Raw genomic sequence first — 115,343 nt, forward strand, 5'->3', positions numbered from 1 at the left:
CTGGGCGCTGTACGGCTCGGACTGGCTGCGCGCCGAGCACGTGACGGTGCACGGTACCGACGTTCTGACGGCGCGTGAGGTCGAGGCCGCGGCCGGCGTCCCGGTGGGGGCGCCGCTCGCGTCCGTGGACACCGACGGTATCGCCGCACGGCTGGCCGACCGCCTCCGCCGCATCAAGTCGGTCGAAGTGGAGCGCTCGTGGCCGGACACCATCTCCCTGAACGTGACGGAGCGGCAGCCCGTCCTGGTCGTCCAAAAGGGCGCAAAGTTCCGTGAAGTGGACGACCGGGGCGTGCGCTTCGCCACCGTCGGTATCGCGCCGCGCGATGTACCCCGGCTGGAAATGGACGCGGCCGATTCGCCGAGCCTGCGCCGTTTCGGTATCCCTGCTCTGAACCGCGCGGCGGTGAAGGTCGCCACCGCGCTTCCCGATACGGTCGGCAAGGACGTGCGCGTCATCCGCGTACGTTCGTACGACTCCATCACCCTGGAGCTGACCGGCGGACGCCGGGTCGAGTGGGGCAGCGAGGAACACGGCACGGAAAAGGCCAAGGTACTCCGCGCGCTGCTGAAAGCGGCGCGTGATGCGCGCCACTTCGACGTGAGCGTCCCCAGTGCGCCCGCCGCGTCCGGGAGTTGACGTACGTACGCGCAGGCCAGCACCCTGGATGGCTACCACTACGGGTGATCACATAGGGTGAAAAGAAAAACGGGAGGTTCGGCGTGTTCGTTGAACGTGCGCCGCTTGTCGACTTAGTGTCTCGTTCCAAAGAACCCAGAGAACACAGGCACTGGTAACCCTAAACTTCAACGTTAGGGTTCGGGTCGGCATTACGGACCGTCCCATCGGCATCAGTCGTTGTCCACAGCACATGTGAGGCACCGACACGTAACTCGAGGCGAGAGGCCTTCGACGTGGCAGCACCGCAGAACTACCTCGCAGTCATCAAGGTCGTCGGCATCGGCGGCGGTGGCGTGAACGCCATCAACCGGATGATCGAGGTCGGGCTCAAGGGCGTCGAGTTCATCGCGATCAACACCGATGCGCAGGCGTTGCTGATGAGCGACGCCGACGTCAAGCTCGACGTCGGCCGTGAGATGACGCGTGGCCTCGGCGCCGGCGCAAACCCGGACGTGGGCCGCAAGGCGGCCGAAGACCACCGCGAGGAGATCGAGGAGGTCCTCAAGGGGGCCGACATGGTCTTCGTGACCGCGGGCGAGGGCGGCGGCACCGGCACGGGCGGCGCGCCCGTGGTCGCCAACATCGCGCGCTCGCTCGGCGCCCTGACGATCGGTGTGGTCACCCGGCCGTTCACCTTCGAGGGCCGCCGCCGCGCCAACCAGGCCGAGGACGGCATCGCGCAGCTGCGCGAAGAAGTCGACACGCTCATCGTGATCCCCAACGACCGACTGCTGTCCATCTCGGACCGCCAGGTGAGCGTTCTTGATGCCTTCAAGTCCGCCGACCAGGTGCTGCTCTCCGGTGTCCAGGGCATCACCGACCTGATCACCACCCCGGGTCTGATCAACCTCGACTTCGCCGACGTGAAGTCCGTGATGTCCGAGGCCGGCTCGGCCCTCATGGGCATCGGCTCCGCACGCGGCGACGACCGCGCGGTGGCGGCCGCCGAAATGGCCATCTCCTCGCCGCTTCTGGAGGCGTCCATCGACGGCGCCCGCGGTGTGCTGCTGTCCATCTCCGGCGGCTCCGACCTCGGTCTCTTCGAGATCAACGAGGCGGCGCAGCTGGTCAGCGAGGCGGCCCATCCGGAAGCCAACATCATCTTCGGTGCGGTCATCGACGACGCGCTGGGCGACGAGGTCCGCGTGACGGTCATCGCCGCGGGCTTCGACGGCGGTCAGCCGCCGGCCCGCCGCGAGAACGTCATCAGCTCCTCCTCCGGGAAGCGCGAGGAGCCGGCGGCCCCGGCGAGCCGCCCGGCCGCGCCCCCGGAGCCCCGCCCGGCCTTCGGCGGCCTCGGCTCCGTTCCGGTGCGCGACGAGGAGCCGGCTCCGGTCGAGTCGGCGCCGGTCAGCGAGGCCCCGGCGGCGCCCCCGGTCGCGCCGCAGGTCCCCCCGGCCCGTCCGTACACGGACACCGCGGCCGAGGAGCTGGACGTCCCGGACTTCCTGAAGTAGCCGAAGACCCGCAGTGATAGGGCAGCAGCACAATGTGCTGAGGAACGATGCGAGCGGCGCGCGCTTCGCCTTCACCGATCGGTGGGGCGGGGTGAGCGCCGCTCCGTATGCCGAGCTCAATCTCGGCGGCGCCGTGGGCGACGACCCGCAGGCGGTACGGACCAATCGCGAGCTGGCGGCCAAGGCCCTGGGCCTGGATCCGGCCGATGTGGTCTGGATGAACCAGGTGCACGGGCGCGATGTGGCGGTCGTGGACGGGCCGTGGCGGGACAGCGACGAGATTCCCTGTGTCGACGCGGTGGTGACGGCCCGTCGGGGTCTTGCCCTCGCCGTCCTCACCGCCGACTGCACCCCCGTCCTGCTCGCCGACCCGGTCGCCGGGGTGGCGGGGGCCGCGCACGCCGGGCGGCCCGGGCTGGTCGCGGGGGTCGTACCGGCCACCGTCGAGGCGATGACCGCTCTCGGCGCGTCTCCCGAGCGGATCGTCGCGTACACCGGGCCCGCGGTCTGCGGGCGTTGCTACGAGGTGCCGGAGGCGATGCGCGCCGAGGTCGCCGCCGCGGTGCCCGAGGCGCACGCGACCACCGGGTGGGGGACGCCCGCGGTGGACGTGGCGGCCGGTGTCGCCGCCCAACTCGCCCGGTGCGGCGTGCGGGTGCGTGAACATTCCCACATCTGCACGCTGGAATCGGCGGACCATTTCTCGTACCGGCGCGACCGCACAACCGGGCGGCTCGCGAGTTATGTATGGCTGGACGGCTGAGCTGTGACGGACCGTAGAACGGAACTGGCCGAGAACCTGGCGCGGGTGGAGGATCGTATCTCCGATGCTTGTGCCAAAGCCGGTCGTAATCGTGGTGATGTGACCCTGATTGTGGTCACAAAGACCTACCCAGCGAGCGATGTCCGTATCCTTTCGGAATTGGGTGTCCGGCACGTCGCGGAGAACCGGGACCAGGACGCGGCGCCCAAGGCGGCCGCTTGCTCGGATTTGCCGCTTACTTGGCATTTCGTCGGCCAATTGCAGACAAATAAGGTCCGGTCTGTGGCCAGTTACGCGGATATCGTGCAGTCCGTGGACCGGGTCAAGCTCGTCACCGCGCTCTCCAAGGAGGTCGTGCGTGCCGGGCGCGAGCTGGACTGCCTGATCCAGGTGGCACTTGACGCCGAGTCGGGTCAGCGCGGCGACCGCGGCGGCGTCGGCCCGGACGGGGTGGCGGCGCTGGCCGACGCCGTGGCGGCGGCCGAAGGGCTGCGGCTGGGCGGCCTGATGACGGTCGCTCCGCTGGCAGGGCAGTACGCGGGCCGGCCGCGGGCGGCTTTCGACCGGCTGACGGAAATCGCATCCGGCCTGCGCGCGGGTCATCCTGCTGCGAAAATGGTGTCGGCAGGAATGAGTTCGGATCTCGAGGACGCGGTGGCCGCCGGTGCGACACATGTACGCGTGGGCACTGCGGTACTCGGAGTCCGACCACGGCTCGGGTAACGTCGCGAAGCAAGTCGGACCACAGCACAAAATATGGTCATTACCGTCAAAAGACGGGCAGGCCGAGTGGATCCAAGGCGACCGGTGACGGAGCCGATCCACCACAGAGCGGAGGACGCAGAGAATGGCCGGCGCTATGCGCAAGATGGCGGTCTACCTCGGCCTCGTGGAGGACGATGGGTACGACGGCCGGGGCTTCGACCCCGACGACGACTTCGAACCCGAACTCGACCCGGAGCCCGAGCCCGAGAGGCGGCAACAGCACCAGCCGCCCACGGAATCACGCCCCGAACGGGACGAACCGGTACGAGTCGTATCGCCGCCGGCGCAGCGCGAGTCTCCGCCAGTGGGTACGGAAAACGGACGACCCGCCCGAATCGCCCCCGTGGCGTCCATCACACCCGAACGTCCGAATCTGGAGAAGAACGCACCGGTGATCATGCCCAAGGTTGTGTCCGAGCGGGAGCCCTACCGCATCACCATGCTGCACCCCCGGACCTACAACGAAGCCCGTACCATCGGGGAACACTTCCGTGAGGGCACTCCGGTGATCATGAATCTGACGGAGATGGACGACACGGACGCGAAGCGACTTGTCGACTTTGCGGCCGGGTTGGTGTTCGGTTTGCACGGGAGCATCGAGCGGGTGACACAGAAGGTGTTCCTGCTGTCTCCTGCTAACGTCGATGTCACGGCGGAGGACAAGGCCCGTATCGCAGAGGGCGGGTTCTTCAACCAGAGCTGAGACGCAACACCGGGCACACCGAGGCCGTGAGGCCGACACAGGCAAGGGGAGAGGGAAGCGCGAGATGGGCATCGCACTGCAGGTGATCTATATCGCGCTGTACTGCTTCCTCATTGTGTTGATCTTCCGGCTGGTGATGGACTACGTCTTCCAGTTCGCCCGTTCATGGCAACCCGGCAAGGCGATGGTGGTCGTACTTGAGGCCACTTACACTGTCACTGATCCGCCACTCAAGCTTCTGCGGCGTGTCATACCGCCGCTGCGTCTCGGGGGCGTGGCGCTCGACCTGTCCTTCTTCGTACTGATGATCATCGTCTACATCCTGATCACCGTCGTGAGCAACGTCGTGAGCAAGTTGTGAACGATACGGTCTTGCCGATTGCCGACGACTACGTTGAGGTGAAGAAGAGATGCCGTTGACCCCCGAGGACGTGCGGAACAAGCAGTTCACGACCGTCCGCCTCCGAGAAGGCTATGACGAGGACGAGGTCGATGCCTTCCTCGATGAGGTCGAAGCAGAACTGACCCGTCTGCTCCGGGAGAACGAGGACCTGCGCGCCAAACTGGCCGCTGCCACCCGGGCTGCCGCCCAGAGCCAGCAGCAGCAACAGGGGATGCGCAAGCAGCAGGAGCAGGACGGACCGCAGCAGCAGCAGCGGCCCGGTGCCCCCGTGCCCGCCGCCATATCGGGTCCGCAGCCGGTCCCGCCCGGCCAGCAGCAGGGGATGGGTGGCCCGCCCCAGCTGCCCGGCGGTGCACCGCAGCTGCCCGCAGGTCCCGGTGGCCACGGCCCCGGTCCGCAGGGCCCGCACGGCGGCCAGATGGGCCCCGGCGGTCCCATGGGCGGCCCGATGGGTGGTCCGCAGGGCGGCCCGCAGCTGCCGCAGCCGGGCCAGGGCGGTCCGGGCGGTGACAGTGCCGCGCGCGTGCTGTCGCTGGCGCAGCAGACCGCCGACCAGGCGATCGCGGAGGCCCGTTCCGAGGCCAACAAGATCGTCGGCGAGGCCCGCAGCCGCGCCGAGGGCCTGGAGCGGGACGCCCGCGCCAAGGCCGACGCGCTGGAGCGGGACGCGCAGGAGAAGCACCGCGTCGCGATGGGCTCCCTGGAGTCCGCCCGCGCCACGCTGGAGCGCAAGGTCGAGGACCTGCGCGGCTTCGAGCGCGAGTACCGCACGCGACTGAAGTCGTACCTGGAGAGCCAGCTGCGCCAGCTGGAGAACCAGTCCGACGAGTCGCTCGCCCCGCCGCGGACCCCGGCCGCCGCTTCGCTGCCGGCGTCCCCGTCGATGGCGTCGGCCGGTGCCGGCTCCATGGGCGGCGGCTCCAGCCACACCATGGGCGGCAACCAGTCCATGGGCGGCCACGGCGGCTCGAACGGCAGCAACGCCCCGTCGTACGGCAGCCAGCAGCAGATGTCGCCGGCCATGACCCAGCCGATGGCGCCGGTCCGGCCGCAGGGCCAGCAGCAGATGCAGCAGGCTCCGTCGCCGATGCGTGGCTTCCTCATCGACGAGGACGACAACTGACGCGGCTGACGCTGCTGCGTCGCACCTAGTCGGCAATCAGGGCCGGGCCCCCGGGGATCTCCCCGGGGGCCCGGCCCTTTTCGCCTTCGGCGGGGGCCGGCATTCGCCGTTGGCGTCAGGTCGATGGCGGGCTGCACCGCCGTTGTGGTTGCTCGCGCAGTTCCCCGCGCCCCGTGCGGGGCGCGCCTGACACGCCGAGGTCCCCGGTACGGGTGTACCGGGGACCTCGGAACGGTGTGCGGGTGGCAGCCCCTGTGAGTTACACCTTGCGGAGGCGGAACGTCAGCGACAGCGGCTCGTCCGCGAACGGCTCGCCGAAGGTGTCGTCCGCCTCGCCGGAGACGAACTCCGTCGCGAGGACCTCGTCCGCGATCAGGGCCGCGTGGTCGGCCAGGGCCGTGCGGACCTCCTCGTCGGAGGACTCCCAGCGCAGCGCGATCCGGTCCGCGACGTCCAGGCCGCTGTTCTTGCGGGCCTCCTGGATGAGGCGGATGGCGTCGCGGGCGAGGCCCGCGCGGCGCAGCTCCGGGGTGATCTCCAGGTCCAGCGCGACCGTGGCGCCGGAGTCGGACGCCACCGACCAGCCCTCGCGCGGCGTCTCGGTGATGATCACCTCGTCCGGAGCCAGGGCGACCGTCTCGCCGTCGACCTCGACCGAGGCCGTGCCCTCGCGCAGCGCCAGCGACAGCGCCGCCGCGTCCGCGTTGGCGACGGCCTTGGCGACCGCCTGGACGCCCTTGCCGAACCGCTTGCCCAGGGCACGGAAGTTGGCCTTGGCGGTGGTGTCGACCAGGGAGCCGCCGACCTCGGAGAGCGACGCCAGAGAGCTGACGTTCAGCTCCTCGGTGATCTGGGCGCGCAGCTCGTCGGAGAGCGTCTCGAAGCCGGCCGCGGCGACCAGCGCGCGGGACAGCGGCTGGCGGGTCTTCACGCCGGACTCGGCACGCGTGGCGCGGCCCAGCTCGACCAGCCGGCGGACCAGGACCATCTGCGCGGAGAGCGTCGGGTCGATCGCCGAGGCATCGGCCACCGGCCAGGAGGAGAGGTGGACGGAGTCCGGCGCGTCCGGGCTGACCGGGACGACCAGGTCCTGCCAGACCCGCTCGGTGATGAACGGGGTGAGCGGCGCCATCAGGCGGGTGACCGTCTCGATGACCTCGTGGAGCGTGCGCAGCGCCGCCTTGTCGCCCTGCCAGAAGCGGCGGCGGGAGCGGCGGACGTACCAGTTCGAGAGGTCGTCGACGAAGGCGGAGAGCAGCTTGCCGGCGCGCTGGGTGTCGTACGCCTCCAGCGCCTCGGTGACGCCCTGCACCAGGGAGTTCAGCTCACCGAGCAGCCAGCGGTCCAGGATCGGGCGGTCGGCGGGCGCCGGGTCGGCGTCCGTGGGCGCCCAGCCGGTCGTCCGCGCGTACAGCGCCTGGAACGCGACGGTGTTCCAGTACGTCAGGAGCGTCTTGCGGACGACCTCCTGGATCGTGCCGTGGCCGACGCGGCGGGCCGCCCACGGGGAGCCGCCGGCCGCCATGAACCAGCGCACCGCGTCCGCGCCGTGCTGGTCCATGAGCGGGATCGGCTGGAGGATGTTGCCCAGGTGCTTGGACATCTTCCGGCCGTCCTCGGCCAGGATGTGGCCCAGGCAGACGACGTTCTCGTAGGAGGACTTGTCGAAGACGAGGGTGCCGACCGCCATCAGCGTGTAGAACCACCCACGCGTCTGGTCGATGGCCTCGGAGATGAACTGCGCCGGGTACCGCTTCTCGAAGATGTCCTTGTTGCGGTAGGGGTAGCCCCACTGCGCAAACGGCATCGAGCCCGAGTCGTACCAGGCGTCGATGACCTCGGGGACGCGCACGGCCTCGAGCGAGCAGCCCTCGTGGGTGCAGCCGAAGGTGACGTCGTCGATGAAGGGGCGGTGCGGGTCCAGGGTGGTCTGGTCGGTGCCGGTCAGCTCCGACAGCTCGGCGAGCGAGCCGACGCAGGTGAGGTGGTCCTCCGCGCAGCGCCAGATGGGCAGCGGGGTGCCCCAGTAGCGGTTGCGGGACAGCGCCCAGTCGATGTTGTTGTTCAGCCAGTCGCCGAAGCGGCCGTGCTTGACGGACTCCGGGTACCAGTTGGTGTTCTCGTTCTCCCGCAGCAGGGCGTCCTTGACGGCCGTGGTGCGGATGTACCAGGAGGGCTGGGCGTAGTACAGCAGCGCCGTGTGGCAGCGCCAGCAGTGCGGGTAGCTGTGCTCGTACGCGACGTGGCGGAAGAGCAGGCCGCGCGCGTCCAGGTCGGCGACCAGCGCCTCGTCGGCCTTCTTGAAGAACTGCCCGCCGACCAGGGCGAGATCCTCCTCGAAGGTGCCGTCGGGGCGGACCGGGTTGACCACGGGCAGGCCGTAGCCCTTGCAGGTCTTGAGGTCGTCCTCACCGAAGGCGGGCGCCTGGTGGACCAGGCCCGTGCCGTCCTCGGTGGTGACGTACTCGGCGTTGACGACGAAGTTGGCGCCTTCCAGCTCGACCAGGTCGAACGGGCGCCGGTACGCCCAGCGCTCCATCTCGCGGCCGGTGAAGGTCTGCCCGGTGGTCGTCCAGCCCTCGCCCAGCGCCTTCTCGACCAGCTGCTCGGCGACGACGACCTTCTCCTGGCCGTCGGTGGCGACGACGTACGTCACGTCGGGGTGCGCGGCGACGGCGGTGTTGGACACCAGCGTCCAGGGCGTCGTCGTCCAGATCAGCAGCCCCGCCTCGCCGGCCAGCGGACCCGAGGTCAGCGGCAGGCGGACGTACACCGACGGGTCGACGACCGTCTCGTACCCCTGCGCCAGCTCGTGGTCCGAGAGGCCGGTGCCGCAGCGCGGGCACCAGGGGGCGACGCGGTGGTCCTGGACCAGCAGGCCCTTCTTGAAGATCTCCTTCAGCGACCACCACACCGACTCGATGTAGTCGGGGTTCATCGTGCGGTACGCGTCGTCGAGGTCGACCCAGTAGCCCATCCGGGTCGTGAGCTCGGCGAAGGCGTCGGTGTGCCGGGTCACCGACTCGCGGCACTTGGCGTTGAACTCGGCGATGCCGTACGCCTCGATGTCCTTCTTGCCGTTGAAGCCCAGCTCCTTCTCCACGGCCAGCTCGACCGGGAGGCCGTGGCAGTCCCAGCCGGCCTTGCGGCCGACGTGGTAGCCCTGCATCGTGCGGAAGCGGGGGAAGACGTCCTTGAAGACGCGGGCCTCGATGTGGTGCGCGCCGGGCATGCCGTTCGCCGTCGGCGGGCCCTCGTAGAACACCCACTCCGGGCGTCCCTCGGACTGCTCGAGAGTGCGCGCGAAGACCTTCTGTTCCTGCCAGAAGTCGAGCACGGCGTGCTCGAGGGCGGGCAGGTCCACCTGCGCGGGCACCTGGTTGTACTGGGGTGTGGGACTCATCGGGGGCTTCCTCCGGCGGACACCGCTTGCTTGCTCCGACCGGAGGGACGAGAGCTGCTGCTCCCGCGGTACCACCCTCCTTGGCCGAGAAGGAACTCCTCGGCCCCCTCATTGGGGTCGCGATGCCGGGTCTAGTGGCCCCGGGAAGCCGCTGACGGCTCCGTGGGGCGTTCTTCCGGCGGCTCCGGGATGATCTTCACGTCGCGCACACCCCCGGGCTCCCACCGTCCCCGGGTCGCTCTTGGCTGCGTGCGGCGCTACTCGTCCCATCCACGCCTTTCGCTCCGCCCAGTGTACGGGGCGCGGGACGGGAGGGCCGACCGCTTTTCCGGGCTGCGCCGACTGAGGTACCGGCGGCGGGAAGCTTGACCCGAATGGCGATACGCACCGCGACGGAGCGCGGCAGGCGTACGAAGGGGCCGCCGCGCCCCTGCTGGGCCGCCGGATCGCCGTCGGATTACCGGGCGGAGAGCGGGGCACAACGGTTGCAGACCGGGCTCCCGTGCGGGGAGACCGGACGGTGGAGGGCGGTGCGTCCCGTTGCCGCGTGCTGTGAGTCGATTTATCGTTCCGGTCACGATTCGCGAGCAAGATCACATACGTGAAGGGATCGCGGCCATGGTGGCGAAAGAGACCGCCGCGCACGACAGCACGGCGGCGCACGGACGGGGCGCGCCGCCGGACGGAGCCGCGGCCGGGGAGCCGGCGACGGCCCCGGCGCCCGACCCCGTGACGGGCCGGCCGGACGAGGCGGCCCGGGCCGGCGGCGCGCCCCTCGGGCCGGCCGGGGCAGGGCACAGCTCCGGGACGAAGCCGCCCGCCAAGAAGACGGCGAAGAAGGCCGCGGCGAAGAAGACGGCGACCGGGAACGCGCCGGTGGGGGAGGACGCGGCGGAGGACGCCGCGGCCGAGGAGGCCGCGACGGGGCACGCGCCCGCGGAGACGGCGCCCGACGACACCGGGACCGACAGAACCGCGACCGGGAATCCGCCTCCCAAGGAGAGTGCGCACAAGAAGACCACGGGCAGGAAGGCCGCGGCCAAGAAGGCGCCGGCCAAGAGAGCCCCGGCCGGGAGGGCCACGGCGGAGCAGGCGTCCGCCGGGGACACCGGCGCGGAGGGAACGACGGCCGGTACGGCCGCCGGCAGGAGCACGGCCAGGAAGGCTGCACCGCCAAAAGAGGCGGTGCCCGCGAAGAAGACGGGAGCCAAGACGGTGGTGGCGAAGAAGACTCCGGGCGGGGCACCGGCCGCTGCGGTGGACGACAGCGAGCAGACGGCCGCCGCGACGGCCCTGCCCAAGGCGCGTACCGGCCCGGCGACCGCCGCCGAGCTGCCCGTACGGCCGGGCGAGGAGCCGTGGTCGGAGGCCGAGGTCGACGAGGCCCGTTCGATGCTGCGGGACGAGGAGGACCGGCTGCGCAACGAGATCCGGTCCTCCGAGGACGCCATCGCGGGCCTGATGCGGGACTCCGGCGACGGCGCGGGCGACGAGGCCGACACGGGTACGAAGAACATCACCCGCGAGCACGAGATGGCGCTGGCCTCGAACGCGCGCGAGATGCTGCTGCAGACCGAACGGGCGCTGGAGCGGCTGGACGCGGGCACGTACGGGCTCTGCGAGAACTGCGGCAAGCCGATCGGCAAGGCCCGTATGCAGGCGTTCCCCCGGGCCACGCTCTGCGTGGAGTGCAAGCAGAAGACCGAGCGCCGTTAGGGACGGAGCCCCTGGTTCACCGGTTTGCGCCTTCCCGCGGGGCAGCTTCTGTCCCGTGGGCGGGTGCGGCGCCGTACTGGCTGGGCGCGCAGTTCCCCGCGCCCCTTACGGGGCGCGCTCTCATCGGGGCGCGCCCTCATCGGGGTCAGACGTGTGCCGTACCCTCGGAGCTCAGCCAGGCGGGGGCCTGGCCGCGGACACGACGGGCTGAGGACTCACACGTGGCAGAGGCGGAGCGCATCACCGGTACGCCGGGCACCGGACCGGAGCCCGGGCAGGGGGACGGCGGGGAAGCCGCGGGGCAGGGCGCGGCGGAGGCAGGCGCGACGGCCGCGCCGCGCGGGCGGCGGCGGATCGGCGCGCTGCTGCTCGTCGCGCTGATCGTGTACCTCCTGGACCTGGGCAGCAAGCTGCTGGTGGTGGCCAAGCTGGAGCACCACGAGCCGGTTCAGGTGATCGGCACGCTGCTGCAGTTCGAGGTGATCCGCAACCGCGGCGCCGCCTTCAGCATGGGCGAGGCGCTGACCATCTTCCTGACGCTGATCGCCGCGGCGGTGATCGTGGTGATCTTCCGGATCGCCCGCAAGCTCTACAGCCTGCCCTGGGCCCTCGCGCTCGGCCTGCTGCTCGGCGGCGCCTTCGGCAACCTCACCGACCGGCTCTTCCGCTCGCCCGGCGTCTTCCAGGGCGCGGTGGTCGACTTCATCGCCCCCGCGCACTTCGCGGTCTTCAACCTCGCCGACTCCGGGATCGTGTGCGGCGGCATCCTGATCGTGCTGCTCTCCTTCCGCGGCCTGGACCCGGACGGCACCCTCCACAAGGACTGACCGGAGGCCGGGCTCGGGGCCGGATCAAGGGCCGCACCAGGGGCCGTACGGGACCCGGGCGGGAGCACGCGTCACGACTGCCATACTCGTGGGGTGAGCACGATTCCCGAGATCCGCACCCTGCCCGTACCGGACGGCCTGGAGGGCGAGCGCGTAGACGCCGCGCTGGCCCGCATCTTCGGCTTCTCCCGTACGAAGGCCGCCGAGCTGGCCGCTGCCGGAAAGGTCCGGGTCGACGGGGCCGAGGTGATGAAGTCCGAGCGGGTGCACGGCGGCGCCTGGCTGGAAGTCGAGATGCCCCAGGCCCCCGCCCCCGTGGAGATCGTCGCCGAGCCCGTCGAGGGCATGGAGATCGTCCATGACGACGACGACATCGTGGTGATCATGAAGCCGGTCGGCGTCGCCGCGCACCCCAGCCCCGGCTGGACCGGCACCACCGTCATCGGCGGCCTGGCCGCCGCCGGGTACCGCATCTCGACCTCCGGCGCCGCCGAGCGCCAGGGCGTCGTGCACCGCCTGGACGTCGGCACCTCCGGCCTGATGGTCGTGGCCAAGTCCGAGCGGGCGTACACCTCCCTGAAGCGGCAGTTCAAGGAGCGCGTCCCCGAGAAGCGGTACAACGCCCTCGTCCAGGGCCACCCCGACCCGCTCAGCGGCACGATCGACGCCCCGATCGGCCGCCACCCGCAGCACGACTACAAGTGGGCCGTGACCGCCGACGGCAAGCCGTCCGTCACGCACTACGACCTCGTCGAGGCGTTCCGCGCGGCCAGCCTGCTGGACATCAAGCTGGAGACCGGCCGCACGCATCAGATCCGCGTGCACATGTCCGCGCACCGCCACCCCTGCGTCGGCGACCTCACCTACGGCGCCGACCCCACGCTCGCCAAGCGCCTCGGCCTCACCCGGCAGTGGCTGCACGCCGTACGCCTCGGCTTCGAGCACCCGTCGGACGGCCGCTGGGTGGAGTTCGAGAGCAGCTACCCGGAGGACCTGCAGCGCGCCCTGGACCGGGTGCGCGCCGAGAGCGCCTGAGGCCGGCGGGCGGCTCCGTAGGCCCGGGCGGCCGCCACCGGAGGAGCCGCCGACGGGCGTTTTCCGGACTTCATGGCAGGCTTGATCAGTGATCGACTGATTTCGAAGCTCCGGAGCGTGCCTGCCGTGGACCAGCTGGCCCTGATGTTCGTCCTGCTGCTCGGGGCCGTGGTCATGGTCCCGCTCGGTGACCGGCTGGGGCTGCCCTCACCGGTGCTGATGACGCTCGCGGGCGCCGTGCTGGCCCTGCTGCCGTTCGTACCGAACGTCCACGTGCCGCCGGAGTACATCCTCCCGCTGCTGCTGCCACCGCTGCTGTACGCGGCGGTGCAGCGCACGTCCTGGCGGCAGTTCACCGCCAACATCAGACCGATCTTCCTGCTCGCGGTGGCGCTGGTGTTCGCGACCACCGCGGCCGTCGCCGCCGTCGCGCACAGCGTCGTCCCCGGCCTGCCGGTGGCCGCCGCCGTCGTACTGGGCGCGCTGGTCGCGCCGCCGGACCCGGTCGCCGCGACCGCCGTCGCCGGCAAGCTCGGGCTGCCCCGCCGACTGGTGTCGATCCTGGAGGGCGAGGGGCTGTTCAACGACGTCACCGCCATCGTGCTGTACCACGTGGCGCTGGCCGCCGCGGTCTCCGGCACCTTCTCGGCGCCGGCCGCGGTCGGCATGCTGGTGCTCTCCGCCGTCGTGGCCATAGCGGTCGGCGTGGTGCTCGGCTGGCTGGCCAACAAGCTGATGGACGTGGTCGACGACGCCACCCTCCAGGTCGGCCTGTCGCTGCTGGTGCCGTTCGTGGCGTACGTCCTCGCCGAGGAGCTGCACGGCTCCGGCGTGCTCTCGGTGCTCACCGCCGCGCTCTTCCTCGCGCACTACGCCGCCGACGCCGACGACGTGATGGGCCGGCTCGCCGGGCACACCTTCTGGGAGGTCGTCGACACCCTCGTCACGGGCGTCGCCTTCGGCCTGATCGGCCTGGAGCTGCACAACATCTTCGGCACCGCCGCAGGCCGCTGGCAGCAGCTGCTGGGCGCCTGCGCCGCCGTCATCGGCGTCGTCGTGGGCCTGCGGCTGCTGTGGCTGCTGCCCGCCGCGTGGCTGGCCAAGCGGATGCACCGGCACCGCATCGCGGAGGAGATCCCCACCAGCTGGCGGGAGACCATCGTGATGTGGTGGTCGGGGATGCGCGGGGTGGCCTCGGTGGCGCTGGCGCTGGCCATCCCGTACGAGATCGACGGCGGCAAGGCGTTCCCCGCCCGCGACGAAATGCTCTTCATCGCCTTCGCGGTGGTACTGGCCACCCTCGTCGTGCAGGGCCTGACGCTGCCCTTCCTGGTCAAGAAGCTGGGGGTGCGGGCCGACTCGGACGCCGAGGACGCGCTGGAGCGCGAGCTGGCGGTCCGGGTGGTCAAGGCGTCCCGGCAGCGGCTGAAGGAGGTGCTGGCCGAGGAGGAGCTGTCCGACGAGGTTGTCGAGCGGCTGTCCCGGAGCACGTACGAGATGGGCGCCCGCATCTCGCCGGACATCGTGGACGACGAGCGGCGCGAGGGCTACGACAAGCGCATCGCGCGCGTGAAGAAGGTCCAGCGCATCCAGGGCGAGCTGCTCTCGGCCGCGCGCCACGAAGTGCTCTCCGCACGCAGCGAGCCCGGCTCGGACCCGGAGGTCGTCGACCGGGTGCTGCGCCACCTGGACGTGCGCAGCCTGCGCACGCCCTCCTGAGAGCCTTGCCGAAACGCTACTTCTCCAGGGAGGGCCGGGGCCGCGGCGCGTGCTCCAGGTCGGGAGCCGGGGCGGTCGCGATGCGCGGGAGCGCGTACGGGTGCGCGTCCCGCAGCCACGTGATCATCTGCTCGCGCACCTCGCAGCGCACCGTCCAGATCGCGTCCGCGTCCCGGGCGGTCACCAGCGCCCGCACCTCGATCGTGGTGGGCGTGGTGTCGGTGACCACCAGGGTCTGCGCCCGGCCGTCCCAGGCGTCGGAGTTCTTCAGGATCTCCTGCAGCTTCTCGCGCATCTCCTCGACCGGCGCGCTGTGGTCGAGCTGGAAGAAGACGGTGCCGGTCATCTGCGCGCCGCCGCGCGACCAGTTCTCGAACGGATTGCTGGTGAAGTACGAGACCGGCATGGTGATCCGGCGCTCGTCCCAGGTCCGTACGGTCAGGAAGGTGAGGGTGATCTCCTCGACCGTGCCCCACTCGCCGTCCACCACGACCGTGTCGCCGATCCGCACCATGTCGCCGAAGGCGATCTGCAGGCCCGCGAAGAGGTTGCCGAGCGTGGACTGCGCGGCGACACCGGCGACGATGCCCAGCACGCCGGCCGAGGCCAGCATCGAGGTGCCGACCGCGCGCATCTCCGGGAACGTCAGCAGCATCGCGGCGACCGCGACGACCGTGACCACCGCGGTGACCACCCGCTGGATCAGCGTGACCTGCGTACGGACCCGGCGGACCCGCGCGGCGTCCCGGGCGCCCGCCGCGTACCGCGAGTACGAGGACTCCACGATCGCCGCCGAGACCCGCATCGCCAGCCAGGCGGTGGCCGCGATCAGGACGAGGGAGAGCAGCTGCCCGATGCCGGCGCTGTGCGCGTCGATGATCGCGAGCTTGGTCCGGTCGAAGGTCCCGCGCAACAGTGCCGTCAAGAGCACCACTTGGAGCGGTATCCGGCAGCGCCGCAGCAGCCCCCACAGCGGGGTGTCCGGGCGCGCGGCGTCGGCCCGGCGCATCGCCAGGTCCGCCGCCCACCCCAGGGCGAGCGTCAGGGCGACCGAGCCGCCCACGACGATCAGCGGACGCAGTACGTCCTCCATGGACACGTGATTCCTCCTGGTCGGGGTCCGCTTCCTGTCGACCGTAACTGGCACGATGGAAGGAGTGCGATCCATCGACAGGGAAGTGAAACCAGTGACCGGCTCTGCGGCGACTCAAACCGTCATTCTGTTCCATTCTGTGTACGGGCTGCGGCCGGCTGTACAGGCGGGCGCCGAGCGGCTGCGCGCCGCCGGTCACGAAGTGATCGTTCCCGACCTGTTCGACGGGCGCACCGCCGACACCATCGAGGACGGCATCGCGATCAAGGACGAGATCGGCAAGGACGAGCTGCTGCGGCGCGCGGTGGTGGCGGCGGCCCCGTACTCCGAGCGCGGCGTGGTCTACGCGGGCCTGTCCTTCGGCGGCTCCGTCGCGCAGACCCTGGCGCTGGGCGACGCGAAGGCGCGCGGGCTGCTGCTGATGCACGGCACGTCCGACATCGCCGACGACGCCTCCGTGGACGAGCTGCCGGTCCAGCTGCACGTCGCCGACCCCGACCCGTTCGAGCCGCACGACTGGCTGAACGCCTGGTATCTGCGCATGCAGCGGGCCGGCGCCGACGTGGAGATCTACCGCTACGCCGGGGCCGGGCACCTCTTCACCGACGACGGGCTGCCCGACCACGACAAGGAGGCCGCCGAGAGCGCCTGGAAGGTCGGACTGGGCTTCCTCGCCGACCTGTAGCCGCGGACCTGTAGCCGCCGGCCGCCGGGCGCGGGCCCGGCGGCCGCAGGGGTCCCGCTCAGATCACCGGCCCGTCGGCCCGCTCCACGCGCTGGGTGCCGCTGAGCGTGCGGTACGAGCGCACGAGCGAGGCCGTGGCGTTCCGGTCGGCCTTGTCGGAGACGGCGAAGTAGTCCATCTGCGTCCGCTCCGCCGTGACGTCCAGGACGCCGTAGCCGTGGCTGTCCATGTCCAGCCACTTCACGTGCCGGTTGGCGGCGCGGATGGCCGCGGCGGCGGGCAGCGACACCGTGTGCGGGGCGACGTGCAGGGTGTCGTCCAGGTTGTCGGAGGTGACCGAGGTGACGACGAACTCGGTGGCCACCGGATCCTGCCCCGGGTACGTCGCGGCCTTGAGCGGCACGTCGTTGGCCCACGCCATGTGGATGTCGCCGGTCAGGAAGACGGTGTTGCCGATGGACCGGTCGCTGAGGTGCGACAGCAGCTCGCGCCGGTCATCGGTGTAGCCGTCCCACTGGTCGGTGTTGACGGCCAGCCCCTCCTTGGGCATGCCCAGCACCTCGGCGAGCGGCCCCAGCAGGTGTGCGGGCACGGACCCGAAGGCCACCTGCGAGATCATCACGGAGGTGCCGACCAGCCGCCAGGCCGCCGCCGAGCGTTCCAGCCCCGCCTTCAGCCAGTCCAGCTGGGCGCGCCCGGTGATCGTGCGGCCCGGGTCGTCGGCCCGGCCGCTGCCGATCGGCGGCTGTTCGTCCCGGAAGCTGCGCAGGTCCAGCAGGTGCAGGTCGGCGAGCGTGCCGAACTGCAGGCGGCGGTAGGTGGTGCCGGCGGTGGAGGGGCGTACCGGCATCCACTCGAAGTACGCCTGCTTGGCCGCGGCCATCCGCGCCGCCCAGTCGCCCTCGGTGTCCGGCGTGTGGTTGTACGCGCCGCCCTTCCAGGCGTTGTCGGCGAACTCGTGGTCGTCCCACATCGCGATCACCGGGTGCGTGGCGTGCATGATCTGCGCGTCCGGGTCGGTCTTGTGGACGCCGTGCCGGATCCGGTAGTCGGCGAGGGTGAGCAGCTCGTGACCGGGGGAGTGCGGGCGCACCACGTACTTCGGCGCCGGGTACTCGCCGGTCTTGTACTCGTAGAGGTAGTCGCCGAGGTGCAGTACCGCGTCCAGTTCGGTGCGGGCGGCGAGGTGGCGGTACGGCGAGAAATAGCCGGACTCCCAGTTGGCGCAGGAGACCACGCCGAAGCGGACGTTGGCGGCCGAGCTGCCCGCGGCGGGCGCGGTGCGGGTGCGGCCCACGGGGGAGTGGACGCCGAGCGCGGTGAAGCGGAACCAGTAGGTGGTGGCGGGCGAAAGTCCCCGTACGTCCGCCTTGACGGTGTGGTCGGTGGCCGCCGAGGCGGTCGCGGTTCCCCGCGCGACCACCTTGGCGAAGCCCTTGTCGGCGGCCACCTGCCAGCGCACCTCGGTGGCCGGGCCCTTGCCCGAGCCGGGCAGCGCGTCGGCGCCGGGGGTGACGCGGGTCCACAGCAGGACGCCGTCGGGCAGCGGGTCGCCGGAGGCGACGCCGTGCTGGAAGGGGGCCGCGGCGGCGGGCTCGGCGGCGCGCGCGGTGGCGGCGCCGAAGGGCAGCAGGGCGGCGGTCGTGGCTACGGCCGTGACGGCAGTACGGCGCGAGATCTGGTCATGATCGGTCACGGCCGATCACCCTACTGGCTGGTAAGTGGTCTGAGGGGTACGGATTCCATCGAATCCGTGAACCCGTACCCCGATCACCGCACCCGCGCCGTCACTTCTCCGGACGGGCGGCCGCCGTCACTTCTTCGCCGGGCCGAACTCCCCGTCGATCATCTTCTTGAAGTTGGCCTGCGCGAGCTTGTTGTACTGCGCCTGCGTCATCTGCTGCTGCGGGATCTGCGCCATCTCCAGCTTCTTGTCCCCGTGCATGAAGGTCGGCGTGCCCTTGACGTTCTTGCGGCCGAACAGCCCGGCCATCTCCATCGCCCAGCGGTCGTACGTGCCGCCCTTCACCGCCTGCGCGAACTTCTTGTCGCCCTTGAGCTCGGGCACCTGCTCCGCGACCTTCAGCAGCGCGGAGTCCTTGGCGTAGGTGTCCACGCTTTCCTCGGGGTGGTTCTTCACCGAGTACAGCGCCTCCTTGTAGTGGAGGAACGCCTCGGGGCTCTTGTCCAGCGCGGCGCCCAGCGCGCTCAGCGCGTTCTTGGAGCCCTCGCCGCCGCCCATGTCGTCGATGAACGCGTACATCGTGAAGCGGACCTTGTAGCGGCCGTCCGCGATGTCCTTCAGGAGGACCTTGCCGGTGGACTGTTCGAAGGCCGCGCACGCCGGGCAGCGGACGTCCTCGAACACCTCCAGGGTGTCCTTGGCCTTCTTGTCGCCGATGAGGATCTCGGTGCCGTTCTTGCCCTGCGTGTGCGCGGGCTCGACCAGCTTCGCCTCCTTGGCGGCGTCCCAGCCGGTGGGCTCGTTGGCCTTCATGACGCCGTAGCCGATGCCGCCGGCGATCACCAGGACGCCGAGCACGCCGCCGCCGACGGCGAGCTGGCGGCGGAGTTTCGCGCGCTTCTTCTCCCGCTCCCGCTCGGCACGTATGCGCTCACGGGCGGCGGACTTGGCGGCCTGGCTGTTGCGGTTGCTCATTCGGTCCCCTCCATGGCCGGGAGTCTGCCACGGTGGCCGGCCGCCGCGGGGTCAAGATTCGGCAACAGCCGGCGGGCGGACGGATCATGTACCGCCCGTGCGCCCGCCGGCCGTCGCCGCCGCTTCCGCTACTTCTTCAGGCTCTTCGCGACCAGCGAGTTGAACGCGTCGACCGTGGACGGGGCGCTCTGCCCGTCGGCGGACAGCAGCTTGCCGTTCAGCTTCAGGGTGGGCGTGCTCCGCACGTCCTTGGCCTTGTTGAACGCGTCCGACATGGTCAGCGCCCAGCGGTCGTACGTGCCGTCCTTGAGGTGCTTCTGGAACGTCTTGTCGTTCTTCAGCTCCGGCACGGTGTTCGCGACCTTGATCAGGTACGCGTCGTCGGCGAACTTGTCCGGGCCGGTCTCCTCCGGGTGGTACTTCTTCGAGTACAGCGCCAGCTTGTAGTGGAGGAACGCCTCGGGGCTCTTGTCCAGCGCGGCGCCCAGCGCGCTCAGCGCGTTCTTGGAGCCGGTGCCCTGGAGGTTGTCGTCCAGGAACGTGCCCAGGTGGTACGAGGCGTTGTACTTGCCGTCCGCGATGTCCTTCTCGACCGTCGCGCCGACGTTCTGCTCGAAGTTGGCGCAGCCGGGGCAGCGCGGGTCCTCGTAGAGATCGAGGGTGTTCTTGGCGCCCTTCTCGCCGATCGTGACGGTCGTGCCGTCGGCGCCGGAGGTGTGGGCCGGCTTGACCAGCTTGGCGTCCTTGGCCTTGGCCCAGGTGTCCTCGGGGCTGCCGTCGCCGCCGCCGCCGGACTTGGCCACGGCCAGCCCGATGCCGCCGGCGATGGCCAGCACCACGACGATCGCGCCGCCGACCGTCAGCTGACGGCGCACCTTGTCCTTCTTGGCCTGCCGCTCGCGCTCGGCGCGCAGCCGCTCACGGGCTGCCTGCTTGTTCGCCTGGCTGTTGCGGTTGCTCATGATCGTGTCGCTCCAGGGGTCTGCTGGTGCCGGGGCGGCGCCGGATGCGGCGTCCTGCGCCCCGCACGGGGGTACGGAAGGGGACCGGTGACTCGCGGGCTCGCGGGCTCGCGGCTCAGGCCGCGAGGGAGCAGGCAGGCGGTCCCCGGCGTACGACGCAGTGCACGAGCAGGGGGGTGCTGCGGGCGGGCCCGGTGGCCGGCGCGGGGCGCACGGCCGGGCGGCGCGGGGCGCGGCCCGCGGTGAGCACCGCGACCGCGACCAGCAGGGGGCGCAGCGCGAAGACGGCCAGCGCGCCCAGCAGCTGGACGAGCGCCGCCTCGCCGCGCCGCAGCCAGGCGGCGGCCAGCAGCCCGACCGCGACGTGCGCGGCGAGCAGCAGCAGCCAGGTGCAGGCGGGGGCCGGCTGGTGCCCGGCGGCCCGGGCCAGCGGCGTGCCGACGTCGCCGCCGCGGCACAGCAGGTCCACGCCCAGCGAGCGCAGCGGCCCTGCGACGGGGCCGCCGGCCGCGCCGTAGCACGCGTGCTGGCCGACGCTGAAGACCGTGTCGGCGGCCAGCTCCAGCGGTACGAGCAGCGCGGCGATCGGCCCGAAGCGGCGCTCCCGGCCGGCCAGCGCGTACGCCAGCACGAACACGGCGGCGGCGAGCGCGGCCACCGTGGTCAGCGGCAGCGGCATCCGGGACAGCAGCACATGGGAGGCAGCGGACAGCGTCACGCAGAGCGCCGTGAAGAGCGCCGCGCGCAGTGCCCGCAGGTGTGCCGCCGAGATGTCCATCGAAATCGAGTCTGCCATGGGCCGGGGTAAGCGCCGCTTAAGGGGCTTCTGTGAATCGTTGACGGAATCGGGGCCGGGTCGGGGCCGCGTCGGGGCCCGGGTCCGGGCCCCGTGGATCACAGCCCCGGGATGCGGCCGTTGCGGAAGAGGTCGACGAATATCTGGTGGTCGCGGCGGGCCCGGGAGCCGTAGCCGTGCGCGAAGTCCACCAGCAGCTCGGCGAAGCCCTCCTCGTCGGCCGCGATGGCCGCGTCGATCGCGCGCTCCGTGGAGAACGGCACCAGCGAGTGGCCGCTCTCGTCGTCCGCCGCCGCGTGCATCGCCGCTGTCGCGCGGCCCAGGTCGGCGACCACCGCGGAGATCTCCTCGACCTCGTCGATGTCGGACCAGTCCAGGTCGACGGCGTACGGCGAGACCTCGGCGACGAGCTGGCCGCGCCGGCTGCCCTCCTCCTCGATCTCCGTCCAGCCCAGCCACGGGTCGGCGTGCGCCTGCAGGGCGCGCTGGGAGATCACCGTGCGGTGCCCCTCGTGCTGGAAGTACGCGCGCACCTCGGGGTCCGTGACGTGCCGCGAGACCGCCGGGGTCTGCGCCTGCTTCATGTAGATGACGACGTCGTTCTCCAGCGCGTCGCTGTTGCCCTCCAGCAGGATGTTGTACGAGGGCAGGCCGGCAGAGCCGATGCCGATGCCGCGGCGGCCGACCACGTCCTTGACGCGGTAGGAGTCCGGGCGGGCCAGGCTGGACTCGGGCAGCGTCTCCAGATAGCCGTCGAACGCCGCGAGGACCTTGTACCGCGTCGCCGCGTCCAGCTCGATGGCGCCGCCGCCCGGCGCGAACCGGCGCTCGAAATCGCGGATCTCCGTCATCGAGTCCAGCAGCGCGAAGCGGGTGCGCGAGCGGGCGTCGCGCAGCGCGTCCAGCAGCGGACCCTGGGCGGTCTCCAGGGTGAAGGGCTGGACGTCGTCGTTCTTGGCGCCCGTGGCCAGCGCGTGGATGCGCTCCCGATAGGCGGTGGCGTACGTGCGCACCAGGTCGGTGATCTGCTCATCGCTGAGCGCCTTGGCGTACCCGATCAGCGCCACGGAGGCGGCGAAGCGCTTGAGGTCCCAAGTGAAGGGGCCGACGTACGCCTCGTCGAAGTCGTTGACGTTGAAGATCAGCCGGCCGGTGGCGTCCATGTACGTGCCGAAGTTCTCCGCGTGCAGATCGCCGTGGATCCACACCCGGCCGGTCCGCTCGTCCAGATACGGGCCGGTGTCCTTCCCCGCCTCCAGGTCCTTGTAGAAGAGGCAGGCCGTGCCGCGGTAGAAGGCGAAGGCGGAGGCGGCCATCTTGCGGAACTTCACACGGAAGGCCGCGGGGTCGGCGGCGAGCAGCTCCCCGAAAGCGGTGTCGAAGACGGCGAGTATTTCCTCGCCGCGCTGGGCGGCGTCCTGCGCCGGGGCGTGCTGGTTCGACATCGCTGGGTGCCTCCTGGTGGCCTTGGCGGGGCCGTATGTTTCCGGACGGATGTTCCGTGACTGACAACGCGCGAGGCTACCTGCGCGTGCCCGGCGGAGGCGTGGTTTGTCAGTCCGGAGTCGTAGACTTCCAGACCGTCTCCCCCCTTAGCCGCCGACTGTTTACCGGAGGTCTTCCGCCGTGGCCAAGCCGCCGTTCACGCACCTGCACGTTCACACCCAGTACTCGCTGCTGGACGGTGCCGCGCGGCTCAAGGACATGTTCAATGCCGCCAATGAAATGGGCATGTCGCACATCGCCATGTCCGACCACGGCAACCTCCACGGCGCGTACGACTTCTTCCACACCGCGCAGAAGGCCGGTGTGACGCCGATCATCGGCATCGAGGCGTATGTGGCCCCGGCCTCCCGCAAGCACAAGCGCAAGATCCAGTGGGGTCAGCCGCACCAGAAGCGCGACGACGTCTCCGGTTCCGGTGGTTACACCCACAAGACGATCTGGGCGGCGAACAAGACCGGCCTGCACAACCTCTTCCGGCTCTCCTCCGACGCCTACAAGGAGGGCTGGCTGCAGAAGTGGCCGCGCATGGACAAGGAGACCATCTCCCAGTGGTCCGAGGGCCTGATCGCGTCCACCGGCTGCCCCTCCGGTGAGCTGCAGACCCGCCTGCGCCTGGGGCAGTACGAGGAGGCGAAGAAGGCGGCGGCCGAGTACCAGGACATCTTCGGCAAGGACCGGTACTTCCTGGAGCTGATGGACCACGGTATCGAGATCGAGCGCCGGGTCCGCGACGATCTGCTCAAGATCGGCAAGGAGCTGGGCATCCCGCCGCTGGTCACCAACGACTCGCACTACACCTACTCGCACGAGGCGACCGCGCACGACGCGCTGCTGTGCATCCAGACTGGCAAGAACCTCTCCGACCCCGACCGCTTCCGCTTCGACGGCACCGGCTACTACCTGAAGTCCACGGAGGAGATGTACGCCATCGACTCCTCCGAGGCGTGGCAGCTGGGCTGCGACAACACCCGGCTGGTCGCCGACCAGATCGACACCTCCGGGATGTTCGAGAAGCGCGACCTGATGCCGAAGTTCGACATCCCCGAGGGCTACACCGAGGTCACCTGGTTCAAGGAGGAGGTCCGGCGGGGCATGGCGCGCCGCTTCCCCGGCGGCGTCCCCGAGGACCGGCAGCGGCAGGCCGACTACGAGATGGACATCATCCTGCAGATGGGGTTCCCGGGATACTTCCTGGTCGTCGCGGACTTCATCATGTGGGCGAAGAACAACGGGATTGCCGTGGGGCCGGGGCGTGGTTCGGCCGCCGGTTCGATCGTCGCGTACGCCATGGGCATCACCGACCTCGACCCGATCGAGCACGGGCTGATCTTCGAGCGGTTCCTGAACCCCGAGCGCGTGTCCATGCCCGATGTCGACATCGACTTCGACGAGCGTCGGCGCGTCGAGGTGATCCGGTACGTCACCGAGAAGTACGGCGAGGACAAGGTCGCCATGATCGGTACGTACGGCAAGATCAAGGCGAAGAACGCGATCAAGGACTCGGCCCGCGTGCTGGGCTACCCGTACGCGATGGGTGACCGGCTCACCAAGGCCATGCCCGCCGACGTCCTCGGCAAGGGCATCGACCTCTCCGGCATCACCGACCCCCAGCACCCGCGCTACAGCGAAGCGGGCGAGATCCGGGGGATGTACGAGAACGAACCGGACGTGAAGAAGGTCATCGACACCGCCAAGGGTGTGGAGGGCCTGGTCCGGCAGATGGGTGTGCACGCGGCCGGCGTGATCATGTCCAGCGAGCCGATCGTCGACCACGCCCCGCTGTGGACGCGGCACACCGACGGCGTGACGATCACGCAGTGGGACTACCCCCAGTGCGAGTCGCTCGGCCTGCTCAAGATGGACTTCCTGGGCCTGCGCAACCTCACCATCATGGACGACGCCCGCAAGATGGTGGAGGCCAACAAGGGCGTCAAGCTGGACCTCCTGGAGATCCCGCTCGACGACCCGAAGACGTACGAACTGCTCTGCCGGGGTGACACGCTCGGCGTCTTCCAGTTCGACGGCGGCCCGATGCGCTCGCTGCTGCGCCAGATGCAGCCCGACAACTTCGAGGACATTTCCGCCGTCTCGGCCCTGTATCGCCCGGGCCCGATGGGCATGAACTCCCACACGAACTACGCGGAGCGCAAGAACGGCCGCCAGGAGATCACGCCGATCCACCCGGAGCTGGAGGAGCCGCTCAAGGAGGTCCTGGGCCTCACCTACGGCCTGATCGTCTACCAGGAGCAGGTCCAGAAGGCCGCCCAGATCGTCGCCGGGTATTCGCTGGGCGAGGCGGACGTCCTGCGCCGCGTGATGGGCAAGAAGAAGCCCGAGGAGCTGGAGAAGAACTTCGTCCTCTTCCAGGCGGGCGCCCGGAAGAACGGCTTCTCCGACCAGGCCATCCAGGCGCTGTGGGACGTGCTGGTCCCGTTCGCCGGCTACGCGTTCAACAAGGCGCACTCCTCCGCGTACGGCCTGGTCACCTACTGGACCGCCTACCTCAAGGCGAACTACCCGGCCGAGTACATGTCCGCGCTGCTCACCTCGGTGCGCGACGACAAGGACAAGTCCGCGGTCTATCTGAACGAGTGCCGCAAGATGGGCATCAAGGTCCTCCCGCCGAACGTCAACGAGTCCGAGGCGAACTTCGCGGCCCAGGGCGACGACGTGATCCTCTTCGGCCTCTCCGCGGTCAGGAACGTCGGCACGAACGTCGTCGAGGCGATCATCCGCAGCCGGAAGTCCAAGGGGAAGTTCTCCTCCTTCCCGGACTACCTGGACAAGGTCGAGGCGGTGGTCTGCAACAAGCGCACCACCGAGTCGCTGATCAAGGCCGGCGCGTTCGACGAGATGGGCCACACCCGCAAGGGCCTCACCGCGCACTACGAGACGATGATCGACAACGTCGTGCAGGTGAAGCGCAAGGAGGCCGAGGGACAGTTCGACCTCTTCGGCGGGATGGGCGACGCCGTCGACGACAGCGGCCCCGGCTTCGGCCTGGACGTGGAGTTCTCCGACGTCGAGTGGGACAAGACCTATCTGCTCGCGCAGGAGCGCGAAATGCTGGGTCTGTACGTCTCGGACCATCCGCTGTTCGGTCTTGAGCACGTACTGTCCGACAAGGCGGACGCCGCGATCGCGCAGCTCACCGGCGGCGACTATTCGGACGGCTCGATCGTCACCATCGGCGGCATCATCTCGGGCCTGCAGCGCAAGATGACCAAGCAGGGCAACGCCTGGGCGATCGCCACCGTCGAGGACCTGGCGGGCTCCATCGACTGCATGTTCTTCCCGGCGACGTACCAGCTGGTGTCCACCCAGCTCGTCGAGGACGCGATCGTCTTCGTCAAGGGCCGCCTGGACAAGCGCGAGGACATCCCCCGCCTGGTCGCCATGGAGATGATGATCCCCGACCTCTCGGACGCCGGGACGAACGCACCGCTGACGATCACCATCCCGACGCTCAAGGTCACCCCGCCGCTGGTCGAGAAGCTGGGTGACGTGCTGAACCAGCACCGCGGCTCCACGGAGGTGCGGATCAAGCTCCAGGGCACGCGGAAGACGACCGTGCTGCGCCTGGACAAGCACCGCGTCACCGCCGACCCGTCGCTCTTCGGCGACCTGAAGGTACTGCTCGGCGCCTCCTGCCTGGCCGGCTGACGCCGTACGCGCACGACACGAGGGGCGCGTCCCGGGATCTCCCGGGGCGCGCCCCTCGCGTGCGATGCGGCGCCGGTCAGTTGTGGCCGAAGCGGCGCTCGCGGTGCTTGCGGGCGACGTCGCCCGGGTTCGCCGAAGCGGCCGACTTGGACTGTGCTTCCATCGCCGACTGCTGTGCCTGCTGCTGTCCGCGCTCCGCCTGCCCGTCGGACTTCTGACTGCGGTCCCGGCTCTTCTTGTTCTTGGCCATGATCGTGCCTCCTGAAGGGGAATCCTGGGATCGGGGCCGAAGCCAGAGTTACACGCCGGGCAAAAGGCTGCATTCCGGGCAATTCTCTCGGGTGAGGCGGAGTGTCGGCGGCGGGATCGCGGCAGCGGCGGCGTAATGCGCCACGCCGATGATCGAGTTCCGGCAGATAACCCACGCGCGGTCGGGCAGACTCGAAGAAAGCAGACTCGACGAGAGCCGAAGACACCTCAGCCAACAGGCCGAGCCGGGGGGCGACCGGACCGCAGGACCTTTAGGGAAGAGGGTGGAACGTGGACCGCTGCGTCGTCCTGGTGGACGCCGGGTACTTGCTGGGCGCCGCCGCGAGCCTGCTGGCCGGAGAGCCCGCCCGGTCCCGCATCACCGTCGATCACGCCGCCCTGATCCAGGGCCTGCGCGAGCGCGCCGAAGCCGACACCGAGCGCCGGCTGCTGCGCATCTATTGGTTCGACGGCGCCCCCGACCGGGTGCCGCAGCCCGAGCACCGCAGGCTGCGGGTGATGCCCCGGGTCACCGTCCGGCTCGGCGCCCTGACCCGCAGCGACGGCCGCTGGGCACAGAAGGGCGTGGACGCCGCCATGCACGCCGAGCTCACCGAACTGGCCAGGAACCGCGCCTGCTCCGACATCGTTCTGGTCACCGGCGACGGCGACCTGCTGCCCGGCCTGATGTCGGCCAAGGAGCACGGCGTCGCGGTGCACCTCTGGGCCGTCCAGGCCGCCGACGGCGACTACAACCAGTCCGAGGACCTGGTCGCCGAGGCCGACGAGCGCCGGGTGCTGGACCGCGCGTGGATCACCCGCGCGGTGCGCGCGAAGGACATCAGCGGCGTCTGCCCGCCCTCGTCCGTGCCGCGCACGGAGATCGCCGCGATCCTCTCGGCGCCGCTGCCGGAGTCCGCCGTCGCCGCGGCCGCCTCGGCGGCCGACCGGGACGGCGGCGATCCCCATCACCACCACCGCGAACGCAACGGTACGGCCCGGCCCGCGCACGTCCCGCGCGCAGGCGAGCCCGACGGCGCGGCGCCGGCCGGGCCCGCCGCGGCGGACGGCACCTGCACGGCGGACCGCGAGGCGGAGGCGGGCGCCGCCGCGGCCGGCGGCAAGGGCGTGCCCACCCCCAAGGACCTCGCGGGCCTCGGCAAGAACCACACGACGCCGCCCGCCGGCACCCCCGTGCCACCCGCCGCGACGCTCCGCTGGTCCTCCGACAAGGGCTGGGTGGACCGGGCAGGCGGGCCGGTCGGCGAGCCCCCGGAGACCGCGTCGCTGCCCACCCTCGCCCAGCTCACCAGCGCCGAACAGCGCTGGGCCGACCGGGAGGAGGACATCACGGCGGTCGGCGGCGACCCCTTCGAGGTCGGCCAGGTCTTCGCCCGCCGCTGGACCGAACGCCTCAGCGACACCGTCCACCTCCAGCAGCTCTCCACGGAGTACCCGCGCATCCCGCACCGCATCGACGGCGAGCTGCTGCGCTACGCCGCCCGGTTCGGGCTGCTCGCGCACAAGGACGACCAGATCGACGAGCACGACAGGTACGCCATCCGGGCCGGGTTCTGGCGCGAGGTCGACCTGCGCACGGCCGCCGAGCACGCGCCCGCGGCCGACTGACCGCGCCGGCCGGCGGACGCCCCGCGGGCGGCGGGCCGACGACGGGCGCGTACCCTCGTTCCTCGTGAGGACGGGCACAAAAACGGGCACAAATCAGGCCGCGGGCGGCGGGACCGCCGTGGCCGTGCGGGATCTGGTCAAGACCTATCCCGCGGTGCGCGGGCGCCGCGGCGCTGCCGACGTGCCCGCCGTACGGGCCAGCGACGGGATCGCCCTGGACATCCGGGGCGGCGAGATCTTCGGGCTGCTGGGCCCCAACGGCGCGGGCAAGTCCACTCTGGTACGGCAGCTCACCGGGCTGCTGCGGCCGGACTCCGGCAGCGTCACCGTGCTCGGCCACGACATCGTGCGCCACCCCGAGCGGGCCGCCCGGCTGCTGGCCTACCTCGGCCAGGAGTCCACCGCGCTGGACGAGCTGACCGTCGCGCTGGCCGTGGAGACCACCGGCCGGCTGCGCGGCCTGGACACCCGCACGGCGCGCGGCGAGCGGGACGCCGTCCTCGACGAACTGGGGCTCGGCAAGATCGCCGGCAGCCCGCTGAAGAAGCTGTCCGGGGGCCAGCGGCGGCTGGCCTGCTTCGCCGCCGTACTCGTGGGCGAGCGCCCGCTGCTGGTCCTGGACGAGCCGACGACCGGCATGGACCCCGTCGCGCGGCGCGCGGTGTGGTCGGCCGTGGACCGGCGGCGCGCCGAGCGCGGCGCCACCGTCCTGCTCGTCACCCACAACGTCCTGGAGGCGGAGACCGTACTGGACCGGGTCGCGGTGATCGACCGCGGCCGGGTCATCGCCTGCGACACGCCCGGCGGCCTGAAGGAAATGGTCGGCGAGGAAGTACGCGTGGAACTGGTCTGGCGCGACCGCCCCCCGCTGGACGTGCCCGAGGTCGCCCGGCTCGGCGAGCACGCGCGCGCGAACGGGCGGCGCTGGACGCTGCGGCTGGCACCGGACGAGGCCCGGGCCGCGGTGGCCGCGGTCACCGGCGGGCCCGCCTTCGCCGCCCTGGACGATTTCACGCTCGCCACGCCCAGCCTGGAGGATGTCTACCTCGCACTCGGCGGGCGGACTGAGGAAGGCTTGGTGAAGGCGTGAGAGCGGCCCGGCCGGAACGGAAGAGGAGCGGCGCGGCGTGAGTGTGGTTTCTGCGGCTTCTGCGGAGGCGGTGACCGGCGAGCGAGCCGGTGCCGGGACCGGCGGTGTCCCGGCACCGGCCGAGCTGGCGCCGCGCGCGCGGCTGCGCCCGGCGCTGGCCGCCGTCTACCGCGCGCAGCTCTCCCGGGCCCGGGTCGCCCGCATCCCGCTGCTGTTCGTCGCCACCTTCCAGTCCGTCGGCATCATGGTCCTGATGCGCGGCGTCGCGGACGGGCCCGACGAGGCGCGGGCCGTGGTGTCCGGGTCCAGCGTGCTGGTCGTGGCGTTCGTGGCGCTGAACCTGCTCGCGCAGTACTTCGGTCAGCTGCGGGCCGGCGGCGGCCTGGACCACTACGCCACGCTTCCGGTGCCGCCGGCGGCCGTGGTGCTGGGCGCGGCGGGCGCGTACGCCTCCTTCACCGTGCCCGGCGCGGTGGTCACCGCGGTGGCCGGCAGCGTCCTCTTCCAGCTGCCGCTGACGAACCTCTGGGTACTCGCCGCCGTCATCCCGCTCTCCGGCGCGGCGCTCTCGGGCCTGGGCGCCGCGCTCGGGCTGCTCGCGCCCCGCCAGGAACTGGCCACGCTCCTGGGCCAGCTGGGCATGTCGGCGGCGCTGCTGCTGGGCGTGCTGCCGGCCGACCGGCTGCCCGCCGTCATCGACTACGCGCGCGACCTGCTGCCCTCCACGTACGGCGTGGAGGCGCTGGCGCACAGCTTCGCGCCGCACCCCGACTGGCTGCTGATCTGCGCCGACCTGGGCGTGTGCGCCGCGGTCGGGGTGCTCTCGCTGGCCGTGGCGACGTGGGCGTACCGCCGGGCGGCCGTGCGGTGACCCGGGGGAGCGGGCCGGGCGAGCCGGCCGGGCCGACCGGGCCGCGGGACCGTCCTGCCGCCGGTGGCGCGGCCGGGACCTGGCACGATGGCGGGGTGAGTGCACCGCTGACACCGCCCGACCGTCCGTCGAACCAGCAGCCGGGGGACACCCGCGCCCCATGGGCCTGGCCCGCGACCGAGGAGGACCCCGTGCCGACGCCCCCACAGGAGTACGGCGGGCCCGGTGCCCGCCCCCTGGACGGGGACGACGGCCCCGGACTCCGCACCGAGCTGCGGGAAGCCCTGCTGATCGTGCTGGTCACGACCGTGTGCGGGGCGCTGCTCGGCGTGCTGTGGGCCTGGCTGGCGCCGCATGTGCCGCTGATCTCGGACGGCAGGGCCGTCTACCTGAAGAACGCCGAGGGCGAGGAGTCGATCGGCGCCGACGGCACGTTCATGCTCCTCGGGCTGGCGCTGGGCGTGCTGAGCGCGGCGGTCGTCTTCCTGTGCCGGCGGCGCGGCGGTGTGCCGCTGGTGGTGGCGCTGGTGGTCGGCGGGCTGCTCGGTTCGGTGCTCGCCTGGCGGCTGGGGATGCTGCTGGGGCCGGAGCAGGACGTGGTGGCGCACGCCAAGGCGGTCGGCAAGGGCGTGGCCTTCGACGCGCCGCTGCGGCTGCAGGCCAAGGGCGCGCTGCTGGCCTGGCCGATCGGGGCGGCGCTGGGACAGCTGCTGCTGACGGGGATGTTCGGGCCCCGCGACCCCGAGCCGTTCGAGCCGGACTGGCACGCGCCGCAGCCGCCGAGGGACTGACGTCCCGGGGCCGCGGCGCGCGGTCGTGGGCCGGGCTGTGGTGCTACGCCGGGCGGCGGCCGTGGTTCGCGCGGCCCTTCTTGATGCGCCACTTCCGTTTGCGGGTCTTCTTCGACACGGGGGCCTCCTCCGTGAGTGGGCTCCCCAGCGGTACTAGTCCCGGTGACGGACGGCGTAAAGGGTGCTCGTCGGCCGTACTCGGCCGCTCAGGCCCGGCCGATCGGCGCGAAGACCGCGTCGGTGAGCCTCGCCAGGTCCTCGGGGGCGAGTTCGACCTCCAGGCCGCGGCGGCCCGCCGAGACGCAGACCGTCGCCAGCGCCTCGGCCGAGGAGTCCAGCACCGTGCGGAGCTTCTTGCGCTGGCCCAGGGGAGAGATGCCGCCGCGTACGTAGCCCGTGGTGCGCTCGGCGAGCGCGGGGTCGGCCATTGTGGCGCGCTTGCCGCCGACCGCCGCCGCGAGGGCCTTGAGGTCCAGTGAGCCGGAGACGGGGACGACGGCCACGGTCAGGACGGAGTCGACGTCCGCCAGCAGCGTCTTGAAGACCTGGTCGGGGGAGACACCGAGGGCCTGGGCGGCCTCCTCGCCGTACGAGGCGGTGGCCGGGTCGTGCGCGTAGGCGTGCGTGGTGAAGGGGACGCCCGCCTCGGTCAGGGCGACCGTGGCGGGAGTGCCGCCCTGCTTGCCGTTCTTGGACTTCTTCGCCAACGTCTCGGCCTCGTGTCAGTTCGGGCTGGTCGGCTGCCGGGTGAGGTCCACGGCCGGCAGCGACGGGAGCTTACCGATCACCGCGGTCTCCTGGCGCAGCATTTTCAGCTCCTGCGCGAGACGGGACGCGGTGTCCTCGGCCTCCAGGAGCTGCTGCTTGCGCGGCACGTCCAGGACGGTCGCGGCGGCCACGAGGTAGGACAGCACGGCGGGGTCGTCCGGGAGCTCCTGGGAGCTGGTCACCGTGCGCTCGTTCGCCCAGGCCAGCTTCTTCTGGTACGTGCGGAACGCGCGCTCCACGCCGGCGGCGAGGGCGCCCGCGCCGTCCCCTTCCTCCTCCTCCAGCGGCTCGATCTCGCCGGTGAGGTAGGGCCCGGAGGCGTCGACGGAGAGCAGCCGGAAGCGGGTGGTGCCGGTGGTCAGCACCTCGTAGGCGGTGTTCTCGTCGCTGCCTTCGGGGGCCGGGCCCGGGGCGGTGCCCTTCTCCTGGATGGTCGCCGCGTCCGCGACGCAGCCGACGGGGTGGAAGGCGCGGATCGGGTCGGCACCGAAGCCGGCCGCCGCGCCCTTGTCGGGCAGGGCGGTGCTGTCGGGCATACCGGGAGCGGTGGCGGCGACCTCGCGGCCGTCCCGGATGGCGACGACTCCGAAGCGGCGCTCGTCCTCCGGGAGGTCGAGGAGGTCCCGCATCAGCGCTCGGTACCGCGCTTCGAAGACGTTCAGCGGAAGCACGAGGCCCGGGAACAGCACCGTGTTCAGCGGGAAGAGCGGTAGGCGCACGGAGGTCACAGCCCGTAAGCCTAAATGGTCGGCGGCGCCCCGGGAGGGGCCGGGCGTCACAGGAGTGTTTCCCGGCCCCAGCGGTCTACTGGCGACGGAGCAGCCGCGAGGCACCGGCGGCGACCGTGGTGGCCAGCACCCAGCCCGCCATGATCATGATCGCGGCGGCCCACTGGGAGCCGCCTTCCGGGCGCCAGTAACTGTCCTGGTTCAGGTCGATGACCGGCAGCAGCAGGTCGAGGGAGTACAGGTAGGGGTTCCAGAGGGGGGTCTCGCCGGGCTTGAGGGCGTGGGGCGGGTTCTGCGAGAAGAACACCGTGCCCACCGCCCACAGGACGGCCATCCAGACGGCGGCGCGGCCCGGGCGGTATCCGTAGGCCACCGTCCAGTCCTGGAGGAAGCCCCAGGACTTCGCGGCGAGCGGCAGCGTTTCGCGGCGTCTGCGCTGCTTGGCGAGGAGCACCTCGCGCGCGTCGGAGTCCTCACCGCTGCGGCGCAGCGCCGTGGCGAGCATCTCGTACGGCTCGGGCGCGTACTCGGGCGTGGCGGCCGCCACCCACTGCAGGCGCAGGGAGAGCGGGAAGTGGCCGCGCGGGATCAGGGTCTCGTAGGCGAAACCGGCCATCCACAGGCCGCCCAGGCCGGGCCAGCTGGTCGATTTGTCGACGAGGTTCACGACCCGGGCGCCGGAGAGGATGACCCGGCCGCGCTGCGGGCGCTCGCCCAGGAAGCGCAGCTCAGGGGTCTGGATGCGGCGCATGGACAGTTCCTGGTCGGACTCCAGGATGAAGCGCGCCTGGTCCAGGTCGACGGCGTCCCCGAAGCGGCCGTCGTCCAGCCGCATGCCGCCCTCGCACTCGAAGCGCTGCATACGGGTGCCGCGCGCCGGGGTCGTGGTGATGCCGTAAGGGGGCGTGGCGGAGCTGGAGACCGAGCCGGAGAGGCCGGCGGCGGTGAGGTACAGCGTGCGCTCCACGGTGAGCTGCGGGGCGTTCAGCGCCCGGCGGCCGTAGGGATTGCTCAGCCGGCTGCCGCGCAGGCTCAGCGACACGCCGATGGTGGCGCCGCGCAGCGTCAGCTCGCCGTACGACTCCATCATCTCGGCCTGCAGGTCCTGGGCCACGGTCAGGCCGTCGGCGGTGAGGGACCGGCCACGCCGGTCCTTGTGCACCACGACCTGGTTGAGCATGAGGTCCGTGCCGATGTGCGCGTCGGTGAGCCGGATGCCGCGCTGGACGATGCAGCGCGGCAGATGCAGGTCACCCTCGGTGTGCAGGCGGGCGGCCTCCAGCCGGGGGATGGCGCAGTTGACCATCCGCAGCGTCGTGAAGCGGCTCTCGGGGAGGACGATCTCGCTCTCGAAGCGGCAGTCGCGCAGCTCCACAAATGGCTCGATAGTGCCGCCCGCGACGTCCAGGGAGTCGGTGATGTACGCGCCGGTGAGCTTCAGCGCGGAGACCCGGCCGGGCTGGGCCGGCGGGCCGTTCAGCAGCAGGAGCGCGATGATCCGGGCGCGTACCGTGCGCTCGGGGCCCCACTCGTGGCGGGCGTGCGGATCGTTGCGCGCCGGGTCGTCGGTGCGCAGATCGCACGTGCTGCCGTTGCGGAACGCCTGCCACAGGCTCCATTCCGCCGAGGTCAGATCCAGCTCCGGCGGCGCGTCGCCGTCGGTGGGGTCACTCACCGCGGCCTCCCCCTCTCGTTCCCGGCGGCGCCGTACCGGGCACCGCCGTCTCTCCGTACGTACCGGGCGACCCACGCGTGCCCCCGTGCTCCCCGGCACCCCACGGAACCCCATTCCCGCTGGGTGACCCGGTGAACTCCCGTGGTCAGGATCACCTCAGGCATTGCGTATCACCGATTGATACGGGCGGCGGACACCGGCAGCGCGTCTGAGACACTGGAGGGGTGATCTCCCGAATCGATCTGCGCGGTGACGCCCTCCCCGAGGGCGGCGCCCTGCGCGACCTGCTGCCCCGTGCCGAGTTCGACGTGGAAGCCGCCCTGGAGAAGGTGCGGCCCATCTGCGAGGACGTGCGCCATCGTGGCACGGCTGCGCTGATCGAGTACGCCCATCGGTTCGACCGGGTCGAGATCGAGCGGGTGCGGGTGCCCGCCGAGGCGCTGCGGACCGCGCTGGCGGAGCTGGACCCGGCGGTCCGGGCCGCTCTTGAGGAGTCCATCAAGCGGGCCCGCACGGTCCACCGTGAGCAGCGGCGTACGGATGTGACGACGAAGGTCGTGCCGGGCGGCACGGTCACCGAGCGGTGGGTGCCGGTCGAGCGGGTCGGGTTGTATGTGCCCGGTGGCCGCTCGGTCTACCCCTCGTCCGTGGTGATGAACGTCGTCCCGGCGCAGGAGGCCGGCGTCGAGTCGCTGGCGATCGCCTCGCCGCCGCAGGCCGACTTCGGCGGCCTGCCGCACCCGACGATCCTGGCCACCTGCGCCCTGCTGGGCGTGGACGAGGTGTACGCGGCCGGTGGCGCCCAGGCGGTCGCGATGTTCGCGTACGGCACCGAGGACTGCCTGCCGGTCAATCTCGTCACGGGCCCCGGCAACATCTACGTCGCCGCCGCGAAGCGCCTGCTCAAGGGCCGCATCGGCATCGACTCCGAGGCCGGCCCCACCGAGATCGCGATCCTCGCGGACGACACCGCGGACCCGGCGCACGTCGCCGCCGACCTGATCAGCCAGGCCGAGCACGACCCGATGGCCGCCGCCGTCCTGGTCACCGCCTCGGAGGAGCTGGCAGAGCGGGTCGAGAAGGAGCTGGAGCCGCAGGTCCGCGCGACCCGGCACGTCGAGGACCGGATCATCCCCGCGCTCGCCGGCCGGCAGTCCGCGATCGTGCTGGTCGACGGCCTGGACGAGGGCCTGAAGGTCGTGGACGCCTACGGCGCCGAGCACCTGGAGGTCCAGACCGAGGACGCCGCAGCGGTGGCCGCGCGGGTCCGCAACGCCGGCGCGATCTTCGTCGGCCCGTACGCGCCCGTCTCGCTCGGCGACTACTGCGCGGGCTCGAACCACGTGCTGCCCACCGGCGGCTGCGCGTGCCACTCCTCGGGCCTGTCCGTGCAGTCCTTCCTGCGCGGCATCCACGTCGTGGACTACACCCGCGACGCACTGGCCGAGGTCGCCCACCACGTGGTGACCCTCGCCGAGGCCGAGGACCTCCCGGCGCACGGCGCGGCGATCAAGGCAAGGTTCGACTGGAAGGTTCCCGGCAGCAAGTGACCGGCATCGACGATCTCCCCATCCGGGACGAGCTGCGCGGCAAGTCCCCGTACGGCGCCCCTCAGCTGGACGTGCCCGTACGCCTGAACACCAACGAGAATCCGTACCCACTGCCCGAGGCGCTGGTGCGGCGGATCGCCGAGCGGGTCACCGAGGCGGCCCGCGACCTGAACCGCTATCCGGACCGGGACGCGGTCGAGCTGCGCACCGAGCTGGCCCGGTACCTCTCCCGCACCGGCGGCCACGAGGTCACCAAGGACCAGGTCTGGGCCGCCAACGGTTCCAACGAGGTCATCCAGCAGCTGCTGCAGACCTTCGGCGGTCCAGGGCGCAGCGCCATCGGCTTCGAGCCGTCGTACTCGATGCACGGCCTGATCTCGCGCGGCACGGGCACGGAGTGGATCTCGGGGCCGCGCAACGACGACTTCACCATCGACGTCGAGGCCGCGAAGAAGGCCATCGCCGAGCGCAGGCCCGACGTGGTCTTCGTCTGCTCGCCGAACAACCCGACCGGCACGGCCGTGGCAGCGGAAACGGTGCTGGCGCTGTACGAGGCCGCGCAGGCCGCCAAGGCGGACACCGCCGGGGCGCTCGTGGTCGTCGACGAGGCGTACGGCGAGTTCAGCCACCACCCCTCGCTGCTCCCGCTGATCGAGGGCCGGCCGAACCTGGTCGTCTCCCGGACGATGTCCAAGGCGTTCGGCGCGGCCGGGCTGCGCCTGGGCTACCTCGCCGCCGACCCGGCCGTGGTCGACGCCGTGCAGCTCGTACGCCTGCCGTACCACCTCTCCTCGGTCACCCAGGCCACCGCGCTGGCGGCCCTGGAGCACACCGATACGCTGCTGAAGTACGTCGAGCAGCTGAAGACCGAGCGGGACCGCATCGTCAGTGAGCTGCGAGCCATCGGCTGCGAGGTCGTCGACTCCGACGCCAACTTCGTGCAGTTCGGCAGGTTCGACGACCAGCACACCGCCTGGCAGGCCATCCTCGACCAGGGCGTCCTGGTCCGTGACAACGGAGTGCCGGGCTGGCTGCGGGTATCCGCCGGCACCCCGGCCGAGAACGACGCGTTCCTCGATGCGGTGCGCGCGATCATGAAGGAGACAGGCGCATGAGCCGCGTAGGACGCGTCGAGCGCAAGACCAAGGAGACCTCGGTCCTCGTCGAGATCGACCTCGACGGCACCGGACAGGTCGACGTCTCGACCGGCGTGGGCTTCTACGACCACATGCTCGACCAGCTCGGCCGGCACGGTCTGTTCGACCTCACCGTGAAGACCGACGGCGACCTGCACATCGACACCCACCACACCATCGAGGACACCGCGCTCGCGCTGGGCGCCGCCTTCAAGCAGGCCCTCGGCGACAAGGTGGGCATCTACCGCTTCGGCAACTGCACGGTCCCGCTGGACGAGTCGCTCGCGCAGGTCACGGTCGACCTCTCGGGCCGCCCGTACCTGGTCCACACCGAGCCCGAGAACATCGCGCCGATGATCGGCACGTACGACACGACGATGACCCGGCACATCCTGGAGTCCTTCGTCGCGCAGGCGCAGGTCGCGCTGCACGTCCACGTGCCGTACGGGCGCAACGCGCACCACATCGTGGAGTGCCAGTTCAAGGCGCTGGCCCGGGCGCTGCGGTACGCCTCCGAGCGGGACCCGCGCGCGGCCGGCATCCTGCCCTCCACGAAGGGCGCGCTGTGAACGGTCTCTCGACGGTCTTCATCCTGGTGGGCCTCTTCCTGCTCGGCGGGGTCTTCTCCTTCTGGAAGCAGAAGATGTCCAAGAGCCTGATCGCGGTACTGGCCATCGGCTCGGTGCTGTGTCTCGCCGCGGGCATCGTGCGGCTGGAGGTCTGGAATTGAGCACGCCGCGTAAGAAAGTGGTCGTCTTCGACTACGGCTTCGGCAACATCCGGTCCGCCGAGCGGGCGCTGGCCCATGTCGGCGCCGACGTCGAGGTGACCCGCGACTACGACACCGCCATGAACGCCGACGGGCTGCTGGTGCCCGGCGTCGGCGCCTTCGCGGCCTGCATGCAGGGGCTGCGCGAGGCGCGCGGCGACTGGGTCGTGGGCCGCCGGCTGGCCGGCGGGCGCCCCGTCATGGGCATCTGCGTCGGCATGCAGATCCTCTTCGGCCGCGGCATCGAGCACGACGTGGAGACCGAAGGCCTGGACGAGTGGCCCGGCACGGTCGGCCCGCTCAAGGCCGACGTCGTGCCGCACATGGGCTGGAACACCGTCGAGGCGCCGCAGGACTCGCGGCTCTTCGCCGGCCTGGACGCCGACGAGCGCTACTACTTCGTGCACTCCTACGCCGTGCACGACTGGGAGCTGGAGGTCAGCAACCCCGCCATGCGCGCGCCGCAGGTCACCTGGGCCACGCACGGCGAGCCCTTCGTGGCCGCCGTGGAGAACGGGCCACTGTGGGCCACCCAGTTCCACCCCGAGAAGTCCGGCGACGCCGGTGCCCGGCTCCTGACCAACTGGATCGATTCCCTGTGAGCGCTGAGAGTTCTGTGAGTGCTGTGAACAAGCTCGAACTGCTGCCCGCCGTCGACGTCCGTGACGGCCAGGCCGTCCGCCTCGTGCACGGCGAGTCCGGCTCCGAGACCTCCTACGGCGACCCGCTGCAGGCCGCGCTGGCCTGGCAGCAGTCGGGCGCCGAGTGGCTGCACCTGGTCGACCTGGACGCCGCCTTCGGCACCGGCGACAACCGCGCGCAGATCGCCGAGGTCGCCCGCTCCATGGACATCAAGGTCGAGCTGTCCGGCGGCATCCGCGACGACGACTCGCTGGCCGCGGCGCTGGCCACCGGCTGCACGCGCGTCAACATCGGCACCGCGGCCCTGGAGAACCCCGAGTGGGTCGCCAAGATCATCGCCGAGCACGGCGACAAGATCGCGGTGGGCCTGGACGTGCGCGGCACGACGCTGCGCGGCCGCGGCTGGACCCGCGACGGCGGCGACCTGTACGAGACGCTGACCCGGCTGGACGCCGAGGGCTGCGCCCGGTACGTCGTCACCGACATCAACAAGGACGGCACGCTGCAGGGCCCCAACCTGGAGCTGCTGAAGAACGTCTGCGCCGCGACCGACCGGCCCGTCGTCGCCTCCGGCGGCGTCTCCTCCCTCGACGACCTGCGCGCCATCGCGACGCTGGTGCCCGAGGGAGTGGAGGGCGCGATCGTCGGCAAGGCCCTGTACGCCAAGGCGTTCACCCTGGAAGAGGCCCTGGAGGCCACCCGCTAGCAGGGAGACGGACCGATGACCGACGTACGGCGCGTGCCTGGTGAAGGACCCTATGAAGAGGCGTTCGGGGCGGCGCGCGCCGTCGCGGCCGGTGACCGTGTCTTCGTCTCGGGCACGACGCCGTTCGACGGCACGGTCCTGTACGGCGAGGGCGATCCGTACGAGCAGACGCGGGTCGCCTTCCACCGGGCGATCGACGCCCTCGCCAAGTTCGGCCTCGACGCCGACGCGGTCGTCCGCACCCGCGTCTACCTCGCCCACACCCGCGACATCGACGAGGCGGGGCGGGCCCACCAGGAGCTCTTCGGCGCGGTCCGCCCCGCCACGACCGTCGTCGTGGTCACGGGCTTCGTCGACCCGCGCATCCTGGTCCAAGTAGAACTAGAAGCTTTCAGAGAGGTGCCGAGCACATGACGCTGGCGGTCCGAGTCATCCCCTGCCTGGACGTCGACAACGGCCGGGTCGTCAAGGGCGTGAACTTCCAGAACCTCCGCGACGCCGGCGACCCCGTCGAGATGGCCAAGATCTACGGCGACGAGGGCGCCGACGAGCTGACCTTCCTCGACATCACCGCCTCCTCCGGCAACCGCGAGACCACCTACGACGTGGTCCGCCGCACCGCCGAGCAGGTCTTCATCCCGCTCACCGTCGGCGGCGGCGTCCGCACCCCCGAGGACGTCGACAAGCTGCTGCGCGCGGGCGCCGACAAGGTCGGCGTCAACACCGCCGCGATCGCCCGCCCCGAGCTGATCCGCGAGATCGCCGAACGCTTCGGCCGCCAGGTCCTGGTCCTCTCGGTCGACGCGCGCCGTACGGAATCCGGGTCCTTCGAGGTCACCACCCACGGCGGCCGCCGCGGCACCGGCATCGACGCCGTCGAGTGGGCCCACCGCGCCGCCGAGCTCGGCGCCGGCGAGATCCTGCTGAACTCCATGGACGCCGACGGCACCAAGGACGGCTACGACACCGAGATGATCGCCGCCGTCCGCAAGCACGTCACCATCCCGGTCATCGCCTCCGGCGGCGCCGGCAAGCTCGCCGACTTCCCCCCGGCCGTCGACGCCGGCGCCGACGCCGTCCTCGCCGCCTCCGTCTTCCACTTCGGCGACCTGCGCATCGCCGAGGTCAAGAACGCCCTCAGGGAAACGGGCCACCCGGTCCGCTGACGCGGCCGAATCTCCTGGTCGGCCGCCCCTCGCCGCCGTAGGCTCGGCGCATGAGTCGAGTCAACGACGTGGGCGGGCAGACCGGGTTCGGCGCATTGCGGATCGAGGCGGAGGAGCCGGCCTTCCACGCGGACTGGGAGGCGCGGGTGTACGCGCTGAACATGGCGCTGGTACGCGGCGGGGTCTACACGCTGGACGAGTTCCGGGACGCCGTGGAGCGGATGGCGCCCGCCGAGTATCTGGCCGCTTCGTACTACGAGCGGTGGCTGCACGCCATCGAGACGCTGGTCGCCGAGCGGAAGGTGCTCGGCGATGAGTGACTTCGCCGTGGGCCAGCCGGTGCGCGTGCGGTCCGTCGACCCCGAGGGGCACACGCGGGCGCCGCGGTACGTGCGCGGGCACACCGGGCGGGTCGTGGAGGCGCAGGGCCGCTGGCCGCTCGCCGACGAGCGCGCCGCCGGAGTCGCCGAGCCGCGCGTGGAGACCGTCTACACCGTCGCCTTCCCGGCCCGGGAGCTGTGGGGCGCCGGCACGCACGAGGTCACGGTGGACCTCTGGGAGTCGTACCTGGAGCAGGCAGAGGCAGCGGAGGAGCGGGCGTGAGCGGCGAACATGCGAGCAGCACGGTGGCGGTGCGGGTGCGCCGCCTGGAGGAGCGGCTGGTCGAGGCCGGGGTGGTCGGCGACGACCAGCTCGACGCGATCCTGACCACGCTGCTGAACGGCGCTTCGCCGGTCAACGGCGCGCGGGTGGTGGCCCGCGCCTGGACGGACCCGGGCTTCAGGGAACGGCTGCTGGCGGACGCCAACACGGCGCTGCCGGAGGTCGGGCTGTCGATGGCCGGCGGCATTCAGGAACAGCGCCTGAAGGTCGTGGCGAATACCGAGACGGAGCACAACGTCCTCGTCTGCACGCTGTGTTCGTGCTACCCGATCGGGCTGCTGGGGCCGTCCCCGTCCTGGTACAAGAGCGAGGCGTACCGGTCGCGGGTGGTGCGCGATCCGCGGTCCGTCCTGGCGGAGTTCGGGCTCGCACTGCCCGAGGACGTCACGGTCACCGTCTGGGACTCCAGCGCGGAGAGCCGGTACATGGTGCTGCCGCGGCGGCCCGACGGCACGGAGGGCCTGGACGAGGAGGCGCTCGCCCGGCTCGTCACCAGGGAGGGTCTCATCGGGACCGCCGCGGTCTGAGCGGGGCGGGCCACCGCACGGCCCGCCCCGCGAGGATGGCGGGCGCCGCACGTGCCCGCCACCGCTTCGGGGCGCCGCGGCTGCGGAGCGTCGGTTGCCGCCGCGGCGCCGGTCTGTGTCACCTCACGCGGTCACGCCTTGCGTGCCGCGCGCACGAACTCGCGGTTCATCTTGGTGATGCTGAACAGCGGGATGCCCTTCGGGCAGGCCGTCGCGCACTCGCCGGTGTTCGTGCAGCCGCCGAAGCCCTCGTCGTCCATCTGCCCGACCATGTCCAGGACCCGGGACTCGCGCTCCGGGGCGCCCTGCGGCAGGGAGTTGAGGTGGACGACCTTGGCGGAGGTGAAGAGCATCGCCGAGCCGTTGGGGCAGGCCGCGACGCACGCGCCGCAGCCGATGCACTCCGCGTGCTCGAAGGCGGTGTCGGCGGCCGGCTTCGGCACCGGCGTGGCGTGCGCCTCGGGCGCGCTGCCCGTCGGGGCCGTGATGTAGCCACCGGAGCCGATGATCCGGTCGAAGGCCGTACGGTCCACGACCAGGTCCTTGACGACGGGGAACGCCGAGGCGCGCCACGGCTCGATGTCGATCGTGTCGCCGTCGTCGAAGTGCCGCATGTGCAGCTGACAGGTGGTGGTCCGCTCCGGGCCGTGCGCCTGGCCGTTGATGACCATGCCGCACGCGCCGCAGATCCCCTCCCGGCAGTCGTGGTCGAAGGCCACCGGCTCGTCGCCGCGCAGGATCAGCTCTTCGTTGAGCGTGTCGAGCATTTCGAGGAAGGACATCTCGGGGGAGATGTCCCGCACGTCGTACTCGGTCATGCGGCCCGCGGAATCGGGGCCGGACTGGCGCCAGATGCGCAGGGTGAGGTTCACGCGTAGCTCCGCTGGGTGGGGTGGACGTACTCGAAGTCGAGCTGCTCCTTGTGCAGCACGGGCGCCTCGCCGGTACCGGTGAACTCCCAGGCCGCCGCGTAGGAGAACTCCTCGTCCCGGCGTTCGGCCTCGCCGCCCTCGCTCTGGCTCTCCTCGCGGAAGTGGCCGCCGCAGGACTCGCTGCGGTGCAGCGCGTCCAGGCACATCAGCTCGGCGAGTTCGAAGTAGTCGGCGATCCGGTTGGCCTTCTCCAGCGACTGGTTGAGGTCCTGGCCGGAGCCCGGGACCTTGATGCGGCGCCAGAACTCCTCTCGGAGGGACGGGATGCGGTCCAGTGCCTTGCGCAGGCCGGTCTCCGTGCGGGCCATGCCGCACTCCTCCCACAGCAGCTCGCCCAGCTCCCGGTGGAAGGAGTCCGGGGTGCGGTCGCCGTTGTTGGAGAGGAGGCGGTAGAGGCGGTCGGTGACGGAGGTGACGGCCTCGGTGACGGCCGGGTGGTCGGCGGGGACTTCCTCGTGCGGGTGCCGGGCGAGGTAGTCGTTGATGGTGGCGGGGAGGACGAAGTAGCCGTCGGACAGGCCCTGCATGAGGGCCGAGGCGCCGAGGCGGTTCGCGCCGTGGTCGGAGAAGTTGGCCTCGCCGATGGCGAAGAGCCCGGGCACGGTGGTCTGCAGGTCGTAGTCGACCCAGAGGCCGCCCATCGTGTAGTGGATGGCCGGGTAGATGCGCATGGGCGTGGTGTACGGGTCCTCCGCCGTGATGCGCGCGTACATGTCGAAGAGGTTGCCGTACTTCTCCTCGACCGCCTTCCTGCCCAGCCGGGCGATGGCGTCCGCGAAGTCCAGGTAGACGCCCTGGCCGCCGGGGCCGACGCCGCGGCCCTCGTCGCAGACGTTCTTCGCGGCGCGGGAGGCGATGTCGCGGGGGACGAGGTTGCCGAAGGCGGGGTAGATGCGCTCCAGGTAGTAGTCGCGCTCGTCCTCGGGGATCTCGGCCGGCGGGCGGGTGTCGCCCTTGGCCTTGGGCACCCAGATGCGGCCGTCGTTGCGCAGCGACTCGCTCATCAGCGTCAGCTTGGACTGGTGGTCGCCGGAGCGCGGGATGCACGTGGGGTGGATCTGGGTGAAGCAGGGGTTGGCGAAGTACGCGCCGCGCCGGTGCGCCCGCCAGATCGCGGTGGCGTTGGAGTTCTTGGCGTTGGTGGAGAGGTAGAAGACGTTGCCGTAGCCGCCGCTCGCCAGCACCACCGCGTCCGCGAAGTAGGTGTCGATGCGGCCGGTGAGCAGGTCGCGGGCCACGATGCCGCGGGCCCGGCCGTCGACGACGATCAGGTCGAGCATCTCGGTACGCGGGTGCATCTCGACCGTGCCGGCCGCGATCTGCCTGCTCAGCGCCTGGTATGCGCCGAGCAGCAGCTGCTGGCCCGTCTGGCCGCGGGCGTAGAACGTACGGGAGACCTGGACGCCGCCGAAGGAGCGGGTGTCGAGCAGGCCGCCGTACTCGCGGGCGAAGGGCACGCCCTGGGCCACGCACTGGTCGATGATCTCGACCGAGATCTGGGCGAGCCGGTGCACGTTGGACTCGCGCGCCCGGAAGTCGCCGCCCTTGACCGTGTCGTAGAAGAGGCGGTGGACGGAGTCGCCGTCGTTGCGGTAGTTCTTCGCCGCGTTGATGCCGCCCTGCGCGGCGATGGAGTGGGCCCGGCGCGGCGAGTCCTGGTAGCAGAACTGCACGACGTGGTAGCCCTGTTCGGCCAGGGTGGCGCCGGCCGCGCCGCCGGCCAGCCCGGTGCCGACGACGATGACGGTGTGCTTGCGCCGGTTGGCGGGGTTGACCAGCTTCGCTTCGAAGCGGCGGCGGTCCCAGCGCTCGTTGATCGGGCCGTCCGGGGCCTTGGTGTCGGCGACGGGCTCGCCGGTCCGGTACTCGGTGTAGGTGCTCACGTCAGCTCACTGCTCCGGTCATCACGGATACGGGGACGGCGACGAAACCGACGGTCAGGACGAGCGCGAGGACGTTCGCCACGGCCTTGAGGACCCGGTCGCGCCCTGGCCGGTTGGCGCCGAGGGTCTGGGCCGCGCTCCAGAAGCCGTGCCGGATGTGCAGGCCGAGCGCGAGCATCGCGACGATGTAGATGACGTTGCCGTACCAGGTGGAGAAGGTGGCGACGACGTTGGCGTACGGGTGGCCGGGGGAGGCCTCGGGGTTCACCGTCAGGGTCGTCAGGTCCAGGATGTGCCAGACGATGAAGAGGCCGAGGATGATCCCGCCCCAGCGCATGGTGCGGGTGGCGTAGCTGGCGCGCTTCTTCTTGTGCACGTACTTCTGCGGGCGCGCGGCGATGTCGCGGCGGCTGAGCTGGTACGCGGCGACCGCGTGCACGACCACGGCGGCCAGCAGCACGACCCGGGCGATCCACAGGAACCACTCGTGGTGCAGGAAGGGCTCGCCGATGGTGCGCAGCCAGTGGGCATAACCGTCGAACTCGGCGGCTCCGAAGAAGATCTTGAGGTTGCCCAGCATGTGGGCGACCAAGTACAGCAGCATCACGATGCCGCTGACGGCCATCGCCGTCTTCTTGCCGACGGTCGAGTGCCACAGGATGCCCGCGTAGGAGGACGGCCGTCGGTCCGTCCGGGTGTCCACTGCCATGGGCACGACGGTAGGGACGCGATAAGCCATCAGTCCAAGACATGGTGCGGCTCATCTCCATAGCTGCTGCCTATCGAGCCACTATCCTGGCCGCATGCAGCTGCAGCAGCTCCGCTATTTCGCGGCCGTCGCCGACACCCGGCACTTCACCCGCGCGGCCGAGCAGGAACACGTCGCACAGCCCTCGCTCTCCCAGCAGATCCGGTCCCTGGAGCGGGAGTTGGGCGCCGAGCTGTTCCACCGGGCGCGCGGCCACATCACGCTCACCGACGCGGGCGAGACGCTGCTGCCGTTCGCGCGCCGCATCCTCGCCGACGCCGACACCGCCCGCCGCGAGGTCCAGGAGGTCGCCGGGCTGCGCCGCGGCCGGCTGCGGCTCGGCGCCCCGCCCAGCCTGTGCGCCTCCGTCGTCCCCGACGTGCTCCGCGCCTTCCACGACCGCTACCCGGGCGTCGACCTCCAGGTGCACGAGAGCGGCTCGCAGGACCTGGTGCGGGTACTGGCCGCCGGCGAGCTGGACCTCGCCCTCGTCATCACCCCGCTGCCCGTGCAGGCCCCCGCACTGACCACCGCCGAGCTGCTGCGCGAGGAGCTGGTCGTGGTCTCCGCGCCGGACGCGCCGCCGCCCGTGCGCCGCAAGTACCTCCGCGTCGACGATCTGCGCGACCATCCGCTGGTGATGTTCCGGCGCGGCTACGACCTGCGGGAATTCACGGTGGCCGCGTGCCGCGCGGCCGGCTTCGAGCCGGTCTTCACCGTCGAGGGCGGCGAGATGGACGCGGTGCTCGGCTTCGTGCGGGCGGGGCTCGGCAGCGCCGTCGTGCCCAGCATGGTCGCCGAGCGGGCCGGGCTGCGCTCCACCCCGTTCGCCGCGCCGGGCCTGCACCGCAACATCTCCGTCGCGCACCGCGCCGACGTCTCGCCGCCCCGCGCGGCCCGCGAGCTGCAGCGCATTCTCGTACGCCACCTGGCACCCGGGACGGCGGACGGCTGAACCCGCCCCGGCGTGCCCACCAGTACGGGAGCGGTTTTTGGCCAGTACGACGTGATATTGCCGTACGGCCGAAGGGGCGGCCCTGCCTGGTGACGGGAGGCCGCGCGGCGCGTGCGGAATATCCGCGCGGCGCGCGACCGGCGGTTTCCACGCACAATGCGGGCACGCCATTGCCCGCCGGCCGGGCGCCGCGGTACCAATGCCTCACTTGCCGTCCGGCAGCACGCGGCCGGCAATCGGGGGAATCAACGGGGGAGAACATCGCATGCTGCTCGAAGAGGTCTACGCGGGCGCGCCCACCGTAAAGTCGGGGCGCCATCTGACCACCGTGAACGAATTCACGGACCAATCGCCCGCGCTGCGCCCGGAAGTCCTCGCGGAAGCCGCGGGGCGGATGCTCGCGCTCGGCGACTTCGACGCCGACAAGATTCTTGTCGAGGAGGACAAGGGCGCCTTTCTCGGCGGGGCGCTCTCGCTCGCCGCGGGGCTGCCGCTCGCGGTCGCCCGCTGGTACACCTACGACCTCGGCGACCGGTCCGTCCCGGTGCCCATCGACAGCGAGTACTTCCAGGGGACGCTCTACGTCAACGGCATCGAGCCGGGCGACCGGCTGACGATCGTGGACGACACGATCAGCACCGGCGGCACCCTGATCGCCCTGATCGAGGCCGTGCAGGCGGCCGGCGCCCGGGTCGGCGAGGTCGTCGTGGCCGTGGAGAAGCCCGAGAACGGCGGCCGGGAAAAGGTCGCCGCGCGCTTCGGCATCACGGTCAAGTCCGTCATCCGGATCGCCGTCGACGAACGGACCGGGCGCGTCGTCGTCATGTCCTGACGACGGTCACGTCCTGATGACCGTCACGTCCTGGCGGGGTCCGGGCTTTTCTTCTTCACGTATTTCATCGAGCTGTCCAGTACGGGTTCGGGGGAACCGCACGTGAGTGCATCTGTGCACGGTGCCGAAATCGGGCACACGGAATTGTACGAACTACGCAGCACTGCCGAGCCGGGGGCCGCGCGGATATTCGCCAAGTGCGAGTTCCGCAATCCCACCGGAAGTCACAAGGACCGGGTCTTCACGTTCATGCTCGACGAGCTGGAACGGGCCGGCACGATCGCCCCGGGAATGACCCTGGTCGAATGCTCCACCGGAAACGGCGGCGCCGCGCTCTCCCGGGTCGGCCGGGACCGCGGCTACCGCGTCGTCATCGTCATGCCCGCCGGGATGACCGAGGAGCGCCGCAGGCAGATCGCCTCCTTCGGCGGCACCGTCATCGAGACCGACCCGGACGGCTTCCTCCTCGAAGGCGAGGAGACCGCCCGCCGGTACGTCGCCGCGCACCCCGGCAGCCACTACCTGGACCAGTCCGCCAACGAGCTGAACTGGCGCGCCTGGCGCTCCTGCGGCACCGAGATCGTCACCGCGCTCGACGCGCTGGGCCTGGTCCCCGACCGGTTCGTCTGCTCCATCGGCACCGGCGGCACCTTCACCGGCATCGCGGACGTCCTCAAGGCCGCCCACCCGGGGCTGCGCAGCACCGCCGTCGAGGTCGACCGCTCGGCCGCCCTGTACGCCAAGCGGCACGGCCTGCCCTTCACCCACCACACGCACAACCTGATGGGCCTCGGCCCCGGCAAGGTCCCCGCCAATCTGCGCGAGGAACTCGTCGACGAGGTCGAGCTGATCAGCGGGGACGACGGCTGGACGGCCATGAAGCAGCTGATCGAGCAGGAGGGCCTGTGCGTCGGGCCCACGGCGGGCGGCAACGTCTTCGCCGCGCGGCGGCTCGCCCGCACGCTGCCCCCGGACGCCGTCGTGATCACCGTGCTGTTCGACTCCGCCTGGAAGTACTTCAGCGTCTGGGACGGCCGGTACGCGCGGTACGCCACCGACGACGCGCCGCACGGGGCCGAGGACGACGCGCCGTACGCGGCCGAAGGGGCGGAGTGAACGCCATGACCGACGACCGCACCGCACCCGACCGCACCGCGCCCGACAGCGGCCTCCCGGACAGCCACCGACCCGACGCGGGACCTGCCCCGGACCCCGCCGCGCGCCTCGCCGTGCTCACCCGCCGCCTCGACGAGGCCTGCCGGCGCGCCGGCCGCGAGCCCGGCTCCGTGAAGCTCGTCGCGGTCAGCAAGTACCACCCGCGCGACCTCGTCGCCGCAGCGCTCGACGCGGGGCAGCGCGACTTCGCGGAGAGCCGGGTCCAGGAGGCCCGCGCCAAGTGGCCGCCGCTGCGCACCCGCCACCCGGACGCCCGGCTGCACCTCGTCGGCCCGCTGCAGACCAAGAAGGCCGCGGCGGCCGTCACCGGCTTCGACGTCCTGCACAGCGTGGACCGCCCGCGGCTGGCCGCGGCCCTCGCCGCCGCCATGGCCCGCACCGGGCGCAGGCCCGACTGCTTCGTCCAGGTCAACACCGCCGACGAGCCGCACAAGAGCGGCGTACCGCTGGAGGCCGCCGACGCCCTCCTCAAGGAGTGCCGGGACGTGTGCGGGCTGCCCGTCGTCGGCCTGATGTGCCTGCCGCCGTACGGCCGCGACCCGCGCCCGCACTTCCGGCTGCTCCGCTCGCTCGCCGCCGCGCACGGCCTGACCCAGCTCAGCATGGGCATGAGCGCCGACTTCGAGGCCGCGGTGGCGGAGGGCGCGACGCTGGTCCGGGTGGGCCGGGCGCTCTTCGGGCCCCGCCCGCGGCGCGCCGGCGGCCCGCCGGACGCGCGCTAGGGAGCGCCGTGGCCGCACTGTTCGTCTTCGCCCTGTTCTCCGCGCTGGTGGACGTGTTCGCCGCGCAGCGGCTCCAGCACCTCGACCCCGGCAGCGTCGCCGCGGTCGCCTTCACCCTCACCGGCGCCTTCTTCTGCGGCCTGACGCTGCTGCGGGTGCGCCCGGCCCGGCTCCTCGCCGTGGCCCGGGCGCACGCCGCCGACCTGCTCGTCCTCAACGTCACCACCGCGGTGACCTGGCTGTCCCTGCTCTACGCGCTCAAGCTCATGGAGCCGGCCGTCGCCAACGTCGTCTCGATCGCCATCGGCCCCGCCTGCACCGTGCTGCTCCAGTACCTGTGGTGGCGCGGGGACCGCGTGCTGCCCGGCGAACTCCTCGCCGCTCTCGGCATCGTGCTCGCCCTCGCCGGGCTGGTCTGGGCCTCCCTGGACGGCCGCAGCGGCGTCGGCGACCGGGCCGCCGGGATCATGGCGCTCGGCGTGTGCGCCGCGGTCGCCTCCGGCGCGGGCGGGGCGGCCAATGTCGTCTTCTCCGCCCGCCTGGGCGCCGCCGGGGTCGACGTCCCCACCGTCATGGGCCTGCGCTTCGGCCTGGTCACCGCGGCCGGCTGGCTGCTCGCCGGCACCGGGGACACCGCCCGGCTGGGCGCGGCGCTGCTGCCCGGCGCGGTGGTCGCCGTCATCGGCGTCGGCATACCGGCCGTCCTCGTGCAGATCGGCGTGCGCCGGGTGACCCCGGTGACCGCCGCCATGGTCTGCGCCCTCGCGCCCGCCCTGACCCTCCTCCTCCAACTCGCCGACGCGCGGCTGACGTTCTCGGTGCCCTCCGCCGTCGGCATTGCCGTCATCACCGTCCTCATCGGGCTCGGGCTGCTCGCCCGCCGGGGCGCGCCCCCGGCCGCCGCGGCCCAGGAAGGCAAGAAGATCCATGCACTGCCTGGTAGTTGACGCCTACTCCAGCGGCCGGTTCCTGCCCGCCGCGCTGGCCGCGCACGGCGTCACCACGGTCCACATCGACAGCGCGCCCGGCATCGCGGACCGCCTGCTGCGCACCCCCTTCCCGCACGAGGCGGTCGCCGACCGGTTCCTGTACCGGGGCGACCTGGACGCCCTGGTCACCGCAGTACGCCCGTATGCGGCAGCGCGTGTCCTGCCCGGCAACGAGACCGGCGTGGACCTCGCCGACGCCCTCTCCGCCCGGCTCGGCCTGCCCGGCAACGTCATCGACGCCCGCCGCGTGCGCCGCGACAAGTACGAGATGGCCGGGGCCGTGCGGGCACACGGGCTGCGCGCGCCCGACACGCTGCGCACCCACCGCTTCGACACCGCCCTGGCCTGGGCCCGCTCGCACGGCCGCTGGCCCGTGGTGGTCAAGCCCGCCGACAGCGCCGGCACCGACAACGTCTTCTTCTGCGCCGGTCCGGTGGAGCTGTGCACCGCATTCGACCACATCCTGCGCTCGGTGAACTTCACCGGTGCCCGCAATCGCACCGTCGTCGTCCAGGAACACCTGTCCGGCACCGAGTACTTCGCCAACACCGTCAGCGTGGCGGGCCGCCACCACATCGCCGAGATCTGGCGCTACCACAAGCGACCGGGCCGCGGCGGCGCCCCGGTCTACGACTACGAGGAGCCGGTGTCCGCGCGCGACCCGGCCACCGCCGCGCTTCGCCCGTACCTCCTCGGCGTCCTGGACGCCCTCGGCATCCGCAACGGACCGGCGCACTCCGAGATCATGCTCACCGACGAGGGACCGGTACTGATCGAGACCGGCGCCCGGCTCGCCGGCAGCATCCTGCCCGACGTGGTCAGCCGCTGCTTCGGCACCGACCACGTCGCGCTGACCGCGCTGGCCTGCGCCGACCCGGCCGCCTTCATGGCGCTCACGGACCGCCCGGCCCGGCCGCGCACCCCGCTGCGCTACGTCTCCCTGATCTCCCCGCGCGGTGGCCGGCTGGTCTCCCTGGCCCGCTTCGACGAGATCCGCGCGCTGCCCTCGTACGCGGGGCACCATCTCTCCGTCGCGGTCGGTGACCGCCTCGCGCCCACCGTCGACTCGCTCACCTCGCCCGGCGTCTGCTACCTCGTCCACCGCGACCCGCGGCAGATCGAGACGGACTACCGGCGGCTGCGCGCGCTGGAGGAGACGGGCCTGTACGAGACCGGGGCGGCCGGGCCGGACGCCCGCCCGGCCTGACCGCCCCGGTCCGAAATCCGGCCGGGGCTACAGCCCCAGCTTGGCCTCCTGCAGCCGTGCCACGGCCTCCTTGTCGCCGTCCAGCTCGACCTTGGCGGCGTTCTGCCGCCCGAACAGGAACAGCGTCAGCTCGCCCGGCTCGCCGGTGACCGTGACCACCGGCGTGCCGCGGTGCGCCACCGCGGTCTGCCCGTCCGGGCGCCGCACCACCACGCCCACCGGGGCCTTCCGCCCCAGCACCCGGGCCATCCGCTCGATGCGGGACCACAGGGCGTCGGCGAGGACGGCGCCCACCTCGCGCGGCGTCCAGTCCGGCGCGGCGCGCCGCACGTCCTCCGTGTGCACGAAGAACTCCACCGTGTTCGCCGCCTCGTCGATCTGCTTGAGGGAGTACGGCGACAGCCGCGGCGGCCCGGTCCTGATCAGCCGGATCAGCTCTTCGTACGGCTTGGCGGCGAACTCGGACTGCACCCGCTCCAGCCGGGACGCCAGCGGCTTGATCACCAGGCCGCCGGCCGCGTCCGCGCGCCGCTCGCGCACCACCACATGGGCGGCCAGGTCACGGGCGGTCCAGCCCTCGCACAGCGTCGGCGCGTCGGGCCCCGCGCTCTCCAACAGGTCGGCGAGAAGAAGTCGTTCACGCTTGGCATGGGTCGACATGGCCTCACCCTACGGCCGCCCCGCCGCCCGTGCCATGACGCCGCGCGGTCCCTTCCGCACCCCGCGTTCACCCGTGCACGAGGATCACCGTCATCACCAGGACGGCCGCCGCGAAGACCGCGCACACCACGATCGTGGCCACCTTGGCCACCCGGTCGTCGTCCGGGGGCGGGTACTGGTCGTTCATGTCCGCATGATGCCGCACGGCACAATGGAGGGCATGAGCAGCAGCCCCGCCACCCCGTCCCCCGCCGGCACCTCGCTGGATCCGGCCATCGCCGCCCGGCTCAAGCGCACCCCCGACGGCCTGGTCCCGGCCATCGCGCAGCAGTACGACACGGGCGAGGTGCTGATGCTCGGGTGGATGGACGACGAGGCGCTGCACCGCACGCTGACCACCGGGCGCTGCACGTACTGGAGCCGCAGCCGCCAGGAGTACTGGGTCAAGGGCGACACCTCCGGGCACTTCCAGCACGTGAAGTCCGTCGCGCTGGACTGCGACGCGGACACCGTGCTGGTCAAGGTCGACCAGGTCGGCGCGGCCTGCCACACCGGCGCGCGGACCTGCTTCGACGAGGATGTGCTGCTCGCCGGGGAGTGACCGGCCGGCGTCCGGAGGGCGGCCGGCCGGCGATCAGTACGCGGACACGCCCCGCCCACGTCACTGATCGCTACTAGGATCCGCTGGCATGACCACGGGAACCACCGGCACCGCGACTCCGGACCTCGACAACTTCCGCACCCTCGCGAAGGACCGCCGGGTCATCCCGGTCACCCGGCGGCTCCTCGCCGACGGCGACACCCCGGTGGGCCTGTACCGCAAGCTCGCGGCGGAGCGCCCCGGCACCTTCCTCCTGGAGTCCGCCGAGAACGGCCGCAGCTGGTCCCGGTACTCCTTCATCGGCGTCCGCAGCGCCGCGACCCTCACCGTGCGCGACGGGCAGGCCCACTGGCTCGGCACCCCGCCGGTCGGCGTGCCCACCGGCGGCGACCCGCTCGCCGCGCTGCGCGAGACCATCGAGACGCTGCACACCCCGCGCGACCTCATCGAGGGCCAGGGCCTGCCGCCCTTCACCGGCGGCATGGTCGGCTACCTCGGCTACGACATCGTCCGCCGCCTGGAGAAGATCGGCGACTCCACCGAGGACGAGCTGGGGCTCCCCGAGCTGACCATGCTGCTCACCTCGGACCTGGCCGTACTGGACCACTGGAACGGCACGGTCCTGCTGATCGCCAACGCGATCAACCACAACGACCTGGACACCGGGGTCGACGAGGCGTACGCGGACGCGGTGGCCCGGCTGGACACCATGGCGTACGACCTGAGCCGCCCGGCCCCCTCCAACGCCGCCGCGCTCCCGGCCTCCGAGCTGCCCGAGTACACCGCCAAGTGGGGCGGCGACTCCTTCAAGGCCGCGGTCGAGGACATCAAGGAGCGCATCCGGGCCGGCGAGGCGTTCCAGGTCGTCCCCTCCCAGCGCTTCGAGACCCCCTGCACGGCCTCCGCGCTGGACGTCTACCGGGTGCTGCGGGCCACGAACCCCAGCCCGTACATGTACCTCTTCCGCTTCGAGGGCGGCGTCGACGTGGTCGGCTCCAGCCCGGAGGCGCTGGTCAAGGTCGAGGACGGGCAGGCCATGGTGCACCCGATCGCCGGCACCCGGCCGCGCGGCGGCACCCCGCAGCTGGACCAGGCCCTCGCCGACGAGCTGATCTCCGACCCCAAGGAGCGCGCCGAGCACCTGATGCTCGTCGACCTGGGCCGCAACGACCTGGGCCGGGTCTGCGAGCCGGGCAGCGTCGAGGTCGTGGACTTCATGTCCATCGAGCGCTACAGCCACGTCATGCACATCGTGTCCACGGTCACCGGCAAGGTCGCCGAGGGCCGCACCGCCTTCGACGTACTGACCGCCTGCTTCCCCGCCGGCACGCTCTCCGGCGCCCCGAAGCCGCGCGCCCTGCAGATCATCGAGGAGCTGGAGCCCAGCCGGCGCGGCGTCTACGGGGGCTGCGTGGGCTACCTGGACTTCGCCGGCGACTCCGACACCGCGATCGCCATCCGCACCGCGCTGCTGCGCGACGGCACGGCGTACGTCCAGGCCGGCGCGGGCATCGTCGCCGACTCCGACCCCGACGCCGAGGACGCCGAATGCCGCAACAAGGCAGCGGCGGTACTGCGGGCCGTGCACACGGCGAACCACCTGAGTCACTGACCCGTACCGCGCGCCGTCGGGGACGTACGCGATAGTGGTACGTGTGAGTGCCGTACCCCCGCCCCGCACCGACGCCCCCGCCGCCGCAGGCGGCACCGCGCGCAAACCCCTCGCCCTAGCGCTCCTCCTGGGAGCGCTCGGCGCCGCACTGGCCCTGCTCGCCTCCGGCCGTACCTGGGCCACCGCCACCGCCGTGGTCGCCCAGGGCGAGCTGCCGCAGAAGGCGACGGGCCAGGACGTCACCGGCGTGCCGGGCGCGCTCGCCGTGGTCGGGCTCGCCGCGCTGGTCGCCGTCTTCGCCGTGCGCGGCGCCGGCCGCCTCGCGGTCTCCGCGCTGCTGGCGCTGAGCGGCGCCGGCATCGTCCTCGGCGCCGTCCTCGGCAACGCCGATACCTCCGCGCTGAAGGCCAAGGCCGCCACCGCCACCGGCATGAGCGGCGCCGGCGTGCAGCACGTCGCGCACACCGTCTGGCCGTGGGTGGCAGCGGGCGGCGGCGCGCTGCTGCTGATCGCCGGGCTGCTGGCGCTGGTGTACGGGCGGCGCTGGCCCGCGATGTCCGGGCGCTACGAGCGCGCGGGCAGCGGCCCCCGCGGCCCGCGCCGCGCCGCGAAGCAGCCGGACCTGGACCGCCCGGAGGAGATCTGGAAGTCGCTGGACCGGGGCGAGGACCCCACCGCCTAGCGGACGTCCCTTCACCGGTCCGCACGACCCGATGGCGGGCCCACCCCGTGCATCAGGGACAATGATTCCGAGCGAACGCCGCGCCCCGACCCCGGCGCGAGAAAGCAACGAGGAGCACTCATGTCGAGCAACGGCCACGGTCACGGACACACCCCGGCTGCCTGGACCGGCGTCATCATTTCGTTCATCGGCTTCTGTGTCGCGGGCGTCTTCACCCTGCTGGCCAACGTGCCCGGCTTCTGGGTCGGCATCGTCCTCATCCTGGCGGGCGCGGCCGTGGGCGGTCTGATGCACCTCGCGGGCATGGGCTCCGCACCGAAGCGCTCCAAGAACCAGCCGCAGGCGCAGCAGAGCTGACGCCGGTACGGGCCCTGGCCCGGTAGCTCGACGAAGGCGCGGTTTCCCAGCCGTTCCGCACGCCCCCGCGCATGGCGCGGAGTGGCCCGTGCGGCGGCCGGGAAGCTGCGCCTTCGCGCGCAGGGGGGAACAATCGGAACCGTGACGGAACCCGTGGTCCCGACGAACCCGCCACCGGCCGCAGGCGCCGGCGCGGCGCGCCGCCTCGCGGCCCCGCTGGGCGCCCTGGCGGCGGTCCTGGCGGCCTTCGCGTACGTGGGCGCCGTCGACCCCAACGAGGCGGGGCACTATCCCGTCTGCCCGCTGCTGCGGTTCACCGGCCTGTACTGCCCGGCGTGCGGCGGCCTCCGCAGCGCCCACGCGGTGGTCCACGGCGACCTGGGCGCGGCGCTGGGCGCCAACGCCCTGGCGGTGCTCGGCTACGCCGCGTTCGCGGTGTTCTGGGGGGTCTGGCTGGTGCGGGCCGGCCGCGGGCTGCCGACCGCCGGGCCGCGGCCCAAACCCGTTCACTGGTGGCTCGTAGGCGCCGCTGTGCTGCTCTTCACAGTGGTACGCAACCTGCCCGCCGGATCGGCCCTCGCCCCATGATCCGCGCCGATTCCGCGTCCTCCGGGGAGCGCTCGCGCGGCCGGTACCTGTCCATGTTGTGGGACCGGCGACAGGCGGATGCGGGGCTACCGCCCCTGGCCGGATACCATCGGACTGCCTGCTGGGAGCGCACCGCGCCTCCGAAGGCGCCAGACATCCTCCACCGCTCAAGAAGGAGGCCGCTCGCGTGAGTGTGCTCGACGAGATCATCGACGGAGTCCGCGCCGACCTCGCCGAGCGGCAGGCGCGCGTCAGCCTCGACGAGCTGAAGGAGCGGGCACAGAAGGCCGCCCCCGCCAAGGACGGCGTGGCGGCCCTCAAGGGCGACAGCGTGCGGGTGATCTGCGAGGTCAAGCGCTCCAGCCCGTCCAAGGGCGCGCTGGCCGCCATCGCCGACCCGGCCGGGCTCGCCGCCGACTACGAAGCGGGCGGCGCGGCCGTCATCTCCGTCCTCACCGAGCAGCGCCGCTTCGGCGGCTCGCTGGCCGACCTGGAGGCCGTCCGGGCCAAGGTCGACATCCCGATCCTGCGCAAGGACTTCATCGTCAGCGCGTACCAGCTGTGGGAGGCCCGTGCGTACGGCGCCGACCTGGCGCTGCTGATCGTGGCCGCGCTGGAGCAGGAGGCGCTGGTCTCGCTCATCGAGCGGGCCGAGTCGATCGGGCTGACCCCGCTGGTCGAGGCGCACGACGAGGAAGAGGTCGAGCGCGCGGTGGCCGCCGGGGCGAAGATCATCGGTGTGAACACCCGCGACCTGAAGACCCTCAAGGTCGACCGCGGCAACTTCGGCCGGGTGGCCCCCGAGATCCCCGACCACATCGTCAAGATCGCCGAGTCGGGCGTCCGCGGGCCGCACGACCTCATCGCGTACGCCAACGAGGGCGCGGACGCCGTCCTCGTCGGCGAGTCGCTGGTCACCGGCAAGGACCCGAAGACGGCCGTCGCCGACCTCGTCGCGGCCGGCTCCCACCCCGCCATCCGGCACGGACGGGACTGACCCCGCATGACCGCCGCCCGCACCCAGCCCCCTAGCCCGGCAGCGGTGAGCGCCGCGCGCCTGCCGCACGCGGCCCTGGGGCGCGGGTGCAGGCCGCGCGGCTGCCGCGCACCCGCGCGCCGCATCCACGGACGACGCGTCCGGTACCACATCGGCTCGGAGCCGGGGCAGATCAACGGACGCCGATGGCGCCGCACGGCCGCGCCGCGCGCGGGCTCCCACGCCTGACCGGACACCCCTGCGGGTGCTCCGGCGGAGTGTGACACCCGGGCCCGTGGCGTACGGCACGTACCTTGATGCCCGTATTTCGAGATCGAGACTTCCGGGGCGCACGCGTGCGCCCCGACCGAGGAGTACGTCGGATGTCGTCTGACTTCTTCATTCCGGACCCCGAGGGCCGGATCCCCAGCGCCGAGGGCTACTTCGGCGCCTTCGGCGGCAAGTTCATCCCCGAGGCGCTGGTCGCCGCGGTCGACGAGGTCGCCGAGGAGTACGAGAAGGCCAAGGCGGACCCCGCCTTCGCGGCCGAGCTCAACGACCTGATGGTCAACTACACCGGCCGGCCCAGCGCCCTCACCGAGGTGCCGCGGTTCGCCGAGCACGCGGGCGGCGCGCGGATCTTCCTCAAGCGCGAGGACCTGAACCACACCGGCTCGCACAAGATCAACAACGTGCTGGGCCAGGCGCTGCTCACCAAGCGCATGGGCAAGACCCGCGTCATCGCCGAGACCGGCGCGGGCCAGCACGGCGTCGCCACCGCGACCGCCTGCGCCCTCTTCGGCCTCGAATGCACCATCTACATGGGCGAGATCGACACCCAGCGCCAGGCGCTCAACGTCGCCCGGATGCGGATGCTCGGCGCCGAGGTCATCGCCGTGAAGTCCGGCAGCCGCACCCTGAAGGACGCCATCAACGAGGCGTTCCGCGACTGGGTCGCCAACGTGGACCGCACGCACTACCTCTTCGGTACTGTCGCGGGCCCGCACCCCTTCCCCGCCCTCGTCCGCGACTTCCACCGCGTCATCGGCGTGGAGGCGCGCCGGCAGCTCCTGGAGCGCGCCGGGCGGCTGCCCGACGCCGCCGTGGCCTGCGTCGGCGGCGGCTCCAACGCCATCGGCCTCTTCCACGCCTTCCTGCCCGACGCGGACGTGCGCCTGATCGGCTGCGAGCCGGGCGGCCACGGCGTGGAGACCGGCGAGCACGCGGCCACCCTCACTGAGGGCACGCCGGGCATCCTGCACGGCTCCCGGTCCTACGTCCTCCAGGACGAGGACGGCCAGATCACCGAGCCGTACTCGATCTCCGCGGGGCTGGACTACCCGGGCATCGGCCCCGAGCACTCCTACCTCAAGGACGTCGGGCGCGCCGAGTACCGTGCCGTCACCGACGACGCGGCCATGCAGGCGCTGCGGCTGCTCTCGCAGAGCGAGGGCATCATCCCCGCCATCGAGAGCGCGCACGCGCTCGCCGGTGCGCTGGAGGTGGGCCGCGAGCTGGGCAAGGACGGGCTGATCCTGGTCAACCTGTCCGGGCGCGGCGACAAGGACATGGACACGGCCGCACGGTACTTCGGGCTGTACGACGCGCCCGCCGACGACGCGGTCGAGGCGGACGACACCGACGCCACGGACACCGCGCTCGGCGCGCACCAGGAGGGGACGAACTGATGGCGGGCAACGTCGAACTGCTCAGCTCTGTACTGGCCGGCGCGAAGGCCGAGGGCCGCGCTGCCCTGGTCGGGTACCTCCCGGCCGGCTTCCCGACCGTGGACGGCGGGGTACGCGCCGTCACCGCGATGATCGAGGGCGGCTGCGACGTCGTCGAGGTCGGCCTGCCGCACAGCGACCCGGTGCTGGACGGTCCGGTCATCCAGACCGCCGACGACATCGCGCTGCGCGGCGGCGTCAAGATCGTCGACGTGATCCGCACGGTCGGCGAGGCACACGCCGCCACCGGCGCGCCGGTGCTGTGCATGACGTACTGGAACCCGGTCGACGCGTACGGCGTCGAGCGGTTCGCCGCCGACCTGGCCGCCGCGGGCGGCGCCGGCTGCATCCTGCCGGACCTGCCGGTCGAGGAGTCCGAGGTGTGGCGGAAGGCCGCCGAGCAGCACGGCCTGGCCACGGTCTTCGTGGTCGCGCCGAGCAGCAAGGACGCGCGGCTGGCGAAGATCACGGCGGCCGGCAGCGGCTTCGTGTACGCGGCGTCGCTGATGGGCGTCACCGGCACCCGCGAGTCGGTCGGCCGGGAGGCCCAGGACCTGGTCGCGCGTACCCGTGCCACCACCGAGCTGCCGGTCTGCGTCGGCCTCGGCGTCTCCAACGCCACCCAGGCCGCGGAGGTCGCGCAGTTCGCGGACGGGGTCATCGTCGGGTCGGCGTTCGTGAAGCGGCTGCTGGCGCACGAGGGCGACCTGGAGGCCGGGCTCGCGGGCGTACGGGAGCTGGCCGGGGAGCTGGCCAAGGGCGTACGGGCGTAAGACCCATGCCCGGCGTGCGTAAAGCCCACGCCGGGCGGGTCCCTCGATAGGGCGAAAACAGGGGCGGAGGGGCGCAGTCGCGTCCCTCCGCCTCGTTTTTCACCGGTGTGAGCCAGAAAACCCGAGCCGATGGCAGCGCCCGCGAGCGGCTGCAGGCACAGCGCGAGAAGGAAAAGGCCCGCGCCCGGCGCGGCAGGCAGGCGAAGGTCGCCGGGGCGGTGGTGCTCGTCCTGGCGGTGGCCGCCGGCATCGCGGTCTGGGCGTCGTCCACGGGCGACGGCAAGAGCGCCCCGGTCGCCGCGCCGAAGGGGGCGACCGGCGGGGACAAGCCGATGGTGTCCGTCGGAAAGAAGGACGCGCCCTCCACCCTGGACGTGTGGGAGGACTTCCGCTGCCCCGCCTGCAAGCAGTTCGAGACGGGCTTCCGCAAGACCGTCCATGAGCTGCAGGACTCCGGGCAGCTGAAGACCAACTACCACCTCGCCCTCCTCATCGACGGCAACATGGGCGGCAAGGGCTCGCTGAACGCGGGCAATGCCGCGCTGTGCGCGCAGAACGCGGGCAAGTTCCGCGACTACCACGACGTGCTGTACACCAACCAGCCCGCCGAGCAGCAGGACCGGTATGCGGACAAGACCTACCTGATCAAGCTGGCGGGGAAGGTGCCCGGCCTGGTGACGCGCGACTTCCGCTCCTGCGTGCACGACGGCACGTACAACGGCTTCGTGCAGAAGTCGCAGGAGGCGTTCCAGAGCGGCGGCTTCCAGGGCACCCCGAGCATCTTCCTCAACGGCAAGAACCTCTTCGCCGACCAGAGCGCGCGGATGACCCCGCAGAAGCTGCAGCAGATGGTCCAGGACGCGAACAAGAAGAAGTGACGCGTATACGCGGGTGCCGGGGGGTCGTTACTGAGCCGTTGCCGGGCGGGTTGCCGCCCGGCCCACCCGGCGCGATAGCGTCAGGGCTGCCATGGACCTCGCATTCATTCCCAGCCCGTCGACCGGCGTCGTGCATCTCGGCCCGATCCCGCTGCGCGGCTACGCATTCTGCATCATCATCGGCGTCTTCATCGCCGTCTGGCTCGGCAACAAGCGCTGGATCCAGCGCGGTGGCCGGAGCGGGACGGTCGCCGACATCGCCGTGTGGGCGGTGCCGTTCGGCCTGGTCGGAGGGAGGCTCTACCACGTCATCACGACGTACGAGCCGTACTTCGGCAAGGGCGGCGACCCGATCAAGGCGTTCTACGTCTGGGAGGGCGGCCTCGGTATCTGGGGCGCGATCGCGCTGGGCGCGGTGGGTGCCTGGATCGGGTGCCGGCGCCGGGGCATCCCGCTGCCGGCGTACGCGGACGCGGTCGCGCCGGGCATCGCGCTGGCGCAGGCGATGGGCCGCTGGGGCAACTGGTTCAACCAGGAGCTGTACGGCAGGCCGACGGACGTGCCGTGGGCGCTGAAGATCAGCTCGGACCCGGCGATCGGCCGGGTGGGCGGCACGTACCACCCGACGTTCCTGTACGAGTCCCTGTGGTGCATCGGCGTCGCGATCCTGGTCATCTGGGCGGACCGGCGGTTCAAGCTGGGGCACGGCCGGACGTTCGCGCTGTATGTCGCGGCGTACTGCGCGGGCCGGGCGTGGATCGAGTACATGCGGGTCGACGAGGCGCACCACATTCTGGGCCTGCGGCTGAACGTGTGGACGGCGCTGATCGTGCTGGTCCTGGCGCTGGTGTACCTGGTGATCTCGGCGAAGCGGTCGCCGGGCCGGGAGCCGGTCGTCGAACCGGGAGCGGACGAGCCGGAGGACGGCGCGACGGACGACGGCGCGACGGACGGCGCTGACGGTCCGGTCGAGGACGCCGCGCCCGCGAAGCGCGCGGACGACGCCGAGCGGGCGGAGAAGGACGAGCCCGCCGAGCGCACCGGCAACAAGAAGTCCTAGTCCCGGCCGTCCGCCGGGCACAGCGGGTCGTGGTCCTCATCGAGGGCCGCGGCCCGTTTTCCGTGGGGTGGCGGGCCCGTGCGGGCGAGGGCCGCCGTCTCGCGGGCCAGCGCGTCGAAGCCGATGCCGTCCAGACCGCCGATGCCGGTGGCCAGCCGGTTGGCCAGCGGGGCAGTCCAGCGGGCGGGGAGGGCGTCCGGGGAGCCGGCCAGGAGGCCGGTGAGGGAGCCGGCCGTCGCGCCGTTGGAGTCGGTGTCCCAGCCGCCGGAGACGGCGCGGCAGACCGACCCGGTGAAGTCCCCGTCGGCGTGCGTGAGGGCGGCGGCGAGCAGGGCGGCGTTGGGCAGGACGTGCACCCAGTGGTGCCGTCCGTACGCGGCGTGCAGCCGGTCCACCACGGCCTCGAAGCCGGCCGGCGTGCGGTCGGGCGCCGCCCCGGCCGCCGCGATGCCGCAGCGCACGGCCCGGGCCAGCCGGGAGCGGGGCGGGACCACGGCGAGGCCGGTGCGCAGGCAGGCGTGCACGTCCGCGTCCCCGGCGGCGGCCCGGGCGAGGGCCGCCGCGACGAACATCGCCCCGTACACGCCGTTGGCGGTATGGCTCAGGACCGCGTCCCGCCAGGCGGCCGCCGCGGCCCCGGCCGGGTCGCCCGGATGCGTCCAGCCGTGGATGTCGGCCCTGATCAGGGCGCCGATCCACTCGCGGAAGGGGTTGCGGAAGCGGGCGGTGTCCGGCGGTTCGATGCCGTCGAGGAGATTGCGGTACGCGACGCGCTCGGCGGTGAACGTCCGGCCGGCCGGCAGCTCCTCCAGCCACAGCCGGGCGAGGTCGGCGGTGGTGAAGCCGGGGCCGTGGCGTTGGAGGAGGAGCAGGCCGAGCACCGGGTGGTTCAGGTCGTCGTCCTCGGGCATCCCGTCGATGTTCTCGGCGAGCGAGGTGGCGCGGCTGCGGCGGTTCCACGGGTACCGGGCGGCGGTACCGGGGTCCAGCCCGGCCTCGGTGAACCAGGTGTGCAGCGGCCAGTTCGCGGTCGACCGGGCGATCTCCCGGATGCCGGCCAGCGGCAGCTTCTCGACCGGCTTGCCGAGCAGGCAGCCGGCGGCGCGGCCCAGCCAGGCAGCTTCGAGGCGGGGGAGCAGGCCGGGGGCCGTGGCCACGGGCGGCGGGGGCGGGGCGGCGGCCCGGACGGCCGCCAGGTCGGTGGGCTCGTCGGCGGCCAGCGGGGAGGGCAGCGCGGCCAGGTCGTCCAGGAGGGCGGTGGCGAGGGCCCGGAGGTGCGGCGGGGCGGGCGTGGCGGAGGCGCCGGCCCGCTCGGGCGCGTCGCCGCCGCCCGCGGTGTGCCAGCGGCGGCGGATCACGGTGGCGTCGCGGCCGTCCTCGGCGGCCTGCCGCAGCTCGTGGCCGAGCAGGTCCTCCGGCTGGACCCAGGTCACCCGCAGCGGCGCCGGCGGATACGTCATCGGGGCTCCGTGAGGGCGGCGAACGCGGCCTCGTGGGCGCGGCGGCGCAGCAGATCGCGGTGGTGGATCTCGCGGGCCACGGAGGTCAGCGCGTCCGCCGGGGCCCGGAGGTCCAGCCGGCTGGCCTCGGAGACGGCCGCGGTCCACTCGGCGGGCACGGGGTGGCCGAGCGCGCCGACCAGGGCGCCGCTCATGGTGGCGATGGAGTCGCAGTCGCGGCCGTAGTTGACCGCGCCGAGCACCGTCTCGCGGTAGTCGCCGTCGCCGATCAGCAACAGGCCGAGCGCAACGGGGAGTTCCTCGATGGTGTGCAGTCGCGAGGGGCGCCGGGCGCCGAGGGAGGGACGGCGGTACTCGGGCCCCACGGTGTCGAACGGCGAAACAGCGCCCCGCAGTTGCGGCAGCGCGGGCTCGAACTCGTCGTACTTCACGGCCACTTCGCAGACCGCCTCGATGGCCGTGCGGGTGCCGTCCTTGGCGAGGGCGAGGGCCGTCTCGACCACGGAGGCGGGCGTGGCACCGGGTGTGCAGGCCGCGGCCACCGCCGCGGCGAGGACACCGGCCGCCTCCCGCCCGTACGAGGACTGGTGCGCGCCCGCGACGTCCAGCGCCTCTGCGTAAGCGCCGCGCGGATCACCGGCGTTGACCAGGCCGACCGGTGCCATGTACATCGCGGCGCCGCAGTTGACGATGTTGCCGACGCCTGCCTCGCGGGGGTCCGCGTGCCCGTAATGGAGGCGGGTGACGAGCCACTTCTCGGCGAGGAAGACGCGCTGCAGGGGCAGCGCCTCGGCCTCCAGCTCGGGGATCCAGCGCGGGTGGGTCATCAGGTCGGGGACCAGGTGATCGGCCACCGCGTACGCGTCGAGGTGGTCGCGGACCTGCTCGTACACCCTGATCAGCGCGTGCGTCATGAGGGTGTCGTCGGTGACGTGGCCGTCGCCCTTGTGGTACGGCGCGAGCGGGCGGGCGGTGCGCCAGTCCGCGTGCCACGGGCCGACGATGCCGCGAACCGGGCCGCCGTGCCGCTCCCGGATCTGCTCCGGGCTCCAGCCCTCGACGGGACCGCCGAGCGCGTCGCCGACCGCGGCTCCGGCGAGGGCCCCGGCCGTGCGGTCGGCGAGGGTGGGGGACGCCGTGGTGGTGGGTGGTGCCGCGGTGTGCGTCATGGGCGGTCCGGTCCTTTCGGCAGGGGCGGCTGCGTCGTCACGGGGGTCTGCGGGCTGGTCGGTTCGGTGCCGGTCGTCAGGGGTGTTTGCGGAGTGGTCAGTTCGGTGCCGGCGAGCAGGTCGGCCAGCTCGACCAGGTCGGTGCCGGCCAGCCGGGGGAGCGCGCAGCCGGAGAGCGTGCGGCAGGCGTCGCGCCAGGCGGCGGGCAGCGCGGCGGCCCCGCCGAGCGCGCCGGTCAGCGCACCGGCCAGGGCGGGCGCCGAGTCGGCGACGCGGGAGAGGCAGGCGGCCGCGGGCACCGCCTCGGCGGTCCGGCCGCCGCCCGCGAGGGCCAGCGCGAGGGCGACCGGCACGGTCTCGGCCGCGGCGATGCCGTAGCTGTAGACGTGGTCGACGATCTCGTGCTCCAGGGTCGGGACCAGGGCGAAGGCGGCGCCGGGGCGGCCGTCGGCGGTGGCCTCGGCCAGCCGTACGGCGTGCAGCGCGTTGCGGCGGATCTCGGTGCCCTCGGGGAGCTGCGCGAGCGCGGCCTCCACACAGGCGGCGACGGGGGAACCGCCGAGCGCGGCGGCGACCGCTGCGGCCATCGCGCGGGCGCCGTGCACGCCGTCGCCGTCCTGGGTGTACCGGGCGTCGAACTCGGCCAGCCCGGCGGCGGCCGCCGGGTCGCCGGGGTGGACCACGGCCAGTACGGCGGCGCGCACGCACGCCGCGTCGTCGAAGAAGTGCGGGTTGTCGTGGCCGGTGGCGGGCGGCCGCAGCCCGGCCGCGAGATTGCCGAGCCCGGCGCGTACGGAGATCCGGGCGCGCAGCGGCAGCACCGCCGACTCCACCTCCGGCGCCCGGTCGGCGGCGGCCGCGACCTCGCAGGCCAGCGCGGTCCAGGCGAGGTCGAGGGCGGCCCGCATCCGGCGGTCCCGGCCGAGGTCGGAGAGGAAGGCGCCGGCGGCGGTGAGCACGGAGCCGGCGGTGAAGGCGGCCCACTCGGCGTCGTCGGAGGGGCCGAGGCGGAGCGGTTCGGGGGGCTGGTTGAGGGCGATGGGCACGGGGAGCGTGGTGGTGGCGTTCTGCTCGGCGAAGGTGTCCAGTTCGCGGGTGAGGCGGCGGGTCCACTCGGGCATCCGGGCGGCGCGGTGGCGGGCGGCGGGCCAGCCGGCGGCGTCGCCTGCGGCTAGGCCCAGGAGGAGGCCCTCAATGCGGGTGCCGCTGGCGCCGGCGCGGGCGGGGGCACGGGGCGCTGGGGTGGCGGTGGTGGGTCGGCTGCCCGCCGGTGGGGGTGCCGCTGCGCCCACCCGTGCCGCCCCAGCGGCACGACTGCCCGCAGCTGTGGGAGAAGCGGTCATGCGGTCGGCTCCGGGGTGAGGAGGTCGGCGATGTCGAGGACGTGGTAGCCCGCCATGGACGGGAGGCAGGTGCCGCGTGCGGGGGCGATGACCGCTGCCCAGTCCTCGGGTACGGCGGCGAAGCCGCCCAGCGCGCCGGCCAGGGCCCCGGCGACCGCCGCCGTGGTGTCGGCGTCGCGGCCCATGTTGACGGCGGTGAGGACCGAGTCGGGGAAGTCGCCGGCCGCGGCGGCGAACGCGCCGAAGGCCAGCCCGACCGCCTCGGGGGCCAGGTCGGTCCAGGGGTAGCCGCCGATGACGACGGCGGACCGCACGGCGCGTTCGGTGCCGAGGCGGGTGATGCCGGGGTCCAGCCGGGAGCGCTGGGCCGCGGCGACCGCGCGGCGCAGCGAGCGCGCCGTCCAGGAGTCCTCGGGGACGACGGAGAGCGCGGCGGCGATGACCGCGTCGGTGGTCCGGGCGACCATCGCGGCCGCGACCCCGGCGGCGACGGCCTGGCCGCCGTAGATGCCCTCGCCGTCGTGGCTGACCGTGCCGTCCACCGCGACCAGCCGGGCGGCCTCGGCGGGCCGGCCCGCCGCGTGTACGCCGAAGGGCGCGGCCCGCATGGCCAGTCCGTCGCTCCAGGCATGACGGTGCTGGGCGGAAATCGGTGCGGCGAGGCCCCGGCGGAGGTTCTCCAGGGTGCCGCGTTCGCTGAACCCGGCGCCGCGGAAGGGACCTTCGTCCAGGTCGGCGATCCACTGGTGCCAGGCGGCCTCGACGTGCGCGACGGTGAGCGCCGAGCCGTGTTCGGCCAGCAGCAGGCCGGAGAAGATGGCGTATTCGGTGTCGTCGGTGCCGGCCGGGTCGTCGGCGACGAAGCCTTCGATGCGGCCCCAGCGGCGGCGGATCTGCGAAGGCTTCATGTTCTCCGCGGGGGCGCCGAGCGCGTCGCCCACGGCGAGGCCCAGCAGCGCGCCGCGGCCCCGGTCCCGCAGATCGGCGGGGCGGTCACCCGGGGTGACCGGGACGGGCGAGGGGGCGTGCGGTGTGCTCATGTGCGTGCCTTCCGCCGACCGGTCCCGGATGCGTACGCGTCTGAGGGATGGTAGGGCCGGTTTGCCGCGAATGGGGGGAGATCACGCCGCATCGGAGTGATGTCGTGATGGCCGTATCCCGAGGGTCGGGAGGAGGCTGGTGTGATCCGGATCTCACGACGAGCGGTTCGGTAAAGCCGCAGGTCAGTGGGGTAAGTACGGCCTTCCTTGCTAGCGCGAAGGGATGTGAGGGGCCTAACTTCGAGGTGTTGCAGGGGGAAGTGCCGCTCATCGGCCCACACCTCGCGAGGGAGGGAGAGGTCCCTATGTCCGTCATTGATGTCATGGACGCGTCGGCTTCGACGCATGTCGCCCACCGTGACAACCACACACACCGTGATGTGAACGGCGGCTGGCTGCGGCCGGCGGTCTTCGGCGCCATGGACGGCCTGGTGTCGAACCTCGCCCTGATGACGGGTGTGGCCGGCGGTTCGGTCTCGCAGCAGACGATCGTCATCACGGGGCTGGCCGGGCTGGCGGCGGGTGCCTTCTCGATGGCCGCAGGCGAGTACACCTCGGTCGCCTCGCAGCGCGAGCTGGTCCAGGCCGAGCTGGACATCGAGCGCCATGAGCTGCGTAAACACCCCAAGGACGAGCAGGCCGAGCTGGCCGCGCTCTACGAGTCGCGCGGGGTGGAGCCGGAGCTCGCCCGCGAGGTGGCCGCACAGCTCTCCAAGGACCCGGAGCAGGCGCTGGAGATCCACGCCCGCGAGGAGCTGGGCATTGACCCGTCCGACCTGCCCTCGCCGCTGGTCGCCGCCGCTTCCTCGTTCGGTTCCTTCGCGCTGGGCGCGCTGCTGCCGGTCCTGCCGTACCTGCTGGGCGCCTCCGCGCTGTGGCCCGCCCTGCTGCTCGCGCTGCTGGGACTTTTCGGGTGCGGTGCGGTTGTTGCCCGGGTGACGGCACGGTCCTGGTGGTACAGCGGACTGCGCCAGTTGGCTCTCGGCGGCGCCGCCGCGGGTGTGACGTACCTCCTGGGCACGCTGTTCGGAACCGCCGTAGGGTGACGCCCTATGCGTGCAGACGCATAATTAAACTGTTACCTCGCGGTTTCAGTTTTCGACCAGCGGGCATAAGGCTCTGGCGCCGGAGGCAATGTCGCCTACCGGTGACCCGCGCTGTCGGACGACGAACTGTCCCGCCGCGTTCTTGATTCGCCGCTATGAGCGGTGTCCGCATGCTGGAAGCCCCTATCCGATTCACGAGATCGGGGTCATCCTGTAACCTGCACGCAAAATTTCGCGGAGGGCCAACGTCGTCCCTCGGCACTGCACATGCCACGACGACGTTGGGAGAGCCGATGCGTTCCGCGTCCACGCACTCCGCGACCACCGGCAGCGCTACCAGCGCCGCCTGGTCGCCCATGGACGGGCGCCCCGCCCAGCAGGGGATGTACGACCCGCGTAACGAGCACGACGCCTGCGGCGTCGGCTTCGTCGCGACCCTCACCGGCGAGGCGAGCCACGCACTGGTCGAACAGGCGCTGACCGTCCTGCGGAACCTCGAACACCGCGGCGCCACCGGCTCCGAGCCCGACTCCGGCGACGGTGCGGGCATCCTGCTCCAGATTCCCGACGCCTTCCTGCGCGAGAACGTCACCTTCGAGCTCCCGGAGGCGGGCGCGTACGCCGCGGGCATCGCGTTCCTCCCCTCGGATGCCGAGGAGGCCCAGGCCGCCGTCTCGAAGATCGAGACGATCGCGTCCGAAGAAGGCCTGAACGTCCTCGGCTGGCGTGTCGTGCCCGTCGCCCCGCAGCTGCTCGGCAACGGCGCCCGCGCCACCATGCCCGCCTTCTCCCAGCTGTTCGTCTCGGACGGCGAGAACACCGGGCTGGCCCTGGACCGCAAGGCGTTCGCGCTGCGCAAGCGTGCCGAGCGCGAGGCCGGCGTGTACTTCCCGTCGCTGTCCGCGCGCACGATTGTGTACAAGGGCATGCTGACCACCGGGCAGCTGGAGCCGTTCTTCCCGGACCTGTCCGACCGCCGTTTCGCCACCGCCATCGCGCTGGTCCACTCGCGGTTCTCCACCAACACCTTCCCGAGCTGGCCGCTGGCCCACCCGTACCGCTTCGTCGCGCACAACGGCGAGATCAACACGGTCAAGGGCAACCGCAACTGGATGCGCGCCCGCGAGTCCCAGCTCTCCAGCAAGCTCTTCGGCGAGGCCACCGAGTCCGTCGAGCGCCTGTTCCCCGTCTGTACGCCGGACGCCTCGGACTCCGCGTCCTTCGACGAGGTACTGGAGCTGCTCCACCTCGGCGGCCGCTCGCTGCCCCACTCCGTGCTGATGATGGTCCCGGAGGCGTGGGAGAACAGCCCCTCCATGGACCCGGCCCGGCGCGCCTTCTACCAGTACCACTCCACGATGATGGAGCCCTGGGACGGCCCGGCCTGCGTCACCTTCACCGACGGCACCCAGGTCGGCGCGGTCCTGGACCGCAACGGCCTGCGGCCCGGGCGTTACTGGGTCACCGACGACGGCCTCGTCGTGCTCTCCTCCGAGGTCGGCGTCCTGGACATCGACCCCGCCAAGGTGGTCCGCAAGGGCCGCCTGCAGCCCGGCCGGATGTTCCTCGTGGACACCGCCGAGGGCCGCATCATCGAGGACGACGAGATCAAGGGCGCCCTCGCCGCCGAGCACCCGTACGCGGAGTGGCTGGAGGCCGGCGAGATCGAGCTCGAGGACCTCCCCGAGCGCGAGCACATCGTGCACACCCACGCCTCGGTCACCCGCCGCCAGCAGACCTTCGGCTACACCGAGGAGGAGCTGCGCGTCCTCCTCGCGCCGATGGCCAAGGCCGGTGCCGAGCCTATCGGTTCGATGGGTACGGACTCGCCGATCGCCGCGCTCTCCGAGCGTCCCCGGCTGCTCTTCGACTACTTCACCCAGCTGTTCGCGCAGGTCACCAACCCGCCGCTGGACGCCATCCGCGAGGAGCTGGTCACCTCGCTGATCTCCTCGCTGGGCCCGCAGGGCAACATCCTGGAGCCCACCGCGGCCTCCTGCCGCAGCGTCACCCTGCCCTTCCCGGTGATCGACAACGATGAGCTGGCCAAGCTCATCCACATCAACGCCGACGGCGACATGCCGGGCATGACGGCCGTCACCCTCTCCGGCCTGTACCGCGTGCACGGCGGCGGCGAGGCCCTCGCCGCCCGCATCGCGGAGATCTGCGCCGAGGCCGAGGCCGCCATCGAGGACGGCGCGCGCCTGATCGTGCTGTCCGACCGGCACTCCGACGCCGAGCACGCGCCGATCCCCTCGCTGCTGCTCACCTCCGCCGTCCACCACCACCTCATCCGTACGAAGCAGCGCACCCAGGTGGGCCTGCTCGTCGAGGCCGGTGACGTCCGCGAGGTGCACCACGTCGCGCTGCTGATCGGCTACGGCGCCGCGGCGGTCAACCCGTACCTGGCCATGGAGACCGTCGAGGACCTGGTCCGCGCCGGCACCTTCCTGCCCGGCATCGAGGCCGAGGCCGCCATCAAGAACCTGATCAAGGCGCTCGGCAAGGGCGTCCTGAAGGTCATGTCCAAGATGGGCATCTCCACCGTCGCCTCCTACCGCGGCGCGCAGGTCTTCGAGGCCGTCGGCCTGGACGAGGCGTTCGTCGACACCTACTTCCACGGCACCGCCACCAAGATCGGCGGCGCGGGCCTGGACGTCATCGCCAAGGAGGTCGCCGCCCGGCACGCCAAGGCGTACCCGGCCTCCGGCATCGCCGCCACGCACCGCGCGCTGGACATCGGCGGCGAGTACCAGTGGCGCCGCGAGGGCGAGCCGCACCTCTTTGACCCGGAGACCGTCTTCCGCCTGCAGCACTCCGCGCGCTCGGGCAAGTACGAGATCTTCAAGCAGTACACCGAGCGGGTCAACGAGCAGTCCGAGCGGCTGATGACGCTGCGCGGCCTGTTCGGCTTCAAGTCCGACCGGCCCTCGATCCCGATCGAGGAGGTCGAGCCGGTCAGCGAGATCGTCAAGCGGTTCTCCACCGGCGCCATGTCGTACGGCTCCATCTCGCAGGAGGCGCACGAGACCCTCGCCATCGCCATGAACCAGCTGGGCGGCAAGTCCAACACCGGTGAGGGCGGCGAGGACCCGGAGCGCCTGTACGACCCGGCGCGCCGCTCCTCCATCAAGCAGGTCGCCTCCGGCCGCTTCGGTGTGACGAGCGAGTACCTGGTCAACTCCGACGACATCCAGATCAAGATGGCCCAGGGCGCCAAGCCCGGTGAGGGCGGCCAGCTGCCCGGCCACAAGGTCTACCCGTGGGTCGCCAAGACGCGTCACTCGACGCCGGGCGTGGGCCTGATCTCCCCGCCGCCGCACCACGACATCTACTCCATCGAGGACCTGGCTCAGCTGATCCACGACCTCAAGAACGCCAACCCGCAGGCCCGCATCCACGTGAAGCTGGTCTCCGAGGTCGGCGTCGGCACGGTCGCCGCGGGTGTCTCCAAGGCACACGCGGACGTGGTCCTGATCTCCGGCCACGACGGCGGTACGGGCGCCTCGCCGCTCACCTCGCTGAAGCACGCCGGCGGTCCCTGGGAGCTCGGCCTCGCCGAGACCCAGCAGACGCTGCTGCTCAACGGCCTGCGCGACCGCATCGTCGTGCAGACCGACGGCCAGCTGAAGACCGGCCGCGACGTGGTCATCGCCGCCCTGCTGGGCGCCGAGGAGTACGGCTTCGCGACCGCCCCGCTGGTGGTGTCCGGCTGCGTCATGATGCGCGTCTGCCACCTGGACACCTGCCCGGTCGGCATCGCCACGCAGAACCCGACGCTGCGCGAGCGGTTCAGCGGCAAGGCCGAGTACATCGTCAACTTCTTCCAGTTCATCGCCCAGGAGGTCCGTGAGCTCCTCGCCGAGCTGGGCTTCCGCACGCTGGAGGAGGCCGTCGGCCACGCCGAGCTGCTGGACACCACCCAGGCGGTGACGCACTGGAAGGCGCAGGGCCTGGACCTGGCCCCGCTGCTGCACGTGCCCGAGCTGCCCGAGGGCGCCGTCCGCCACCAGATCACCGTGCAGGACCACGGCCTGGAGAAGGCGCTGGACAACCAGCTCATCAAGCTGGCCGCCGACGCGCTCTCCGCGGACACCGCGGAGGAGGCCCAGCCCGTACGGGCGCAGGTCGCCATCCGCAACATCAACCGCACGGTCGGCACCATGCTGGGCCACGAGGTGACGAAGAAGTTCGGTGGCGCGGGCCTGCCCGACGACACCATCGACATCACCTTCACCGGCTCGGCCGGCCAGTCCTTCGGCGCCTTCCTGCCGAAGGGTGTCACCCTCCGCCTGGAGGGCGACGCCAACGACTACGTCGGCAAGGGCCTCTCCGGCGGCCGCGTGATCGTCCGCCCGGACCGCGGCGCCGACCACCTCGCGGAGTACTCCACCATCGCGGGCAACACCCTCGCCTACGGCGCCACCGGCGGCGAGCTCTACCTCCGCGGCCGGGTCGGCGAGCGCTTCTGCGTCCGCAACTCCGGCGCCACGGTGGTCTCCGAGGGCGTGGGCGACCACGGCTGCGAGTACATGACCGGCGGCAACGCGGTCGTACTCGGCGAGACGGGCCGCAACTTCGCGGCCGGCATGTCCGGCGGTTTCGCCTACGTCATCGACCTGGACCCGGCCAACGTCAACAAGGAGCTGGCCACCGCGGTCAACCCCTTGAACGAGACCGACAAGCAGTGGCTGCACGACGTGGTGCGCCGCCACCAGGAGGAGACCGGCTCCACCGTCGCCGCCAAGCTCCTCGCCGACTGGGATGCCGCCGCCGCGCGCTTCAGCAAGGTCATCCCGCCCACGTACCAGGCAGTGCTCGTCGCCAAGGAAGCCGCCGAGCAGGCCGGACTCTCCGAGTCCGCGACCTACGAGAAGATGATGGAGGCGGCGACCAATGGCTGACCCCAAGGGCTTCCTGAACCACGACCGCGAGGTCGCCGAGACCCGTCCCGTCGAGGAGCGGGTCAAGGACTGGAACGAGGTCTACCGGCCCGGTTCCCTGCTGCCGATCATCAGCAAGCAGGCGTCGCGCTGCATGGACTGCGGCATCCCGTTCTGCCACAACGGCTGTCCGCTGGGGAACCTCATCCCCGAGTGGAACGACTACGCCTACCGCAACGACTGGGAGGCCGCGAGCGAGCGGCTGCACGCGACCAACAACTTCCCGGAGTTCACCGGTCGCCTCTGCCCCGCCCCTTGTGAGGCCGCCTGCGTGCTGGGCATCAACCAGCCGCCGGTGACCATCAAGAACGTCGAGGTCTCCATCATCGACAAGGCGTGGGACAACGGGGACGTCACCCCGCAGCCGCCCGAGCGCCTGTCCGGCAAGACCGTCGCCGTCATCGGTTCAGGGCCGGCGGGCCTGGCCGCCGCGCAGCAGCTGACCCGCGCGGGCCATACCGTCGCCGTCTACGAGCGCGCGGACCGTATCGGTGGTCTCCTCCGCTACGGCATCCCCGAGTTCAAGATGGAGAAGCGGCACATCAACCGCCGCATCGAGCAGATGCGCGCGGAGGGCACCAAGTTCCGCACCGAGACGGAGATCGGCCGCGACATCGACGCGGCGAAGCTGCGCCGTCGCTACGACGCCGTCGTGATCGCCGCGGGCTCGACCACCTCCCGCGACCTGCCGGTGCCCGGCCGCGAGCTGAACGGCATCCACTTCGCGATGGAGTACCTGCCGCTGGCCAACAAGGTGCAGGAGGGCGACCTGACGACGTCCCCCATCACCGCCGAGGGCAAGCACGTCGTGGTCATCGGCGGCGGCGACACCGGCGCGGACTGCGTCGGCACGGCCCACCGCCAGGGCGCGGCCTCGGTCACCCAGCTGGAGATCATGCCCAAGCCGGGCGAGGAGCGGAACGAGGGCCAGCCCTGGCCGACCTTCCCGATGCTCTACAAGGTCACCTCCGCGCACGAGGAGGGCGGCGAGCGGCTCTACTCCGTCAACACCACCCACTTCGAGGGCGACGAGGACGGCAACGTCCAGTGGCTGCACTTGGTCGAGGTGGAGTTCAAGGACGGCAAGCTGGAGCAGAAGCCCGGCACCGAGCGGAAGATCCCGGCTCAGCTGGTCACCCTCGCGATGGGCTTCACCGGCACCGACAAGGAGAACGGCCTCGTCGAGCAGTTCGGCCTGGAGCTGGACCAGCGCGGCAACATCGCCCGGGACGCGGAGTACGCCACCAACGTCCCCGGCGTCTTCGTCGCCGGCGACGCGGGCCGCGGCCAGTCGCTGATCGTGTGGGCCATCGCCGAGGGCCGCTCCGCCGCCCAGGGCGTGGACCGCTTCCTGACCGGCGCGTCCTCCCTGCCCGCCCCCATCAAGCCGACGGACCGCGCACTGACCGTGTGACGCACCACCCCTGAATGTCCCGTACAACGACGTACGGAACAAACGCGGCGCCTGCCCCTTCCCCGACCGGAGGGCAGGCGCCGCGCATGCGTGGTGCCGGTGCCAGGCGCGCTCAGCCCTGACCTCAGCCCTCGTCCTCCGCCAGGTGGGCCGGGAAGCCGCCGGTGGCGATGGGGCCCCAGCGGCGGGGGGTGATGCGGATGATGGACTTGCCCTGCTTGATCATGGCCGCGCGGTACTCGTCCCAGTCCGGGTGCTCGCCGGAGATGTTGCGGAAGTACTCCACGAGCGGCTCGACCGAGTCCGGCGCGTCGATGACCTCGGCCTCGCCGTCGATCTGCACCCACGGGCCGTTCCACTCGTCGGAGAGGACGATGACGCTGACGGACGGCGCGCGGCGGGCGTTGCGCACCTTGGCGCGCTCGGGGTACGTCGAGATGACGATCCGGCCCGAGTCGTCCACGCCGCAGGTCAGCGGCGAGCCCTGGGGGGTGCCGTCGGACCGGCGGGTCAGCAGGATGGCGCGGTGCCGGGGGCGGACGAACTCCAGCAGTCCGGGCAGCTCGACAGTGGTGTTGGTGGCGATGGAAGGGCTCATACGACGAGCCTAGAGGGTGAAGCGCGCTCGAAGGCCGACCGCCGCGTGCCCCCGGCCGGGCGAGCTACGCGCTGGGTGAACGCCCGTCCTGCGCAGGCCACTTCGGGGCGCCGCGTCCGTAGGGTCACCGTATGAGACTCCGAGAGATCACCCCGTCGATATGGCAGGTCCCCTTTCCCGTGGGTCATGTGTACCTCGTACGGCTGCCGGCCGGCGGCCCGTCGGGGCGGAGCGGGTACGCCCTGGTGGACACCGGCGTAGCGGGTTCGGCGCCGGCGGTCCTGGAGGCGCTGGCCGGGCTCGGCGGGCGCCCCGAGGACGTACGGCAGATCGTGCTGACCCACTCCCACCTGGACCACACCGGATCGGCCGCCGACCTGGTGGCGGCCACCGGCGCCACCGTGCTGGCCGGCGCGCCCGACGCCCCGGTCATCCGCGGCGCGGCGCCCGAGCCGGAGCCGGTGCCCACCGCCACCGAACGCGTCCTGCACGAGAAGATCATGGCGGACCTCGCGGAGTCCGGAGTGGAGCCGCCACGCCCGGTCGCGGTCGACATCGAGCTGGCCGAGGGCGACGAGCCGGCGGGCTGGGGCGAGCCGGTGCACGTGCTCGCCACGCACGGCCACACCCCCGGCGGCATCGCCTTGCACCTGCCGGAGTCCCGGGTGCTCTTCCCCGGGGACATCATCGGCACCGGGGAGGGCCGGGCGGTGCTCGGCCCCTTCAACGTCGACCGGGAGCAGGCCATCGCCTCGTTCCGGCGGCTGGCCGCGCTGGAGCGGGTGGAGACGGTGTGTGTACCGCACGGCGAGCCGATCACCGAGGACGCGGCGGCCGTACTGGCGGCGGCCACGCCCGAGACCGACTGGCTGTAGCCACCGCGCCGTCGCTCTTACGGCGCCGTCGCTCCTACGTGTCGCACTCCAGCTCCGTGCGGCACAGCGTGCAGCGGGCCCGGAGCGGGCCGCGCACCGGGAGCCTGATGCGCTGGTGGCAGGCCGGGCAGGGGAAGGAGACGCGGAGCGGGCCCGGGCCGTCGAAGGCGTACCCGGCGTCCGGCGGCGGGCCGGGGGAGTGGCGCGGCGCGCGGGCGGCGCGCCGGTCCCTCGTGTACCGCCGGCGGTCGGCCCGGCCGGCGGCGGCCAGCGGCGGCTGCCGGGCGTCGTGCAGCGCCCGCAGCCGCCCCGCGCGGTAGGCGTCGTACGCCTGCGGGCTGGTGAACCACGGCGCCGGGTCCTCGCCGAAGAACAGCGCCCGCTTGGCGAGGACGTAGCCGAACTCCTCGGGGGTGAGATAGCCCAGCTTCTGCGAGGACGCGCCGTGCTCGCGGTAGGCGTCCAGCAGGAGCCAGCCGGCGCCGAGGTAGGCGGTCGCGGTGTCGGTGAGGATCTCGTTGGCGTGCGTGCCGGGGAAGGACAGGCCGAGGCGGTGCAGGTAGATGTGCATCACCTCGTGCGCCAGGGCGGCGGCGATGTCCTTGCGGTGGGTGCGGAAGCGGTCGTTGAGCTCGATGAAGTACTCAGGCCCCGCGGTCAGTTCGACGTGCGCGGCGTGCCGCATCCCGCGGAACGAGACGATCATGCGGGCGTCCGGCAGCCGCAGGTGCGCGACCATCGCCCGGGCCACCCGCGCGACGCCCAGGTGCAGGTCCTCCTCGTCGCCGAACGCCGCGTCGACGGGCGGCACGGCGGCCTCGAAGGTCCGCACGGTGTCGTACGACATCCGTTTGTACAGCGCGGTCACGGCCGCCCGGACCGTCTCCAGATGCGGATAGCCGTGCACGACCTCGCTGCCGGGACGGGTGCCTCCCACTGCCACCCGACCACTGTACGGGCGGGCTGGACCGGGCGGTACGGGGCGTACTGCCCGCGATGGCAAGGGAGTTGAGTGGGTGGGCGCTCTTGTCACACTTGTCGCGCGTTCCACATAATCGCAGGGCGCTTGACGGGCTCACCCCCACTGGGTCCGGACGCCTTTTCGTGCGCTGCCGTTTTTGCCAGGTCTTGTCCTTCGCGGCGGTGTTCACCGGCTCCGGTGTTGGCATGGGCCCGTCATTGACGTGCAACCCCCCACGAAAGGAAGCCCGTTGAGCTACCTGAAGCACCTCAAGAGAGCGACCGCCGTAGGAGCCGTGGCCCTCGCGGCCTTCAGCCTCCAGCCCGGCACGGCCGGCGCCGCGACCCCCGCCCGAGACGGCGGCGACCACGCCAATGTCGTCGGCGGCACCCGCGCCCAGCAGGGCGAATTCCCGTTCATGGTACGGCTGTCGATGGGCTGCGGCGGCGCGCTGTACGCCAAGGACATCGTGCTGACCGCGGCCCACTGCGTGGACGGCAGCGGCGCGAACACCTCGATCACGGCCACCGCCGGCGTCGTGGACCTCCAGGACTCCGCCGCCGTGAAGGTGAAGTCCACCGAGGTCCTGCAGGCTCCGGGCTACGACGGCAAGGGCAAGGACTGGGCGCTGATCAAGCTGGCCAAGCCGATCGAGAACATCCCCACCCTGAAGATCGCCGAGGACGACAAGCTCAACAACGGCGACTTCACCATAGCCGGGTGGGGCGCCGACAAGGAGGGCGGCCAGCAGCAGCGTTACCTGCTCAAGGCCCAGGTGCCGTTCGTCGACGACGCCACCTGCGAGAAGGCCTACGGCGCAGACCTGACCCCCGGCGACGAGATCTGCGCCGGCAAGCTGGACACCGGCGGCGTGGACACCTGCCAGGGCGACTCCGGCGGCCCGATGTTCCGCAAGGACGACGCCGGCGAGTGGCTCCAGGTCGGCATCGTCAGCTGGGGCGAGGGCTGCGCGCGGCCGGGCAAGCCCGGCGTGTACACCGAGGTGAGCGCCTTCGCCGCGGACATCAAGAAGGGCGCCGGCCAGCTCGGCGGCTGAGGACACCGAAGCCCGGCGGCCGAGGACGCCGACGGGCCGGGGCGGTGCCGCCGTGCGGCGGCACCGCCCCGTTAGTCCAACACCTGTCCCTCCTTTGTCCATGGGCGCGTCCGCCGCACGCGCAGCACGCTGTCCGGCGACAGGCAGTGCCGGTGCGAAGGAGGACAGTGCGCGTGAACGAACCGACAGCTGACGGGTGCCCCAGCCGCAGGACCGTCGTCGCCGGCACCGCCCTCGCCGCGCTCGGCACCGCGCTGCCCCTCGGCGCCGTGCCCGCGCACGCGGCACCCCGGGCGGGCGAGGCCGTGCTCCGCTCCGAACAGCTCCAGGTCCGCGTGGACACCGCCTTCCCGCGCGTCATCGCGTACACCGACACCGGCACCGGCGCCGTGCTGCACGGCCAGGCGGAGCCGGTCACCGAGGTCGTCGTCGACGGCACGGCGCGCACCCCGAAGGTCACCGCGCGGCCTTCGGGTGACCGCATCGCCTACACCCTCGCCTTCGACGGCGGCACCGAGATCGGCGTGGAGATCGCGGTGGACGGGCGGCAGGTCCACTGGCGGGTCACGAAGATCGCCGACACCGCCGCGCTGCGCGTCGGCACCCTCCAGATCCCCGCCCTCGCGCTGCTCAGCGTGCGCAGCGACCAGCCCGGCGCGACGCTGCTCGCGGCCCGCGTCGAGCTGGACAAGGCCAAGAGCGGCGACACCCTCGTCCAGGTCACGGACGGCACGCCCGCCGACGCCGCGCCCCTGGGCTGCGCGTACGCCGTGGTCGCCACCGACAAGCTGGCCGCCGCCCTGGAGACCAACACCGTCCACGACAAGCCGTCCGGCGCCACCACCTGGGAGAACGGCCGCCTGTGGCGGCAGACCGTCCGCCGCGACGGCTACGTGGAGACCCGGCTCGCGTGCGGCCAGTGGACCCACCGCGCGGCTACCGCGCCCGTGGACGCCACCGAACCGCTGCCGTACGCCACCGTGATCCTCACCCGCGACCGCAACGGCGACGGCCGTATCGACTGGCAGGACGCCGCCATCGCGCTGCGCGACATCATGGTCATGCCGCTGGGCGCGGACGAACAGCACCTGCGCGTCGTGCCGCACATCCCTTTCAACTTCGCCAGCCAGGCCACGAATCCGTTCCTCGCCACCCTCGACAACGTCAAGCGGATCTCGCTCGCGACGGACGGGCTGCGGCAGTTCACCCTTCTCAAGGGCTACCAGTCCGAGGGCCACGACTCGGCCCACCCCGACTACGGCGGCAATTACAACACCCGCGCCGGCGGCCTGAAGGACCTCAACGCCCTGGTCCGCGCCGGAAAGAAGTGGAACAGCGACTTCGCCGTCCACGTCAACGCCACCGAGTCCTACCCCGTCGCGCACGCCTTCTCCGAGACGCTGGTCGACAAGGCCAACGAGCAGTGGGACTGGCTCGACCAGTCCTACCGCATCGACGCCCGCCGCGACCTGGTCTCCGGCGACATCGCCGCCCGCTTCCAGCAGCTGCGTGACGAGACCGACCCGGCCCTGAACGCGCTGTACATCGATGTCTTCCGCGAGTCCGGCTGGAACTCCGACCGGCTCCAGCGCCACCTGCGCGACCAGGGCTGGCTGGTCACCACCGAGTGGGGCCACGGCCTGGAGCGCTCCGCCCTGTGGTCGCACTGGGCCAACGAGACCGACTACGGCGGCGACACCTCCCGCGGCATCAACAGCAAGCTGATCCGCTTCCTGCGCAACCACCACAAGGACGTCTTCGCCGACAAGTGGCCGACGCTGCTCGGCGCGCCCCGCATGGGCAACTTCGAGGGCTGGGTCGGCAAGACCGACTGGCCCGCCTTCCACCGGATCATCTGGCGGGACGCGCTGCCCGCCAAGTACCTCCAGGCGTACCCGATCAGGACCTGGACCGACCACGAGATCACCTTCGAGGGGCCGACCCGCACCTCCGTGACGGACGCCGACGGCGGCAAGCGCCGGATCAGCACCGACGGCCGCCTCGTCTACGACGACGGCACCTACCTGCTCCCGTGGGAACCGCGCCGCGCCACCGACCCGCAGAAGCTCTACCACTACAACCCGAAGGGCGGCACGACGACCTGGACGCTGCCGCGCGGCTGGACGGCTGGAACGGTGTACCTGTACCGCCTCACCGACCAGGGCCGCGCCGACGAGAAGCGGCTGCCGGTCAGCGGCGGCAAGGTCACCATCGACGCCGCGGCCGGCGTCCCGTACGTCGTCCGCGAGCGGCGGGCCGAGGCCCAGGAGGACCCCGGCTGGGGCGAGGGCACCGGCCTGGCCGACCCCGGCTTCCACTCCGGCACGCTCGACGGATGGCAGGTCAGCGGCCCTGCGGCGGTCCGCGCGAGCGCGCTGGGCGACTACGAGCTGGTGATCGGGGCCGGTGGCGCGGCGGCCGTCGCGCGCCGCCTGGACCGCCTCGCGCCCGGCACGTACGCGGCGTCCGTGCAGGTCGAGGTCGGCGAGAAGGCGGGGGAGCGGCGCCGCGCCGAACTCACGGTACGCACCGCCGACGGGGTCACCGCGGCCAACTGGACCGAGACCTCCACGGCCGGCAACCACGTCGGCGCCGACCGCAAGCACGGCACCCGCTTCCAGCGGATGTTCACCTGCTTCACCGTTCCCGAGGGCGGCGGCCCGGTGACGCTGTCCCTCAAGGCCGCGGCGGGGCAGGCGCGGGTGCGGTTCGACAACGTGCGGGTGGTGGCCGCCTCCCGCACGGAGAAGGACGGCACCCTCGCGTACGAGGACTTCGAGCACGTGCCGCAGGGCTGGGGCGTCTTCGTGAAGGGCGACGCGGGCGGCGCGAACGACCCGCGCACCCACATCGCCCAGCGGCACGCGCCGTACACCCAGCGCGGCTGGAACGGCAAGGTCATCGACGACGTGATCGACGGCGGCCAGTCGCTGAAGTCGCGCGGCGAGAACGGCGGACTGGTCTACCGGACCGTGCCGCACACCGTGCGCTTCGCACCGGGCCGCCGCTACCGGGTCACCTTTCGGTACGAGAACGAGAAGGCGGACCAGTACGCCTGGGTCACCGCCGTCGACGAGCCGGCGGCACGGGAGCTGAGCCGCGCCCCGCTCCCCGTCGCCACCGGACCCACCGTCCACTCCTACGAGTTCACCGCGCCGGAGAAGGGCGAGGCGTGGGTGGGGCTGCGCAAGACCGGGGACGACGGGACGGCGGAGTTCGTCCTGGACGCGTTCGAGGTGGTCGAGGTACGGGAGGTGTGAAGGGAGCGTTTCGGGGGACTCGTCCCCGGGGCGCCGGGCTCCCCCGTGCGTGATGCAAGCAGAATTGCGTAACCTGTACGCGTTGCAATTCTGATGACATCACGAGAGGTGGGGCGATGGGTGCGGAGGTCCAGGAGCAGGAGCTCGCCGGGCTGCGGTGGCTGGTGATCTCCGGAGACCGCTCAGCGGTCTTCCGCACCCTCGGCGACGTCACCCGCGCCGACATCCGGGCCGTCCAGGAAGCCCTGCCCGAACGCGACGCGCTGCGCGCCCGGACGGCGGCAGGACCCGGCCGGGAGCGCGTCGAGCGGCTGCTGCGGGCGACCGAAGCCGAATGCGGAGTGCAGCTCGGCGAGCTCCGCGACCTCGCCGCCGGCGCGGGCGCCGACTTCGACGACCTGCTGCTCGCCAACCTCCGCGGCGACCTCGGCGCCACCGACGGCACCGGCTGCACCGACCTCGGCTGGCGCCGCACCCGCTCCTTCGTCGCCCACAACGAGGACGGCGCGCCCGCCTTGGACGGCCACTTCATCCTGCTCACGCTGCGCGTCGACGGCGAAGCGCCGGTCACCGTCCAGTGGTACCCGGGGTTCCTGCCCGCGAACACCTTCACCGCCACCGGCCACGGCCTGGTCTGGGGCATCAACCACATCCAGGCGGCGGCCCCGGCCGACGCGCCGAGCCGCCACTTCGTCGCCCGCGCGATGCAGCAGGCCCGCACCCTCGACGAGGCCGTGCACCACCTCGGCACCCGGCACAGCGCCGGCGGCTTCGCCTACACCCTCGGCGAGGCGGCCACCGGCCGGGTCGCCGTCGTGGAGAGCACGGCGGGCCGCACCGCGGCACGCGAGACCGGCCCCGCGGCACCCCTCCAGTGGCACACCAACCACCTGCGACAGCTGTCGCCTTCGCTGGACGCCGCCGGCCCTGCCGCGGGCGAGGACGCGCAGGCCGCCCGCAGCCTCGGCCAGTACGAGGAGAGCGTGGCCCGCGGCGCGGTACTGGACCGGCTCACCGCACCCGAAAAGGAGCCCGGCGCCGACTGGTTCCTCGACGTCCTGACCGGCGCGCCGCTGCCCCACGGCGTGCACCGCACCGCCGCCGGCACCGATCCGCTGATGACCCTCTGCACCGCCGTCGCCGACCTCACCGCCGACCGGGTGACCGTACGCGGCACCGACGGCCGCACCGCCACCCTGCCGCTGTCCGCCTACGCACGCGGCGAGCAGGTCTGAGTACCGGGCCGAGCACCGCACGTACTGGATGTACGGCACGTGCCGCACGTACCGCACGAGAGAATCGACGCCATGGCCCCCGAACCGCCGCACCCCCCGCGGACCTATGACGAGCTCGTCGCCGAACTGCAGCACCGGGGCGAGTCCCTGACCCGCTCCCAGCGCCTGCTGGCCGACCGGCTGCTGGCCGACCCCGAGGGCGTCGCCTTCATGACCGTCTCCGAACTGGCCTCGGCCGTCGGCGTCAACGAAGCCACCGTCGTCCGCTTCGCCGCGGGCCTCGGCCTCGACGGCTACCCGGGCCTCACCCGCCTCTGCCGCGAACGCCTCCGCGAACAGGCCCAGTTGCTGCGCCGCTACGACCGCCTCGAACAGCTCGGCACGGACGACGGCGACCTGCTGGAACGCTCGGTCGCCCTGGACCGCGCCAACATCGCCCGCACCTTCGCCAGAATCCCCGACGACACCTGGGACGCCGCGGTGCGCGCCCTCGCCGAAGCCCCGCGCGTCCACGTCATGGGCCTGCGCAAGTGCCACGCCCCGGCCTACCTCCTCGGCTACCTGCTGCGGATGCTGCGCGAGGAGGTCGCCACGGTGACCCCCGGCACCGGCACGCTCACCGACGACCTGCGCCGGGTCCGCGAGGGCGACTGTTTCGTGGCGGTCTCCATCCACCGCTACAGCGCCCAGACCGTACGGGCCGCCTCCTGGGCACACGACCGCGGCGCCCACTGCATCGCCCTCACCGACAACCCCTCCTCACCCCTCGCCGCCACGGCACGGCAGACGTTCTACGTGGACGCCTCGGGCCCGTCCGTCCTCCGGTCGGTGACCGCCTTCACCTCCCTGGTACAGGCCCTGGCCGCAGGCGTCGCCCAACTCCGCGGCCACGAGGTACGCGCCACGCTGCTCCAGGAGGAGGAACTGATGGAGGAGTTCGGGGTTTATGTGAACCCCTGACTCGGGCGGCTCAGCGGGCCGGGGCCGTCACCGTGCCGAGCACCTCGCGCAGATGCGCCAGCGCGTCCGCGATCCACGGCAGCGTCACCGGGTCGGGCGACCGCAGCGCCTCCCACCGTTCGGCGGGGCTCTCCCCGTACAGCAGGCTCGTCGCCACCCGCGCCCGCAGCCCCTCCGGGGCGTCGCCGAACGCCGCACCGGCCAGTACCCCAATGCCGTGCTCCGCCAGGAGTACTGAGGCCAGCCCGGCCCCGGTGGTCACGCCCCGCGCGGCCAGCACCGGGCGCAGCGGCTCGAAGTCCGGGTAGAGGTAGAACCCCGCCTCGGGCGCCCGGCAGCGCGCACCGGCCGCGACGAACTCCGCGTGCACGGCGCGCGCGACACTCCCGTGCAGCCGACGGGCCGCGTCGACGTGCGCCCGCACCTCCGGCGGGTCCTGCAGGACATGCGCGGCCACCGCCTGCATCGGGGCCGCCAGGCCGGACCAGATCTCGCTGGCCACGCCGGTCAGATCCCGCATCAGCCGCTCGCCCCAAGCTCCTTCCGGCACCCGCGCGAATCCGATCCGCCAACCGCCCAGCGCCATGGACTTGCTCAGACCGCTGGTGACGACGGTGCGGTCGGGGAGGTGGTGCACGGCACTGGGAGCGCGGCGGCCCGCCCCGCCGGTCGGATGCAGCACCTCCGCGTAGATCTCGTCGCAGACCACCACGAGCCCGTGCCGCCCCGCGATCTCGCAGACCGCCCGGACGTCCGCCTCCCGTGCGACGGTACCGGTCGGGTTGTCCGGCACGGTCATGATCAGTACACCCGGCCGCGCCCCGTCCGCCCGCGCGGCCGTCAGTGCGTCCTCCAGCAGCGCCGGATCGGGCACGCCACCCGCGGCCTCCGGCACCGGCACGTCGATGACCCGCTTGCCGACCAGCGCGGTCTGTGCGGCGTAGCTGACCCACGCGGGGCGGGGCAGCACCACGTCACCGGGGAGCGCGGCGAGCAGCGCGAACAGCAGGGCCTTGCTGCCGGGCGCGAAGAGCACCTGCTCAGGACCGGTGGCCACGCCACGCCGGGTGAACCAGCCGGCGGCGGCCGCGCGTGCCTCGTCGGAGCCGACCACGGGTCCGTAACCGTTGCGGCCCGCGGCGGAGGCCAGTACCGCCGCGATGTCGTCCGGCACGGGCAGCCCGGCCTCGCCGAACCCCAGATGCAGCACCTTCTCGCCCGCCGCGCGGCGGGCCCGCATCGTCTCGTCGATGGCCAAGGTCGCCGAATGCATGGTCACGGCGCCCCACTCTCCTCACAGGGATCGGTACGAGGGATTGCGCTCGCGACGATACATGCAAGTGAAATTGCAGAGCGGAATGGGTGTGCAATTGTTGGTGCAGCCGGGGGAGGGGCGGCGGGCTTCAAGGCACCAGCCGCGGCGCCCCCGCCCCCACCCCCTGCCCGGCGGCGCCCTCCAGCTCCAGTACCAGCACCTCGTTCGGGCCCTCGCGCAGACACGGGCCCGGTACGTACAGTGCGCGCTGCGGGCCCGCCGACCAGTACCGCCCCAGCGGGAACCCGCCCACCCACACGAAGCCCCGCGTCCAGCCCGGGAGTTCGAACAGCGCGTCACCGCGGCCGCCCGGCGGTAGCACCACCGTCCCGCGGTGCAGCCCACGTGCCCCGGCCTCGGCGCCTGCCCCGAAGGGCAACTTCCCCACCGCCGCCGCGTCCTCCAGCGCGTCCAGCCGCAGCCCGCGCGCCCGTACCCCGTGCAGGTACTGCCGCTCGTGCAGCACCCCGCCCGTGATCCCCATCGGCTCACCCAGCCGCGGCCCGTAGTTGACCCGCCCCAGCGACTCCACCCACAGCTCCACCTCCGCCGGCCCCGGCACCGGCCCGACCGAGGCCTCCTCGGTGTCCAGCACGGGCCCCGGCACCCCGTCCACGCACGTCACCGCCCGGTCCCGCAGCCCACGGACCCGCAGTTCGTACCGCTCCCGAGGCCCCGGCACCGACAGCCGGTACCGCACCACCCCCCGGTCCACGTCCAGCTCCTCGAACGTCGGCGGCACCCCCGACCGCACCTCGGGACCGCCCAGCCCGTCCAGTACCGCGTCCAGCGGCGCCCAGCCCGTCAGCCGCACCGCCGCCGGCGCGCCCAGCACCGGCTGCGGCGCGGGCGGCTCCGGCAGCGGACCGTCGGCATACGGCGCCAGCACCTCGCGGAACCGCCAGAACTTCGCCGTCGGCCGGCCGCGCTCGTCGACGGGCGCGTCGTAGTCGTACGACGTCACGGTCGGCAGCAGCGCGCCGTCCTGCAGCGCACCGTCCCGGTTCGCCCCCGCCCAGCCGCCGAAACTCGTCCCGCCGTGCGCCATGTAGACATTCACCGAAGCGCCGCACTCCAGGATCTCGCGCAGCGCGGCCGCCGCGTCCGCCGCGTCCCGCGCGGCAACGGACCCGCCCTCCCGATCCGGCGCCGTGCGCCAGTGGGAGAACCAGCCGCACCAGAACTCCATGCACATCAGCGGCCCGTCCGGCCGGTGACGGCGCAGCGCCGCGAACGCCTCCCGCGCGCCGGACCCGAAATTGACGGTCGCGAGCACGCCCGGCACGCTCCCGCCGGTCAGCATGTGGTCCTCCGGCCCGTCCGAGGTGAACAGCGGCACGGTCACCCCGAGCGCGCGCAGCCGGCCGGCGAGGTGCGCGAGGTAGGCGGCGTCCGAGCCGTAGGAGCCGTATTCGTTCTCTACCTGGACCATGATCACTGGACCGCCGCCGGCTCCGGCGGGAGCGTCGCTTCCGTACTGCCGCGGGACGACCTGCGGCAGTACCGCCGCGAACCACGCGTCCACCGCCCGCAGATACTCCGGATCACGGGTCCGCACCCGCCGCCCCAGCGGCCCGGTCAGCCAGTGCGGCAGCCCGCCGTTCTCCCACTCGGCACAGATGTACGGACCGGGGCGGACGATCGCCAGCAGCCCGGCCCGCCGCACCGCGTCCAGGAACCGGCCGAGCGCCGCCAGGTCCCTGAACTCGCCTGGGCGCGGCTCGTGCAGATTCCACGGCACGTACGTCTCCACGCAGTTCAGACCCATCGCCTGCAGCATCGCCAGCCGGTGGTCCCAATGCTCCTCGTGCACCCGGAAGTAGTGCAGCGCACCCGACAGCAGCCGCACCGGCCGCCCGTCCAGCGTGAACTCCCGCTCGCCGACGAGGAATTCACGCCGTTGCCCGGCCCCGTGAGGCGCACTTGTCCGCACGCCACTCGCCTTGTTGTCCGTCACTTCGTCCGTCCCGTCGTTCCCGCCCGGCTCGCGTCGCGTCCAGCTCACCCCCTGGCGGGGTGGGCGGTCCATGGACAAAGATCGACGTTGTTTGGACGGAACGTCCGCGTGTGCGGGGCGTGGGGTGCGTGCGTTGCGTGGAGTACGTGCAGTGCCGGCCTCGCCGCGCTCGCGCGCCGGGGGTTCCGTACGGAGCAGGCGGTCGGGGAAGGTGGCCGGCCGACGGAAGCCGACGGAAGCCGACGGAAGGAGTCCGCGTGTACCGCACCTGGATGCGCTACTTCACGCCGAGCCCGGTCCACCACCGGCTCGGCCTGGTCTGCCTCGGCGTCGGCCTCCAGCACGGCACGCTGCCCGCCGTCGGCCCGCGCACCCTCGACCACCACGTGGCCGTCGTCCTCCACGCCGGCAGCGGCTGGTACGCGGACCCCGACGGCACCCGGCACCCCGTCACCGCGCCCGCCCTCCTCTGGCTCACCCCCGGCGTCCCGCACCACTACGGCGCCGACCCGGACAGCGGCTGGGACGAGAGCTTCGTCGACTTCACCGGCCCCGCCGCCACCACGTACACCGAACTCGGCTACATAGAACACCGACCGGACCGGCCGCTCGTCCCGCTCGCCGACACCGCCGCCGCCCGCGCCGCCATCGGCCGCATCGCCCGCGCCGCCCGCCGTGGCAACCCGCTCCTGGAGGTCGAGACCTCCGCCGCGGTGCACGAACTGCTCGTCGCGCTGCGCCGCGCACGCGCCGACACCGACGCCGACGGTGATCCCGTACTGCAGGCGCTGGCCCGCGATGCGTTCCTGCCGCTGTCGGTCGCCGAGCACGCCGCCCGGCACGGCATGAGCCCCGCCGAACTACGCACCGCCGTACGCCGCGGCGCCGGCTGCAGCCCCAAGGACTACCTCCTCGGCATCCGCCTCGGCCGCGCCAAGGAACTGCTCGCCGCCACCGAACTCCCGGTCGCCGCGGTGGCCCGCCGGGTCGGTTACGACGACCCCGCCTACTTCAGCCGCCTCTTCACCCGGAGGGTCGGCACCGCACCGGTCCGCTTCCGCGGGCAGCAGGGCCGCGCGGTACCGGGCGGCTGGTCCACCCACATCCCGGACCCGGACGATCCACCGCTGGTGAGCGGGGCGGGATGAGTATCGGTGTGCTGACCTGCGCACTCACCTGCGCACTCACCTGATGCCCTGGCTGGTGCCTCGGTTGGCGTCTCGGTTGGTGCCGGTAGCCGCCGCGCCCTCCTGCCCGGTTGTCACGGGGACACTTCCTCGAGCGGCCGGTTCGTGGTCTCCTCGGCGAAGAACGCGGCTGCCAGCGCACCCACGAGGGCCACACCGCCCAGCGTCAGGAAGACCGCGGAGACCTGGCCCCCGCCCGCGTAGATCGCCCCCACCAGCACCGGGCCCAGGATCACCCCGAGCCGGTTGAGCGCGCCGCCGACGCTGCAGCCCAGCGCCCGCATCCGCGTCGGGTACAGCTCGGGCGTGTACAGGTACAGGCAGATGTTCGAGCCGAAGAAGCAGACCGCGGCGAGCGAGGTCCACACCAGTACCTGCACGGGCGTACGGGCACCGAGCACGCCCAGCACGATCAGCAGCGCGGCCGCGCCGCCGAGGAAGAGCGCGAAGACCTTGCGCCGCCCGATCACGTCGACGGTGAGCGCGACCAGCAGACAGCCGAAGAAACCGGCGACCGAGGTGACCGTCGAGTACAGCAGCGCGTCGGAGAGCGACAGCCCGTACTGCTTGCCGTAGATCGTCGGCAGCCAGGACGTAATGCCGTAATTGACGAAGTAGCCGGTGAACCAGAGCGCCCCGATGACCAGCGTCCGACGCCGGTACCGCCCGGTGAACAGCCCCTTCACGCCTGTCGCGGCGGCTTCGGCGGGGGTGGCGGGGGAGGCGGTACGTGCTGTGGCATGGGCTCCTGTGCTGTCCCCGTCGGGTGTACCGCTCGTACTCGCGGTGCCGGCCGCGGCGACCGGCGGGAGCGGGGCCCCCGTCGCCGCGACGACCTTGGCCTCGATGAGGTCCATCGTCGCCTCGGCCTCCCGCATCCGACCGCGGTCGGCGAGCCAGCGCGGCGACTCGGGGACGGTGCGCTGTACGAGGATGCAGAGCAGCCCCGGCACGGCCGCCACGACGTACATCCAGCGCCAGCCCAGCGCCGGCACGATCCACGCCGCGGCCAGCGCGCCGAGCGTGAGCCCGGCGGGGAAAACCAGTTCGTACAGAAGTACAAAGCGGCCGCGCTTGAAGCTGCGGGTGATCTCGCTGATGAAGGTCGCGGCGACGGGCACTTCACCGCCGATCGCCAGGCCCTGCACGAAGCGCAGCAGCATGAAGGGCGACGGCGACGGGCTCGCCGCGAGCGCGAGCGAGGCCAGCCCCGACACGCCGATGCAGATCGCGATGATCTTCACGCGCCCGATGCGGTCCGCCATCCGCCCGGAGAAGAGCGCGCCGATGAGCATGCCGAGGGAACCGACGGTGAGGACGGCGGTGGCGTCACCGTCCGTGAGGTGCCACTCCTGGCGCAGCTCAGGCATGGCGTAGGCGATCAGCAGCTGGTCGAAGGCTTCGAAGAAGGTCACCACGCCGATGACGATGCGGACGGTGACGTGCCAACGGGACAGGGGGAGACGTTCGAACCGGGCGGCGATACCGGCGCGGATGGCGTCGGTGTCACGGCCCGGAGATGCGTCGAGGCTCATCCGGGATTCCTCCAGACCCGGCACGAGGCGCGGGTGAGGTACAGGGGGAGGGAAAGGGGGGAGAGGGGGCGGGCGAAGGGTGCGCCGGGAGATCGGGAAGTCCCGTACGTAAGCGCCAAGTGTCTTAGGGCTTAAGTTCTACCGACTCAAGGGGTGTGCAAGTCAAGGGGCTGGCTCCGGCAAATTTTTCGACGGGGGCTCTTGCGGGCAATTACTTAAGCGCTTAGATTCCTGGCACTGAGAGAAGTCAACGTCCGTACCGCCTTGATGGCGCCGATCGGAACCGAAGCGTGCGGAAGTACGCGGGAGTTGCTCGGAGTTGGTGCCGGCGCCGGTGCCGGAGCCGGTGTCGGAGCTTGCGGGCTCGGGGTCCGGGGTCGGGCTCGGGAATCTGGGTCTGGAATCTGGGCTCGGGGTCTGGGCCTGCGGCCCGGGGGCCAGGGCCGAGGTCCCGGGCTCCCGGTCCCCGGAACCGCAGGGTCGTCGGAGCCTCCCGGGCTCCTGATCCTGTCGGCTTCCCGGGCCCCTGCCGCCCTCGTCGCCCAGGGCCGCCATTGTCCGCCGCTCTCGTCCGCTCTCGTCGCCCGTCTTCGCGTTTCCGCCCACATCCGTACACAGCACCCCATACCGCTCACATCCGCCCATACTCGTCCAGCTCTGTACGCAAGCTTCCCGCATCCGCACTCCCCGTGCCCATGCACCCGCCGATGTCCGCGAACCGACCGATGTCTGGGAACCCACCGATGTCTACGACCCCCAAACCCCCGAACCCGCCGACGCCTGCCAGGCCCACCGCATCGACCGAGTCGCCCGCGTCGTCCGGCGCGTCCGGGTCCCCCGCGCCGTCCGGGGCGTCCAGGGCGTCCGTACCGTCCGGGTCTCCCGCGCCATCGTCGACCCCCGTGGAGGTCACCACCGTGGAGGCGATCCCCGCCGAGGCGACCCCGACGGACGAGACGCCGACGGACGAGGCCCGGACGGACGAGGTCCCGGCGGTCAAGACCCCGGCGGACGAGATCCTGGTCGCGGGAGAGTGGCGGCCGGGCCGCGGTACTCCGATCACCACCACCGACCCGGCGACCGGTCAGGTGCTCGCCGTCCTCCGTGGCGCCTCGCTCGCCGACGTCGACGAGGCCGCCGAACGTGCCGCGCGGGCCGCCGCCGACCCGGCCTGGCGCGACCTGCCCGCCCACGAACGCGCCCGGCTTCTCCACCGCATCGCCGCCCTCATCGAGGAGGCGGCCGAAGACCTCTCCGCCCTGCAGACCGCCGACACCGGCAAGGCCCGTACCGAGACGCGCGCCCTGGTCCACAGCGCCGCCGGCACCTTCCGTTACACCGCCGCCGCCCTGGAGACCGCCGAGGACGCCCTCACGCCCGCCCGCGGCGCGTACGTCACGATGAGCGTCCACGAGCCGATCGGCGTCATCGGCGCCATCACCCCCTGGAACTCGCCCATCGCCAGCGACGCCCAGAAGCTCGCCCCCGCCCTGGCCGCCGGCAACGCCGTACTCCTCAAGCCCGCCGAGTGGACCCCGCTGGTCTCCCTCGCCCTCGGCCGCATCGTCCACCGCGCGCTGACCGAGTACGACCTGCCCACGGGCCTGTTCTCCGTACTCCCCGGACCCGGCAGCGTCATCGGCGACGCGATCGTCCGCCACCCGGCGGTCGGCAAGGTCACCTTCACCGGCGGTACCCGCACCGGCCACACCCTCGCGCACGCCGCCGCCGACAAGATGATGCCGGTCTCCCTCGAACTCGGCGGCAAGTCACCCACCGTCGTCCTCGAGGACGCCGACATCGAACAGGCCCTGGCCGGCGTCATGTTCGGCATCTTCTCCTCCAGCGGCCAGAGCTGCATCGCCGGCTCCCGCCTCTTCGTCGCCCGCCCCCTGTACGACCACTTCCTCACCGAACTCGTCGCCCGTACGCGGAAACTCCGCATCGGCCCCGGTACCGACCCCAGCACCCAGGTCGCCCCCCTGGTCCACCACAAGCACCGGGACGCCGTCGCCGCGTACGTCGACCTCGCCCGCGAGGAAGGCGCCCGCGTACTGTGCGGCGGCGCCGCCCCCGAAGGCGAGCGGTACCGCGACGGCGCGTACTACCTCCCCACCGTCCTGGACGGGCTGCCCAACACCGCCCGCACCTGCCAGGAAGAGATCTTCGGCCCGGTCCTGGTCGCCCTGCCCTTCGACGACGAGGACGACCTGGTCGCCCAGGCCAACGACTCCGTCTACGGGCTGGCCTGCGGCCTGTGGACCAAGGACGCCGCCCGCGCCTGGCGCCTCGCCCGCCGCATCGACGCCGGAACCGTCTGGATCAACACGTACAAGCAATTCAGCATCTCCACCCCCTTCGGCGGCATGAAGGACAGCGGCCTCGGCCGCGAAAAGGGCCGCGACGGCATCCGCGCCCACCAACGCCAAAAGTCCCTCTACTGGAACACCTCCTCCGCTCCGCTCCCCTGGGCCACTTAACCGGCCCCGCCGCCCTCTCCAAGGGCCGTCCCCCGCCCCTTCGGGGCCCCGCCCCGCCCCCACCCACCTCCTCCCACCACCACCGCCCACCAACCCACCACCGCCCACCAACCCACACCCACCACCGCCCACCGCCCACCGCCCACGGGCCCACCAACCCAACGCCGGCCGTCGGCCCGCAGCCCAGCACCGCCCATCGGCCCACCACCCACCGCCGCCTCGCCCCATCGCCCCCCCGTACGACTGGAGACAGCGATGTCCCGCACCCCGCACCAGCCTCCGCCCCAGCAGCCCATCGCGCGCCTGCGTTCCCTGCGGTGCGTCGAACTGTTCACCCCCGCCTTCACCGAAGCCGCCGACTTCTACCAGGAGGTCTGGGGCCTGGAGGCCGTCGAGGGCGACCGGGGCGCACGCTGGCTGCGCGGCACCGGCGACGAACACCACGTTCTCCAGCTGACCCGCGCCGACCGCACCGGACTCGGCCGGATCGCCTTCGCCGTCGCCACCCCCGCCGAGGTCGACGAGGCCGCCCGCCGACTGCTCGCCCGCGGCATCACCCCCGTCACCGGCCCCGGCCCGCTGGACCAGGTCGGCGGTGGCTACGGACTCCGCTTCACCGACCCCGAGCAGCGGCTCATCGAGATCAGTGCCCAGGTCGAAGCCGTCGCCCCGCGGGGCCGCGACGGCGCCGTCCCGGTCGGCGTCACCCACGCCGTGCTCAACACCGCCGACATCGACGCCGCCGTCGCCTTCTACTGCGACGTCCTGGGCCTGCGGGTATCGGACTGGTCGGAACACCAGATGGCGTTCCTGCGCTGCAACGCGGACCACCACTGCATCGCCTTCAACCAGGCCGAGTGGGCCTCCCTCAACCACGTCGCGTACGAGATGAGCTCGGTCGACCACTTCATGCGCGGTCTGGGCCGGCTGCGTCACCACGGCATCACCCCCCAGTGGGGCCCGGGGCGACACGGACCCGGTAACAACACCTTCTCCTACTTCACCGACCCTTCCGGTCTCGTCTGCGAATACACCTCCGAGGTCGCGCAGATCGTCGAGGACGCCTGGATCGCCCGCGTCTGGCGCCGTGTACCGGAGCTGTCCGACCTGTGGGGCACCGCCGGGCCCCCGTCACAGGAGATCCGCTCCCACATGGCCGGTCACCCCGACCCCGGCCCACTCACCCAGCCGGCCCCCCAGGAGATCCCCGCATGACGCACCCGACCAGCACGCAGAACCTGACGTCGACCACCACGTCGGCCCTCCCCTCGACGACCACAGCCACCACCTCCTCGACGACCTCTCTGGAAACCGCTACAACCGCCTCCTCGACAACCCGCCCTTCGGCAACCCTCCCTCCGACTGCCACAACGCCCACCGCCTCACCGGCGCCCACCACACCCCCCACGTCCCGCAAGATCGGCCTCGTCGGCTGGGGTGCCATCGGCCGCGTCGTGGGCACCGCGCTCGCCGAGGGGAAGGTCCCCGGCGCCGAGCTGATCTGCATCGTCGACAACCGTGCTCTCGGCGACGCCCCCGTACCGCAGCTCTCCTTCGAGGACGCCCTCGACCGCTGCGACCTCATCGTCGAAGCGGCGGGCCAGGGCGTCGTCCGCGAGTGGGGCGAACGCGTCCTGCGCTCCGGTACCGACCTCCTCATCGCCTCCACCGGTGCGCTCACCGATGAGGACCTCGCCTCCGCTCTCCTCGCCGCCGGCCCGGGGCGTGTGTACTTCACCGGCGGTGCCGTCGGCGGCCTCGACCTGCTGCAGGCCGTACGCTCCCTCGGCCATCTCACCGACGTCACCCTCACCACCACCAAGCTCCCCGGCACCCTCGAACAGCCGTGGATGGACGAGGACTTGCTGCACCGGATGCGAACGGCCACCGGACCGGTCGAGGTCATGCGCGGCACCGCCCGCGACGTGCCGGTGAAGTTCCCCAAGTCCACCAACGTCGCCGCCTCCGTCGCGCTGGCCGTCGGCGACCTGGATGCCGTACGCGTCCATGTCGTCGCCGACCCGGCGGCCCGGCACACCCGGCACGTCATCGAGGCATCCGGCAGCCACGGCGTCTACCGCTTCGAAGTGCAGCACCTCCCCGACCCCGGCAACCCCGCCACCAGCCAGGTCGTGCCGTACGCGGTGCTGCGCAGCCTCGGTGCCCTCGCCGGGCGGAGGGGGCAGATCCTGTGACCAGCGGCACCGCTCATCCCACTCTCCCTTCTTCATCCGCGTTCCCCGAGTCCTCCGAGTCCTCCACGTCTGCTCCTTTCGACCTCGCCGGGCTGCACGTCGAGGAAGCCGGTGACAGCGGTCCTGTACTGCTGTGTCTGCACGGGATCGGGTCCTCCTCCGCCGCGTTCGCGCCGCAGCTCGCCACGCTGAGCCGGTACGTGCGCGTGGTGGCCTGGGACGCGCCGGGCTATGCCGAGTCGGCCGATCCGTCGGGCCCGTTCACGCTCGACGACTTCGCCGACACCGCCGCCGCCCTCATCCGGCAGCGTGGCGGGCGCGCTCACGTGCTCGGGGTCTCCTGGGGTGGCGTCATCGCCGTGCGGCTCGCTGCCCGCCACCCCGAACTCGTCTCCTCTCTGATCGTTGCCGATTCCAGTGCCGGCTCGGGCACCGACCCGGCGAAGGCTGAAGCGATGCGGGCCAGGGCCGACGAGCTGGCCGAAGCCGGTCCCCGCGCCTTCGCCGAACGGCGCGGCCCCCGCCTGGTGTCCGACGCCGCTCCCGCCGCTCTCGTCCAGCGCGTCACCGACACCATGGCCCGCTCCCTGCGGCTCCCCGGCTACCGCTACGCCACCGAGTCGATGGCCGCCACCGACCTGCGTATCGCCGACCTCGCCGCCGTCACGGCGCCCACCTTGGTGCTCTGCGGTGACCAGGACCGGGTCACCGGTATCGAAGCGAGCCAGACGCTCACAGCAGACCTCCATTCCTCCGTGTACGTGATCGTCAAGGACGCCGGTCACCTCGCGAACCAGGAACAGCCCGATGCCTTCGACGCGTGGGTTCTCGCCCACCTCCGAATTTCAGCAGGAATCGCCGAAGCCGGCTGAGGACTGTCCACAGCCCCGCCCATTCATACGACTAAAGGACGTCGCATCATGCCCATCACCACCACCGACTACGACAACGGCGGCGACCTCGCCCGCTACACCGACTCCCTGATCGCCACCAAGGACTCCCGCGAGCCCGACTGGGACACCCTGGCCTTCCAGGCCAAGGCCGGTGACCAGTACCGCCGCGCCCAGATCCGGTACGTCGGCTCCGGCGCCACCGGCAACCACGAAGGCGACAACCGCGTCCTGCCGTCCGGCGGCTTCACCTTCTCCAACATGCTGCTGCCGCCCGGCGCCGAGGGCCCCGAGCACACCCACCACGACGTCGAAGAGGCGTTCTTCGTCCTGGAAGGGCAGGTCAGGGTCGGTATCCACCGCGGCGACAACGAGGCCGAGTACCGCACCCTCGGCTACCGGGACATGATCGTCGTGCCGGCGGGAGTGGCCCGCAGCCTGAAGAACGAAGGCGACACCGACGCCCTCTTCTGCGTCGTCATCGGCACGCAGAAGCCGCAGATCCCCACCTACCCCGAGCACTCGCCGATGCACGGCGTCACCCGCGACTGATGCGTACCGTCGTCATCACCGGCGCCGGCCGTGGCCTGGGGGAGGCCATGGCCCGCCGGGCCGCAGCGGACGGACACCGCGTCGTCCTCGCCGAACTCGACGCCGAGCGCGGCACACAGGTGGCCGACGAGCTGCGCGCCGAGGGCCGCGAAGCCCACTTCGTGCCGTGCGACGTCGCCGACCCGGATTCGGTCGCGGCGATGGCGGAGCGCGTCGCCGAGCTGGGGCCGCTGCACGGCCTGGTCAACAACGCCGGCCTCGCCAACGGCGTGGGCGGCAAGGAATTCCAGGACATCGGCATCGACGCCTGGGACCGCATCATGACGGTCAACGCCCGCGGGCCGTGGCTCGTCGCCCGCGCCCTGCTGCCCCAGCTCCTCGCCGCGGGCAGCGGCCGCATCGTCAACCTCGCGTCGGACGCCGCTCTGTACGGTTCCCCGCGGCTGGCCCACTACATCGCCTCCAAGGGAGCCGTCATCGCCCTCACCCGGGCCATGGCCCGCGAACTGGGCGACCGGGGCATCACCGTCAACGCCGTCGCGCCGGGCATCACCGAGTGCGAGGCGACCGAGAACGTCCCGGCGGAGCGCCACGAGCTCTACCGGCTCAACCGGGCCATCTCCCGGACCCAGCAGCCGGACGACCTCACCGGTGTCGTCGCCTTCCTGCTCGGCGAGGAATCCCGCTACCTCACAGGACAGGTGATCGCCGTCAACGGCGGCTTCACCATGCACTGATCAACCCGCCCGGCCCGCACGGCCGCCACCGGGCATCCCCTGCCGGGCACCTCGCACCGCTCACCACCACCGAAGGAACATCCCATGGACCTGGGCCTCGCCGACCGCACCGTACTGGTCACCGGCGGCAGCTCGGGCGTCGGCCTGGCCACGGTCCGCGCCCTCCTGGCCGAAGGCGCACGCGTCGCCACCTGCGGCCGCGACGCCGACCGCCTCGACAAGGCCGCGGCCCGCCTCGGAGCAGGCACCGACCGGCTGCTGACCGGCGTCTGCGACGTACGGGACGCTACCGCCGTACGCGGCTTCGTGACCCGCGCCGCCGACCACTTCGGCGCCCTGGACGGCCTGGTCAACAACGCCGGCCAGTCCCGTATGAAGCGCCTCGCGGAGACCACCGAGGAGGACTGGCGCGACGAACTGGAGCTGAAGTTCGCCGGTGTACTCAACCCGCTGCACGCCGCCCTTCCGCACCTGCGCGCCTCCGACGCCGCCTGCATCGTCAACATCAACGCCGTACTGGCCAAGCAGCCCGAACCGCGCCTCATCACCACCAGCGCCGCCCGCGCCGGCATCCTCAACCTCTCCGCCAACCTCGCCCGGGAACTCGCCCCCGACGGCATCCGCGTCAACTCCGTGTGCCTCGGCCTGATCGACACCGGGCAGTGGACACGCCGGCACGCCGCCGCCGACAGCGGGCTCACCTACGAGGAGTGGCAGGCCGAACTGGCCGCCGACCGCGGCATCGCCCTGGGCCGCCTCGGCCGCGCCGAGGAAGTCGCCTACGCGGTACTGGCCCTCCTCTCGCCGCGCGCCTCCTACATCACCGGAACCAGCATCGACGTCTGCGGCGGAGTCGGCCGCGGCATCCTCTGAGGAGCCTCCATGACGCACCATCCCACCGGAGGCGACCTCCTCGTCGCCGTCCTGCGCGAACTCGGCATCGACACCGTCTTCGGCATCGTCAGCGTCCACAACCTGCCGCTCGTCGAAGCCGTCGACCGTGAGCTGCGCTTCGTTCCCGTACGCCACGAGGCCACCGCCGTAAACGCCGCCGACGCCTACGGACGCGCCCGCGGCTCCCTGGGCTGCGCCCTCACCTCCACCGGCACCGGTGCCGGCAACGCCGCCGGCTCGCTCATCGAAGCGCTCAGCGCCGGCACCGCCGTCCTGCACGTCACCGGCCAGATCGAGAGCCAGTACCTCGGCAGCGGCCGCGGTTTCATCCACGAGACCAAGGACCAGCTCGCCATGTTGCGCGCGGTCTCCACGTACGCCGCGACCGTGCCCTCCACGGACGCGGCGGGCCGCATCCTGCGCGAAGCGGCCCGTGCCGCCCTGCGCGCACCGGGCGGCCCGGCGAGCGTGGAGTGGCCGATCGACCTGCAGTACGCGCCGCAGCAGGACGAGCACGTCACCGCGGCGCCCCCGGAGACAGCCCATCCGGAGGCGGCGGAACTCGACGCCGCCGCACGGCTGCTGGCCGGCGCCCGCAGGCCCCTGATCTGGGCCGGGGGCGGCGCGTGCGGTGCTCCGGACCGGCTCGCCGACCTGATGGCACGCACCGGCGCCGGACTGTTCACCTCCAACTCCGGCCGTGGCGCGGTCCCCGAGGACCACCCGCAGGTCATCGGCAACTTCGCCACCACACCGGCGGGCCGCGCCCTGCTCGCCGACGCCGACGTCCTGCTCACCATCGGCACCCACTTCCGCTCCAACGAGACCGGCGACTACTCCCTCGCCCTGCCCGAAGCGCACATTCAGGTCGACCTCGACGCCGCCGCCCTGGAGCGCGTCTACCCGGCGCAGCACGCGCTGCACGGCGACGCGCACGCCGTACTCGGCGCCCTGCTCGCCCGCCTGCCCGAGGCGCCGCCGGCTCCCGGCGACGGCCCCGCGACCGGCAGCTCCGAGCCCGGCTGGACGGCCCGCGTCGCCTCCGTACGCGAAGAGGCACGCGCCGCCCTGCACGACGGCATCGGGCCGCAGGCCGCCGTCTGCGACGCCCTGCGCGCCGCCCTGCCGCGCCGCGCCGTCATCGCCCGCGACGTCACCATCCCCTCCAGCAGCTGGGGCAACCGCCTGCTGGAGATCTACGACCCGCGCGACAACGTCTTCCCACGCGGCGGCGGCATCGGCCAGGGTCTGGGTATGGGCCTCGGCGCCGCACTCGCGCGGCCGGACGTACCGACCGTCGTCATGGCCGGCGACGGCGGCCTCGCCGTGCACCTCGGGGAGCTCCTCACGCTCGCCCAGGAGCGGCCCGCCCTCACCCTCCTCGTCTTCAACGACGGCGGCTACGGCGTGCTCCGCAACATGCAGGACCGCTACAGCGAGCGCCGCTCCGGAGTCGACCTCACCACCCCCGACTTCTCCCTCCTGGCCCGCGCCTGCGGCCTGCCGTACGCCCGGATCGCCGCCGAGGCCGACGCGGCGCCCGTCCTCACCGAGGCCGCCGCCTCCGGCGGCCCCACCCTCATAGAGGTCGACCTCACCGCGCTCGGCCCGATGAAGAACCCGTTCACCCCGCCCGTCAAGATCCCCACCGCGTGAGGAGGCCGACGCCATGACCAGCAACGACACCCAGCAGGGCAGCTCCGACCAGGCCACGGCCGCCGAGCCCCGCCTCGACCTGCTCGTCCATCGCATGACCTGGGAAGCCGACGGTGTGCTCTCCGTCGACCTCGTCCACCCCGACGGCAAGCCACTGCCCGCCTGGCAGCCCGGCGCCCACCTCGACCTGCACATCGGCGGCCACACCCGGCAGTACTCCCTGTGCGGCGACCCCCTCGACACCACCCGCTACCGCCTCGGTGTCCTCAACGAACCGGCCTCCCGCGGAGGTTCCCGCTTCGTCCACACCCAGCTGCGCCCCGGACAGGCCGTCACCGCCGTCGGGCCCCGCAACCACTTCGCGCTCGCCGACGCGCCCGCGTACCTGTTCATCGCCGGCGGCATCGGCATCACCCCGCTGCTGGCCATGGCCCGCGAGGCCACCCGTAAGGGCGTGCCCTGGCGGCTTGTCCACGGAGGCCGCAGCCGCGCCTCGATGGCCTTCGGCACCGAACTCACCGACCTCGCCACCCGAGGAGGCGGCGAACTCGTCCTCCACCCCCAGGACGAGCACGGCCACATCGACCTCGACGCCGCCCTGAACGGCCTCGACGACCGCACCCTCGTGTACTGCTGCGGGCCCGAGCCGCTGCTCGCCGCCGTCGAAGACCGCTGCCCCGCCGCACAGCTCCGGGTGGAGCGCTTCGCCGCGCCCACCGTGGAACGCAGCGGCGACGACAGCGCCTTCGAAGTCGAGTGCCGCCGCTCCGGAGTGACGCTCAGCGTCGGCGCCGACACCTCGATCCTCGAAGCGGCCGAGTCCGCCGGCCTGCAGGCCGAGAGCTCCTGCCGGGACGGCATCTGCGGCAGCTGCGAGACCCGCGTCCTCGAAGGCGTCCCCGACCACCGCGACTTCCTCCTCAGCGAGGCCGAGCACGCGGCGAACGCGACCATGATGATCTGCGTCTCGCGCTGTGCCTCCGACCGCCTCGTGCTCGACCTGTAAGCCACCCAGCTCGCCTTGTAGACACCGGAGGCACCGATGACCGCCTGGCCGTACCTGGACGTCCACCAGTCCCGTACGCACGAGCCCACCCCCTACGAGTACAAGCTCGCAGCCACCCTCGAAGAGGTCTTCACCAAGGAAGGCCACGAGCTGGCCGACGTCGTCCGCGGCCTCAACTCCCGGCAGGTGCACGCCCCCGACGGCACGCCCTGGACCGAGGACACCTTCCGCGCCGAGATGCACCGCCTGGGAGCCTGACATGACCCTCACCCACACTAAGGCCGGCACCGCCGCCACCGCCGACCACATCTACGCCACCGGGCTGCGCAACCAGTGGCACCCCGTAGTGCCGTCCCACTTCGTCGCCCCCGGAGGCATGCGCAAGGTCACGGCCCTGGGCGAGGACTGGCTTCTCTTCCGCCGCGGCGACGGCACGCTCCACATGCTCGCCGACCGCTGCCCGCACCGGGGCGCCCGGCTCTCGCTCGGCAAGCACCTCGGCGACCGCGTGGCCTGCTGGTACCACGGCGTCGAGGTCGAGGGCGACGGCACGGTCTCCTCCGTACCGGGCCTGCCCGGCTGCAACCTGGAGGGCAAGAAGCTCGTCACCAGCCTCCCCGTACGCGAGGTCGGCGGCGCGATCCTCGCCTACTTCGGCGACGAGCAGCACCCGGAGCCGTGCGAACTGACCCTCCCCGAACCGCTCACCGCCCCCGGTACCGAGGCCATCCTCTGCTACGCGGAGTGGAACGTGCCCTGGCGGTTCGGCATGGAGAACCTCCTCGACCCGATGCACGGACAGTTCCTGCACCACGACTCGCACACGATGTTCGACGGTGACACCACCGCCAAGTTCCGTATCCGGGAGACGAACCGCGGCTACTTCTTCGAGAAGACCGACCAGCGCGGCGTCAACTTCGACTGGGTCGAACTGTGCCGCACCGGTGTCGACTGGGTCGACCTGTCCATCCCGTACCCGCCGTCCGCGGGCCCCGGCGGCCCCTTCGGGATCGTCGGCATGATCTGCCCCGTGGACGCGCACCGCAGCGGCGTCTTCTTCTGGCGCTACCGCAACGTCGAAGGGTGGCAGCGCGACACCTGGCGCTTCCTGTACCGCACCCTCATCGAGAAGCGCCACTGGGAAGTGCTCGAACAGGACCGCGTCATGCTGGAGGCGATGCCGCACGACGCCGACCAGGGCGAGAACCTCTACCAGCACGACCTCGGCGTCGTACGGCTGCGCCGCCTCTACCGGACCGCGGCCGAACAGCAGGCCGCCGCGCTCGCCTCCCCGGAGCCCGCCGCGGCGACCGCCCCCGCCGGCGGCTGACACCGTGACGCCCACCGCCGCACCGCCCACCGCCACGGCCTCCCCGCGGCGGTGGGCGGGCGTCCTCAGCCTGCTCGCCGTCGTCCTGATCTCCTACATCGACCGCGTCAACGTCTCCGTACTGATCACCGACCGCGCCTTCACCGACCACTTCGGCATGACCGGCGACCGCGTCCTCCAAGGCGCCCTGATGACCGTCTTCCTCATCGGGTACGGACTCGCCGCCTTCTTCCTCACCCCGCTGTACGAATCCGCCCTGGGGGCGCGGCGCGGCCTCCTGGTGAGCGTCGGCCTGTGGGCAGCGCTCACCCTGCTCTCCCCGTACGCGCTCGGCGCCCTGATGTTCGTCGCCCTCCGCTTCCTCTTGGGCGTGTCCGAAGGGCCGCTGTTCTCGCTCAAGACGATGTACGTCAAGGAGCACTTCGCACCGCACGAGGTCGGCAGGCCCAACGCGGTCAGCTCCATGGGCGTCTCCCTGGGCACCGCCATCGGGCTGCCCCTGATCACCTACATCGTGCACCGCTACGACTGGCACACGTCCTTCGTACTCCTCGCGCTCCTCAACGCCGCGATAGGGCTGCCGCTGATCGCGCTCTTCATACGCGGACGAGGACGCGGGCGTACGGGGGAGGGCCGGACCGGACAGGAGAGTGCGCCCACGGGAGCGCGTCGCGGCGTCGCGGCCACGCTGCGCGAAGCCCTGCGCACCCCACGCCTCGGCTGCATCCTGCTCATCGAGATCGCCACCCTGGCCTACCTGTGGGGGAGCAGCTCCTGGCTGCCGGCGTACCTCCTGCAGGAACGCCACTTCTCCCTCGCCCAGATGGGCGCCGTCTCCGCGCTGCCGTTCCTGATGAGCCTGGCCTCCGGCTTCCTCGGCGGGCACCTCATCGACAAACTGCCCGCCCGCAGGCTGCCTCTGCTTTTCGTCGTCGGCGCGCTCGGCACCGGGAGCAGTGTCCTGCTCGTCATCACCGCGCACGCCGCCTGGCTCGCCGCCACCGGACTCGTCCTGGCGGGCGGCTTCTGGGGCCTGCAGGGCCCGGCCATCCCCACCCTCGTACAGCGGCACGCGCCGGCCGGTACGGTCGGCAGCGCCTACGGAGTGGTCAACGGCGTCGGCAATCTCGTCTCCGCCTTCATGCCCACCGCCATGGGCGCGGCCATCGCCCTCGGCGGCGGCCACGGCTTCGCCGCCGGATACGCGCTGCTCATCGGCGCCCAGGCCATCACGCTGCTCTGCGGAGCATGGCTCCTGCTCCGACCCGGCCGGTCCGACGCCGAGGACCCGCCGCTCACGCCTCGGGCGACCCGTCCCGCTCCGCCGCACCCGACTCCGTGATGGACCGCTCCAGCTTCGACAGCAGCCGCGCCAGCTGACGGCACTCGGCGGGGGAGAGGCCGGCCAGCATCCGCCGTTCGTTCTCCAGATGCTCGGCGAACAACGCGTCGATCCTGGCCAGGCCCTCCTCCGTCAGCCGCGACCGCACCACCCGCCGGTCCTCCGGGTCCCGCTCCCGTACGATCAGCCCGTCCTTCTCCAGCCGGTCGATCCGCAGCGTCACGCCCGCCGACGAGATCAGCCCCGAATCGGCCAGCTGGCCCGCCGTGCGCCGGTACGGCTTCCCCGCCCTGCGCAGCGCGGTCAGCACGTCGAACCCGGCCACCGACAGGCCGTGCGACTCCACCGAAGCCGTCAGCTTCGCGCTGTACCGCAGGAACGTGCGGTGCAGCCGCGCCAGCACCTCCAGCGGCGAGGTGTCCAGCTCCGGCCGCTCCCGCCGCCAGTCCTCGATGATGCCGGCCACCGCGTCCCGCGCCGCCGTCTTCCTCGCCATCTCGGCACCCTCCCCGGGCTCGCCCCTCGGGCCGGGCACCCGGCCGTGATCTTCCGGAAATCTTAGTACTGAGAAGCCGTGCCGCTTAACGGTCAGGGCCGCCGCTGCGCGGCCCCCGCTCCCGCTTCGACGCGAATTCCGCACCCGCCGCGGTACGACTTTCCGCCCCCGCCGCGGCACGGCCTTCCGCCCCCGCAGAAGTACGGCCTTCCGCACCGCCGCGGCGTGGCCTTCCCCAGCCGTCACCGTCTCGCCGACGACCCGCTCCCGGCCGGCCCGGGCACCGGCCCGACGCCCCGCTCACAGCCCCGGCCCGGCGAGTTATCCACAGGCTCGGAGGCATGGGTGCGCGGAACCGCCGACCTGCGGCAGCATGACGCCATGCCCGCATTGACGCGCGACGAAGCGCAAACCCGAGCCCGCATCCTCGACGTCCACCGCTACGACATCGACCTCGATCTCACCACCGGCGAGGAGCACTTCACCACCCGCACGGCCATCCGCTTCAGCGCGCGCACTTCGGGCGACACCTTTCTCGACCTCAAGCCCGACCACCTGCACAGCGCCACCCTGGACGGCCGCCCCCTCGACCCCGCCGACCTGGTCGACAACCACCTCCCGCTCACCGGCCTCACCCCCGGCGAGCACGAGCTGCGCATCGAAGCCACCATGCGTTATTCACGCACCGGCGAAGGCATGCACCGCTTCACCGACCCCGCCGACGGCGAGACCTACGTCTACACCCAGCTGTTCATGGAAGACGTCCAGCGCGTCTTCCCCGCCTTCGACCAGCCCGACCTCAAAGCCGTCTTCGCGCTCACCGTCACCGCCCCCGACGGCTGGACCGTCCTCGGCAACTCCCGCGCCACCCGCACCCCCGAAGGCCGCTGGTCGCTCGCCCCCACGCCGCCCATCAGCACCTACCTGGTCGCCGTCGCCGCCGGCCCCTGGCACTCCGTCCGCACCGAGCACGCCGGCCTCCCGTTCGGCATCCATTGCCGACGGTCTCTCGCGCCGTACCTCAACGCTGACGCCGACGAGATCCTCGACATCACCCGCCGCTGCTACGACCGCTACCACCAGCTCTTCGACGAGCCCTACCCCTTCGACTCCTACGACCAGGCCTTCGTCCCCGAATTCAACGCCGGCGCCATGGAGAACCCCGGCCTCGTCACCTTCCGCGACGAATTCGTCTACCGCTCCGCCGTCACCGACACCGAGCGCCAGACCCGCGGCATGGTCATCGCCCACGAAATGGCCCACATGTGGTTCGGCGACCTCGTCACCCTCGCCTGGTGGGACGACATCTGGCTCAACGAGTCCTTCGCCGAATACATGGGATACCAAGTCCTCAGCGAAGCCACCCACTTCACCGATACCTGGACCGACTTCGGAGTCGCCCGCAAGAGCTGGGGATACGACGCCGACCAGCGCCCCTCCACCCACCCCGTCGCCCCCGCCCCCGACGCCGTCCCCGACACCGCCTCCGCCTTCCTCAACTTCGACGGCATCTCCTACGCCAAGGGCGCCTCCGCGCTGCGCCAACTCGTCGCCTGGATGGGGGAAAAGGACTTCCTCGCCGGCATCAACGACCACTTCGCCCGGCACCGCTTCGGCAACGCCACCCTCGCCGACTTCACCGACTCCCTCGCCCGCGCGACCGACCGTGACGTCCACGCCTGGGCCGACAAGTGGCTGCGCACCACCGGAGTCGACACCCTCACCCCCGTCATCGACGAGACCGCCGACGGCTCCTGGACCCTCACCGTCACCCACGAGGGTGACCGCCCGCACCACCTCACCACCGGCCTCTACGACCAGGACCCCACCATCCCCGGCCGCCTCGTCCCCCGCACACCCCTCACCCACGACCTGCCCGGAGACCGCACACACACCATCCCGGGCCGCCGCCCCGACCTCGTCCTGCTCAACGACGGCGACCTCACCTACGCCAAGGTTCGCCTCGACCCCACCTCCTGGACCACCGCCCGGAGCGCCCTCTCCGGCCTTCCCGACCCCCTCACCCGCGCCGTGGTCTGGAACGCCGCCCGCGACATGGTCCGCGACGGCGAACTGCCCCCCGCCGCCTACCTCGAAGCCGTCCGCACCCACCTCCCGCACGAGACCGACACCGCCCTCGTCCAGGGCGTACTGTCCTTCGCCCGCGGCCAGATCGCCGACCGCTACCTCCCCGCGGCCGACCGCCCCGCCGCCCTCACCACCCTCGCCGACCTCTGCCGCGACATCCTCCGCCGCACCGAAGGCAGCGAGAACGGCGACATGCAGGGCCTCCGCCTGGCAGCCGTCCGCACCTTCATCGACAGCGCCACAACACCCGAAGGCATCCAGGACTGGCTCGACGGCGACAGCGTCCCCGGCGGCCCCGCCCTCGACCCCGAACTGCGCTGGCGCATCCTCGGCCGCCTCGCCGTCCTCGGCGCCACCACGCCCTCCGCCATCGACGCCGAGCTGACCCGGGACCCCAGCGCCAGCGGCAAGGAAGGCGCCGCCCGCTGCCACGCCGCGCTCCCCGACCCGGCCGCCAAGAAGGCCGCGTGGGACGCCATGTTCACGGCCGATCCGGCCGACGACCTCTCCGTCTATCTCTTCGTGGCCACCGCCACCGGCTTCTGGGCTCCCGAGCAGGCCGATCTCGTACGCCCGTATGTGGAGCGGTACTTCATTGATGCCGTCACCGTTGCCGAACGCCGCGGCCCCGCCCTGGCCGAAGCCGCCGGCCGGTACGCATTCCCCGCACCGATCGTCCACGCGGAAACCCTCCGGCACGGCGAGGCATGCCTGCGCGACGCCGAGCCCACCCCTGCCCTCCGGCGCAAGCTCGCCGACCAACTCGACGACCTGCGGCGTGCGTTGGCCGTGCGGGATGCCCAGAGGTGATGCGCGCATGTACGGAAGAGGTGAACACCGCGTAGTACGTAATCGGGGTACACCCAACGGGTGAAAATCACGAAACCGCCGCCAGTGGATCAATGGTGCACGTAACTTAGGTCGCCCTAAACCGATCGGATCCCAACAAGAAGGGCACTCATGTCTGTGCCCGCCCCAGGCGCCCCGGCCCCAGGCGACAGCACCCCCATCCACCTCGACTCCACCCCGACGGGAGGCGGTACGACCACGGCAGACGGCCACGACAACTGCTCGTCCGCCAGACCGGGCGCCGTCGCCGTACTCGACGACCCCGCGCCCACCCACACCGCTGGCACACCCACCACGTCCGCCCCCGCGTTGGCCGGCGGCCCCGAAGGGCCACAGGCGTTGCGGCCGCTGCTGGACACCGTGCTCGACGCCCTGGCCGCCGGGGCCGCCGAGCGCGGCGGGCCGCTGCCGGCGGGCGGCCCCGAGAGCGTCGCGGACGCCGTGCGCGAGGCGTGTGCGCCGCTCCTGCCGGACACCGGCGCCGGGCCGCACGCCGCCCTGCGCTCGGTCGTCCGTACGCTCGCCGCGGGGGCCGCCGATCCCGCCGACCCGCACTGCGCCGCGCACCTGCACTGCCCGCCGCTCGCTCTGGCCACCGCCGCCGACCTCGCCGCGTCGGCCCTCAACCCCTCCATGGACTCCTGGGACCAGGCCCCCGCCGCGTCCGAGCTGGAAGCCCTGACCACCCGCGCGCTCGCCGAACTCGTGTACCCGCAAGGTCCCGACGCCGATGCCCTGGTGACCACGGGCGGTACCGAGTCCAACCACCTCGCCGTGCTGCTGGCCAGGGAGCGAGCAGCCCAGGAACACGCCGCCCAGAAACACACGGCCCAGGAACACACCGCTCAGTACTGCACCGCCCAGGAGTACGCGACCGGGGAGCACCCGGTACGAGGGCACGAAGCCGACCCGCAGCGCGCCGCCCACGAGCACCGCACCCCCGCATCACACGGGGCGGCCGCCCACACGCCCCCGTACGCCACGCCCCCGTACGCCACGTCCCCGTACGCCACGCCCCCGTACACCGCTTCGTACGGCCCCTGCCACGGCGCCGCGCACGGCTCCTGTCAGGGCGGTTCGCACGCGGACGGGCACCGGGCCGGTGACCGGGCCGGACACGGACCCGAGCACTCCGACCGCCCGCACACCTGCACCCACCCCCACCTCACCGCTCACCCACACGCGCCCCACTCATCACAAACCGGCCCCGTCGCACCCATCGGGCCACCCCTGCAAATCGTCTGCGGAGCCAACGCGCACCACAGCATCCACCGGGCGGCCTGGCTGCTCGGGCTGCCCGCGCCCGTCATCGTGCCCACGCCGCAGGGCACACTCGACCCCGGTGCCCTGGCGGCGGCGCTCGACCACCTCAGCGGGCCCCTCCTCGTCGTCGCCACCGCCGGAACCACCGACTCCGGTGCGATCGATCCGCTGCCCGCCCTCGCCGACATCGCCGAAGCACACCGCGCCCGGTTCCACGTCGACGCGGCGTACGGCGGGCCCGTCCTGTTCAGCGACACCCACCGGCACCTGCTCACCGGCCTGCAGCGCGCCCACACCGTCACCTTCGACCTGCACAAACTCGGCTGGCAGCCGGTCGCCGCCGGATTCCTGGCCGTCCCCGACGCACGCGACCTCGCCCCCCTCGACCACCGCGCGAACTACCTCAACGCCGACGACGACACCGAAGCCGGCCTCCCCGATCTGCTCGGCCGGTCGCTGCGGACCACCCGTCGCCCCGACATCCTCAAGATCGCCGTCACCCTCAAGGCGCTCGGCCGCCGCGGCATCGCCGACCTCGTCGACCGCACCGTCAGCGCCGCCCGCACCCTCGCCGGTCTCATCGAGGAACGCCCCACCACCTTCGAACTGCACTCAAGCCCCACCCTCACCACCGTCCTCTTCCGCCCCGTCGGCGCCGACGACACCACCGTCGCCACCATCCGCCGCCGCCTCCTGCACGACGGCCGCGCCGTACTGGGCCGCGCCACCACCTCCAGCGGCCTCTGGCTGAAGGCCACCCTCCTCAACCCCCACGCACACCCCGACGACCTGCGCGCCCTCATCGACCTAGTGGAAGGCCAGATCCCCCGATGACCACCGCCACCGCCTCCGATCCCCACACACCCCTCGACCTCGTCGGCGTCGGCATCGGCCCCTTCAACCTCTCGCTCGCCGCCCTCGCCGAGCCCCTCACCGACCTGGCCTGCGCCTTCTACGACCAGCGGCCCGCCTTCCACTGGCACCCCGGCCTCATGATCGACGGCGCCACCCTCCAAGTCCCCTTCCTCGCCGACCTCGTCACCCTCGCCGACCCGACCAGCCGGTGGAGCTTCCTGAACTACCTCAGGCACCGCGACCGGCTCTTCCCCTTCTACTTCGCCGAGCGCTTCCACGCCCCCCGCGCCGAGTACGACGCGTACTGCCGCTGGGCCAGCGAAAACCTCCCCGACCTGCACTTCCGCCACCAGATCGACGCCCTCCGCTGGAACGCCGAACACGCCGTCTTCGAGGTCGACCACACCCAGCTCGACGCCGAGGGCGAGGCCGAAGCACTCGGCCGCACCTACGCCCGCAACGTCGTCCTCGGCATCGGCACCGCGCCCCACATCCCCGAGCCCCTCCAGCCCCTCGCCGAGGCCCCCACCCTCCCCGTCATCCACTCCGCCGACTACCTCGACCACCGCGAACGACTGCTCGCCGCCGGACACATCACCGTCATCGGCTCGGGCCAGTCCGGCGCCGAGATCTTCCTCGACCTGCTCCGCCACCGCCCCACAGGTCACGAACGGTTGCACTGGCTGGCGCGCACCCCCGCCTTCGCGCCCATGGAGTACAGCAAGCTCGGCCTCGAACAGTTCACCCCCGACCACACCCGCTACTTCCACGACCTCCCCGAAGCCACCCGCGACGCCCTCGTCCCCCAGCAGTGGCAGCTCTACAAAGGCATCGACCACGACACCATCGCCGCCATCCACCAGGAGCTCTACGAACGCACCATCGACGGCGGCTGGCCCGACGCCGTCCTCACCCCGGGCGTCACCGTCCGCACCGCGGGCCGCATCGGCACCCACACCATCGAACTCCACCTGGAACACGCCCACCAGCACACCCGCAGCCGACTCAGCACCGACGCCGTCGTCCTCGCCACCGGCTACCGCGAACGCAGCCTCGACGCCCTCACCGGCGCCCTCGACCCCTACCTCCGCCGCGACAACGCCGGCCGCCCCCGCATCGACATCCACCACCGACTGAACCTCGACGCCCGCGTGACCGGCTCCGTCTACGTACAGAACGCCGAACACCACACCCACGGCGTCGGCACCCCCGACCTCGGCCTCGCCGCCTGGCGCAGCGCCGTCATCCTCAACCACCTCACCGGCACCACGCCCTACCCCCTCCCCGACCGCACCGCCTTCACCACCTTCGGCCTGACACCGCAGCCGCGCCCCCACCAGCACACGCCCGGCACGAGCGGGCGACTGCAGCACCAGCCGCCCGCCACAGCCCCGTCAGAAGACCGGAACCCCGTCCCGCGTCAGCTTCCAGTCCACTGACGCAAAACGCGACGCGTCGATCGAACCCGACTGCTTCACCCACTCAATGATCAGATTCCGGATCTCGTCCGACGTCACCCACACCTGCTCCGCCTTCGCCACATGCGGGAAATTCCCCCCGCCGCTCGCCCGGTAATTGTTCACCGCCAGCACGAAACGGGCCCCCGGATCCACCGGCTTACCGTCCCGCAGCAGCTTCCCGATCCGCTGACCCGCCGGCTTCGCGATGTCGATCTCGTACGACACCCCGCTCACCGCGTCGTAGTTGTAATCCGGGATACCGTCCGCGTTCGTCAGCTTCGACGGATCCACCTCGCCACCCGCCGGCGTCCGCACGTAATACCGTGCCGAGAACTCCAGATAATCCTTGAGCTGCGCGCCGGTCAGTACCCGCGCCTCCAGCGTATTGTCGAACGGATACAGTGCCGCCATCGACCGGATCGTCACATCCCCCACCGGCACCTCCGCCGTACGCGAGAAACACGACGCCTGCGACACCACCGGCAGATCCGCGTACGCGCCCCCGGCCAGCGCCTTCCGCACCACCTCCGCCTGTACGAACGCGATGAAATCCAGCACCGGAGTGTCCTTGTACGGAGCCTCCGCCGCGGACAGGCGCGCAGCCGACCGCCCGATCACCTGGTTCACGTACCGCACCACCTTCGCGTGCGCGTCACGCAAAAGCGTCGAAATATGCGCGTCCTCCGCCGCCGCATTCGTATTCAGCACCCGCGCCGCCACCGAATCCACCGACCAGCGACCCTTGTCCCACGCCACCTCGACGTCGAACAAGGTCAGCCGCTGCCCCCACTTCAACGGCTCCGACAGCACCACCTCACGGCCCGTCCGCTCATTCTTCACCCGGTACTCCGGGATCTCCGTATGCGCGTGCCCCACAAGAATCGCGTCGATACCCGGCACCTGCTGCGCCACCAACGCCGCCGCGTTCTCCACATACGGCAGCTGATCCCCGTACGAGGACGTGCCGCTCGACCCGGAATGCGCCGCCACGATCACCACATCCGCACCCAGCGCCCGCAACCGGGGAACCCACTTCGCGGCCTGTTCCTCCAAACCGGGAAATGCCATCTTCCCCTGGACGTTCGCCTTGTCCCAGATCGCGATGCCGGGATTCGTCAGCCCCAGAATGCCGACCCGGACATCCCGCCCGTGCGGGGTACGCAGTCGCTTGATGACGTACGGAGGGAACGCCGGGCGCAGCGAAGTGGCGTCCACCGCGTTCGCACCCAGCAGGGGGAAGTCGCAGTTCTCCTCGAACTTGCGCAGCACCGGAATGCCGTAATTGAACTCGTGGTTGCCGAGCGCCGCGGCGTCGTACCCGATGGCGTTCATGGCCCGGGCCATCGGATGCACCGGGCCGTTCGCGCCGGTGATCGGGTCCACCTTCGCGTAGTAGTACGCCAGTTGCGTGCCCTGGATGGTGTCGCCCGCGTCGATGAGAAGCGTGTTGCCGCGTCCCTTTTCGGCGCGTACCTCATTCACCAGGGTCGAAATCTTCGCGAGGCCGACGTCGTTGTGCGCCGGGTCGTCGAATTCCGCGTCCGTCGCGTAATCCCAGTTGAAGACATTGCCGTGCAGGTCGGTGGTGCCCATGACGGTGAACGCGTACCGCTTGCCGCCGCCCCCGTGGCCGTGGCCCGTGGGGACCGGAGCACCGGTCGGCGCGCTCGCCACGGCGGCCGGCGCACCGGCGCCCGTCAGCGCCACCCCGGCACCGGTGGCGACGGAACTTCCCAGAAACGTTCTGCGATCGAGCGGCATGACCTCTCCTTGACCGTCCGCATCCCTGCGAACCGTTGGGCGGGTTGGGCGTACAACGGAACAACGCGCGTAGACGAACATCACGTTCGGATGAACGACGCGCGTAGATTCTGGCGCAGGCACCCCTCCCGCAACACCCCTCACAGGTTGCGATCAGATGACCGCCACGCCGCCGGCCACTCCCGCACTCGCCTGACAAACCCCCGCCACCGTGCGAGGCTCTGCGCAGAAGGACGCCGTCCGGAGCGAGGCCGTGCCGCGCCGCGAGAAGGAGCCCCCCACCACATGACCGACGCGCCCACCACCAGCACTGACCCCGCCCCCGCCGGGACCCCCGGCGACGCCGTCCCGTACGGCACCCCCGACGTCCCGCGCGTCGCCGTACGCGGCGAAGCCCGCCTCGACGTCGCCCCGGAGATCGCCCGCATCGGCATCACCGTCCAGGCCCGCGGCACCGACCGCGCCACCGCGCTCCAGGACCTCACCCGCCGCAACGCCGAAGTCCTCGACCTGGTCAAGAGCTACGGCGAAGCCGTCGAAAAGCTCGCCACCGGCGCCTTCACCGTCACGCCCCAACTCACCCACAAAGGCCGCGGCGAACGCGTACGCGCCTACCACGGCAACGTCCACCTCACCGCCACCCTCACCGACTTCACCGCACTCGGCGAACTCGCCACCCGCCTCGCCGACCTCGACCTCACCTGCGTCGACGGCCCCTGGTGGGACCTGCGCCCCGACTCGCCCGCCCACCGCGAGGCCCGCCAGCAGGCCGTACGCGAAGCCGTGCAGCGCGCCCGTGAGTACGCCGAAGCGCTCGGCGCCCGACTCGACGCGCTCGTCGAACTCGCGGACATCGGCGCCGAGAACGCTGCCCCGGTGGGCAACCCCATGCTCCGCTCCCGCGCCGCCTACGGAGGCGCCGCACACGAGGAGACCGCCCCCGCGCTCGACCTCGAACCCCAGCAGCAGACCGTGTACGCACACGTCAACGCGCGCTTCACGATGACCCGGCCCGTGCTGTGAGGTGACGCGGCCCGCGGTCGGGCGCCCGATGCCGCTCGCCGCCGGGTGGGTGCGTACTGAGCCGCCTGGGGCGTGCGTACACACAGGGGGCGGGCGGATGCGCGTACGAGCGCATGTGCAAGCCTCGAAAGCTGCTCATAGGAGCGGCCACTCGCACATCCAATACTTGTCAAGGGCCTTTCACCACACCGTCGTTGGGCAGTCACTTCTCCACAGCTCTCTACCCATCGGTAAGTCATAGGGTCGACGGCATGCGCCGAGCAAAGATCGTCTGCACCCTGGGACCCGCCACAGATTCGTACGAGCAGATCAAGGCACTCGTCGAAGCCGGAATGGACGTGGCCCGCTTCAACCTCAGCCACGGCACCTACGCCGACCACGAGGCGCGTTACGAGCGGGTCCGCAAGGCATCCGACGAGACCGGCCGCAGCGTCGGCGTGCTCGCCGACCTTCAAGGTCCGAAGATTCGCCTCGGCCGATTCCGAGAAGGCCCCGTCCTTCTCGAACGCGGCGACGAGTTCACCATCACCGTCGAACCGGACACCGAAGGCGACCGCCACGTCTGCGGCACCACCTACGGAGGACTCGCCGCCGACGTCACCACCGGCGAACGCATCCTCGTCGACGACGGCAAGGTCACCCTCGAAGTCATCGGCGTCGACGGCCCCAAGGTCCGCACCCGCGTCATCGAAGGCGGCATGGTCTCCGACCACAAGGGCCTCAACCTGCCCGGCGTCGCCGTCTCCGTCCCCGCCCTCTCCGAAAAGGACCAGGACGACCTCCGCTGGGCGCTGCGCACCGGTGCCGACGTCATCGCGCTCTCCTTCGTACGCAGCGGCCGCGACATCGAGGACGTCCACCGCATCATGCGCGAGGAAGGCCGCCGGCTGCCGGTCATCGCCAAGGTCGAGAAGCCGCAGGCGGTCGACAACATCGACGACATCGTCGCCGCGTTCGACGGCATCATGGTCGCCCGCGGTGACCTCGGCGTCGAAATGCCGCTCGAAACGGTCCCGATCGTTCAGAAGCGCGCGGTCAAGCTCGCCAAGCGCAACGCCAAGCCGGTCATCGTCGCCACACAGATGCTCGACTCGATGATCGACAACTCCCGGCCGACACGCGCCGAAGCATCCGACGTCGCGAACGCCGTCATCGACGGCACGGACGCGGTGATGCTCTCCGGCGAGACGTCCGTGGGCAAGTACCCCACCGAGACCGTCCGGACGATGAGCCGCATCGTCGAGGCCGCCGAGGAGGACATCCTCGCCAAGGGACTGCCGCCGCTCACCGAGACCAGCAAGCCCCGCACGCAGGGCGGCGCGGTCGCGCGTGCCGCCGCCGAGATGGGCGACTTCCTCGGCGCGAAGTTCCTCGTGGCCTTCACGCAGTCCGGCGACACGGTCCGCCGGCTCTCCCGGTACCGCTCGCCGATCCCGCTCCTCGCCTTCACGCCGGAGCCGGCCACGCGCTCTCAGCTGAACCTCACCTGGGGCGTCGAGACGTTCCTCGGCCCGACCGTCGACTCCACGGACGAGATGGTCGCCCAGGTCGACGAGCAGCTCCTCCGCATCGGCCGCTGCCAGCGCGGCGACGTCGTCATCATCACGGCCGGCTCCCCGCCCGGCGTACCCGGCTCGACGAACCTGGTCCGCGTGCACCACATCGGCGAGGACGATTCGCCGGAGCAGCCGCGCTAGTACTTCGGCCCGACGTGGGCGTCCATCAGCGCGACGGACGCCCGTCGGGCGACGGAGACGTTGAACGGATCGGACCCACGCGCGAGGATCGACCACTCGACGCCCACCTTGGCGAGCGTGTCCGTGAAGAGCTTCCTGATGTCGTCGGACTTGTTGGTGAAGAAGTACCGCGGGTACTCGTAGCGTTTCCGCTCGCCGCCGACCATCCGGGTCGTCCAGTTGGTGATCCGGCACCCGTCGGAGTGGATCAGCCCGCGTATGAACTCCCAGGGGTACGCGTCGACAATCTCTTGCTGCCAGCGTTCGAGGGCGATGCGCCGCTCGTGCTTCTTGCCGGGGCCGTGCTGGGGAAAGAGGCACCACAGGTGCTTCGAGTAGACCTTCACGTTTCGACAGCCGGTTCGGCGGACGCGGCAGACGGAGTTGTCGGGGAACACGGCGCGCATGGCGGCCTCGCACTGGTCCATGAGTCCGGGCCAGCTCTCGTCGCAAGCGATCATGAGGCTGGGGACTCGGTGCTGCGAGTACTGGATGATGTGCCCGTCGCCGAGGTATAGGCCCAGCAGATACGCGTACGCCTGCGTGTCGAGATGCCCGTCGCAACGCGGGCATTGCGGCTGGCGGCGGCCTGGAGATTCACCGCGTTTGGCTCGGTCCATGTGCAGCCAGTAGCCGACGGTGCCGAGTGGGACGTTGAGATCGCGGGCCACATCCGCGTTCTTGCGGCCGGATCGTAGGAGGGCGAGTGCCTGGTGACGGACGTCAGAACCGTGAAACTGCATGCGATCACTCTGAGTGACCCATGCAGGTCGCGAGGGGATCTACCGGAGATTCATGCGAAGGTGATCGTCCGCTTTGTGTTCTGGGTGCCCGGTGTGGGATTCGAACCCACATGCCCTAAGGCACGGCTGTTTGAGAGCCGCGTGTCTGACCAGTTCCACCAACCGGGCGGGCAGCATCAGACACCCTACCGTGTGCGTGCCGCAGCCTGCCGCTAGGTAGGCTGCATACGCACCACCTGCCTGGAACGAGGAGTCCCGTGAGCGCCGCCGAGCCCGAGCAGCCCGTCGCCGACGAGCAGTCGCACGTCCCGCCGCAGACCACCCGCGTCGTCATCGCCGAGGACGAGGCGCTCATCCGTCTGGATCTCAAAGAGATGCTGGAGGAGGAGGGCTACACGGTCGTCGGCGAGGCCGGTGACGGCGCGAAGGCCGTGGAGCTGGCCCGTGAGCACCGCCCCGACCTGGTGATCCTCGATGTGAAGATGCCCGTCCTCGACGGCATCTCCGCGGCCGAGCAGATCGCCGAGGAGAGCATCGCCCCGGTACTGATGCTGACCGCGTTCTCCCAGCGTGAGCTGGTCGAGCGGGCGCGGGACGCCGGTGCCATGGCGTACCTGGTCAAGCCGTTCTCCAAGAGCGACGTCGTGCCGGCGATCGAGATGGCCGTGAGCCGGTTCACGGAGCTGCGGACGCTGGAGAAGGAGGTCGCGGACCTCACGCAGCGCCTGGAGACGCGCAAGCTGGTCGACCGGGCGAAGAGCATTCTGCAGACGCAGTACGGGCTGACCGAGCCCGCCGCCTTCCGCTGGATCCAGAAGACGTCGATGGATCGCCGGCTCTCGATGCAGCAGGTCGCCGAGGCGGTCATCGAGGACGCCGAGGAGAAGAAGCAGAAGGAGAAGGAGCAGAAGGAGCAGCCCTCCGAGTAGTCGTTCGCCCGTCCCGGCGCCGAGTGGCGGGCCGGGGCAGCGACAGGAGGCTGTGCCGAGGGCCGCACCGTGATGACGGTGCGGCCCTTCGCATTGCCCGTATGCGCGGCGGCGCGTCGGCGGCGCGTCGGCGGGCGTGTGCGTACGGCTGCCAGTCCGCTCCCAGATACGCCTTGCGGATGCGTACGGCTGTCAGTCCTCGCCCAGGTACGCCTTGCGGACCGACTCGTCGTGGAGGAGGTCCTGGCCGGTGCCGGAGAGAACGATCCTGCCGATCTCCATGACGTGGCCGTGATCGGCGAGGGACAGCGCGGCCTGGGCGTTCTGTTCGACGAGGAGGATCGTCGTGCCCTCGGAGCGCAGCTCGCGGATGGTCTCCATGATCTTCTGCATCATGATCGGAGAGAGGCCCATGGAGGGTTCGTCGAGCATGAGCAGTTTGGGGCGGGACATCAGGGCGCGGCCCATGGCGAGCATTTGCTGTTCGCCGCCGGAGAGGGTGCCGGAGGCTTGTTTGCGGCGTTCGCCGAGGATGGGGAAGAGCTCGTAGATCCGTTGGATGTCGCGTTCGATGCCGGTGCCGTCTTTGCGGAGGAAGGCGCCGAGCTGGAGGTTTTCGGCGATGGTGAGGCGGGGGAAGAGGCGGCGGCCTTCGGGGGAGTGGGCGAGGCCGCGTTCGACGATCTTGTGGGCGGCGACGCCGTTGAGCGGCTCGCCGTCGAAGGTGATCTTTCCGGCGAGTGGTTTGAGGAGGCCGGAGAGGGTGCGCAGGGTGGTGGTCTTGCCGGCGCCGTTGGTGCCGATGAGGGTGACGACCTGGCCGGCTTCGACGGTGAAGGCGATGCCTTTGACGGCTTCGATTTTGCCGTAGGCGACGCGGAGGTCCTCGACTTCGAGCAGGGCGGTCATCGCGCGTCTCCGTTCGGGGTGTCCTCGTCGGGCGCGGTGGTGGTGTCGGGCGCTGCGGTGGTACCGGGGGCCGCGGTCGTGCCGGTACCGGGAGCGGCGGCGTGTGCTTCCGCCGCGTGCACTTCGGCGGCTTCCTCGTCGCCGGGTGCGCCTTCGAAGGGCGTACCGAGGTAGGCGGCGACCACGCGTTCGTCGGCCTGGACGACTTCCGCGGTGCCTTCGATGAGTTTTTCGCCCTGGACGAGGACGGCGACGCGGTCGCAGAGGTTGAAGATGAAGCGCATGTCGTGCTCGATGACGAGGACGGCGGTGCCTTGGTCGCGGATGGCGAGGACGAGGTTCTGGGTGGCGCGGGTCTCTTGGGGGTTCATGCCGGCGGTGGGTTCGTCCAGGAGGAGGAGGCCGGGTTCGCTGGCGAGGGCGCGGGCGATTTCGAGCTTGCGTTGTTCGCCGTAGGGGAGGTTGCGGGCGAGGTGGTCGCGTTTGGCGGCCAGGCCGGTGAATTCGAGGAGTTCC

General features: G+C 71.9%; 101 protein-coding genes and 1 tRNA gene (2 of these 102 cut by a window edge). 72 read left to right on the plus strand and 30 right to left on the minus strand.

The genetic code is table 11. The annotated features are described in order from the left end of the window. The 7 genes from ACZ4MH_RS20750 to ACZ4MH_RS20780 form a co-directional block, all read left to right on the plus strand. A protein-coding gene (locus ACZ4MH_RS20750; protein WP_467754624.1) for a cell division protein FtsQ/DivIB crosses the window boundary here: on the plus strand, positions 1-640 show its 3' portion. 209 nt of this gene lie to the left of the window's left edge; the window shows 640 of its 849 coding nt (coding positions 210-849); its start codon lies off the left edge, out of view; the stop codon is at positions 638-640. Positions 641-915: 275 nt separating this feature from the next. Beyond that, positions 916-2,139 (plus strand): cell division protein FtsZ, encoded by a 1,224-nt coding sequence (ftsZ, locus tag ACZ4MH_RS20755; RefSeq protein WP_351599361.1) that lies wholly within the window; start codon positions 916-918, stop codon positions 2,137-2,139. A gap of 13 nt (positions 2,140-2,152) precedes the next feature. After that, on the plus strand, positions 2,153-2,902 hold the full coding sequence (gene pgeF / locus ACZ4MH_RS20760) for a peptidoglycan editing factor PgeF (protein WP_467754625.1): 750 nt from the start codon (positions 2,153-2,155) through the stop codon (positions 2,900-2,902). 3 nt (positions 2,903-2,905) lie between these two features. Beyond that, positions 2,906-3,625: a YggS family pyridoxal phosphate-dependent enzyme gene (locus tag ACZ4MH_RS20765; RefSeq protein WP_351599359.1), complete on the plus strand. Its 720-nt coding sequence runs from the start codon at positions 2,906-2,908 to the stop codon at positions 3,623-3,625. Between the two features lie 124 nt (positions 3,626-3,749). Beyond that, positions 3,750-4,370, plus strand: coding sequence for a cell division protein SepF (locus ACZ4MH_RS20770; RefSeq protein WP_351599358.1), 621 nt, complete (start codon positions 3,750-3,752; stop codon positions 4,368-4,370). A 64-nt stretch (positions 4,371-4,434) separates the two neighbouring features. Next, positions 4,435-4,731 carry a YggT family protein gene (locus tag ACZ4MH_RS20775; protein ID WP_052865840.1) on the plus strand — a complete coding sequence of 99 codons (297 nt, stop codon included), beginning with the start codon at positions 4,435-4,437 and terminating at the stop codon, positions 4,729-4,731. 49 nt (positions 4,732-4,780) lie between these two features. Beyond that, positions 4,781-5,896: a DivIVA domain-containing protein gene (locus ACZ4MH_RS20780; protein ID WP_351599357.1), complete on the plus strand. Its 1,116-nt coding sequence runs from the start codon at positions 4,781-4,783 to the stop codon at positions 5,894-5,896. Between the two features lie 259 nt (positions 5,897-6,155). On the opposite strand, the gene ileS is transcribed toward ACZ4MH_RS20780, so the two are convergent. Continuing rightward, a complete protein-coding gene (gene ileS / locus ACZ4MH_RS20785; protein WP_351599356.1) occupies positions 6,156-9,299 on the minus strand; it encodes an isoleucine--tRNA ligase in 3,144 nt (1,047 codons plus the stop codon). A gap of 618 nt (positions 9,300-9,917) precedes the next feature. Between ileS and ACZ4MH_RS20790 the strand changes: the two genes are divergently transcribed. The 4 genes from ACZ4MH_RS20790 (at position 9,918) to ACZ4MH_RS20805 (ending at position 14,596) form a co-directional block, all read left to right on the plus strand. Continuing rightward, positions 9,918-11,015, plus strand: coding sequence for a TraR/DksA family transcriptional regulator (locus ACZ4MH_RS20790; RefSeq protein ID WP_467754626.1), 1,098 nt, complete (start codon positions 9,918-9,920; stop codon positions 11,013-11,015). 221 nt (positions 11,016-11,236) lie between these two features. Further along, positions 11,237-11,842 carry a signal peptidase II gene (gene lspA / locus ACZ4MH_RS20795; protein WP_351600909.1) on the plus strand — a complete coding sequence of 202 codons (606 nt, stop codon included), beginning with the start codon at positions 11,237-11,239 and terminating at the stop codon, positions 11,840-11,842. 93 nt (positions 11,843-11,935) lie between these two features. Next, on the plus strand, positions 11,936-12,877 hold the full coding sequence (locus ACZ4MH_RS20800; RefSeq protein WP_351600907.1) for an RluA family pseudouridine synthase: 942 nt from the start codon (positions 11,936-11,938) through the stop codon (positions 12,875-12,877). Positions 12,878-13,021: 144 nt separating this feature from the next. Further along, entirely contained in the window at positions 13,022-14,596 is a 1,575-nt protein-coding gene (locus tag ACZ4MH_RS20805; RefSeq protein WP_467754636.1) for a Na+/H+ antiporter, read from the plus strand. Positions 14,597-14,612: 16 nt separating this feature from the next. Here ACZ4MH_RS20805 and ACZ4MH_RS20810 read toward each other — a convergent pair whose 3' ends face one another. After that, positions 14,613-15,689: a mechanosensitive ion channel family protein gene (locus ACZ4MH_RS20810; protein ID WP_351600915.1), complete on the minus strand. Its 1,077-nt coding sequence runs from the start codon at positions 15,687-15,689 to the stop codon at positions 14,613-14,615. Positions 15,690-15,783: 94 nt separating this feature from the next. On the opposite strand from ACZ4MH_RS20810, the gene ACZ4MH_RS20815 reads away from it, so the two are divergent. Then, on the plus strand, positions 15,784-16,374 hold the full coding sequence (locus ACZ4MH_RS20815) for a dienelactone hydrolase family protein (RefSeq protein WP_467754627.1): 591 nt from the start codon (positions 15,784-15,786) through the stop codon (positions 16,372-16,374). Positions 16,375-16,432: 58 nt separating this feature from the next. Here ACZ4MH_RS20815 and ACZ4MH_RS20820 read toward each other — a convergent pair whose 3' ends face one another. From ACZ4MH_RS20820 to ACZ4MH_RS20840, 5 genes are all read right to left on the minus strand, one after another. Next, complete coding sequence (locus ACZ4MH_RS20820) at positions 16,433-18,070, minus strand: alkaline phosphatase D family protein (RefSeq protein WP_351600902.1); 1,638 nt, start codon at positions 18,068-18,070, stop codon at positions 16,433-16,435. Positions 18,071-18,187: 117 nt separating this feature from the next. Beyond that, positions 18,188-19,033 carry a thioredoxin domain-containing protein gene (locus tag ACZ4MH_RS20825; protein ID WP_351600899.1) on the minus strand — a complete coding sequence of 282 codons (846 nt, stop codon included), beginning with the start codon at positions 19,031-19,033 and terminating at the stop codon, positions 18,188-18,190. Positions 19,034-19,161: 128 nt separating this feature from the next. Further along, positions 19,162-19,995: a thioredoxin domain-containing protein gene (locus ACZ4MH_RS20830; protein ID WP_351600896.1), complete on the minus strand. Its 834-nt coding sequence runs from the start codon at positions 19,993-19,995 to the stop codon at positions 19,162-19,164. Positions 19,996-20,110: 115 nt separating this feature from the next. After that, complete coding sequence (locus tag ACZ4MH_RS20835) at positions 20,111-20,773, minus strand: hypothetical protein (RefSeq protein ID WP_467754637.1); 663 nt, start codon at positions 20,771-20,773, stop codon at positions 20,111-20,113. A 116-nt stretch (positions 20,774-20,889) separates the two neighbouring features. Continuing rightward, the gene (locus ACZ4MH_RS20840; RefSeq protein WP_351601526.1) at positions 20,890-22,236 is read right to left on the minus strand and encodes a DUF2252 domain-containing protein; all 1,347 of its coding nucleotides are present in this window, start codon (positions 22,234-22,236) and stop codon (positions 20,890-20,892) included. 181 nt (positions 22,237-22,417) lie between these two features. Here ACZ4MH_RS20840 and dnaE point away from each other — a divergent pair, with 181 nt between their 5' ends. After that, positions 22,418-25,960: a DNA polymerase III subunit alpha gene (dnaE, locus tag ACZ4MH_RS20845; protein ID WP_351601523.1), complete on the plus strand. Its 3,543-nt coding sequence runs from the start codon at positions 22,418-22,420 to the stop codon at positions 25,958-25,960. A 76-nt stretch (positions 25,961-26,036) separates the two neighbouring features. On the opposite strand, the gene ACZ4MH_RS20850 is transcribed toward dnaE, so the two are convergent. Beyond that, positions 26,037-26,210, minus strand: coding sequence for a hypothetical protein (locus ACZ4MH_RS20850; RefSeq protein WP_351601521.1), 174 nt, complete (start codon positions 26,208-26,210; stop codon positions 26,037-26,039). A gap of 290 nt (positions 26,211-26,500) precedes the next feature. Here ACZ4MH_RS20850 and ACZ4MH_RS20855 point away from each other — a divergent pair, with 290 nt between their 5' ends. The 4 genes from ACZ4MH_RS20855 to ACZ4MH_RS20870 all read left to right on the plus strand — a co-directional run bounded on the left by ACZ4MH_RS20855 (position 26,501) and on the right by ACZ4MH_RS20870 (position 30,590). Continuing rightward, a complete protein-coding gene (locus ACZ4MH_RS20855) occupies positions 26,501-27,838 on the plus strand; it encodes an NYN domain-containing protein (protein WP_467754628.1) in 1,338 nt (445 codons plus the stop codon). Between the two features lie 118 nt (positions 27,839-27,956). After that, positions 27,957-28,928 carry an ABC transporter ATP-binding protein gene (locus ACZ4MH_RS20860; protein ID WP_351598195.1) on the plus strand — a complete coding sequence of 324 codons (972 nt, stop codon included), beginning with the start codon at positions 27,957-27,959 and terminating at the stop codon, positions 28,926-28,928. A gap of 70 nt (positions 28,929-28,998) precedes the next feature. Beyond that, positions 28,999-29,799, plus strand: coding sequence for an ABC transporter permease (locus tag ACZ4MH_RS20865; protein WP_351598192.1), 801 nt, complete (start codon positions 28,999-29,001; stop codon positions 29,797-29,799). A gap of 95 nt (positions 29,800-29,894) precedes the next feature. Then, entirely contained in the window at positions 29,895-30,590 is a 696-nt protein-coding gene (locus ACZ4MH_RS20870; protein ID WP_351598187.1) for a hypothetical protein, read from the plus strand. Between the two features lie 206 nt (positions 30,591-30,796). On the opposite strand, the gene ybaK is transcribed toward ACZ4MH_RS20870, so the two are convergent. The 3 genes from ybaK to ACZ4MH_RS20885 all read right to left on the minus strand — a co-directional run bounded on the left by ybaK (position 30,797) and on the right by ACZ4MH_RS20885 (position 33,761). Continuing rightward, positions 30,797-31,297 carry a Cys-tRNA(Pro) deacylase gene (gene ybaK, locus ACZ4MH_RS20875; protein WP_351598184.1) on the minus strand — a complete coding sequence of 167 codons (501 nt, stop codon included), beginning with the start codon at positions 31,295-31,297 and terminating at the stop codon, positions 30,797-30,799. A gap of 15 nt (positions 31,298-31,312) precedes the next feature. Beyond that, positions 31,313-32,086 carry an LON peptidase substrate-binding domain-containing protein gene (locus tag ACZ4MH_RS20880; protein WP_351598181.1) on the minus strand — a complete coding sequence of 258 codons (774 nt, stop codon included), beginning with the start codon at positions 32,084-32,086 and terminating at the stop codon, positions 31,313-31,315. A gap of 76 nt (positions 32,087-32,162) precedes the next feature. Next, complete coding sequence (locus ACZ4MH_RS20885; RefSeq protein WP_351598178.1) at positions 32,163-33,761, minus strand: oxidoreductase; 1,599 nt, start codon at positions 33,759-33,761, stop codon at positions 32,163-32,165. Positions 33,762-33,985: 224 nt separating this feature from the next. On the opposite strand from ACZ4MH_RS20885, the gene hisD reads away from it, so the two are divergent. From hisD to ACZ4MH_RS20940, 11 genes are read left to right on the plus strand one after another with little or no spacing between them, the layout of a single operon-like run. Beyond that, entirely contained in the window at positions 33,986-35,311 is a 1,326-nt protein-coding gene (gene hisD / locus ACZ4MH_RS20890; protein ID WP_351598175.1) for a histidinol dehydrogenase, read from the plus strand. After that, positions 35,308-36,426 carry a histidinol-phosphate transaminase gene (locus ACZ4MH_RS20895; RefSeq protein WP_351598172.1) on the plus strand — a complete coding sequence of 373 codons (1,119 nt, stop codon included), beginning with the start codon at positions 35,308-35,310 and terminating at the stop codon, positions 36,424-36,426. Before hisD ends, ACZ4MH_RS20895 begins: the two co-directional genes overlap by 4 nt. Then, the gene (gene hisB, locus ACZ4MH_RS20900) at positions 36,423-37,016 is read left to right on the plus strand and encodes an imidazoleglycerol-phosphate dehydratase HisB (protein ID WP_351598169.1); all 594 of its coding nucleotides are present in this window, start codon (positions 36,423-36,425) and stop codon (positions 37,014-37,016) included. Before ACZ4MH_RS20895 ends, hisB begins: the two co-directional genes overlap by 4 nt. Beyond that, the gene (locus tag ACZ4MH_RS20905) at positions 37,013-37,177 is read left to right on the plus strand and encodes a hypothetical protein (RefSeq protein ID WP_351598167.1); all 165 of its coding nucleotides are present in this window, start codon (positions 37,013-37,015) and stop codon (positions 37,175-37,177) included. Before hisB ends, ACZ4MH_RS20905 begins: the two co-directional genes overlap by 4 nt. After that, positions 37,168-37,818: an imidazole glycerol phosphate synthase subunit HisH gene (gene hisH, locus ACZ4MH_RS20910; protein ID WP_351598189.1), complete on the plus strand. Its 651-nt coding sequence runs from the start codon at positions 37,168-37,170 to the stop codon at positions 37,816-37,818. The genes ACZ4MH_RS20905 and hisH overlap by 10 nt, the downstream gene beginning before the upstream one ends. 23 nt (positions 37,819-37,841) lie before the next feature. After that, entirely contained in the window at positions 37,842-38,564 is a 723-nt protein-coding gene (gene priA, locus ACZ4MH_RS20915) for a bifunctional 1-(5-phosphoribosyl)-5-((5-phosphoribosylamino)methylideneamino)imidazole-4-carboxamide isomerase/phosphoribosylanthranilate isomerase PriA (protein ID WP_351598164.1), read from the plus strand. Positions 38,565-38,579: 15 nt separating this feature from the next. Then, positions 38,580-38,978: a Rid family hydrolase gene (locus ACZ4MH_RS20920; RefSeq protein WP_351598161.1), complete on the plus strand. Its 399-nt coding sequence runs from the start codon at positions 38,580-38,582 to the stop codon at positions 38,976-38,978. Further along, positions 38,975-39,730, plus strand: a complete 756-nt coding sequence (gene hisF, locus ACZ4MH_RS20925; RefSeq protein WP_351598158.1) for an imidazole glycerol phosphate synthase subunit HisF — start codon at positions 38,975-38,977, stop codon at positions 39,728-39,730. Before ACZ4MH_RS20920 ends, hisF begins: the two co-directional genes overlap by 4 nt. A 50-nt stretch (positions 39,731-39,780) precedes the next feature. Next, positions 39,781-40,050 (plus strand): hypothetical protein, encoded by a 270-nt coding sequence (locus ACZ4MH_RS20930; protein ID WP_351598155.1) that lies wholly within the window; start codon positions 39,781-39,783, stop codon positions 40,048-40,050. Then, positions 40,043-40,333 (plus strand): SH3-like domain-containing protein, encoded by a 291-nt coding sequence (locus ACZ4MH_RS20935; RefSeq protein WP_351598152.1) that lies wholly within the window; start codon positions 40,043-40,045, stop codon positions 40,331-40,333. Before ACZ4MH_RS20930 ends, ACZ4MH_RS20935 begins: the two co-directional genes overlap by 8 nt. Then, positions 40,330-40,920: a nitrile hydratase subunit alpha gene (locus ACZ4MH_RS20940; protein WP_351598149.1), complete on the plus strand. Its 591-nt coding sequence runs from the start codon at positions 40,330-40,332 to the stop codon at positions 40,918-40,920. The genes ACZ4MH_RS20935 and ACZ4MH_RS20940 overlap by 4 nt, the downstream gene beginning before the upstream one ends. A 131-nt stretch (positions 40,921-41,051) precedes the next feature. On the opposite strand, the gene ACZ4MH_RS20945 is transcribed toward ACZ4MH_RS20940, so the two are convergent. Genes ACZ4MH_RS20945 through ACZ4MH_RS20955 form a run of 3 tightly spaced genes read right to left on the minus strand, consistent with a single transcriptional unit; the run spans position 41,052 to position 44,444 of the window. Next, a complete protein-coding gene (locus ACZ4MH_RS20945; protein ID WP_351598146.1) occupies positions 41,052-41,792 on the minus strand; it encodes a succinate dehydrogenase/fumarate reductase iron-sulfur subunit in 741 nt (246 codons plus the stop codon). Further along, positions 41,789-43,735 carry a fumarate reductase/succinate dehydrogenase flavoprotein subunit gene (locus ACZ4MH_RS20950; protein WP_351598143.1) on the minus strand — a complete coding sequence of 649 codons (1,947 nt, stop codon included), beginning with the start codon at positions 43,733-43,735 and terminating at the stop codon, positions 41,789-41,791. Before ACZ4MH_RS20950 ends, ACZ4MH_RS20945 begins: the two co-directional genes overlap by 4 nt. 1 nt (position 43,736) lies before the next feature. Continuing rightward, the gene (locus ACZ4MH_RS20955) at positions 43,737-44,444 is read right to left on the minus strand and encodes a succinate dehydrogenase (RefSeq protein WP_351598140.1); all 708 of its coding nucleotides are present in this window, start codon (positions 44,442-44,444) and stop codon (positions 43,737-43,739) included. 94 nt (positions 44,445-44,538) lie between these two features. Here ACZ4MH_RS20955 and ACZ4MH_RS20960 point away from each other — a divergent pair, with 94 nt between their 5' ends. The 6 genes from ACZ4MH_RS20960 to ACZ4MH_RS20985 all read left to right on the plus strand — a co-directional run bounded on the left by ACZ4MH_RS20960 (position 44,539) and on the right by ACZ4MH_RS20985 (position 50,364). Next, entirely contained in the window at positions 44,539-45,438 is a 900-nt protein-coding gene (locus tag ACZ4MH_RS20960; protein ID WP_351598137.1) for a LysR family transcriptional regulator, read from the plus strand. 265 nt (positions 45,439-45,703) lie between these two features. Continuing rightward, a complete protein-coding gene (locus ACZ4MH_RS20965; RefSeq protein WP_351598134.1) occupies positions 45,704-46,270 on the plus strand; it encodes a phosphoribosyltransferase family protein in 567 nt (188 codons plus the stop codon). 102 nt (positions 46,271-46,372) lie between these two features. Continuing rightward, the gene (locus tag ACZ4MH_RS20970; protein ID WP_351598131.1) at positions 46,373-47,386 is read left to right on the plus strand and encodes a cysteine synthase family protein; all 1,014 of its coding nucleotides are present in this window, start codon (positions 46,373-46,375) and stop codon (positions 47,384-47,386) included. Between the two features lie 5 nt (positions 47,387-47,391). Beyond that, positions 47,392-48,168, plus strand: coding sequence for a YggS family pyridoxal phosphate-dependent enzyme (locus ACZ4MH_RS20975; protein ID WP_351598128.1), 777 nt, complete (start codon positions 47,392-47,394; stop codon positions 48,166-48,168). Positions 48,169-48,176: 8 nt separating this feature from the next. After that, a complete protein-coding gene (locus ACZ4MH_RS20980) occupies positions 48,177-49,115 on the plus strand; it encodes an EamA family transporter (protein ID WP_351598126.1) in 939 nt (312 codons plus the stop codon). Further along, a complete protein-coding gene (locus ACZ4MH_RS20985) occupies positions 49,096-50,364 on the plus strand; it encodes an ATP-grasp domain-containing protein (RefSeq protein WP_351598123.1) in 1,269 nt (422 codons plus the stop codon). Before ACZ4MH_RS20980 ends, ACZ4MH_RS20985 begins: the two co-directional genes overlap by 20 nt. A gap of 27 nt (positions 50,365-50,391) precedes the next feature. Here ACZ4MH_RS20985 and ACZ4MH_RS20990 read toward each other — a convergent pair whose 3' ends face one another. Then, positions 50,392-51,024 (minus strand): TIGR03085 family metal-binding protein, encoded by a 633-nt coding sequence (locus tag ACZ4MH_RS20990; protein ID WP_351598120.1) that lies wholly within the window; start codon positions 51,022-51,024, stop codon positions 50,392-50,394. 211 nt (positions 51,025-51,235) lie between these two features. Here ACZ4MH_RS20990 and hisI point away from each other — a divergent pair, with 211 nt between their 5' ends. The 11 genes from hisI to lgt all read left to right on the plus strand — a co-directional run bounded on the left by hisI (position 51,236) and on the right by lgt (position 60,278). Further along, entirely contained in the window at positions 51,236-51,625 is a 390-nt protein-coding gene (gene hisI / locus ACZ4MH_RS20995) for a phosphoribosyl-AMP cyclohydrolase (RefSeq protein ID WP_467754638.1), read from the plus strand. An 88-nt stretch (positions 51,626-51,713) separates the two neighbouring features. After that, positions 51,714-53,237, plus strand: coding sequence for an anthranilate synthase component I (locus ACZ4MH_RS21000; RefSeq protein ID WP_351598114.1), 1,524 nt, complete (start codon positions 51,714-51,716; stop codon positions 53,235-53,237). Positions 53,238-53,280: 43 nt separating this feature from the next. Beyond that, positions 53,281-53,919 (plus strand): TIGR02234 family membrane protein, encoded by a 639-nt coding sequence (locus ACZ4MH_RS21005; protein WP_351598111.1) that lies wholly within the window; start codon positions 53,281-53,283, stop codon positions 53,917-53,919. Positions 53,920-54,039: 120 nt separating this feature from the next. Then, positions 54,040-54,276 (plus strand): HGxxPAAW family protein, encoded by a 237-nt coding sequence (locus ACZ4MH_RS21010; protein WP_351598108.1) that lies wholly within the window; start codon positions 54,040-54,042, stop codon positions 54,274-54,276. 141 nt (positions 54,277-54,417) lie between these two features. Further along, positions 54,418-54,864, plus strand: a complete 447-nt coding sequence (locus ACZ4MH_RS21015) for a DUF2752 domain-containing protein (RefSeq protein ID WP_467754629.1) — start codon at positions 54,418-54,420, stop codon at positions 54,862-54,864. A 187-nt stretch (positions 54,865-55,051) separates the two neighbouring features. Continuing rightward, on the plus strand, positions 55,052-55,861 hold the full coding sequence (gene trpC / locus ACZ4MH_RS21020; protein WP_030256369.1) for an indole-3-glycerol phosphate synthase TrpC: 810 nt from the start codon (positions 55,052-55,054) through the stop codon (positions 55,859-55,861). Between the two features lie 6 nt (positions 55,862-55,867). Further along, positions 55,868-56,089 carry a tryptophan biosynthesis modulator TrpM gene (trpM, locus tag ACZ4MH_RS21025; RefSeq protein ID WP_351599410.1) on the plus strand — a complete coding sequence of 74 codons (222 nt, stop codon included), beginning with the start codon at positions 55,868-55,870 and terminating at the stop codon, positions 56,087-56,089. Positions 56,090-56,223: 134 nt separating this feature from the next. Then, on the plus strand, positions 56,224-57,528 hold the full coding sequence (gene trpB, locus ACZ4MH_RS21030) for a tryptophan synthase subunit beta (protein ID WP_351599411.1): 1,305 nt from the start codon (positions 56,224-56,226) through the stop codon (positions 57,526-57,528). Next, positions 57,528-58,340, plus strand: a complete 813-nt coding sequence (trpA, locus tag ACZ4MH_RS21035) for a tryptophan synthase subunit alpha (protein WP_351599412.1) — start codon at positions 57,528-57,530, stop codon at positions 58,338-58,340. The genes trpB and trpA overlap by 1 nt, the downstream gene beginning before the upstream one ends. 107 nt (positions 58,341-58,447) lie before the next feature. Beyond that, positions 58,448-59,218 carry a DsbA family protein gene (locus ACZ4MH_RS21040; protein ID WP_351599413.1) on the plus strand — a complete coding sequence of 257 codons (771 nt, stop codon included), beginning with the start codon at positions 58,448-58,450 and terminating at the stop codon, positions 59,216-59,218. Between the two features lie 91 nt (positions 59,219-59,309). Then, positions 59,310-60,278, plus strand: coding sequence for a prolipoprotein diacylglyceryl transferase (lgt, locus tag ACZ4MH_RS21045; protein ID WP_351599414.1), 969 nt, complete (start codon positions 59,310-59,312; stop codon positions 60,276-60,278). Here the strand turns inward: lgt and ACZ4MH_RS21050 are convergent. Genes ACZ4MH_RS21050 through ACZ4MH_RS21065 form a run of 4 tightly spaced genes read right to left on the minus strand, consistent with a single transcriptional unit; the run spans position 60,275 to position 65,290 of the window. After that, complete coding sequence (locus ACZ4MH_RS21050) at positions 60,275-61,738, minus strand: ADP-ribosylglycohydrolase family protein (RefSeq protein WP_351599415.1); 1,464 nt, start codon at positions 61,736-61,738, stop codon at positions 60,275-60,277. The genes lgt and ACZ4MH_RS21050 overlap by 4 nt on opposite strands. Next, positions 61,735-62,907 carry an ADP-ribosylglycohydrolase family protein gene (locus tag ACZ4MH_RS21055; RefSeq protein WP_351599416.1) on the minus strand — a complete coding sequence of 391 codons (1,173 nt, stop codon included), beginning with the start codon at positions 62,905-62,907 and terminating at the stop codon, positions 61,735-61,737. Before ACZ4MH_RS21055 ends, ACZ4MH_RS21050 begins: the two co-directional genes overlap by 4 nt. Further along, positions 62,904-64,250: an ADP-ribosylglycohydrolase family protein gene (locus tag ACZ4MH_RS21060; protein ID WP_351599417.1), complete on the minus strand. Its 1,347-nt coding sequence runs from the start codon at positions 64,248-64,250 to the stop codon at positions 62,904-62,906. The genes ACZ4MH_RS21055 and ACZ4MH_RS21060 overlap by 4 nt, the downstream gene beginning before the upstream one ends. After that, complete coding sequence (locus tag ACZ4MH_RS21065) at positions 64,247-65,290, minus strand: ADP-ribosylglycohydrolase family protein (protein ID WP_351599418.1); 1,044 nt, start codon at positions 65,288-65,290, stop codon at positions 64,247-64,249. The genes ACZ4MH_RS21060 and ACZ4MH_RS21065 overlap by 4 nt, the downstream gene beginning before the upstream one ends. Before the next feature lie 305 nt (positions 65,291-65,595). Here ACZ4MH_RS21065 and ACZ4MH_RS21070 point away from each other — a divergent pair, with 305 nt between their 5' ends. The 3 genes from ACZ4MH_RS21070 (at position 65,596) to ACZ4MH_RS21080 (ending at position 72,693) form a co-directional block, all read left to right on the plus strand. After that, complete coding sequence (locus ACZ4MH_RS21070; protein ID WP_467754630.1) at positions 65,596-66,336, plus strand: VIT1/CCC1 transporter family protein; 741 nt, start codon at positions 65,596-65,598, stop codon at positions 66,334-66,336. A gap of 293 nt (positions 66,337-66,629) precedes the next feature. Further along, positions 66,630-71,240 (plus strand): glutamate synthase large subunit, encoded by a 4,611-nt coding sequence (gltB, locus tag ACZ4MH_RS21075; RefSeq protein WP_351599419.1) that lies wholly within the window; start codon positions 66,630-66,632, stop codon positions 71,238-71,240. Further along, positions 71,233-72,693, plus strand: a complete 1,461-nt coding sequence (locus ACZ4MH_RS21080) for a glutamate synthase subunit beta (protein WP_351599420.1) — start codon at positions 71,233-71,235, stop codon at positions 72,691-72,693. The genes gltB and ACZ4MH_RS21080 overlap by 8 nt, the downstream gene beginning before the upstream one ends. Positions 72,694-72,817: 124 nt before the next feature. On the opposite strand, the gene ACZ4MH_RS21085 is transcribed toward ACZ4MH_RS21080, so the two are convergent. Further along, entirely contained in the window at positions 72,818-73,291 is a 474-nt protein-coding gene (locus tag ACZ4MH_RS21085; RefSeq protein ID WP_351599421.1) for a PPOX class F420-dependent oxidoreductase, read from the minus strand. A gap of 131 nt (positions 73,292-73,422) precedes the next feature. Here ACZ4MH_RS21085 and ACZ4MH_RS21090 point away from each other — a divergent pair, with 131 nt between their 5' ends. Continuing rightward, entirely contained in the window at positions 73,423-74,166 is a 744-nt protein-coding gene (locus tag ACZ4MH_RS21090; RefSeq protein ID WP_351599422.1) for an MBL fold metallo-hydrolase, read from the plus strand. Between the two features lie 34 nt (positions 74,167-74,200). On the opposite strand, the gene ACZ4MH_RS21095 is transcribed toward ACZ4MH_RS21090, so the two are convergent. Next, on the minus strand, positions 74,201-75,103 hold the full coding sequence (locus ACZ4MH_RS21095; protein ID WP_467754639.1) for a hypothetical protein: 903 nt from the start codon (positions 75,101-75,103) through the stop codon (positions 74,201-74,203). A 274-nt stretch (positions 75,104-75,377) separates the two neighbouring features. Between ACZ4MH_RS21095 and ACZ4MH_RS21100 the strand changes: the two genes are divergently transcribed. From ACZ4MH_RS21100 to ACZ4MH_RS21115, 4 genes are all read left to right on the plus strand, one after another. Continuing rightward, on the plus strand, positions 75,378-76,184 hold the full coding sequence (locus ACZ4MH_RS21100) for a S1 family peptidase (protein ID WP_351597136.1): 807 nt from the start codon (positions 75,378-75,380) through the stop codon (positions 76,182-76,184). A gap of 173 nt (positions 76,185-76,357) precedes the next feature. Next, positions 76,358-79,444, plus strand: a complete 3,087-nt coding sequence (locus ACZ4MH_RS21105) for an endo-alpha-N-acetylgalactosaminidase family protein (RefSeq protein ID WP_351597133.1) — start codon at positions 76,358-76,360, stop codon at positions 79,442-79,444. 116 nt (positions 79,445-79,560) lie between these two features. After that, the gene (locus tag ACZ4MH_RS21110) at positions 79,561-80,679 is read left to right on the plus strand and encodes a C45 family peptidase (RefSeq protein WP_351597130.1); all 1,119 of its coding nucleotides are present in this window, start codon (positions 79,561-79,563) and stop codon (positions 80,677-80,679) included. A 72-nt stretch (positions 80,680-80,751) separates the two neighbouring features. Then, a complete protein-coding gene (locus tag ACZ4MH_RS21115) occupies positions 80,752-81,639 on the plus strand; it encodes a MurR/RpiR family transcriptional regulator (RefSeq protein WP_351597127.1) in 888 nt (295 codons plus the stop codon). 10 nt (positions 81,640-81,649) lie between these two features. On the opposite strand, the gene ACZ4MH_RS21120 is transcribed toward ACZ4MH_RS21115, so the two are convergent. Both ACZ4MH_RS21120 and ACZ4MH_RS21125 read right to left on the minus strand, forming a co-directional pair. Then, positions 81,650-82,912 (minus strand): pyridoxal phosphate-dependent aminotransferase, encoded by a 1,263-nt coding sequence (locus ACZ4MH_RS21120; protein WP_351597148.1) that lies wholly within the window; start codon positions 82,910-82,912, stop codon positions 81,650-81,652. 130 nt (positions 82,913-83,042) lie between these two features. After that, positions 83,043-84,887, minus strand: coding sequence for a glycoside hydrolase family 35 protein (locus ACZ4MH_RS21125; protein WP_351597124.1), 1,845 nt, complete (start codon positions 84,885-84,887; stop codon positions 83,043-83,045). A gap of 281 nt (positions 84,888-85,168) precedes the next feature. Here ACZ4MH_RS21125 and ACZ4MH_RS21130 point away from each other — a divergent pair, with 281 nt between their 5' ends. Then, positions 85,169-86,059, plus strand: coding sequence for a helix-turn-helix domain-containing protein (locus ACZ4MH_RS21130; RefSeq protein ID WP_351597121.1), 891 nt, complete (start codon positions 85,169-85,171; stop codon positions 86,057-86,059). A gap of 113 nt (positions 86,060-86,172) precedes the next feature. Here ACZ4MH_RS21130 and ACZ4MH_RS21135 read toward each other — a convergent pair whose 3' ends face one another. Beyond that, complete coding sequence (locus ACZ4MH_RS21135) at positions 86,173-87,633, minus strand: MFS transporter (RefSeq protein ID WP_351597118.1); 1,461 nt, start codon at positions 87,631-87,633, stop codon at positions 86,173-86,175. A gap of 926 nt (positions 87,634-88,559) precedes the next feature. Here ACZ4MH_RS21135 and ACZ4MH_RS21140 point away from each other — a divergent pair. The 12 genes from ACZ4MH_RS21140 to ACZ4MH_RS21195 all read left to right on the plus strand — a co-directional run bounded on the left by ACZ4MH_RS21140 (position 88,560) and on the right by ACZ4MH_RS21195 (position 100,715). Further along, positions 88,560-90,113: an aldehyde dehydrogenase gene (locus ACZ4MH_RS21140; RefSeq protein WP_467754640.1), complete on the plus strand. Its 1,554-nt coding sequence runs from the start codon at positions 88,560-88,562 to the stop codon at positions 90,111-90,113. A gap of 255 nt (positions 90,114-90,368) precedes the next feature. Continuing rightward, on the plus strand, positions 90,369-91,328 hold the full coding sequence (locus ACZ4MH_RS21145; RefSeq protein ID WP_351597115.1) for a VOC family protein: 960 nt from the start codon (positions 90,369-90,371) through the stop codon (positions 91,326-91,328). Beyond that, entirely contained in the window at positions 91,325-92,308 is a 984-nt protein-coding gene (locus tag ACZ4MH_RS21150) for an aspartate dehydrogenase domain-containing protein (RefSeq protein ID WP_351597112.1), read from the plus strand. Before ACZ4MH_RS21145 ends, ACZ4MH_RS21150 begins: the two co-directional genes overlap by 4 nt. A 92-nt stretch (positions 92,309-92,400) precedes the next feature. Further along, positions 92,401-93,180: an alpha/beta fold hydrolase gene (locus tag ACZ4MH_RS21155; protein WP_351597142.1), complete on the plus strand. Its 780-nt coding sequence runs from the start codon at positions 92,401-92,403 to the stop codon at positions 93,178-93,180. A gap of 48 nt (positions 93,181-93,228) precedes the next feature. Further along, positions 93,229-93,750 carry a cupin domain-containing protein gene (locus tag ACZ4MH_RS21160; protein WP_351597109.1) on the plus strand — a complete coding sequence of 174 codons (522 nt, stop codon included), beginning with the start codon at positions 93,229-93,231 and terminating at the stop codon, positions 93,748-93,750. Then, positions 93,750-94,487 carry an SDR family oxidoreductase gene (locus ACZ4MH_RS21165; protein WP_351597106.1) on the plus strand — a complete coding sequence of 246 codons (738 nt, stop codon included), beginning with the start codon at positions 93,750-93,752 and terminating at the stop codon, positions 94,485-94,487. The genes ACZ4MH_RS21160 and ACZ4MH_RS21165 overlap by 1 nt, the downstream gene beginning before the upstream one ends. A gap of 84 nt (positions 94,488-94,571) precedes the next feature. Next, on the plus strand, positions 94,572-95,360 hold the full coding sequence (locus tag ACZ4MH_RS21170; protein ID WP_351597103.1) for an SDR family oxidoreductase: 789 nt from the start codon (positions 94,572-94,574) through the stop codon (positions 95,358-95,360). A 9-nt stretch (positions 95,361-95,369) separates the two neighbouring features. Continuing rightward, positions 95,370-97,037 (plus strand): thiamine pyrophosphate-binding protein, encoded by a 1,668-nt coding sequence (locus ACZ4MH_RS21175; RefSeq protein WP_351597100.1) that lies wholly within the window; start codon positions 95,370-95,372, stop codon positions 97,035-97,037. Between the two features lie 13 nt (positions 97,038-97,050). Then, positions 97,051-98,043, plus strand: a complete 993-nt coding sequence (locus ACZ4MH_RS21180) for a PDR/VanB family oxidoreductase (RefSeq protein ID WP_351597097.1) — start codon at positions 97,051-97,053, stop codon at positions 98,041-98,043. Between the two features lie 36 nt (positions 98,044-98,079). Further along, positions 98,080-98,301, plus strand: coding sequence for a recombinase-like helix-turn-helix domain-containing protein (locus ACZ4MH_RS21185; protein WP_351597094.1), 222 nt, complete (start codon positions 98,080-98,082; stop codon positions 98,299-98,301). Position 98,302: 1 nt separating this feature from the next. Further along, on the plus strand, positions 98,303-99,373 hold the full coding sequence (locus tag ACZ4MH_RS21190) for an aromatic ring-hydroxylating dioxygenase subunit alpha (RefSeq protein WP_351597091.1): 1,071 nt from the start codon (positions 98,303-98,305) through the stop codon (positions 99,371-99,373). 4 nt (positions 99,374-99,377) lie between these two features. Continuing rightward, positions 99,378-100,715 (plus strand): MFS transporter, encoded by a 1,338-nt coding sequence (locus tag ACZ4MH_RS21195; RefSeq protein WP_351597088.1) that lies wholly within the window; start codon positions 99,378-99,380, stop codon positions 100,713-100,715. On the opposite strand, the gene ACZ4MH_RS21200 is transcribed toward ACZ4MH_RS21195, so the two are convergent. Continuing rightward, positions 100,669-101,211: a MarR family winged helix-turn-helix transcriptional regulator gene (locus ACZ4MH_RS21200; RefSeq protein WP_351597085.1), complete on the minus strand. Its 543-nt coding sequence runs from the start codon at positions 101,209-101,211 to the stop codon at positions 100,669-100,671. The genes ACZ4MH_RS21195 and ACZ4MH_RS21200 overlap by 47 nt on opposite strands. A gap of 381 nt (positions 101,212-101,592) precedes the next feature. On the opposite strand from ACZ4MH_RS21200, the gene pepN reads away from it, so the two are divergent. The 3 genes from pepN (at position 101,593) to ACZ4MH_RS21215 (ending at position 107,705) form a co-directional block, all read left to right on the plus strand. Beyond that, positions 101,593-104,109: an aminopeptidase N gene (pepN, locus tag ACZ4MH_RS21205; protein WP_351597082.1), complete on the plus strand. Its 2,517-nt coding sequence runs from the start codon at positions 101,593-101,595 to the stop codon at positions 104,107-104,109. A 150-nt stretch (positions 104,110-104,259) separates the two neighbouring features. Beyond that, on the plus strand, positions 104,260-106,245 hold the full coding sequence (locus ACZ4MH_RS21210; protein WP_467754631.1) for a pyridoxal phosphate-dependent decarboxylase family protein: 1,986 nt from the start codon (positions 104,260-104,262) through the stop codon (positions 106,243-106,245). Continuing rightward, entirely contained in the window at positions 106,242-107,705 is a 1,464-nt protein-coding gene (locus ACZ4MH_RS21215) for a lysine N(6)-hydroxylase/L-ornithine N(5)-oxygenase family protein (protein WP_351599990.1), read from the plus strand. The genes ACZ4MH_RS21210 and ACZ4MH_RS21215 overlap by 4 nt, the downstream gene beginning before the upstream one ends. Here ACZ4MH_RS21215 and ACZ4MH_RS21220 read toward each other — a convergent pair. Next, positions 107,661-109,487, minus strand: a complete 1,827-nt coding sequence (locus ACZ4MH_RS21220) for a bifunctional metallophosphatase/5'-nucleotidase (protein ID WP_351599992.1) — start codon at positions 109,485-109,487, stop codon at positions 107,661-107,663. The genes ACZ4MH_RS21215 and ACZ4MH_RS21220 overlap by 45 nt on opposite strands. Positions 109,488-109,772: 285 nt before the next feature. Here ACZ4MH_RS21220 and ACZ4MH_RS21225 point away from each other — a divergent pair, with 285 nt between their 5' ends. Both ACZ4MH_RS21225 and pyk read left to right on the plus strand, forming a co-directional pair. After that, entirely contained in the window at positions 109,773-110,510 is a 738-nt protein-coding gene (locus ACZ4MH_RS21225; RefSeq protein WP_351599994.1) for an SIMPL domain-containing protein, read from the plus strand. 251 nt (positions 110,511-110,761) lie between these two features. Then, a complete protein-coding gene (pyk, locus tag ACZ4MH_RS21230) occupies positions 110,762-112,207 on the plus strand; it encodes a pyruvate kinase (protein ID WP_351599996.1) in 1,446 nt (481 codons plus the stop codon). Here the strand turns inward: pyk and ACZ4MH_RS21235 are convergent. Together ACZ4MH_RS21235 and ACZ4MH_RS21240 are read right to left on the minus strand one after the other, a co-directional pair. Further along, a complete protein-coding gene (locus ACZ4MH_RS21235) occupies positions 112,204-112,989 on the minus strand; it encodes a helix-turn-helix domain-containing protein (protein WP_351599998.1) in 786 nt (261 codons plus the stop codon). The two genes, pyk and ACZ4MH_RS21235, sit on opposite strands and share 4 nt — an antisense overlap. An 85-nt stretch (positions 112,990-113,074) precedes the next feature. After that, positions 113,075-113,157, minus strand: a tRNA-Leu gene (locus ACZ4MH_RS21240). 89 nt (positions 113,158-113,246) lie between these two features. Here ACZ4MH_RS21240 and ACZ4MH_RS21245 point away from each other — a divergent pair. Continuing rightward, positions 113,247-113,918: an ANTAR domain-containing response regulator gene (locus tag ACZ4MH_RS21245; RefSeq protein WP_351600000.1), complete on the plus strand. Its 672-nt coding sequence runs from the start codon at positions 113,247-113,249 to the stop codon at positions 113,916-113,918. A 192-nt stretch (positions 113,919-114,110) separates the two neighbouring features. Here ACZ4MH_RS21245 and ACZ4MH_RS21250 read toward each other — a convergent pair whose 3' ends face one another. Both ACZ4MH_RS21250 and ACZ4MH_RS21255 read right to left on the minus strand, forming a co-directional pair. Further along, a complete protein-coding gene (locus tag ACZ4MH_RS21250) occupies positions 114,111-114,827 on the minus strand; it encodes an ABC transporter ATP-binding protein (RefSeq protein ID WP_351600002.1) in 717 nt (238 codons plus the stop codon). Beyond that, positions 114,824-115,343: the 3' portion of an ABC transporter ATP-binding protein gene (locus ACZ4MH_RS21255; RefSeq protein ID WP_351600004.1), read on the minus strand. Its footprint extends 428 nt past the window's final position; only the last 520 of its 948 coding nucleotides appear in the window; the start codon falls outside the window, past its right edge — the gene reads right to left on this strand; the stop codon is at positions 114,824-114,826. The genes ACZ4MH_RS21250 and ACZ4MH_RS21255 overlap by 4 nt, the downstream gene beginning before the upstream one ends.

The organism is Streptomyces sp. NPDC026301, assembly GCF_055567935.1.

Coding starts and splice junctions, on each gene's coding strand:
- ACZ4MH_RS20770 (WP_351599358.1), top strand. CDS start 3,750: ATGGCCGGCGCTATGCGCAAGATGGCGGTCTACCTCGGCCTCGTGGAG.
- ACZ4MH_RS20775 (WP_052865840.1), top strand. CDS start 4,435: ATGGGCATCGCACTGCAGGTGATCTATATCGCGCTGTACTGCTTCCTC.
- ACZ4MH_RS20780 (WP_351599357.1), top strand. CDS start 4,781: ATGCCGTTGACCCCCGAGGACGTGCGGAACAAGCAGTTCACGACCGTC.
- ileS (WP_351599356.1), bottom strand. CDS start 9,299: ATGAGTCCCACACCCCAGTACAACCAGGTGCCCGCGCAGGTGGACCTG.
- ACZ4MH_RS20790 (WP_467754626.1), top strand. CDS start 9,918: ATGGTGGCGAAAGAGACCGCCGCGCACGACAGCACGGCGGCGCACGGA.
- ACZ4MH_RS20805 (WP_467754636.1), top strand. CDS start 13,022: ATGTTCGTCCTGCTGCTCGGGGCCGTGGTCATGGTCCCGCTCGGTGAC.
- ACZ4MH_RS20810 (WP_351600915.1), bottom strand. CDS start 15,689: ATGGAGGACGTACTGCGTCCGCTGATCGTCGTGGGCGGCTCGGTCGCC.
- ACZ4MH_RS20825 (WP_351600899.1), bottom strand. CDS start 19,033: ATGAGCAACCGCAACAGCCAGGCCGCCAAGTCCGCCGCCCGTGAGCGC.
- ACZ4MH_RS20830 (WP_351600896.1), bottom strand. CDS start 19,995: ATGAGCAACCGCAACAGCCAGGCGAACAAGCAGGCAGCCCGTGAGCGG.
- ACZ4MH_RS20835 (WP_467754637.1), bottom strand. CDS start 20,773: ATGGACATCTCGGCGGCACACCTGCGGGCACTGCGCGCGGCGCTCTTC.
- ACZ4MH_RS20840 (WP_351601526.1), bottom strand. CDS start 22,236: ATGTCGAACCAGCACGCCCCGGCGCAGGACGCCGCCCAGCGCGGCGAG.
- ACZ4MH_RS20850 (WP_351601521.1), bottom strand. CDS start 26,210: ATGGCCAAGAACAAGAAGAGCCGGGACCGCAGTCAGAAGTCCGACGGG.
- hisB (WP_351598169.1), top strand. CDS start 36,423: ATGAGCCGCGTAGGACGCGTCGAGCGCAAGACCAAGGAGACCTCGGTC.
- ACZ4MH_RS20920 (WP_351598161.1), top strand. CDS start 38,580: ATGACCGACGTACGGCGCGTGCCTGGTGAAGGACCCTATGAAGAGGCG.
- hisF (WP_351598158.1), top strand. CDS start 38,975: ATGACGCTGGCGGTCCGAGTCATCCCCTGCCTGGACGTCGACAACGGC.
- ACZ4MH_RS20930 (WP_351598155.1), top strand. CDS start 39,781: ATGAGTCGAGTCAACGACGTGGGCGGGCAGACCGGGTTCGGCGCATTG.
- ACZ4MH_RS20935 (WP_351598152.1), top strand. CDS start 40,043: ATGAGTGACTTCGCCGTGGGCCAGCCGGTGCGCGTGCGGTCCGTCGAC.
- ACZ4MH_RS20955 (WP_351598140.1), bottom strand. CDS start 44,444: ATGGCAGTGGACACCCGGACGGACCGACGGCCGTCCTCCTACGCGGGC.
- ACZ4MH_RS20960 (WP_351598137.1), top strand. CDS start 44,539: ATGCAGCTGCAGCAGCTCCGCTATTTCGCGGCCGTCGCCGACACCCGG.
- ACZ4MH_RS20965 (WP_351598134.1), top strand. CDS start 45,704: ATGCTGCTCGAAGAGGTCTACGCGGGCGCGCCCACCGTAAAGTCGGGG.
- ACZ4MH_RS20975 (WP_351598128.1), top strand. CDS start 47,392: ATGACCGACGACCGCACCGCACCCGACCGCACCGCGCCCGACAGCGGC.
- ACZ4MH_RS20985 (WP_351598123.1), top strand. CDS start 49,096: ATGCACTGCCTGGTAGTTGACGCCTACTCCAGCGGCCGGTTCCTGCCC.
- ACZ4MH_RS20990 (WP_351598120.1), bottom strand. CDS start 51,024: ATGTCGACCCATGCCAAGCGTGAACGACTTCTTCTCGCCGACCTGTTG.
- hisI (WP_467754638.1), top strand. CDS start 51,236: ATGGAGGGCATGAGCAGCAGCCCCGCCACCCCGTCCCCCGCCGGCACC.
- ACZ4MH_RS21000 (WP_351598114.1), top strand. CDS start 51,714: ATGACCACGGGAACCACCGGCACCGCGACTCCGGACCTCGACAACTTC.
- ACZ4MH_RS21010 (WP_351598108.1), top strand. CDS start 54,040: ATGTCGAGCAACGGCCACGGTCACGGACACACCCCGGCTGCCTGGACC.
- trpM (WP_351599410.1), top strand. CDS start 55,868: ATGACCGCCGCCCGCACCCAGCCCCCTAGCCCGGCAGCGGTGAGCGCC.
- trpB (WP_351599411.1), top strand. CDS start 56,224: ATGTCGTCTGACTTCTTCATTCCGGACCCCGAGGGCCGGATCCCCAGC.
- trpA (WP_351599412.1), top strand. CDS start 57,528: ATGGCGGGCAACGTCGAACTGCTCAGCTCTGTACTGGCCGGCGCGAAG.
- lgt (WP_351599414.1), top strand. CDS start 59,310: ATGGACCTCGCATTCATTCCCAGCCCGTCGACCGGCGTCGTGCATCTC.
- ACZ4MH_RS21050 (WP_351599415.1), bottom strand. CDS start 61,738: ATGACGTATCCGCCGGCGCCGCTGCGGGTGACCTGGGTCCAGCCGGAG.
- ACZ4MH_RS21055 (WP_351599416.1), bottom strand. CDS start 62,907: ATGACGCACACCGCGGCACCACCCACCACCACGGCGTCCCCCACCCTC.
- ACZ4MH_RS21060 (WP_351599417.1), bottom strand. CDS start 64,250: ATGACCGCTTCTCCCACAGCTGCGGGCAGTCGTGCCGCTGGGGCGGCA.
- ACZ4MH_RS21065 (WP_351599418.1), bottom strand. CDS start 65,290: ATGAGCACACCGCACGCCCCCTCGCCCGTCCCGGTCACCCCGGGTGAC.
- ACZ4MH_RS21070 (WP_467754630.1), top strand. CDS start 65,596: ATGTCCGTCATTGATGTCATGGACGCGTCGGCTTCGACGCATGTCGCC.
- gltB (WP_351599419.1), top strand. CDS start 66,630: ATGCGTTCCGCGTCCACGCACTCCGCGACCACCGGCAGCGCTACCAGC.
- ACZ4MH_RS21080 (WP_351599420.1), top strand. CDS start 71,233: ATGGCTGACCCCAAGGGCTTCCTGAACCACGACCGCGAGGTCGCCGAG.
- ACZ4MH_RS21085 (WP_351599421.1), bottom strand. CDS start 73,291: ATGAGCCCTTCCATCGCCACCAACACCACTGTCGAGCTGCCCGGACTG.
- ACZ4MH_RS21090 (WP_351599422.1), top strand. CDS start 73,423: ATGAGACTCCGAGAGATCACCCCGTCGATATGGCAGGTCCCCTTTCCC.
- ACZ4MH_RS21110 (WP_351597130.1), top strand. CDS start 79,561: ATGGGTGCGGAGGTCCAGGAGCAGGAGCTCGCCGGGCTGCGGTGGCTG.
- ACZ4MH_RS21115 (WP_351597127.1), top strand. CDS start 80,752: ATGGCCCCCGAACCGCCGCACCCCCCGCGGACCTATGACGAGCTCGTC.
- ACZ4MH_RS21120 (WP_351597148.1), bottom strand. CDS start 82,912: ATGCATTCGGCGACCTTGGCCATCGACGAGACGATGCGGGCCCGCCGC.
- ACZ4MH_RS21135 (WP_351597118.1), bottom strand. CDS start 87,633: ATGAGCCTCGACGCATCTCCGGGCCGTGACACCGACGCCATCCGCGCC.
- ACZ4MH_RS21145 (WP_351597115.1), top strand. CDS start 90,369: ATGTCCCGCACCCCGCACCAGCCTCCGCCCCAGCAGCCCATCGCGCGC.
- ACZ4MH_RS21150 (WP_351597112.1), top strand. CDS start 91,325: ATGACGCACCCGACCAGCACGCAGAACCTGACGTCGACCACCACGTCG.
- ACZ4MH_RS21160 (WP_351597109.1), top strand. CDS start 93,229: ATGCCCATCACCACCACCGACTACGACAACGGCGGCGACCTCGCCCGC.
- ACZ4MH_RS21165 (WP_351597106.1), top strand. CDS start 93,750: ATGCGTACCGTCGTCATCACCGGCGCCGGCCGTGGCCTGGGGGAGGCC.
- ACZ4MH_RS21170 (WP_351597103.1), top strand. CDS start 94,572: ATGGACCTGGGCCTCGCCGACCGCACCGTACTGGTCACCGGCGGCAGC.
- ACZ4MH_RS21175 (WP_351597100.1), top strand. CDS start 95,370: ATGACGCACCATCCCACCGGAGGCGACCTCCTCGTCGCCGTCCTGCGC.
- ACZ4MH_RS21180 (WP_351597097.1), top strand. CDS start 97,051: ATGACCAGCAACGACACCCAGCAGGGCAGCTCCGACCAGGCCACGGCC.
- ACZ4MH_RS21185 (WP_351597094.1), top strand. CDS start 98,080: ATGACCGCCTGGCCGTACCTGGACGTCCACCAGTCCCGTACGCACGAG.
- ACZ4MH_RS21190 (WP_351597091.1), top strand. CDS start 98,303: ATGACCCTCACCCACACTAAGGCCGGCACCGCCGCCACCGCCGACCAC.
- ACZ4MH_RS21200 (WP_351597085.1), bottom strand. CDS start 101,211: ATGGCGAGGAAGACGGCGGCGCGGGACGCGGTGGCCGGCATCATCGAG.
- pepN (WP_351597082.1), top strand. CDS start 101,593: ATGCCCGCATTGACGCGCGACGAAGCGCAAACCCGAGCCCGCATCCTC.
- ACZ4MH_RS21210 (WP_467754631.1), top strand. CDS start 104,260: ATGTCTGTGCCCGCCCCAGGCGCCCCGGCCCCAGGCGACAGCACCCCC.
- ACZ4MH_RS21215 (WP_351599990.1), top strand. CDS start 106,242: ATGACCACCGCCACCGCCTCCGATCCCCACACACCCCTCGACCTCGTC.
- ACZ4MH_RS21220 (WP_351599992.1), bottom strand. CDS start 109,487: ATGCCGCTCGATCGCAGAACGTTTCTGGGAAGTTCCGTCGCCACCGGT.
- ACZ4MH_RS21225 (WP_351599994.1), top strand. CDS start 109,773: ATGACCGACGCGCCCACCACCAGCACTGACCCCGCCCCCGCCGGGACC.
- pyk (WP_351599996.1), top strand. CDS start 110,762: ATGCGCCGAGCAAAGATCGTCTGCACCCTGGGACCCGCCACAGATTCG.
- ACZ4MH_RS21235 (WP_351599998.1), bottom strand. CDS start 112,989: ATGCAGTTTCACGGTTCTGACGTCCGTCACCAGGCACTCGCCCTCCTA.
- ACZ4MH_RS21250 (WP_351600002.1), bottom strand. CDS start 114,827: ATGACCGCCCTGCTCGAAGTCGAGGACCTCCGCGTCGCCTACGGCAAA.